This window comes from Bacillus canaveralius, from assembly GCF_002860125.1.
Lineage (GTDB): Bacteria > Bacillota > Bacilli > Bacillales > Cytobacillaceae > Bacillus_BJ > Bacillus_BJ canaveralius.
Genome location: NZ_PGVA01000001.1, coordinates 1 through 115,343, shown reverse-complemented (window position 1 = coordinate 115,343; position 115,343 = coordinate 1). Strand labels below are relative to the sequence as shown.

Sequence of the window (115,343 nt, the reverse complement as noted above, 5' to 3'; positions counted from 1 at the left end):
GCCTTTGCGTGCTGCAGCTGCATCCCCTTTCCCAGCTTCAAGCTTTGCGATCCTTGGCTTGGCAAGTACACCAACAGCACGGACACGAAGAGTTACAATTTCTACCGGGTCGTTCGTTTGGTGCCCGTATTGCTGCTCGTGGGCATTTCCAAATTTGGCTGCAATCCCAGCGATGTCGGACGGTTTCAAATCTCCAGCAGGAATCTCAATCTTGACCGTGTGTTCTTGTCCTTCATAGCGCAGCTCTGCCCAACGGATAAAATTGCAATCCTTAGGAGCAAATCCATCCTGGCCAAGGGACTCACGTCCACTGTCTTCAAGATTGGCATACAATTTATTTATTTCCTGTACATCTGCATTAACAAGGCCCTTTACAAAGGTTTGGGCAAAGTCATACACTACATCGACCATCATCATTCCCCATGCCGAGAAATTGCCTGCCCCCGGAGGTATAATGACTGTCGGAATGCCGATCTCCCTTGCTACGTTGCAGGAAACCAAACCTCCGCCGCCTCCAAAGCCAAGAAGCGCAAAATCTTTCGGGTGGAATCCTCTTTCTACTGAGATTTCACGAATCGCCCCGGTGATCTTGGCCTCACTTATTCTGACAATACCTGCTGCCGTTTGTTCGATGGTAAGGTTCAGTTGGTCAGAAAGCTGTTTGATGGCATTGCGGGAAAGATCGGGATCAATCGTCATTGCCCCGCCTAGAAAATTCTCTGCATCAAGATAGCCGAGAATTAATGCTGCGTCAGTAAACGTCGCGTTTATCCCGCCTTTGCCGTAGCAGGCTGGACCCGGGTCTGCACCTGCGCTCTTAGGACCTACCTGAAGTGCTCCACCATCATCGATCCACGCGATACTTCCGCCACCGGAACCAATCGTGCGGATATCAATCATCGGGGTTGAGATTGGCAAGCTTTCAACCGTTGCCTCATTCTCCACGGAAATCTGCCCATCCACCACCATTGTAGTGTCAAGGCTCGTTCCGCCCATATCCAGGGTAATCAGATTCGGATTTCCGGTAAGCTCTGCCAGATAAGCAGCACCGATGGCCCCGCCTGCCGGGCCTGACATTACTGAATGCACCGGTTCCTCCTTCGCTGCCTTGGCCGTCATGGCGCCACCCCCTGAACGGGTAAGCAAAAATTGGCCTTTATAGCCTTCCTCTTTAAGCTCGCCTCCCAGACGGTCCAAATATGTTCGCATAATTGGTTTAATATACGCATCAATAACCGCTGTACTTGTGCGCTCATACTCGCGGTACTCCCGCGTAAGCCGGTGCGATAATGTGACTGACACTTCCGGGTACTCCTGTTTAAGCACCTCTTCCATCTGCAATTCGTGGTTTGGGTTTATGTAGCTGTGCAAGAAACAGACAACCACGGAAGGGACGCCTTCTTTACGAAGTTCTTGCGCCAATTTAACCGCTTCTTCACGGTCAAAAGGGGTAACAACATTTCCTTGGTAATCAAGGCGCTCGGCTACTTCAAATCGGTGTCGGCGCGGTACCAATGATTTTGGTTTCCGATATTTAAAGTTATACATTTCATCCCGGTCGGTGCGCCCTAACTCATACACATCCCTGAATCCCTTTGTAGTAATGATCGCAACATCTGCTCCTGTGCGGGTTAGCAAGGCATTTATTCCAAGGGTAGTCCCATGGACGAAATAGTCGATATCACCAAAATTGACTTCTGCCTTGCGGAAACCTTCAAGCACGCCGCTTGCGGGGTTACGCGGGACGGTTTCTACCTTTTCTAGGCGCAGATTGCCTGAAGCGGGATCAAGTGTTACAACATCGGTAAACGTTCCGCCAACATCAACTGAAATTCGCATATAGAATTCCCTCCATTTTTTTATTAATTGCTGCTAATGAAAGGTGAGCGGCTAGGAATATATCAGTTGGATGGTCATTTAATATGTTTATATCCATGATCCTTCTCTCCTTCATTTTGTAAGGCTGAACTCGACTGAAAACGATAAAAGAATAAATCTTTAAAAATTAGCACTTCGCAATATTCTCATGTTTACAAAGAGGTCATCTAGGGCAGGATTTGTTTTTTATGTGTATTTCCTTAGAAGTTGGGTTCTGTGGTCTCTAGTGGTTGATTATGAAGAAATTCCTGGTTGCGTACTGCTTTACATACCATTTGGTGCTTTCTGGATGATCACCCCCTTTAAGTTGAACAGATCCTATTCAAACACTATTTTATGGCAAATGGATTTTTCAAAGGCACAAAATCCAGATCATACCCAAACGCACGCGGGCCGCATACTTCCAGCGCTTTTTCGGTCTTCATTCGCTCGTGGGCCGGAACGACGACAACCGTTCCGCGGTAACCGTATTTAACGATATCGGTCCGGATCGGTTCAGCAGTTTCAGAGTCTAATACCGTAATCAGGTCAGGAGGCAGGCAGATCAATTCGCCATCGACAGTCAGCTTAAGCCACTCATTTTGGAAATCGATGACAGCCGTACTCCCTTTATGATCACCGAGGCCCTCCATGACAATCTGGCCCATGGAAAATCCTTTTGTACTTTCTGCACCAAAGTCCCTGTTGATATCGACAATTTTTCCTTTAAAAGCACTCCAGCCTCCGGTAATCCGTTCCACAACCTCAACAGGATCATTGTGAATGTCGCGTGCTTCCCTTACCTTCTTCCCTAATTCCAATGTCAGGCTTACGGTATTAGGTATACATGTTTTCCTGACTTGTTCGCCGTTCATCGGGTAACCCGCAATCCAGCTGATCCCGCCATAGGACATGGCTGTTTGGCGCACGATATTTTCTGCCATATAAGCATCTGAAGAATCAACGATGGTGGTAAACCCTTTTTCATTGATCGTCGCTACCGGACTGGCAGATACGCCCCCGATATGGAAGGAAGTCATTTGCAGTTCAGGAAAAGCGCGGCCCATTCCATCTCCATCGATAACAGGAAGCCCCATTTCCCCTGCAACCGCCATTGGCACAGTCGTATTAACTCCGCCGGCTTCAGGCGGGATGACACCTACAAAATCTTGTCCAATATACCCGCTCAGCTTTTCAAAAGCTGTATTCAATTCGTTGCCATTTGGTGTCTTTTCGGTCAACACCACCGGAGCCCCTAAGCATCCGCACATCGCAATCATGGCATCATGCGGGACATCTTCAGGCTTAATTAATACGATCTCTTTGCCTTTATTGATTACGTTATAAGCCCATAACAGGCCGATTTCCGGATCTCCGCCACCGCCCGTGGCAAGGATGGATGCACCTAAAGTAATGTCATATATATCCTGTTTGGTTAATGTTTTATAATCACGTATTCCCCATTTGTCCAGGATTTTGTATACGCTCATGTCGATTCCTCCTTGTCATAAAAACTTAACTGATAAGATTGCGCTTTGTCTGGGTCAATATTTCGTATCCATCTTCCGTAATAAGTACCATATCTTCAATCCTGACAGCCCCTACTCCAGGGAGATATACGCCAGGCTCAATGGTCAAAACCATGTTTTTCTGTAAAATATCGGTTCTTCCTTTATCGATAATCGGGCCTTCATGGATGTCTATTCCCAATCCATGCCCTGTTAAGTGCGGGAAGTATTCGCCATACCCTAATTCATGGATTGCCTGTCTTGCTATGTAATCAACCTCTCCGGCACTTATGCCTGGCCGCAAGGACCTGATTGTTTCCTGCTGGACTGCCAATACATCGTAAAATAACCGTTTTTGTTCCGGGGTGGTTTCTCCTACCGAGAAGGTACGTGTAATATCCGAGCAATATCCTTGATAAATCCCGCCCATATCCATTAAGTTCAATTCATATGGTTTCAATGCCTTATCTGATGAATATCGCTGGGGGAGCCAGCTGTTTTCCCCTGATGCAAGAAAAGGTTCAAATGAAGGGTTTTCCGCGCCTTCTTTTAACATCGCATAGCGGGCAATAGCGGTTACTTCATATTCTTTCATGCCTGGCTTTGCAGCCTTCAGCGCTTCTTGCATTGCCATATCGGCTATATACGTGGATTTTCGAATAATTTTGATTTCCACATCACTTTTGATCGTGCGTAACTGTCCCATTTCTTCTGCAATATTTGTAAAACGGGCATTTGCTAGTTTCTCTTGAAGGTAGTGATAGGTTTCATAATTTAGCTCTGGAAGCTCGACTCCAACCCGGATTTGGTTCCATTGGGTAAAAAAGTCATTTAATACATGAAGATAATCTGGTGTATCCTCAGGAAAAGAGATAATATCTTTGATCCAGCAATCTCTCTCGGCCCGTTTTAAATCCAATCTGGCCACCACATACTCGATTTCTTCCTGTGAAATCAGTAGAATGCTAAACGCTGCGGTATTCATTCGGAGCCCCGTGAAATACCTGAGACTGGCCCGGTTCGTCAGGATGCATACATCAAGCTCCTTGGCTTCCATAACCTTCCTTACACCTTCGATTCTTTCTAGAAAGACCATTGCATCCAAGTTTCCTCACCTATTCTTTTTTGTTTTGTAAAAAGCTGGTTAAACCATGCCCGTTCTTGCATGAAGAACGAATTTTGCATGGTTTACCAGCATTTATGGCAAATCTATCGTTTTACAATAAATCTTTGATCGTTTGTTCCATTTCCGGATTGACTAGGTATACTTTCCTTGGAACACGTGATTCGATATTGTGGGCTGCCTGGCTTGCAAGCTCAAGGACAACCATATTGTCCACAAACGGTTGGCATATTTCATCGATTTGTTCCACTGGGAAACCCAGTTGATCAGCTAATTCTTTTCTTTCAATATATGGCTGATTAAGAACGGTTTTTAAGACAAGCTTATTGTTGTTATCTGCTAATGTTGATTGAATGAATGTAGCGTCCATTATTTATTTCGCCTCCTGTTTTTGTTTTTCATTTAATTTTTCAACAGGGACATAATCAAAGTCATAACCGAAATATCTCGGGCCAAATGCTTCCAGGCCCTTTTCTGTTCTCATGCGTTCATGCGCGGAAATCAGGATGATGGATCCTCGGTATCCGTAACGCATGATATCTGTGCGGATCGGCTCTCCTGTTTCGATATCGACAATGGCGATCAAATCAGGTGTCACACATTTCAGCTCGTTATCTACTCTTAAGTTTAGCCATTCATTTTGAAAGTCCAGTTCAGCTGTCTGTCCTTTGTAGTCCCCGATGCCTTCCATGATCACTTTACCAAGCGAGAAGCCCTTGTTCATTTCGCCGCCGAATTCCCTTTGGATGTCGGTGATTTTTCCATTGAATACACGATAGCCTTCTATATTTCGGGTATTTTTAATGCTTTCAAGGATTTGTTCAACAGGGTCATTATGGCCTTTTCTTGCTTCCAATACTGCTTTTCCGACATCCCAGGCGATGCTCTGGGAGTTTAGGATCGATGTTCTTTTGACATCTGCCCCAGTCATTGTGTAGGTGGCAACCCAGGAAATTCCGCCATAGGACATGGCTACCTTCCGGGCAATGGACTCAGCCATCAAATCATCGTCCTGTGTATCAATAACTGTTGTATTCATACGATCATCAGTCGATACGGTAGGAGATGCGTGTACTCCTGAAGTTGCCCAAGAAGTCATTTGCAGTTCAGGGAATGCACGGTTCATTCCGTCCACATCGATTACAGGCAATCCGAGTTCGCCCGCAACAGCATAGGCAACTGTCGAGTTTACCCCGCCGCACTCCAAAGGAATGGTTGCCTGGAGCTTTTTCCCCATATACGTCTCAAGTGTTTCAATGGCTTTATTTAGCACCTCTTCATTTGGCGGCTTTTCCGTTAAAACAAGGGCCGCCCCTAAACAAGCCGGGCTTGCGACCAAAATATCGTCCGGGATATCCATTGGATCGATCATGACGATATCTTTTCCTTCTTCTAATACCTTATAGGCCCAAAGCAACCCGATCTCAGGGTCCCCGCCGCCCCCGGTAGCTAAAATGGAGGCTCCTAACGTAATTTCCTCGATCGCTTTTTTATCAATTACCTGATAATTGGTAATGCCCCAATCTTTCAAAATGTCATAAACACTCATGTATTTCCCTCCTCAGTTGTTTAGGCAAATACTTTGCCTTTTACGCGTACTCTGACCTTTTGTTTCTTGCCTGGCATATAGGCAAACGGGATTTCTTCCACATCGATGATTTCCTCGGTACCTGCTATGGCACCGGCGTTTTGTACGTTCTTTTTCGCCTGGGCGACAACCCGGTCGATCGCATCGTTTCTGTTTTCAACAGCAAGGTCAACGGCCATTTCGGCTGAAGCCCCGATTTCAGCGATTGTTGTCCCGATTGCGCCTCCGACTTCAAAGTGATTCGGCAGGACAACCTCTGTAGTTCCTTCAATGTCCTGCTGCGGAACTGCGAGAGCTCCCCCTCCGATGAAGATGGCAGGAATCGATCCGGATTCTGTTTTCATTTGGTCAATCGCAATTTCAACTCGTTCCTTGATTCTTGCATTCGCTTCCCTGACTAAGGCTGGTGACAGTGCTTCGATTGCACCCGGATGTGTTACATAATTCGTGTCAAAAATATCCAATTTTCTGCTTAAACGTCCTGTGGCTACCGCAATATCATGAACCGTCAAGATCGGGCCTCCAAACGATTTGCCAAGCTTGACAAGATTATAGCCAACGCTTTCAGGCCCAAGGCCAGTTACTTTGTCCTGCTGGGATTTAATGATCGTACCACCGCCGAGGGCAATCGATAACAGGTCAGGACAACGAACGTTCGTTTTGACACCGCCAATGTTAACGGTAATTGAGGATTCTCTTGGGAACCCGTTTACAATGTAGGCAACATCTGTAGAAGTTCCGCCGACATCAACTACTGCGCCGTTTTCGATGCCTGATAAATAAACAGCACCCCTGACTGACGCAGCAGGGCCTGAAGCGACTGTAAAGATCGGGTATTCTACCGCATGATCTGCATTCATAACGCTTCCGTCGTTTTGCACAACGAATAATTTCGTGTTGATGTTCCGGTCAGCAACGGCTGTTTTGAAGGCTTCCACTGCACGCTTCATGACCGATTTAACGGAAGCATTCAGGATTGTTGAATTCTCTCTTTCCAATAAAGAGATAGAAGCAATCTTATGGGATTGAGTAATGAAGACTTCCTCTCCCAGATACTCTCTGACAATTTCTGCTGCCCTGTCTTCATGCTTGGAAATGATTGGTGAGAACACCCCAGTGATCGCGACAGAGCCCACTTTCCCTTTCATTGCCTTAGTCGCGTCCATTATCGCTTTTTCATCAAGCGGCACAATATCCTTCCCGTTATATTCAGAACCGCCGCGAATGATATGTACATGCTCTTTCTCGCCAAGGGCAGCAACTAAATCTTCCGGCCAACCGGTCATAGGGGGAATGGCTGTCGTTGCAGGGGCACCGATGCGGAAAACTCCTACTCTATCAAGCTTACGTCTTTCGATTATTGCATTTGTTGTATGGGTAGTCCCCAGGGACACCATTTCAATCTTGGAATGATCAATATTGCTTTGCTCGAGCAATGTATCCAAAGCATTAATGATTCCTGTTGTAATATCTTCGGTTGTTAGTGATTTCGTTTTGGAAATAACTTGCTTTCCTTTCATTAACACACCATCGGTAAATGTCCCGCCGACGTCGAAACCAATCCTGATTTGTTCTGACATCTGTTTTCCTCCTCTGTTATTTATTACAAATATTTCAATTTATTAACAAATATCCTTCCTTTTAGCGTTAGTTATTAGGATGAAAAGCATTTTTTATAGTTTGTTAGTTTAGAAAAATCCGAACCCGGAATGAAAGATCATCTTGCATTCCGGGTGAACATTTTTTCAGAAAAATTACTTTCCTACAACAATAAGTTAATGTAAGATTTTTCCTTCGGTTTCTTTAATAAATAGAATCGTGATTAATGTGATGACCATGAACACTTGGATAAATGAGACCGTAGCACCAAAAGCCCATCCCAAACCAATTACAAAACCTATTAATGATGGAGCGACTGTATTAGCCCAACGCTGTCCCGCAACACCCCAGCTGTATCCAACACCCCGTACATTTGTCGGATAGATTTCACCAAACCATGTATTCCATACGCCCCATGCTCCCAAGCTGAAGAATGCCAGAGCAAAGTTAAAGATATATAGCTGGGTTAGATTTGAAGAATATGCAAATGCAAAACCAAAGGCTGCAGCAAGGATTACAAATCCGAACATGACTTTTTTCCGACCGTATTTACTTGTCAGATGCGCAGAGGCAATATAACCTGGAATCTGTGCGATTGCCGATAATGCCACAAAACCCATGCTTTGTCCCATAGATAATCCTTTTTGCTGCAATAGCGTAGGAATCCAGGTATACAATCCCCAATATCCAAACGAAAAAGCAAAGTTTACGACTGTTTGCAGAGTAGTTGTTTTTAACATCTTTCCTTTGAAAATCTCGAAGATGCTACCTTGCTTCACCTTATAAACCACCAACTCTGTTTGATCATCTATTTTTGTATGGCCTTCACTTATGTTCTCAAGTACCTTCTTAGCTTCCGCTACCCTGCCTTTACCTGCCAGCCAATATGGAGATTCAGGAATTTTCGCAATGACGAATGCCCACAAACCAGCTAGTGAGCTAACGAATAGAATAGCTCTCCATCCGCCTAATATCCCATCCAGATTCATCAATAAACCCGTCAATCCGACCGCGATCAATGTACCGATCGGCCATCCTGAAGATAAATAAACAGCTGCCATACCCCGCTGCTTGACCGGGAGCATTTCTTCGTAATAAGGAAAAATACAGGCCAGTACACCGCCTAAAGTAAAACCGGATAACATACGCAATGCATATAGTGTTTCATAATTCGGTGAAAAAGAACTGGCAGCTGAGACGACTCCATAAAACAGTAAACTATACATGATCGCTTTCTTTCTGCCGATTTTGTCTCCTAAGATTCCCCCCACGTATGTACCGGGAATCATCCCTAAAAAGATGGAACCGATCAGGGAACCAACTTGAACAGGTGTCAATCCGAAGTCAGCAGCAATTGCCCCGCTGATCATAATGATGATCATCATTTCCCAAGCCTCAATTACAAAAGCCATGAACAACGCAAATCCTATACCTCTATGCTTTTTCGTAAATGGCATCGTGTGAAAAAAGGACCCTACTTCAACAGCGGTTTGTTCTTTTTTCTTTGCAGAAGCTAATACTTCCATGAAAACCTCTCCCCCAATTAATATTTTTATATTTTTCCCTCTGCAGTTTCGAAAAGCTTAAAATCTCTTACTTCATCTGCAGGAGGTGACTGATACCCTACTTTTTTGCTGTGGGTCCATGCTAATTTTTGCTTAACTTCCACTAGGAATTCTGCATATTTAAATGGCGCACAGCTCGCGTCAATGACTGGTACACCTAATTCTTCCTGTAACGATTCGAAGAAGCCAAACTCTCCTGTGCAGCCTAATACAATGACATCAGCCCCGTCTATCTTAATCGCTTCATTTGCTGCAGCCCTGATTCTTCTCTTTGTTTCTTCGGGATCCTTTTGGAAATCATGCACCCCGAGTTCAAGCGATTTAAAAGATGTCAGTTTATGTGCGAAGCCGTATTTGTGGACGTTTTCTTTCATTTCCGGAATCCATTTTTTTCTGCCCACCAGAATCGAGAAATTTTCTCCAAGCGTTGTGGCAATGTGCAAAGCAGCTTCGGCAGGTGCGGTAACAACCATTTTTTCAGCAACTTCCCGGCATGCCCTTAAAGCGGGATCATAAAAACATCCGAGAATTGCCGCGTCATAACCGTCCTCTTCCGCTTTCTTCACAGTCCTGATCAACTCTGGAATGACCATTGCTTCATAGCAGTTATACTCCACGTGGATCGGCCCTGTACCAGCAAAAGAAACAACATCAACCACTGTTTCCGGACTTTTATAGCTCTCAAATTGTGTTCTGAATTCTTCGTCAAAGACATCTGTGTGCAACGGGTTGATAAATAAAATTTTCTTCGTCAATTCGAACATCCTCCTTTGTTACCTTAAAATTTAGAATTATCTAACTATTTTCTTATTTACAATATTACCATAAAAATTTAAATATAGGTGTAATTATTTATTAAAAAAATAAAATATTTTTAATATTCAAAATACTTATTTGGTAATTTTTCAATTTGTATTTTTTCCGTTCCTTTTAACCAGATTCTTTCCCCGACTGTTCTCAAAAGGTCCAGATGGGTGTAATCAATCTGCGCAAATACGTTTACTGGTTCATCTCCTTTATGGCTCCGCGTATGTTCTGCACCGTAATAGATTGCTAATACTTCCTGAACATCAGGGTCTTTTTCCATTGGCCAATCTCTCCAATAGATCACTTCACCGGCACCTGTTGATATGGTTTGATTTTCTCTTTTAGGGTGCCCATTTGATGTAAAGGTAAAGTTTACTTCACGGCCGGACCATCTCGAATGTCTCGCCACACCGCTACAAGGGAGTGCCTCCCAAACCTTTTGGCAGGTTTCGGGAGCTTTGTCTTCAAGCAGTGTTGCCGGGAAGCTCTCTCCATTCTCAAATGTGATTAAGATCCGTTTCATGTTTCACCGCCACGTCATTTTCCGTTAGTTTTCCGATAATTTGCTGTTTCTTGTTCATCTACTTCTAATACCTCAGGCTTGATCACTACGCCATACTGCTCCAAAGCGGTTTGGCGGTCGATATAGTCATCAATGACATCATCGAGCACACGGCTTGCTTCCCGTTCGAACGGGTGCCCGAAGCCGCCGCCTCCACCCGTTCTGACAATAACCTTATTTCCATTCTTCATCGGTTTTGCATTGACTTTTAAGGCTTTTTCTTCTTTGTCGCCCTCAACAATGGTCACCTCAGGTTTTGCTGCCTCTGCTCCTCCGAACAGTCCCCATGCCGGTGTTTTGGAACGTTCTAACCACAGGTAAAGGAATGCTTCATCGGTTAGCACCTCATATCCGCGCTCTATGCCAAGACCGCCTCGATTCTTGCCTGGACCGCCTGAATTCGTGCGGAAGCCGTAAGTAGTCACCTTGAATGGATATTTATCTTCAAGAACCTCGATCGGCAGGTTCTTGAAGTCACCATTGACATTATTAATCAACCCTGATTGACCGTCATTTTCGAAGAAGCCGCCCCATCCGCCGGCGGTCGCTTCTACGTTCAGGAATGAAGCATTTCTCCTAGGATCCTTTCCGGCAAACGTAATGATCATGGAGTCCCCGTAATGCGCACCAGCACTCTTTTCCTTAAGGGCAGGAGAAAGGGCTTTTACAACCAGATCGATCAGAAGGCCTAAAGCAGAATAGTAGAATACACAGGCTGCCGGCTGTTCTGCACTGAATATTGTTCTTTTTGGCACTACGACATTCAGGGTTTTAAAATTCCCGCCGGTTACTGGCGCATCAGGACTAATTAATTCTTTAAAGGCAACCCGGCATGCTGAAACCGTTTGGGCCAAGCCGCAGTTTGTCATCCCCCTGACTTGCGGGCTGGAACCGGTAAGGTCAATGGTGATATTTTCTCCTTCGACCGTCACTTTGACCTTGACGTTAACAGGTTCATTCGAAACACCATCATTGTCCAAACAGCCTTCTGCCTCATAAACACCATCTTCGATTTGGGCAATCATTTCCCTATCCATGAGCTCGGACTGTCTGAAGATATCGGCAATGGAACGCGTTACGGTTTCAAGTCCAAATCGGCTGATGATCCCATGGAATCGTTTTTCACCTGTACGGCAGGCTGCGATCTGTGCATTGAGGTCCCCTAACGCCGCTTCACTGAACCGGCTGTTTGTGGTGATAAGATTTATTACATCTTTTCGCGGAACACCAGCATCATATATTTTCATAGGCGGGATTCTCAGTCCCTCCTGATAGATTTCAGTCGCATTCATCGAAAATCCTGGATCCTGTCCGGCAACATCAAGCCAGTGGGCACGATTTGCAGTAAATCCAACCAGCTCTTCCTGATAAAATACCGGTGAAATGACAGTGATATCATTTAGATGCGTACCTGTAAGATAGGAATCGTTCATGATATAAACATCGCCAGGCTTATAATTCTCCACACCGCCTATATAGTTGGTATTGATTTTAATGCAATCATCCAGGTTTCCAAGGAAGATCGGAAGACCGGCTGATTGTCCAAGCAACTCGGCGTGCCTATTGAAAATCCCCACACTGCAATCCTTCATTTCATAAATGATGGGAGAAAAGGAGCTTCTCGCAAGACTGGCATTCATCTCCTCGGCAGCTGAAGATAATGCATTCCGGATGATTTCAGTTGTAATCGGGCTTTCTAAGAATTGGTTAGTTGCAACGCGTGTTTTCATTTCCATCCTTATTCTCCCTCCTTGGTTATTTCAAGGTTTCCTAATCGGTCTACGCAGGCCCGGTAGCCTGACGGGATCACTGTTGTGGTTCCTGGATCTTCTACTATGGCAGGTCCATAAAAGCTCTGGCCATATTGTAAATGCTCAGAAGTCAGAACAGGTGTGTTTTTTTCGACGCCATTCCAGATGACTTTTTTGTTGGTTCTGGAAATGACATCTGTACTTGTTTTGGAAATGCTCTGTTTTTCTTCTTCCTTTTGTTTTTCCAGCTTGCCATATCCCGTAATGCGAATGTTGACTGCTTCAACCATTCCCTCGGGATTACTATGGCCATAGATTTTTCCATGCATTTCATGGAAAAGGTCAGTAAGCTGGCTGACAGGTCGATCATTGCTTTCAGATCGGAAAGGAACGTTAACGGTATACTCCTGGCCAACATATCGAAGATCAATTGTACGCTGTAACGTCATATTGTCCGGTTTTACTCTTTGCTTTGCCAATATCATTTTCGTTTCTTCTTTCATTTCTTCATAAAGAACAGCCATTTTCGACTTGTCACCCCTATTCAATGAAGATACAAAGGTGCGGACAGCATCATGGCGAATATCCGTTTGAAGCATTCCCCATGCTGAGAAGGTACCTGCTATCGCCGGAACAAGGATTTTCCTGATTCCTAGAAGATCGGCTATTAATACAGCATGCATCGGGCCGGCACCGCCAAATGCAACAAGGGCAAAATCACGCGGGTCGATTCCTTTGCTGACAGTCAGGGTACGGATTGCATCAGCCATTTTCGCATTCGCAATATCACAAATCCCTTCCGCTGTTTCAAGCACCCCTAATCCTAGGCGGTCCGCGATTTCTTTAACTGCTGCATAAGCTGCCTCCCGGTCCAATTTCATATTTCCTCCCAGGAATCCATCCTCATCAAGGCGCCCAAGTACAAGGTTTGCGTCCGTTACGGTCGCTTGAGTTCCTCCATTTCCATAGCACGCAGGTCCCGGATCTGAACCGGCGCTTTTCGGGCCTACCCTGAGTCCGCCGCCCTCAATCCAGGCAATGGATCCGCCGCCTGCCCCGATCGTATGGATATTGACCATCGGTGTCAGAATCGGGAATTCTTCCAGGCTTGTTTCAGATGTCACATCAGGCTCGCCGTCGATGACCAGGCTTACATCAAAACTTGTTCCTCCCATGTCCACACAGATCAGGTTTTTATAATCCGTCAGATTGCCGAGAGTGATGCTTCCTACAGCACCGCCGACCGGCCCTGATAAAAGTGTCTGGATTGGCATCTGTTTTGCAACTCCGGAAGTCATGACGCCCCCGTTGGATTGCATGATATATAAATCACCCTCCAAGCCTGCTGAACCGGTTCTCTCTTCTAAGCTTGAAAGATAGTTTTCAACAATCGGAGCGACATAAGCATTGATAACCGTTGTGCTCGTACGCTCGTATTCCCGCCATTCACGGGCAATTTCATGGGAGAGCGAAACAGAAATGTGAGGTGCCTTTTCTTTAATGGCATTCTTGATTGCCACCTCATGCTCCGGATTTTTATAAGCGTGCAACAGGCTTACGGAAATGGAGTTGAAGCCTTGTTCTACAATTTGATCGATCACTTCATTTAATTGGTCAAGGTTGATATTCGTTTCCACTGATCCATCCGACAGTACCCTTTCCTCAACTTCAAAAATGTTGCGGCGCTTTACCAGTGGTTCAGGCTTGCGGTATTTAATGCTGTACATATCCGGGCGATTCGCGCGTCCAATTTCATATACATCACGGAATCCCTTCGTGACAATCAAGGCTACATTCGAACCTTTACGCTCTAGAAAAGCATTCAGTCCCGCGGTCGTTCCATGGACAAAATAATCAATGTCCTTAAAATCATCTACCAGATTTTTCATCCCTTCCAATACACCGTTAGCCAGGTTTTTTGGCGTTGTCAATATTTTTTCGGTTTTATAACTGCCGTCTTTCTTGTCATATAGAACCAAATCCGTGAATGTACCACCTATATCGATTCCTAAACGGTATTGCGCCACAAAATCCTCCCCTTTATACAAAGATTTATAAATCATTTAAAGAAATTTCCTAATATTTAGATAATATAATCTAAAATTTGGGCGTACCCTGCCACTTTAACACCTGTAAAGTGGATCCATTTACCGTATTAATGAGATCGCGATTGACATTGTTGAACCTCTTGCTTCCGCTCGCGGTAACAACAACGATATCCTCAATTCTTACACCAAACTTGCCGCTCAGATAAATGCCTGGTTCCACGCTTATGACCATGCCCTCTTCAAGAAGCTGATCATTGTTCGATGTGACGAACGGTTCCTCATGAACTTCAATCCCTAAACCATGCCCGGTTCTGTGGGTAAAATAAGGCCCATAGCCTTCTTTACTGATAATGTCCCTTGCAGTCCGGTCGATTTCCTTTAACGGAATTCCGGGTTTAACAGCTTTCACCGCTTCTTCATGGGCGCGCTTCACTGTTTCGTATACCTTTTGCATTTCTTCAGTTGCTTCTCCCCCAACCAGTACAGTTCTGGTCATATCCGAACAATAGTGGTCTTTAATGCCTCCCATATCGATGACTACTAAATCGCCCTCGGCAATGATGGTATCATCGGATTGATGGTGAGGAATGGCTCCGTTTGCCCCTGCACCTACAATCGGATTGAAAGATAACTCGTTCACTCCACGTAGCGAGAAAAGGCGCTTTAATTCATCAACAACCTGTTTCTCTGTAATACCAGGCTTAATGAAAGTGAAGATCTGTTCCATGACCTCATCTGCAATTGCACCTGAGCGTGTCAGCAATTCAACTTCCTGATCGTCTTTATTTAGCCTTGCCTTGCCAATCACCTTTGTACTGTCCACGAATGTTAGCTGGCTATTAAGGTTCATAAGCGAAAGCAAATTTTGGCTTGGCCATTGATTATCTATTGAAATTGTCCCCCTATCTGGCAGGACTTTCGCAAGCAGTTCAAGAGAAAAGTCTCCATCTTTCCAAAAAACAGTGTCGAATAAATCCGCTGGATGAACTTCTTCTTTTGACATTTCATGGACAACCATTGTTGCTTTCCCTTCCTTAGGGATAACGATCGCCTGTAATCTCTCATGAGAGTCCAACCAGGTACCGCTAAAATAGAAGAAATTAGGCGGAGACGTAATAACAGCAGCATCCAGTTTTGCTTCTTCCAATAGTCTTTGCACTTTTTTAATCCTGTTTTGATATACCAATTTAAAACCTCCATATGTACGAGAAAATATTCCTGAAAAATAAAGCTATGAAAAAAGGCTGACTCAGGAGAAAAAGGTCTGGACCCGAATCACGATGCACGATATATGGCAAACTATTAATCAAATGGCTGCTGTATATATTGTGTGTGTTGAGGAGCCAGACCCTACCTGGATCAGCCTTTTCTAGCTGTAATAAATGTTGTTTTGTAAGTGTTTCTGTGTTGGAAATATTTATCTATTGACAAGGACCCAAACAATCTCACATTCTTCTTGTCCGTCATTATACGCCCAATGTTCCTCTCCCCGGGGAATGAATGTAGCCTGGCCGGATGAAACCCGGTGCTCTTTTCCACCGCTCATTGTAAGAATGGAGCCTTTTAACACCAGTCCATATTCATCCTGGTCATGAGCACCAGTTCCTTCGATCGGAATCCTGGAACCCGGCGGAATGGCAACCGTACCCATCCTCGTGCGGCCGCCATCAATAGTCGATTCATTAAAAAGAGTCTTCATCATAACCTCAGGGCGGTTTTCTGCTTCAAGGTCTATAACTGTTACGATTTTCATTTATTTCGCCTCCTTTGCTTGGCGCTCCGGAGTTAATTCTTTTAACTCAAATGTAACCGGGTCAAGAATCACACCGTAATCGCGATGTGCTTGCTCGAAAGTGATATATTCATTTTTGACATCCATTACCACTTTTTCAACAGGGCGGTTTAACGGATCTCCGTATCCGCCGCCTGTTCCAGTGACAAGGCGTGCCACATCATGTTTATTTAAAGGATACTGATTGTACTTTCCAAACGGCCCGTCTATTTCACCATTGGTCTTGATGAATTCAAAATAATTGGTAGATCCGTCTATTCCTCCATTGGCTCCCCATGCGTTATATTTATGGCGGCCAAAAGAGGCAGTAAAGACCTGATTGTCAGTCAAGGCGCGATAGGAACGGACAACACCATGCCCTCCACGGAACTCGCCTGCACCGGCTCCATCGGTATATAAGCTATACTCATCCACTAAAACACCATTTCGTGTTTCACATACTTCAATAGGGATGTTGAATGTTTCCCCATCAAGGATACAGAATTGTCCGGAGGCTCCATCCTGCCCCTGTGCTGCGCCCCAACCGCCGACAGAAGGCTCGACAATCAAGAAACGTTCATCGGTATCCTGGTGTTTTCCGGTAAGAATCGCCACACATACTGATAAGAAGTGGCCAGCAGACAATCGGTGCGGCACGACAGGTGCCAGGGCTTTCCAAACCAAATCCGTTCCGAACAGCATGGACTCCCAGTACATGGAAACAGGTGCAGGACGGACTGCATTGAAAATGGAACCTTCATCTATAATGACCCTAAGCGGACGGAAGGATCCGTCGTTTACATCCTGGGAAGGATTTGTGACTGCAAGATAAATCGTACGAACAGATGATACTAATCCGGTGAATGTCGTATTGATTGATCCTGTCACCTGCGGATGGCTGCCGCGGAAATCACAAATGAATTCATCTTCTGTGATTTCAACTTTTACCTGTACCCTGAATGGGCCTTCCTCAATGCCGTCATCGTCAATGTAGTCCACTGCTTCATAAACACCCTTCGGCAGCTCTCTTAAAGATTTAAGCGCTAGCTGCTCACCATGGTCCAGTAGGTAATTGATCGAGTCAACGACGGTATCTTTACTGTACTTATCACACAGTTCTTGCACGCGTCTTTCTCCTGTTTTCAAGGCTGCTACTTGAGCCCACAGATCTCCTAAAGAAAGATCCGGAAAACGTACATTCGCCGCGATGATATCAACAACTGCCTGGTTCAATTTCCCTTCATCATAGATTTTCACGCATGGGAATTGCAGACCTTCCTGGTAGATTTCCGTTGAGTCGGTAGACATGGAACCAGCGTCTTTTCCGCCAACCTCTGTCCAGTGTGCTTTATTAGCGGAGAAAGCAACCAATTCTCCCTTGTAGAAGATTGGCATAACCAACCCGACGTCACAAAGGTGGGAACCGCCGCCGCCATATGGATCGTTAATCAAAATGATATCCCCTGGTTTTAAATCACCGGATTTATTGTATTGCTCCAAAGTTTCACGAACCATGAAGGATAGCATCCCGATAAAACCTGTTACCCCATTCCCTTGGGTCAGCAATTGCCCTTTTTCGTCAGTCAAGCCGCTAGCATAGTCCAACACTTCATATATAATGGGGCTCATCGATGTCCGTGCCAAAGCATAGAACATTTCTTCCCCAATCGCAACTAGTGAATCTTTTACGATGTCCAATGTAAAAGGATCTACCTTTGTAACAACTGTATTTGCCATGGCGATTACACTCCCATCTCAATGATTAAGTTGCCATAAACATCCACGGTTACTGACTGCCCTGGGTAAATAACCGTAGAAGCGGATTGTTCTTCCACGATAGCTGGCCCAACAATTGCCGCTTCCGGATCCAGCTTGGCTCTGTCATAGACCTTTGTATCAATCCAGCCATGTTCTTCATACAAAACAGGCCTTACTTCTTTTAAAGCATCCTCTAATGACCCGCCATTGCATTTAATCTTCGCGAGTTCAGGCTTTTTAACGGAACCAAGCGCGATTAAGTGCAGGTTCACGATTTCAGTCGGGGATTCTTCCAGCTTGAATGTGTATAATTGCTCGTGTGTTTCATGGAATTTCTGGATGACCCGCTTCATGTTCTCTTCATTCATTTCCCCGTTTGGAACAGGAACCTTCACTGTATGCTCCTGGCCAACATAACGCAGGTCAACAAAACGTGAGAACAGAACGTTTTCTTCTTTTACGCCTTCTTCCGCGTATTGAGCGATCGCTTCGGTTTCTTGTCTCGCCAGTATTTGATTGAATTCGCCATAATTGATTCCGTCCACCCGGCGAATGAAGGTTTGAATGTAGTCATGGCGAAGATCGGTCATCAGCATTCCCCATGCAGAGAATACAGAAGCTGCCACAGGTACGATAACCTTACGAACTCCAAGTTCCTTGGCAAGTGCCGGAGCGTGCATGGAGCCGCCGCCGCCAAAGGCAACCAATGCGAAATCACGCGGGTCATACCCTTTTCTTACAGATATGAGTTTAAGGGCATTCAGCATATTGGAATTGGCAATGCGGATAATCCCTAGAGCCGCTTCATCAACTGAAGTATCAAAATGCTTGGCGATTTTTTCATTGATGGCTTCTTTGACCGTTTCCATATCAACTTCGTTATCAAAGTTTTTAGGTGATAACCGTCCGACCACAAGATTCGCGTCAGTACTAGTAGGTTCTGTTCCACCCTTGCCGTATGCAATCGGACCAGGCAATGCACCTGCAGATTGAGGGCCGACACGCAATGAGCCGCCGTCATCAATCCAGGCGATGGAGCCGCCGCCGTTTCCGATTTCCACAATGTCCACTACCGGAACCTTGATCGGATAACCTGCCGTGCGGTCTGTACGTTCAATGTTGTATTCTGTTGTTACTTTAACTTCGCCTTTGTCGATCAGCGAACATTTCGCAGTTGTCCCGCCAATGTCGAATGCAATGATATTTTCCTCCCCAAGTATCTGACCCAGGATGGCTGAACCATAAATACCGGCCACCGGGCCTGATTCAACCATGTTAATTGGTGTTTGCTTGGATTGCTCAAACGTTGTTGTGCCGCCATTGGATTGCATGATATAATTGTTGGATTTATTTCCGGCTTCTTTCAATTTATTTTCGAGCCTGTCCACATAAGAAGAAGCGATTGGTTTTACATATGAGTTCAAAATAGTTGTGCTTGTGCGCTCATATTCCCTCCATTCCCGTGTCACTTCATGTGAGGCTGTAACGGCTACTTCCGGCCATAGTTCTTTAATAAGCTTCACCGTTTCGATTTCATGCACCGGGTTGCTGTATGAGTGAAGGTAAGAAACAGCAATGGCTTCGATGTGTTCCTTCTTAAAATACTCGACAATTTCTTGGATTCTTTCTTTTTGTAAAGCCTGGACAACTTCACCTTTATAGTTCAAACGTTCTTCCACTTCCTGCCGTAAATAACGTGGCACAAAAGGCGTTGGTTTTTCATATTGGATATTAAACAAGTCGGGCCGGTTTCCACGTGCGATTTCAAGCACATCCCGGAAGCCCTTTGTTGTGATCAAGCCTGTTTTGACGCCTTTTCGCTCTGTCAAGGCGTTAATGATTACTGTTGTCCCATGGATGAAAGTTTCAAACTGCTCAGTATTGATACCGCTTGCATGAATGACATCCAAGACTCCTTGTTCAAAATTAGGGGGAGTCGTATGGCTTTTCGCAACGCCAATCTTTCCTTGATTATCTACATAAACCAAATCCGTAAAAGTTCCTCCAATATCTGTTGCAACTCTCATGCTTTAACCACCCATCTTCAAATTAATCTATTTTGCATACATTATTTAAAAGACGTATTAAAAAATAACTGGTGTTACTACACTTAGAACCTTCACATCATGGTTCAGTGGATTGTGCATTGAATGTGGGATAGTGGATGGAAAATGAATGGAATCTCCAGATTTAACGATATATTCCTTTCCATCTACATCAAAAACAACGACCCCTTCTAAAACGTAATAAAATTCTTCACCTGAATGACTCATTTTTTTCCCGGTAGACTGCTCTGCTGGTAAAGTTACCAACAAAGGTTCAATAGTCCTTCCTGGAAATTCCCCTGCCAATCTAGTATAAATAGAGCCTGAACCTTCAATTCGAAAAGGCTTTTGCTCATCGACTTTTACTTGATAATTTTTATTTGCATAATCCTCGAAAAAGCTCGCTATAGGTACATCAACAGCATCAGCTATCTTTTTTAACGAGGTAATAGCAATCGATGATGAAGCGCGTTCTACTTGTGATAAGAAACTAATAGATAACCCTGTTTTTTCACTCAACTCCTTTAATGTAAGTTTTCTTTCCAATCTCCACTCTCTAATTCTTTTAGATATTTCTTCTTCCAATTGTTAAACCTCCAGCTAACTTAGACCTGTAATAAACTTGATGTTATACTTTAATATAAAAATTTTTACAGTATTACTGTATTTTTTCTTATCTTATCACATTATTTTCGTAATTGACAATGTTTTTTAAATAATTTGAATATTTTTATTCTACTTATCTTATTACTACCCCGCATATAATTTACAGCACTCGAAACAACGGTAAAAGCTTGCATTGTCTGAAAATATCAATAAACAATGCAAGCTTTATTGTACTATTTTGAAAAAAAGCCCTTAAGAGCGAAAGCTACATTTTGGGGTCTCTCTGCAAGCCTCCGCATAAAATATCCGAACCAATCATCCCCGAAAGGAATATAAACACGCATTTTGTACCCTTCACTAACCAAACTTTTCTGCATGTCTGTCCTGAAGCCATATAGCATTTGAAATTCAAATTGTTCATTTGGAATATTGTTTTCCTTCACAAATTTTTTTACTTTAGCAATTATATGATGATCATGTGAAGCCACCGCCGTGTAGCTGCCGCTTAATAGATGCTCTTTAATAATCGCCATATAGTTTTCATCAATCTGTGCTTTATCTTGATAAGCAACCTCTGGTGATTCTTTATAAGCACCCTTCACTAAACGAAGTGGAATGCCTTTCAGTTCCTTCATATCTTTTTCAGTTCTGTGCAAATAAGCCTGGATGACGGTACCCACATTATCGAAGCCATATTTTTCGCGTAGCTCCCACAGGATATCTAACGTTACCTGGCAATGTGAATAATCCTCCATATCAATTCTGACAAAGTTGTTGGTCCTCTTTGCTGTTTCAAGGATCCTGCGCATGTTATCAACACAAAACTCGCGGTCGATATCCAAGCCAAGCTGAGTCATTTTTACGGATAAATTGCTGTTTACGCCTTCTCTTGCAATGGCTTCCAGTGTCCTCACGTTATAATCCGTTGCTTCAATTGCCTCATCCCTGCTCGAAACAAACTCGCCCAAGTGGTCAAGGGTACAAACCAGGCCTTTTTTATTGGACTCTTTCACTGTTTGAATAGCACTGTCAATCGTTACACCTGCAACAACCTGGGATGCCCCAAATTTTAAGCCCCATTTTTTTGCCGCCTTATTTAAGCCTTTGTTTTGCGAAACATAGAGAAAAAAATTCTTTGAAACTGTTGCTAACATTGTTTTTCCCTCCAAGATGAATTTTCTAATTTATATATCACTCACCCCATGAAATACAGGCATTTCTATTAACGAAGCTGTTCACCTGTTGTTTTTGCTTGCATGTGCAAAATGAGGTAATCAGGGCCTCCTGCCTTCGAGTCGGTTCCTGACATATTAAAGCCGCCAAATGGCTGGTATCCAACAATCGCTCCCGTACATCCGCGGTTAAAATACAGATTCCCAACATGGAATTCTTCCTTTGCCCGTTCGATATGATCGCGGTTATTTGATATCAATGCGCCTGTCAGCCCATACTCCGTGTTATTGGCGATTTCCAGCATATGGTCAAAGTCGCGCGCCTTACAGATCGCAAGAACAGGTCCAAAAATTTCTTCCTGCATCAAACGGGCTTTTTCGTCCACATCTACAAATACTGTCGGCTGGATGAAGTATCCTTTGGAGTCATCTCCTTCTCCACCTGCCACTAATCTGCCTTCTTCCTTACCAATGCCAATATACTTCTTAACCTTATTGAAAGATGCCTTGTCGATCACAGGACCCATGTATGTGTTCATGTCTTCAGGATTTCCGACACTTAAAGTCCTCGTTAATGCGATAACCTTGGCTACCACTTCATCATATACATCCTGGTGGATGACTGCTCTGGAACCGGCGGAACATTTTTGTCCGGAGAAGCCAAATGCCGAATAAACAATGGATGAGGCTGCTAATTCCAAGTCCGCATCCTTGTCCACGACAACTGTATCTTTTCCGCCCATTTCAGCTATCACACGCTTTAACCAGATTTGGCCAGGATGTACTTTTGCAGCTCTTTCGTAAATACGGCAGCCGACTTCACGTGAACCTGTGAAGGAAACAAAACGGGTCTTCGGATGATCAACAAGGTAATCGCCTACTTCCGCACCACTTCCAGGAATATAGTTAAGTACGCCCTTTGGAAGGCCTGCTTCTTCCATTACTTCAACGAATTTCGCAGCCACTACCGGCGTATTGTTGGATGGTTTCAACAGAATCGTATTCCCTGCTACAATGGCCGCTACAGCCGTTCCAGCCATGATAGCCAGCGGGAAGTTAAATGGTGAAATAATGATCCCTACACCCAGAGGGATATAATTATATTTGTTTATTTCCCCATCACGGCTAAGAACTGGTATACCATCTTTTAATTGCAGCATCTGGCGGGCATAGAACTCAAGGAAATCAATCGCTTCCGCTGTATCCGCATCGGCTTCCTTCCAAGGCTTTCCGGCTTCTTTAACAAGATAGCTTGAGAATTCATGTTTACGCTTTCGAATAATATCGGCCGCACGGAACAGGATATCAGCACGTGCTTCCGGATCCTCCTTTTTCCAAGTTTCAAACATACTCAGAGCGGCCTGCATTGCTTGTTCAGCCAGCTCTTTATTCGCTTTGGAAACCCTGCCGATCACTTCTTCTTTATTTGCCGGGTTGATTGATATGATTTTTTCATCCGTTATGATACGTTCTCCACCAATGATAAGTGGATACTCTTTTCCTAGCTGTGAATCTACCAGCCTTAATGCTTCTTCAAATGACTGCTTGTTTTCCTTTAATGAAAAATCCATAAATGGTTCATGCTTATATTCAGAAATTTTGTTTTTTGTTATCATGCTAATTCTCTCCTTTTAAATGATTGACTTATAGAATTCCAGATAATAAACAGTGGGATTACCACTGAATTCTGGTCCCTATATCGTTTTTCAATGCTTTTTCATATAAATATTTGGCAACGACGATGTCCGCGATGGCGAGTCCCACTGACTTGAATATGGTAATTTCCTGGTCGTTTTCCCTTCCGGTCCGTTCACCGCTGACCAATTCGCCAAGCTCAGCATAGATATTATTTTCGCCAAAGACCCCTTCCCGGATTGGAATTTGCAAATCCCCTGTTTCCTCCAAAGCGGCATCCCTCGCTTCCACCACTACCTTGTCAGCTGCAGAAATGGCATGCGACGGCAGCTCCTGCATCGTCGGCCGGAATGAACCGACTGCATTCACATGAACTCCAGCGTGTAACGGTTCCGAAAAAACAGGTTCCGAAGAACTGGTGGCAGTGACGATAATATCGGCTTTTCGGACTGCTTCATTGGGATCTGAATACACTCGCACTTTTTTGTTAAATTCCCTACTAACCAGTTCCGCAAATTTGTTGGCTTTTTGTTCAGTACGGTTATACAGGATGATATTTTCAATATCCCGTACAGCCAGCACTGCTTCCAATAGACCCCTGGCTTGTTCCCCTGTTCCGATGATCGTAAGCGTTTTGGAATCCTGGCGCGATAAATGCTTCGTCGCTACTCCTGAAAGGGCGCCAGTTCGAATCATTGTTAAAAAGGAACCTTCCAGCAGGGCAAGCGGTTCACCTGTATCAAACTCAAAAAGCAAGACCATACCATTTATCGTTTTCTTTCCTGAGTTTTTATTGCTTGGCACCACCGTTACCACTTTCAATCCTAAGGTGCCAAGCTGTTCTGCAACCGACGGCATGACTAATGCAGTGTTTTGCCCATTCCCGAATTGCAATGAGCCGCGGATAGGCGTTACAGTACGGGAAGCCGAAAATTCATGCAAAGCCACTGCCGCCTGTTCAATGACTTCCTTCATATCTACCAAACTTCTTTGTTCTTGACCATTGATCACTAACATCCCACCCCCCCTTTCTTTCTCCTGATGGTCCAGACTTTCTCTTCCCTTTGTTTGTTTTCACGTTGTTTATAAGGTTTTTACCTTTGCTCTTTATACATGCAAGAAGTGTGCCAATTTCAAAACCTTTACTTTTTTTAATTTTCTGCAAGTTTTGTTTACAATATGGCTGTAAGAGTGTATTCTTTTATAGACAAAATTGCATACCTAGTGTTTATTTTGTATACACTTTTCGATTAATGAGGTGATTTTTTTTGAAACAAAAGGATTCCTTTGCCCTTCATACCCTGCACACCTTGTTGTCTTCATTGGAAGAAGCGATTTCAATCATTAATATGGAAGGAGAAATGATTTTTTGGAACGAGGCAGCAGAGAACACTTATCAAATAAAGAAAGAAAAGATCATCGGAAAAAACATTCAGGAGTTTTTCGAACAAGAGGATATCATGAACTTAAAGGTTCTCCAAAGCCAGCACTCCGTACGGGATATGTATCATATTCCACGACCCGACAAGCATGTATTAATAAGTGCCTCTCCAATCTACAATGAAAATAATGAACTGATAGGAAGTATGTCAGTGGAAAAAGATATTACCTCCACCATCAAGTTAAACGAAAAGCTAACAACAACTTCTACAGAATTACAACAGCTAAAACAACGAATCAATAATAATCATACCGAAGATCCATTTAATAAATTAATAGGGAAAAACACAGATATTCAACGAATTATTCTAGATGCAAAAAAAGTAGCCAAGACCGATGCCACCATTCTTATCAATGGAGAAAGCGGAGTTGGCAAAGAACTGTTTGCACAAGCAATCCAAGAAGAAAGTTTGCGAAATAATAAGCCGTTTATTGCCATTAATTGCGGCGCAATTCCGCCTGCTTTATTTGAAAGTGAACTATTTGGTTATGAAGCTGGAGCCTATACGGGAGCTTCGAAAGGCGGCAGGCCTGGAAAATTGGAATTAGCAAGTGGAGGTACTCTATTTTTAGACGAGGTCGGGGAGCTTCCACTTGATATGCAGGTAAAATTATTGAGGGCCCTACAGGAAAAAGAAATATATCGAATTGGTGGCCAAGCTCCGAAAAAGGTCGACGTGAGAATTATTGCTGCCACTAATCGAACTCTAGAAAATATGATAGAAGAAGGAAAATTCCGGTCTGATCTATTTTATAGGCTCAACGTTTTTTCTATTGATATTCCTCCTCTCCGAGAACGCATTGATGACATCCCTTACCTGATTGATCATTTCTTTAAAGATCTCACGTTGAAGTATAGCAAACCGATACCTGCCGTACATAAGGAAGCTCTGAATCGGTTAAGTTGCTACCATTGGCCAGGCAATATACGTGAATTACGCAATCTGGTTGAAAGGATAGTCATTCTAAACGAAAGCAATGAAATTACTGAAAAAGACATTTCCCTGCTGCTGCCGAAAACAAAGGATTACTCAACGCCGTCCGGAAAAATTGTTCTGACACTTTCTCTTGAAAAAGAACGACTAGAGAAGGAACGTATACTTCAGACCCTTCAAAAGACATATGGTAATAAAAGCATTACCGCTAGTGAATTAGGAATGTCGCGAGCAACACTGTATAAAAAGATGAGAAAATACGGGATTGAATGAACACAATTCTTGAGAGGTTCCAGGCTCGATCTCTGTGTTTACAACTCTAGATAACTTGAGTATCTTGTGTTAGCTGTTTCAATTCAAAAACTAATACTCAATTTCGAAAAATATAAATTTTAGGGAAACATAATTATAAACTTTTAAATTCAAAAGAGCCTGGTGATCCCAAGCTCTTTTGAAATTCAAATGGTTATAACAGAAAGACTACCCATTGGATTTAAGATCTGTTTGTCTTTCAGATTTCATCCTTACATAATGAGTAGAATACATCCCCTCCATATGTGGATTCCCTGTTTTTGAAAAACGAAGCGGGCGCTTTGCCCCTTTGCCCCATTGCATATATACTGTTTTCGATGATTTAAGCTCTTCTTTTCTTGCAAATTTTTCTAATGTCTGGAGAGTGTGATGTAATTTTGAGAGATTTCCGATCGTCACCCTCTCTAAATACGGAATCTTCCCGAATCTCCACTCTTCCACTTGTTTTTTGGTCAGCCGGTCCATTTTTATAAGCAGATCGACAGGACTGACGTATCCTTTTTCATGTAGAAGTTCTGAAGCACAGCTATATACTTTCTTTTCAATATCCTTTCTGCTCACTGCTATTCTCCTATCATTTAATCTTCCCCAGCTCGTCCACAAAGGCCGGCCGCCTCTCGTATTTTTGTTTTAGAGCTTCGATGAGCCCGTCAGCTTTGATTTTTCCGCACGCTTTTTTATACAGTTTGATAATCCGGCAAACATTATAGTATTTCTTCCTGTTTGAAGCTTCGGCTGCTGACTGTTCAATATAATCCTTAAACAGTGCATCTACTTCCTCACTGAATTCACCGGTCAGTTGCGGATAAAAATCTGTGATATAGGAAGGATGGCGCTGGCAATATTCCTGCAGCTTGGATGTTAAATTCTCTTCGATCAAGATTTTCTCATAAACGGAAGACTGGTAGGATGAGTCAAAATCTTTAATAATCTTATCAAGAACATCGTCCCACTCTTCAGGTTGATAGAGTTCTTTTAGCTTCTAAAAATAATCATAATCCTGCTGAAATAAAAGGTCATACGCTAATTCACGTTGATTTGCAACATCATTAAGCAGCTCATATGCCTGATAACGATTCCGCTTCCACTCGTTTACGAGGCCACGATAATCAGCATCAGTCTCTTCACCGTCCAGGCAAAGTTGAATAACTCTGCTATATTCCTGGCCGCATTCTTCTTATTACTTTTTTTCGGCTTCAGTTCCTTCTCCCGGATCGCAAACAGGGCAGCTGCTATATGCTTGCAATGGGGACCCCAATCATAGGGACAGTCACAAAATGAATCAACAACCTGATCTTCATGTCCAAGATAGATTTCGACCGTATAATAATCTGATCCGTTTATTTCAACGGTATAACCATCGGTGGTTTCTATTACATTTTCAACCCGTCCGTTCTGAAAATAATCCAGGCCCCGCTCAAGTATGACATCTTCAATAGAATCTTCGAAATTGGACAGTTTCATTTGCGGTCACTCCCTTGATATGATCACTTGATTTTGTATAATGCAGATTTTATGGTTATTTCTCTTTATTCCTGAACCGTCTTACTTTCGCAATCGTCCCGCAAGCCCTTCCAGATGGACTGTTTACGTTCATACTGCACCACTTTTTTGTCCCGCTTTTTGACTGGTCAAAAAATGCCCATTTACAATCCGGACATATTTTTATGCGCTGGAAAGATCCAGAGACGATCAATTCCATCATATTCGTCAACATGAAGTCAATCAAGCTATCCTTTTCTGATGTGAACCATGGTGAGAATCGTTCTTTTGCATCGATACGGTGAACTCTGAATTGCAGGCCTCTTTTGATAATCCAAGTATTGATATAGTCTGCTTCGCCCGATTCAATCATTTTTCTTACATCATTTCTAAAAGACACTGCTTCTTTCAAACTATCGATTTCGCTGGTAAATCCGATTTGAGTTTTGGCGAATTCAAGCAATTGCTGTTTTGTCTGCAAATGCTCTATCGGTCTTCGATCATGATTGGGGATTTCCCATGTATTTAAAAATAATAAGAGTTGTTGTGCATCTTCACTAGTTTTCATATAGGTAACCACCATTCAAAATTACTGGTTGCATTGTTCCTGAAAATATTTTACCATAAAAGACACGTAACCATCATAAGTTAATGATGGTTACAAATGGAGGGAGTATATGCATAAAGACTTAAAGGTCATTTTACTGTCTGCTTTTTTGATGAATATAGCAGGGTTCGCGGTCATGTCATTTCTGGCCATCCATCTTTCTCTTAATCTTCATTATTCTGCATTAGAAACAGGAACTATTCTATCTTTACTCACGATTGTGTCCAGAGGAGTCCCCGTCGTTGCGGGAGGATTGGGAGACAGGTTTGGATATAAACAGATGATGGTTAGCGGATTGTTGATAAGAGGAACAGGTCTGCTTATGCTGGGCACGTCCCAATCATTTTATGTCCTAATTGTTGCTGCCGTTTTAATAGGATTGGGCTCCGCTTCGTATGAGCCCTCAGCAATGGCGTTTTTTTCGTCTGAATCAAATGAGTCGATTCGAAGAAAGGCATTTTCATATTTGAATATTTGTCTCAATGCCGGCGCGATTATTGGCCCGTTATTGGGAAGCTTTCTCCTGCTTTTTAATCCAAGCTATCCTTTTATATTCAGTGGTTTCATCTTTTACATATTGTCGTTGTTCCAGTCGGTGAAAATTAATGCAAATAGTATTACACAGAAACAACAATCATTTTTGAAAGGGATGCTCGACATTAAGAAAAACAAATTATTTCTATATTATTGCTTTGCGATGACGTTTTTTTGGTTCATGTTTGCGCAGCTAACAGTTTCAATTCCCCTGCATATGTACAACATCAGCCATAGTGAGCAGATGGTTAGTCTAGTCATTACGGTAAACGCTATCACCGGGCTTATATTTATGGTGTTATTCAGACGTTTCTATGAGAAGTTTAATTCATTAAAGTTGATAAAAGCCGGCTTCCTGATCATGTTACTGGCTCTTGCTGCAATAAGTTTGAATGCTTCTCCATACTGGCTTTTAGCATGCATCCTTTTTTTCACAATCGGTGAAACATTGGTCCTGCCTTCCTCTGATCTAGCGGTCTCCAATTTCACAAGGAGTAAGTTTCATGCTACATATTTTGGTTTTTTTGAGATCTCCTTTGCACTCGGAGCAACCGGCGGGAACTATTTTGGTGCATATTTTACAAATAGCCTGCAAGACCGCAATTGGCCATGGCTTGTTTTGGCGGCGGCCGGGGCCATAGGATTTGGTTTATTAAGTCATTTAACAAAGCAAATCCGATCCAAAGTTATTATGAACCAGGAAAGCGTGAGTCATTAATCTAGTGCATTGATCCAACAAAAAAAGCAGGAGACCATTGTGTGTATGGGTCCTGCTTTTCATGACAGTTAGTATATTAATCTTCATCCTTAATATCCAAATCCTCAGGAATAGGTTCATTTAGTACTTCTTCGATTAGTTCCTTATATTTCTCCATTTGTTTTAGATGTGTGTTGAATTGTTCCTTGTTGATTAAAATTTGTTCTCCATCATGGATAGCGCGAATTTGATTGTTCTGTACCATCTTTTCAACGTATGTTTCCGGAACGGATAAAAATTCCGCTGTTTCTTTTATGGTTAAATACAATTCGTCCAGTCCTTTCTAATACAACGCGTATTGGCGGCTTGTTTCTTGATCATCACCAAAAATACTCCTTCTGTCAAACCATTAAAAATCCGGGGTATTTATAAAGTTATTCGCCCAGTCACCCGGCACAAACGTGCATAGTTTATAGAGATTTATCATGCTCGAACGGGAAATTCCCGTAAAAGAGTATAGCCCCCCTCTATAAAAATATCAAGGAGAGATGCTTTATGAACCCTTATGAATTTTATCCCGGATATGTCCCCCAGCAACCTGACGAATTCACAGCGAATTACGATCCGTATATGCACCCGCAGTATGACTATGAGAGACAGCCGGCCCTCGAACGAAGAGTGGCAGCGCTCGAAAGGCAAAGTGAACAACAGACAAGAGAAAACGAACGGCTAAACAGGGAAAACAACCGGCAAAACCAGGAGATTACCCGGTTGAATAGAGAGATCGGCCGCATTAACCAGGAAATTCAAAGGATAAATCAAAATGATGAACGCCATACGCGGCGGCTGCAACGCTTAAACCAGCGGCTGCGTGCAGTCGAAAACAGGCTGAACATCCCATTTACGCAAGCGGATGGTGAGTTTTAAAAAAGAAGCAGATCCCTGCTTCTTTTTTATCGTAAAACGTACACATTAATCTCTTTCCATTAGCTTTTAATATGATAATAGGGTATTATTGTTGCATTATCCGTCCCTTTGTTGTTATATAGCAGTTGAGGGTGACCAGCTTATTCATTCCAAAAATTAAGAAATGGGGGCGATGAGTTGAGACGGTTTTTTGTTTTTTTATTATGCTTATTTTTAATATGGACTGTCTATGATAAACAATTATATAAAGCACCGGTTATCGACGATATTCGCTCGAATATAGAAAAAATAGATTTTTCCGCTGCTATTGATACTTTGTACGATGAAATAAATCAACTGGCTGGACAATTGAATGGAGTTGCAGAACAACCCCGGCAAAACGAACAGCCAGAACCGATTAACAAGCTTGAAAAACCCAATCTGTCTGCTCCCGCTAAGCAAATGTTCTCGGTCTACAATATTGAAATTGGAGATTCAAAGGAAGCTGTTGAACAACAAATCGGAGCTCCGAAACGGTCAACTGCCAATGAATACGGAACCGAATGGAACGCCTACCATGACAGCTATCAAAACTTTTTCATGCTGGCATATGATGAGAATGATAAAGTGGCTGGACTATACACGAGCCAGGATTTAATTACATCAACAAAAGACATTAAGCTCGGGACCCCGAAAGAAACGGTTCTCGCACAATTAGGGGAGCCATTATCACAAATCCGCAAAGGGCTGGTTTATTTTCAGTTTCAAGAGAAAAGGGACTATGATGTGTTTTTGCTGGATAACAACTATGTAACTATTTTCTATGATATCCACAAAAACAATACCGTTACCTCCATGCAAATCATCAGTAAAGAGCTTGAACAAGCGAAGCAGGATTTTTACGCTGCGGAAAGCCCACAGTTGAGGGAAGGCTTTGAGTATCAATTGTTTGATTTAACAAATGCGACGAGGGTTAATCATAACCTGCCTATCTTAACATGGGACGACCAAATAAAAGAGACGGCACGCAAACACAGTTTGGATATGGCGGAAAATAATTATTTCAATCACACCAATCTTGAAGGCCAGTCTCCATTCGACCGCATGGAAGAGGATGCCATTTCCTTTACAGTTGCAGGAGAAAATCTTGCTTCAGGCCAATTCAGCAGCATTTTTGCACACGAAGGGCTAATGAACTCACTTGGGCACAGAGAAAATATTTTAAAACCAGAATACGAATTTCTCGGTGTCGGAGTCGCCTTTAACCCCGAAGCGCATCCTTATTATACGGAGAACTTTTTTACAGATTAGTTTTTTATCAATCCGCATGCGCTGTCCGAGTTAAACATTCTGTAACCTGCAAGATGCCAAAGCTAATTTTCTAAAAATCAGGACAAAAAGACACAAAAAGCTGTGCAATTCATTATGAATCGTGCAGCTTTTTGTCGTTCCTGAGTCATTTTTGAAATGGCAATTGGACAACTCACTATTCTTGGGGAGTTAACTCGCTACCCATAAACCCTCTATCAGTCGTGAAAAAATAATTAAGCGGAAATTGACTAGAATTAAGCGGAACGAGGCATTAATTAAGCGTTCGCACCAATAATTAAGCGAAAAAATCATTAATTAAGCGGAAATTCAAATTAATTAAGCGAAACCCTTTTTATCTAAAATTGTAACATTAAATAAATCTGCTGGCGGGAAGTAGAACCTTCCTTTTGTCGTGCCCGAGCTGGGAAAATTTGTGGAAATGAGCAATCGCGATGCAATATCTCTTGATGACAGTTGTGCAAAATCACGAAATTGCTGGTTGCTTATTTTCGAATCAATCAGCAAAAAATAATCACGCAATGCAAGCATGTGGGCATCTCGAGACTTCGTGCTGCAATCCGGACAATGCCAGTGTCTTTTCATTCGCTGCATGGGAATATAAAAACAAAAAGGGCAATAAACGCCGGTTATTAACTCATCTTTTGAAGTAAGGTAGCGATCAAGAAAAAGTTTTCTTGGAGGGGTATTTTTTTTGATCAATTGGCGGCTGATTTTACGAAGTTCTTTTGACGAGAGGACTTCTTTCGGATACATTTTTTCCAAGGCTTGAATCCAGTTGAGGAGATGGGGAGTTTTGAATACCTTTCGAAAAATCTTCTCTTGGCCGGGATTTGTTTTTAAAATACTGTGTTTATTGCAAATCACTACTGCATATTCTATCGGTATATCAGGTACCTGCAGTTCGTGCAAAAATTCGTTCAGTTGATATTTTTGCAGGCTTGCTTGTGTAATTGGGTCAGGAAAGCCTTCTTCTTTACCATTCGCATTCGTCCGAATCAACTGGTGAAATAGCTGATCAAAAAATAATGTGCCCGCAATATTCTTGACTTCTAAAATAATCGCTAGATTGGCTGTAAGGAGGAGCGTATCAATCTGGAACGTATACTCACCCCTGGGGAGATTTAAATCATGAAAAATAAGATACTTCTTTTCATCCAGGAAGCTTAAATAGTGATCTATAGACTGTTCTCCCCAATAGCCTGCTCTCCTTCTTTCCAAATCTCCCTGCAACTCTTCCCGGGAAAAAGCTCCTTCAGGAAGCCTCCTTAGCAATGCCTCGCCAACTTGAATTTTTAATGGAACAGTCCGTCTTTTTACAATCAATATATTTTCACTCCTTTCATTTGCTTTCAAAAACCTTCTATATCAAAAGGCAAATACCCTGCAAAAAATTTATGGTGATTTTGTGTACTAACAGCAGTATTCTGTTCAGAAAAAAAAGCGCCTCGTTTTATATTTTTCACACATGCTGCAATTCAGAATCTTTATATCTCTTAGTTTACATACAAATCTAAAGGTGTATAATGATTATAATAGTTATAACAGTAAAATAAAATAAACTGTTATAAATTCGTCAGCATATGCTAATAATGAGGAATGAAACTTATTATGACTAAAATGGCGGTGAAACCTGTGGAAAGAAAGGTTACTCGAATTGGAAACAGCTTAGGCGTGACATTTCCTGCCGAGGTATTAGAGCATTTAAATGTGAAACAAGGAGACGAAGTTATTTTTAATATTGAAAAGAACGGAAAGGTTTCCTTTGAAAAGAAACGATTGTTAAACATGGAAGGATTTGAAGATATAGATCAGGATTTTCTTGAGGGTATGCAAGAGATGTTTAAAAAATACGATAAAACACTGCGAAACCTGGCAGACCGTTAAAAGTTAGGAATCTGAGTGATGACGAAATATATTACACATAAGCAGGCTATCTTTTTAAATGGTGTTGTTATTAGAAAATACACACCAGAAGAAACCATTGGCGTAAAATCCGCTGAATTATTGGATAGTGCAATTAACAGGCCAAAGGCTTCAGTTTTTGGAAATGATGCTTATCCGAATATTGAAGAAAAAGCCGCTGCGTTATTCGAAAGCTTGGCACAAAATCATCCATTCCATAACGGGAACAAAAGAACAGCTTTTGTTTGCCTACACCAGTTTTTATGGATCAATGGATACACTCTGGATGTAGATGAAAAACAAGCAGAAGATTTTACTGTAAAAATGGTTGTGGAAAAGCCTGACTTAACATATATTGCGGCTTGGATAAAAAATCATTCACAGCAGAGACCCTGACCGGTCTCTTTTTTTATCGAGGAGAACTTACTCCTTAACCTAACATCGTTTATCAACTTAAGTTCGTTAAGTATAATTAAGATTATTGTTTAGAGTATACGCCATTATCGTGTTTAGAAACTGCTCCTTCTCGATTCATTACTTTCCTGAAAAAATATCAACCTTCAATTCCTTCAACACATCAATTGCCTGAGCCACCGGTAATTTAGGCAGCAGGAATTCTTCAGTGATTACTTTTTCAATTTCCCCAGCTGATGTTAGTGTTTTTTTGATGGTGTTTCCGTTTGCGTATCGAATTGAAAATTGATTGTTCACGAGGGATACGCTCCTATCTTTCTCGGTTTGCCACAACTGGCATCGTAAAATTGACATAAAAGTGGCACCCGGCTGATTGGACTTTTCTATTGCATGACTAAAATCAGCAAGCTCAAATGCTTTCTTGGAATTGAACTCCCATGTATTTCCGCTTTGCTTGCCCTGCGTATAACGAACATATTTATATTGATGTTTTTCTCCATCAACTCTTAATAACTGAACCTTATCGTCTCCAAATTGAGAAACGTTATTTGGATCATTTTCGAACCTTACTGGTTTAAAAAAAGGAGCTGCGGCACCACAATCCACATATACTCTTTCTCCCTCAACATCGACAATGATCCCGATATGTTCCTTTCCAAGCATAATATGATAGCAGGCAAACCCGATTTCTTTTAATAAGGACATCAAATTTGAGTTTAAAGAATAGCAAGTCCCGCCAAAATGAAATTGACGATAGTTATTCACAAACATATCAAAAGGAGGAATCGCAAAACCAAGTTGCTGCCTATCACGGAAATAGAGCAATTTGCTGATGTTTTCAAACGGAATCGTTGTTAAATGCGCATGACAAATGCGTTCTAAATAGCGGTATGACGGACTTCCCAACGGCAGGTTGAGATTGTTTAAATAATTCATTCCCCATTCGGATAATTTCTGCATTTTATTTTCGCCTCTTAGCTTTTCTAAAAGTGTGAATTTTCCCTAATTATACCGTGTTTTTTAAAAAATTAGCGCAATATTTTAAAAGAGAAAGGCAAAATCCATAGGGAATTTGCCTCAATGATTTATTAGTCCATCTTTTCACAAAATCACTATCCAGCCATGATCCCGTAAAAACAGCCTATCATTTAAAGATCAATATGCCGGAATCATCCAAGGAAACACGTACGCTTGCAGCATGACTAAAACTCCCATTAAAGCGCCCAGGGCAAGACTGTGGAAAAAGACCGCCCGGAATATTGGCCCTACTGCATTAGCTCCTTCGTTGCGATCCTCATAGCAGGCAGCGGTTGCGACGACAATGCTCTGGGCATCAATCATTTTCCCCATAACTCCCCCCGTTGAGTTGGATGCGGCAATAAGCACGGGATCGAGGCCCAACTGCTCTGCTGTAATTCGCTGCATGCTTCCGAACAAAGCATTTGAAGAAGTATCGCTCCCGGTTAGGAAGACTCCCAGCCAACCCAGCATCGCGGCGAAGAAAGGATAAAATATGCCTGTTTTCGTAAAGGCAAGACCGAGAATCGCATCTAAGCCTGAATAGCGCGTTGTGAATCCTAATCCCAAAACCAAAGCAATCGTAATCAAGGGTGTTTTCATTCGCTGCGCCGTTCGGATGACAGAGAGCTTCCACTGTTCACTGTTCATCCGCAGGAACAAACCGCTTATGACTGCCGCAAAAAATACTCCTGTACCGGCCGCCGAAAGCCAATTAAATGAGAAGATCGCAGCCTCCGGGACCAACTCATTTGCTAAAGGCGGGGTCCTGAAAACTAGTTGGTCCAAAAAAGGAACGGGAATACTATACAATGACTTAATACCAAAAATATTTAAGGAATTCAGGAGCCCCTTCCATTGTGGCAGGCCCCACATGAAGACAAAAAGCGTCAGGAACACCCACGGCGCCCAAGCCTTGGCCACCTCTCCTGATTTATACTTAGTTTCCTGCTGTTCAAGAGACTTTATAACCTCCTCTTCTCCAGGCAGATAAAATTTATTTTTAGGCTGCCATACTTTGAGAAGTAAAATTAACGCAATAATAGAAATAATTCCTCCTAAAATATCAACAAGCATCGGTCCGATAAAGTTGGAAACAGAAAATTGGGTTAGCGCAAATGTGACACCTGTAACCAAAATGGCGGGCCAAATCTCTAAAACCTGTTTCCATTTTCCTTTATGCATAAATACCATGGTGGTAACAAGCCAAAATGGCACGAGCACTGAGAAAAAAGGAAGCTGACGCCCTGCCATTGCCGACAACGCCATTTCTGGAAGACCGGTGACAGTCGCCAACGTAATGATCGGAGTTCCTACTGCTCCAAACGCAACCGGAGCCGTATTTGCAATCAAACAGAGGACAGCTGCCGCCATGGGCCGAAAACCGAGCCCAACCATCAGTGCTCCCGCTATAGCCACCGGAGTGCCAAAGCCTGCAGCTCCTTCAATAAAAGCACCAAAGGAAAAAGCGATCAGAAGTGTTTGGATACGCCGGTCAGAAGATAAAGAAACAATGGATGATTTCACAATGTCAAATTGACCAGTAACCAATGTAATCGTATACAAAAACATTGCAGCCACAACAATCCAGCCGATCGGAATCATGCCAAAAAAAGAACCATAACCAAAAGCGGCTAAAGTAGAAGAAACAGGCATGTCTACCAGCAGTATTGCCATAAGAATGGTGACCACCCCGGCAATAAGCGCCGCTTGCGGAGCAGCAATCCCGTAATGGGTTCTGCCAAGCTTATCTTTATGAGGATGAAATGCAAGCAAATATAGTAGTGTCAGGATTGGAATAGCCGCTAGCAACGTAGAAAAAAATGAATTTCCCATCGGATCATAGACTTGATGAAATTCCATATAAACCCTCCTCGTCATGTTCTAATTGCAGTATATGGGAGAGGTTTTTAAGTTAGTACAACTAATCTAACTGTTTTAAACATTATGAAAATTGAGCTTGAAAAAATAGCTATCCAGTCCCACAATCCCAGAGAAATTAGATAGCTTCACTTTTATGCTATTTTTTTAATATACGGCCAAGAAGCAATCGATTTATTACTCCGGCGAATCGGTTTCTTCCTTAACCTCGACCTTCACTTTCATAATCCGTTTATCGTCCATTTCGACAACCGTGAACACAATATTTTCAGTCTCAATGGAAGGCTGGCCTTCAACCGGAGGTATATAGCCGAGCTGCCCGATTACAAATCCGCTCAATGTATCATACTCCTGGGTTGGCAGTTCTCTGTCCACAATATCCTCGACTTCATAAAGATTGGTGGTTCCCGCCATCAAATAAGTATTCGGTCCGAGTTCTTTAATTTCCTCATCACCCGCTAAAGGTTCATCATATTCATCAAAAATGTTGCCAACGATTTCCTCGATCAGATCTTCGATTGTAACAATTCCATCTGTACCACCATACTCATCAATTGCTATCGCCATGTGGACATTGTTTTTTTGCATATCCTTAAACAAATGATCCGTTCTTTTTGATTCAAGGACAAAAAAAGGGGCACGTATCATTTCGCGGAGATTGAATTTTTTCGCTTCAGAATTTTCAACAAACTGGATTAAATCCTTAACATGGAGGATTCCAACAATATGATCGATATTTTCTTCATAGACCGGAAATCTCGTGTATCTTTCAATACTTACAAGCTCGACCGTGTCTTTTAGGGTATAATCAATCGGGATCGCAACTATGTTTGTCCGATGCGTCATGATATCCGAAACTGTCTTGTTATTGAATTCGAAAATATTGTTAATCATCATTTTTTCGTCTTCTTCGATCGTTCCCCGTTCTTTGCCGACGTCAACGAGCATGCGAATTTCTTCCTCGGTGACATGCTCATCATCGGCATTCGGATCGACTCCGAACATACGGACAATTAAGTTCGTTGATAGTGTTAATAATTTTACAAACGGGGAAGATATTTTAGATAAGAACGTTAAAGGTGCCACTGCAAAATTCGCAATCGCTTCGGCTTTTTGCAAAGCAAGCCGCTTTGGGACAAGCTCGCCGAGCACTAATGTAAAATAGGACAGCACCAGTGTAATGACGACTACCGAAATCGTGGCAAGCAGATCCCTGGAAAGCGGAACACCAAGATTATAAAGCGTTTCTGCCAATTGCCCGGCAAAACTCTCAGCGGCAAAGGCACTTGCTAAAAATCCGGCAAGTGTGATGCCGATTTGAATCGTAGCCAAAAAACGGCTAGGTTCTGAAAGAAGATTATGGAGCATGATTGCCTTTTTATCGCCTCGGTCAGCCATCATTTTTACTTTATTATCATTCAATGAAATTAATGCAATCTCAGATGCAGCAAAAAATGCATTTAAAATTATCAGTACAATAAGTACCAATATTTCTGTTGCCAAAAAAACCAACCTCCAGCTATAAATAATGAAATAAAAACTCGAACCAGATAAATGAAAGCTCTTCTGTATTTTCCATAAAGCACGCCTTTTTATGCATTCTTTATTCGTGGTGTCGAGGTGTACGAGATTCTAATTAAGGATAGGAGGATGAAAGATGTTGCTCATAAGCAGTCCTCTCCAGAAGGAAAAGAACGCCTGCTTGCCCTGTTTGCTTTTACTTTTTCAGTTTTTTGCAAACACGCCTCGCATTTCTTATATATAAAAGCAATAAGGTTCAGCAAAGATGCAGGAATTTTCTTAGGGAAGATCCGGTGGCTATAAATCGCATAAAAGGCATTTTTTAGATCATCCCATTGGGAGCAATCTTTCGTTTGCCGAAAGCGGGCAACGTCAATAAGTTTTATACCACCTGCAGGTGTGATCAGGATATTTCGCAAGTGAATATCGGACGGATTCAACCCTCTTTTACGTGCAAAACGAAGCGCTTCATCCACTTTTTGAATATGTCGATGTGTAATTGGTATCCCTTTTTCCAAACAGCTAAATAAAGTGTTCCCCTGAACAAAATCAATGACGATATAATTGTCTCCGGAATCGTACAATACCGGATAAAACGGAGTTTCTCCAAGAACTTTGTAAACCTCTGCCTCTTCCTTTGCCACTTCCGTAAACGGCGGGAAAAACACCTTTAAGACTTTATCGGTCGAGCGAATTTTGAATACAAAAGCACTTCTTCCCGCACCTATAAATTCAAGGTCACAGTCCTTCCTCATCAGCATCGTTTGTGAGCCCTGTTTCGAAAATTTTACACTTTGAGCCAATTCACTGAATGATTTCAAGTTAAATGCCCCCTTTCTTGCTTAACATTGCTTATCGAATCGTCACCCGCTCGCATCGGAACGGGCAGCAGCGATGTCTAAAAATAGATATTCCGCCCCGGACTCTTCTGTGCAGTCATTCTTTGTCTCCTTGTTACAGTGATTATGGACTAACACTGTTATTTTCCACGAAGGAGTACTCATAAAACATGCAAGTCCGTAAAAAGCCCGCTTCCTATCCTATTCCAGAAGATGCTTGACCATTACTACTAAACCACAGGGCATTGCTAACCGGCAACCTTCTAAGCAATAATATTCATTTATTAAAAGTTCAATCATCTAAATCATCGTTTTATGTCCGTTCATTAGGCGTCTTTTTCGTGAAAGCATCCAGGAGAGTCCGCTGGAAACTTGCCTTTGTGTCCGAAACCCTTGTTTATTGGATGATTTGAATCATATCCTGATCCTTGCTTTCCACACCTTCATTAAAGGTAAGCCTTGTTTTAAAACGGTATGATCTATCCTCCGTTGAAACGGGCACAAAAGATGGCAGCTGGAAAGAAAATGAAATTTCATTGAACTGTTCCGAATCAATACGTGTTGATGTTAAAATCGTAGCAGTATCTACTACTTTTTCTGTTCCCTCAGCGTGATCAATCATAACCAAATCACAGTCGATTCGTTTAATGTGTTGCTCAATCGTGCCGCCTTTAATCAAGAAATGTCCATGGACAGGATCTCCTTGTTTATAAGTTTCTTTTTGCAGAATAAGATCGATCTGTGCTGAACCTATTCCGACAAGCGACATATATTTTCTTAATAACACCGAATACCCTCCTGAATAATAATAGAAACTTTTAGTTAACCTTGCGTATTTTTTCATCTACGCGCTTTTCGATTTTTTCGAGCTCAAGCTTATCCTTTAACAGCTCTTCTTTGTTTTTTCTGATTAATTCCTTAAAAGATACTTTCCTTTTATTCATTTTTCATTTCTCCTTTTTTATAATCGACAGCTGAATAGTCATACATCCTGTTGAAAAAAACACATGGTTTTTTCCCTTCATTATAATTAAAAAACCTTTACCAACATGCGGTAAAGGTTTTAAATACAAATAAAGACCTTTACCAACAGGCAAAGGTCTTGCTAACAACGTTATGTTGCCAACAAAGCCGGGAGTGGTAAAACTCCGAAATGACGACTTTGCTGTAAAAGCTACTCCCCTCTAGGAGAACTATTCAACTAATTACCGTTAAGCATAATACAAAACATACTTGATTGTCAACTAGTCGATATTCTAACGTAGCCTAACAGTGTTATTATCCCCTGTTATTTGAATTTGCTTTGTTAATTCATGGCCTTTCCTAAGTGCGAAGCTGAAAATAGAGATAATCTATGTCATCCTCATGGCTTATAATCCAGAAATGAAAGGTTTCATGCCAGTACGCCAGCTTACGGACCTCTCTGCGTGTTGCCTCTCCGATCGGATTTTTATGCTCATCGTATATTTCATGATTTCATTTTCAATTAAATTATCTCCGATTCTTTTTATTTTCACTTTAATGGCTTCTTTATTGTTTGTATACCTGGCTAATTTTGGTTTCATTGCTAAAAAGTAATTAATGATAGAATTATTAAAATTATTTTATTATATTGACATATCATTTTTCCTCTGGTAAATTATTTTTAATAATAAAATTGATGACGAGAAGAGTAAGATGGGATCACTGTTCTAAAGAGAGCCGGCGTGTTGGTGGAAGCCGGTGTTCAGTACTTATCCGAAGATCATCTCCGAGATGCAAAGCTGAAAACAGTAAGCTTTGACGGGTCTCCGCCGTTACGATGGAGCACGTATGATAGTACGTTGACTGAGAGCCGCGAGTTTTTTTAACAGTTGCGGAATAAGGGTGGTAACGCGAGCACAAACTCGTCCCTATTTTTAGGGACGAGTTTTTTATTTTTTTTATACAGTAAAGGAGAGAAAACCATGAGGAAATTTGACATCTTATTTATTGGATTAATGTTATTTTCAATGTTTTTTGGAGCAGGGAATTTGATTTTCCCTCCATTTCTGGGAGCTCAATCGGGCACTGCGTTCTGGCTCGCCATGGCTGGATTTACTCTAACTGCAGTTGGCCTTCCTTTTGCAGTCTTGCTTGCCGTTTCGCTTGCAAAGGGCGGAGCACAGGCGATCGGAAACCGCGTTCACCCATATTTCAGCGCAATCTTTATGGTGATTGTTTATCTATCCATTGGGCCGTTCCTGGCAATTCCGAGAAATGCGAATGTTGCTTTTGAAATGGGCGTAATGCCGTTCGTTCCTGAATCTGCAAGCTCAGCGTTGGTCTTATTTTTGTATACTGTAATTTTCTTTTCACTCGTATTTGTGATCAGCTTAAACCCGTCCAAAATGGAAAAGTATATGGGCCGCTGGATTACACCTGCCCTGCTGTTATCAATGGTTGTTTTGTGTGCAGTCGGGTTTGCCAATCTCGATGCACCGTTGCAAGCACCGGCTGCTGACTACCAGGCTGGAGCATTTTTTAAAGGATTTTTAGAAGGGTATAACACGATGGATGCCCTCGCTTCGCTCGCGTTCGGAATCGTGATCCTCACTGCTATTCAGCAAAGAGGAGTCCGCGATGAAAAGCAATTAACTAAATACACATTGAAAGCTGCGGTCATCGCTGCAGTTTTACTTACACTTGTGTATGTGAGCTTAGGACTGATCGGCGGAAAAATGGCAGTAAATGGGCCGTTTGAAAACGGGACAGAAATCCTGTCCGCTGCTTCAACGCTGTTATTGGGGCAAAGCGGTACGGCTTTGCTTGGATTCATTTTTACTTTAGCTTGCTTTACAACAGTGGTCGGACTGACAGCAGCATGCGGCCAATACTTTTCAAAACTAATTCCAAAAGCAACTTATAAATCAGTCGTTCTCGTCATCACCCTGGTTGGATTCACGCTTTCGAACCTCGGCTTAAGCCAAATTTTGAAAGTATCTGTGCCATTCCTTGTGACAGCGTATCCATTAACAATCGTTTTGATCACACTTGCCTTCTTTAATCGTTATTTTAAAAATACGAAAAAGGTATACGGCAGCGCGATGCTATTTACGGGAGTATTTGCCGTAATCGGCGGATTAAACACATTTGGCCTCGATTTGGGCCCACTACAAACCTTGCGTGAAGTGCTTCCGTTCTCCTCAGTTGGACTGGAATGGGTCGTGCCTGCCCTCGTAGGTACAGGAGTCGGTTTGCTTTTAAGTGCATTTGGAAGAAAGCAAGAAATGGCCGAAAACCAGGCGGATGTAAAAGCTTCATAAATATGAAAAAGACTAGCTTCTATTCGGGGCTAGTCTTTCATTTTATGCCAATCTTTTCGAAATACTTATATTAGCAGCTAACTAACCACGACGCTATTCCTCCAAATTAATTTTCACCGGTTCTAATTCAACTGGCATGTTCATACCTAATGAGTTTAAATTCACCCTGAGAACATAATCCTGGAGATCGTCTATTTTGCTAATATCAAAGGTGCTTTTGAAACGTAAGTTTTCTTTGTCTAATACATTCAATGAATGTTTAAGCGGCTCTTCATAAGTGTCTTTCTCTGATTCTTTAACTAACGAAACGTCATTACGGGCAAAATTTTCAAAAAACGTGAAGTCTTGGTTGTTGGGGTCTCCATTGTTAACTTGAAAATCAACGCTGAAACTTTTGCCCTCCACGACCATTTTTTCTACTTTTACAGCGAGATTCTGCCTACTGCTTTTTATTTCAAATGGAGTTTTCTTCTCCAACTCTACGAATTGATCTTTTTCATATAATGCCACACTTGGCTTGATTTCTAAGTATGTTGATTGTGGAATTATTGTTCTTCCTTTTACTTTTATTTGATTATCTTTGGTTGTAGTCTCCAAATCAATCCCGTCTGTCAACCGTTCAAATCTTTTTCCTTGGTCATCATAAATTTCCAGCCTGACTTGATCTTTTGTTCCTTCATTTGGAAAAGTTGCTGTATAATCAATTGCGGTAGATGACCTTCCTGCAATAATCGAATCAAAATGAACCTTTATGTTTGAATGAATATCGCTGCTTTCTTTATCCACTTCGGCTGTTTCGTATGGTAATTGCTTAATTGGGACATCAAATTTCCATCCCCCTTCTTCTTTTCCAATTCTTAAAAAGGCCAGTGGAAAAGTAGCCTCAGGGGGTAATTCTGCTTTTGGATAATTCAGCTGAATATGTCCTGCATAACCTTTATCTGTAGGGTTCAAATAGACTAATTCTTTCGTTTCACCCATCCTTTCATCACCATCAAAGATTTCATAGAGGGCCATATACTGACCGGCTTTATCCTTTTCTACATCGCCTTTTATATGAAAATCAACGCCAATAACCTCGCCGTCGTAATAAGCACCAGTAATGCGGCTCACCATAATAGAATGAATATCGCGCAAACCAATTATTTCAAATTCCCCTCTGATTTTTGTATGATAGGACTGAACACGAAAAGGAGATGAACATGAAGATGGCTGAAAAAGTACGTATTGGCAACACCGATTTGTATGTAAACAGGATTGGGCTTGGAACGAATGCGGTTGGCGGGCATAATATTTATCCAAATCTAAGTGAAGATACCGGAAAAGAAGTAGTTCGTACGGCTTTAGACAATGGCATCAACTTTTTGGATACGGCCTTCATTTATGGCCCTGAGCGCTCTGAAGAATTAATTGGCGAAGTGGTTAAAGAAAATGGCAACCGCTCCGATGTAGTCATTGCTACGAAAGGCGCCCATAAATTTGTCAATGGCGAGGTCGTTCTTGATAACTCTCCAGCATTTTTAAAAGAGGTGGTAGAGGGAAGTTTAAAGAGACTGCAAACTGACTATATTGATTTGTTCTATATTCACTTTCCTGATGAACATACGCCAAAAGCCGAGGCTGTCGGTGCATTAAAAGAACTAAAAGATGCAGGAAAAATAAAAGCCATTGGTGTATCCAACTTTTCAATCGAGCAATTAAAGGAAGCAAATGTGGATGGGTATGTTGATGTCCTGCAGTCTGAATATAACTTATTCAAACGTGAGGTCGAGCAGGAGATATTGCCATATACAACAGAACATAACATTTCATTCGTTCCTTATTTTCCGCTTGCAGCCGGGCTTTTAGGCGGAAGATACAATAAAGATACAAAATTTGAAGACGGACGTGCAAAAAATCCACTCTTCCAGGAAGAAGCGTTTATCCGCAACCTCGAAAAAGTCGAGCAACTTCGCGAAATTGCCAATGCCAAAAACGCAGAAGTAGCTCATGTTGTGCTTGCCTGGTATTTAACGCGGGACTCAATCGACGTATTGATCCCCGGTGCAAAAAAACCAGAGCAAGTAATAAACAATTTAAAAACATTGGATGTCGAGCTAACGGCTGAAGAAATTGAGAAAATCAGCAGCATTTTTAGGGCATAAATAACTCATATCGTTGAAAGACACATTATAAAAATGTGGCTGTCTAAGATGGCCTAAGCCTGGCAGGCAACAAATGACTCCGGTATTGTGCGCCGGGGTCTTGTTTTTGAAACAATTCATGTTGTTCTCCAAATTCCTGTGTTTAATGGATTTGGAACGAGTTTCTATACCATTCCCGTTTCAGCTTAAAATTTAGAAGGACCAGTTCAACTGCCTCTCGTTGACTGGCCCTGTTACATTTTTTTAGCAATGCTAAAATAAGCTAGCCTGCCTTCAAGGATTTCGCAAAATCATCAATATTTTCGATAGATAGGGCAGAATGGTCTGATTTAATTTTCATCAGCGATCTCACAATCATTTTTTCAAAAAAATTCATCTTGCTATAGTGAATTTCATACCCCAAAATGTCTTTTGCTTTTGCATGATGATACAGTTCCGGCGGGAATGAACCAGTAAGTTCCTTTAATCTTGTTTGCGAATCTGGTTCGGCGGCACAAATAAATAACCCGACATTTTTTTGTAAAAGCTGAGGTAAACTTTCACCTATATACTTAGTTAAGCTCTTCTGTATATTGCCTGCGTAAATTGATCCACCAAGGATAACGGTATCATATTCTTCTATTGAAGGTCTCGTCTCCTTCGCCAGATTTACTAAATCCGTTTTTTCGCCCAGCTTCGTTTTCAGTAATCTTGCAGCATTTTCTACACTGCCATGCTTCGTTGCAAAAATGATAATCGTCTTCATTAAAGTCGACGCTCCTTTCCTTGTTTAATGATACTTTTCCAGCCGACGTACTGTGGCGGCTCTTGAATATTTTTCATAACAAGATACAAACAAAAGATAATGACGATGTTAAATACAGTAAAAACTGCAATCTCTGCAAAGCTTGATTGGACCCCGGCAATGATCATTCTGATGGACATGGCGGTAATTGCCGTCAACATTGTAAATCCCTTGACAATAAAAATGGCGGCGAGCAAAAATCCGAACGGCTTTCTTTTTAGTACAAGCACTCCCGATAAAATCCCTCCCGGTACGATAAGGCCGAGATCCAGGGCTTGAATCACCAACGTTGTATAATGATCGAGCCCATAAGGAACCGTATTGTTCATTAGTGCCGGTATAATCCTGCCGAGCCACATGATCAAGATCGCTACCCCGATAAAAATAAGAAAGCTGCCAATAAATTTTACGGGCATACGCGGTTTAAAATGACCAGCCATTTTTTTCATATCAAAAGACATAATCGTTAATATGAATGCAAAAAAACTAGCGGACATCAGGATCACATAGAGGAGAAAAAACGAGTTGTAGATGGTCAGAAAAGAGTATGATGCATAGGTGTATAAAAAAAATCCCAACGTTCCGGCGAGTAAAAAACGGCCGCGAATCGATTCCCTTCTCGATAGGTAAAGGGCAATCATGAGGAGTGGAATTCCCAGTCCAAGGGTGACGATATCCTGGGCTATTTCCTGTTCAGCACCTGAAACAGAATCATTTTTATAAATTCCTTTCCCATAGAGCTGGATCGTTTCACCGGACAATGTGGTAAATTGATGCGGTCCGGAGCCAGCGCTTGAAAATATTCCATAAGTTGAAGCAACCAACGATAAAACAAGTAATAATAAGGTCAGAATACTTATTGATTTTTTATATTTCATCACAAAGACCTCCTTCCTCTTGAAATTTTCAAAAATAATGCACCTTCGTGAATAACTTCACAAGTAAGCTTAAAAAAAGATAAGTTTATCTTTCGTCCCATTACCACCCCTTTGGTGCATAATAAATTTGTTGTTCTTAACTTTATTTTATCATCCTCGTAGCGAAATTTTCTTAACCAAGACACATGTCACAAAGGTTTCATACATTCATTATCAACGAGCGCCTGACCCTCACTTAAAAAAATTCAATAAAGGATTGAAGCTATAATTTATGGTGATAATCACAGACCTGTTATACTTTAATTAAATATTACATTTTTAGGGGCGGGATCGGAATGATCAAAATTATTACGGACAGCTCGGCAGATTTGCCAAAGGAATTGTTAGACCGATACGACGTTGCTGTCGTTCCTTTAAAAATTCAATTAGAAAATGAAGAGTTTTTAGAAGGGATTAACTTAACGCCAAAAGAATTTTTCGTCAAAATGTTTTCTTCAAGCGAGCTTCCGAAAACATCACAGCCATCGCCTGCAGCTTTCGCAGAAGTCTTTAACAAATTTGAAAAAAACGATGAACTGCTTTGCCTGACCATTTCTTCGGGATTGAGTGGGACCTATCAATCAGCTCTTCTCGGCAAAGATATCTCCAACAGAAATGTAACGGTTTTCGATACACTGGCTGGCTCTTTATCTCATGGCCTCCAAGTTGTCAGGGCTGCAGAGCTTGCAGAAAAAGGCCATTCAATGGAAGAAATCGTTGAAAACCTGGCAGAATACAGGAAAAACATGAACATTCTGATTCTCCTCGATACACTCGAAAACATCGTAAAAGGTGGACGCTTGAGCAGATTCCAGGGTTCTGTTGCGAAAATCCTTAATATTAAAGTGATTTTAGAGGGTATTAACGGCGTCGTAGAAATGAAGGAGAAAATTCGCGGCACGAAGAAATTTCATAAAAGAACAATCGAAATCATTAGCGAAAGGAAAGCAGATTTCTCGGATACCATTTTTGGGATTACGCACACTGGCAACGAAGATGATGCAGAACTGATGAGACAAGAAATCATTCAAAACTTTAATCCTAAAGACGTAATTGTGCATTATATGGGGGCCACCATGGGCACTTACGCAGGGAAAAATGGAATGATTATTTCTTTCTAGCACAGTATAGAAGAAGCAGGAAACCTATTGGTGTCCTGCTTTCTTCGCTCGTAAATCTCAAGTTCCGCTCATTAATCGTAACTTCATAAGATCAAAAAACGTATTCAGCTTCCCCGATTTTTATCGTTTTGCCTTTCAAATCATTTGCGTCCGTGTTAAAAACAAGCTGTGTTAACTGATTGGCAGCCCCCTGTTTGAAAATAAACGACTTGCCGCTAATCCCAAGCGTTACAGAGGAATCGCCCGTTTCGATAACTGACAGCCCGAATAGCATTTGCCAATGTGCCGCGACAGCAGCCGGGTCCTGCACGTGGAAAACCGCTTGATCGAGTGAAACATCACCGGCCGAATGGGGCTGGATAATCCCTGATGCTGTGAGATTTTCCAAACGATCTTCGTCGCTGCCTTTCCACTGGATCACAAATGGGTAGACAAGACCCTGAAAATCACCCTCAATCGTCATCATCCGCCATTCAATCAATTGGCCGAGCGTGTTTAAACGTTTTCCATCAATGATGGGTGACAGTTTTAACCCGTTTGCTTTCAATGTAGCAGCTGTATCTTCGATATCGTCGGTACGGATGGCAACGCGGCTGAAGGCTTCATTTGCCGGCAACATCTTGATTGCATCCTTGACGACCACGTTTGACGGATCGGCTTTGACGACTAATTCACGGTTTTCAATGGCCAAAAACTCTATATACGTCAAGCCAAAATAGCTGAGGGCATTGTATGTGCCCCACTGCTTATGCGAACCGCCTTTGAATGCAATCAGTCCGTTTTCTTTAAACATTTCAATCGCGTTTTCCAGGTCGTTTACATAATGAACGGTATGGTCCCAATGTAACGTCGTCATTGCTGATGTCCTCCTAGTTCAGTTGTCCGCTTCACGGCTGCCAGGACACTTCGCTGCAATCCCGCCGCGAAGTCACTGTTGTTTAATTCATAGAGGGCATTGATCCCGACGCCGCCGGGTGAATTGCCACGCCGAACCCTGTAAAAATGTCAATCAGTGATTCATCAAGATATTGCACTTTGCCAAAGCCGTTTAGGAAGGTGTCAACTTGCTCTTTGGAAGCATAGTCATTCAATGCTGCACCGCTGTACCCTAACCCTGTATCAGTCAAGGTATTTGGGATACAACGGATGATTGGACGGTCAGATCCGAAGTAGCTGCCGAGTTTTTCAATCGTCACACCAGCAACGATTGATAAAATGGTCGCATCCGGTGCTGCAAATTGGCGGATAGTCCTGCCCAATCCGGCTAGGTCATCCTGTGGACGAACAGCAATAACGACCAGGTCGGCCTCAGCTACGGCAGTTTCTTGTGAAGCAGGGCATTGAATACCATATGATTCACAGAGAAGCAGGGCCCGACTTTCATTAATATCGGTAACGCTAATATCGCCAGCCGCCACTGTCCGGTTGGCCACAACAGCACGTATCATCGCTTCAGCCATTTGGCCTCCGCCGATAAAATGTATGCGTTTCTTTCCCATTTTACTCAAGTCCTTCCTAATTATTTTTCCATGCCTCCGGTAAAATGAAACCATCATATTTGCTTTCAGAATTGATATATTCTTCAAATTCACTCGATTCGTAAGCTGCTTTCAAGTCTTTTGCCCATTGTGTGTCTTTATCTTTCTTATTGATCGATACAATATTTCGGTGTTGTTTCGGAGTATTTTCAATCTTCAGCGCATCGGTAATTTTCTTGCCGGCATTGGCAATGTAGTTCCCATTCACTACACCATAATCTACATCCTCCAGCGATACCAAAATTTGAGCTGGATCCAATACTTCGAACTTAATTTCATACTGATCTGGTTCTACGCTGTTCAAGTTAAAATCAGTTATACCGGCATCGGATTTCACTTTTACCCAACCGAGTTCTTCCAAAATTCGTACAGCACGTTCCTGATTAACCGGGTCATTTGGCAGTGCCACTGTTGTACCATCTTTAACTTCATCAAGGGATGTGTGCTTTTTGGAGTATAAACCTTGCGGTGCACTTGGTATAAAGGCTATGCCCGTCATATCCATGTTTTTCTCTTCATTAATTCCCTCCATGTAGGCAGTACTTTGGAAAACACTCGCATCGATTGAGCCTTCCTGCATCGCCGGGTTTACCTGCATGTTTTGCGAAAATGTCTTAATATTCACTTTATACCCTTTTTCCTCAAGAATCGGTAAAATACCTTTGCGGAATTGGTCTTCATACGTTCCAACCCCAAAGCCGACATTAATTTCCTTTTTATCTTCGGCAGCTGAATTTGTCTTCGATTCATTCCCACACGCCGCCAGTATCAATACCATTCCTAATAAAACAGTAATAATTAATTTTTTCATTCCATTGTCTCCTTTTCCAATACTGACTGTCGTAACTGTATTAAAGCTTCATCCGTTACATTGACGGGAATCGAACAATTTGGTGCCAAAATAAATGGTTGATTTGCCATAATGCTCAGAGCTTCCTCAGCTTGGGCATGAATCCGGCCAATATCATTTGCCGCAAACAACGCGTGGTCAACACCACCTATTTTTGTCGCGTTCAATGCTGCGTCGAGATCAGGATTGCCTGCCGCCTTTGTGTCCCAGCTGATCCCATCAATTGGGTAGTCGCTAAACCTCTCGGGTTGGGCATGTGCCCCGCAGGTGTGCAGGATTCGCTTCCCTTGCTGGGCCGCTTCCAGCACAATCAGATCATAAGGTCTGGAAAACTCATTGAAGGCAGCCGCCTCAAACATATCCGGGTTAGCAGTACCGGTTACAGCGTAGAAGATGCCATCTGCGCCGGCACGATTCAATTCTATTACATAATCCGCCAATGTCATCGCAATTGCATGTAAGGCATGATGAACACCGGTTCTTTGTTCTGACAATAATGCTGCAATGGTTACAGGATTTTCACTGCCATAGACCGTATCATTCACATAAGCCGACTGGCCAGCCAGGAATAACAGCACCGTTAATGGTGAAAAGATCGTTTGGACAAGCGGAGTATCAGGCAGCCCTTGACGAATTTGTTTTACAGCCTCCAATTGCTCTTTTAATGGCGTGGATTCTATAGCTTTTTTTTCATGAATATCCCAAACATCTGAAGCTTTTTGGATGACTGCGCGTGTTTGTTTCGGAAAAACCGATCTATAATCCTGAAAATCGTATGTATTGCCCCAGGATTCTGCGTAATAGGTTGCCCGCGGATTGATTTTGACCCAGTCCCAATCGAACTGCTTCGTAAAAGCAACGGTCGCTTCTGCTAAGTCTTTAGCATTCTGTTCTTTGTCTAAAATATGGCGCCAGCCGCTGACTATTGGGCGGTCTGCCCGTTCACCGGACAATAAAGCTGCAAAACGTTGTTTCTTGTTCCATTCGCCCACTACTATATCCCCTCCTTTTCCGCAGTAAAAAACCCTTCTTAAATCATTAAGAAGAGTAAGATGTCCTGCAAAGACGCCTCTTATCTTCCAAGCCTTGCGCTTGTTGGAATTAGCACAGTACTCCCTTAAAAAGAGTCCGCTGCCGAGGTTTCACCGGGCCAAATCCCTTCACCTCTCTAGATAAGAAAACCAAGTAATTTAATAAGATTAATAAGATAATAGCATTTGAGAAATAAACCGTCAATTGAATAACCTCATAATTTCATAAGTTCGAAACTTTGCCACAAATAAGTTTGCATTGCGAAACAATTCCAAAAAAAACTCTCAAATGCAACAAAGCTTGTTCCGCAAATTCTCTTCATAGGCCGTTCTCCTGCTGAACGGCTTTTTGAATAAAGCAAAAAACCCTTTCCAATGGAAGGGTCATATTTTCTAATAATTAATCTGACTTAACATTGCTCATTAATCGTTTTAAGACTTTTTGATAGTCATCGCGATCAATATCAGGGGCAAATTCTTCAGGTAATTCTTCAAAGTCTGGAACCGGGGCTCCTTCCGGCATTCCATCGATAACTCTTAGCAGTTCTCCGGTTTCAGGATTTCTGCCTTTCCAAATTCTATTTATGTCGCGATATTCCGGTTCTCCCCAAGTATATAGTACATTGGCCAAACCTTGGGCAATAAATTTTTTGGCATGATCGAATTTGTCATTTCCCAATCTTGGCAACGGGACCATTTTACCTACTTCGACTCCAGTTGCCACTTCAAGAGCCTTAGCATAAGCAAGAATATGAGTTCCACCACGAACCAGCAGGTAGCCTATCAGCTCCCGTGCAACTAGATTATCCGTCATCTCATATACGCGCATTTTATGTGTTCTTGCGCCAATTTCCAGCAGATAATTGGCCAGTAAATCAGCAACCAAATTTCCGGAATTATTCACGTATTCACCATTCCACGGCCTTCCCATTGAATCTCCCGGATAGGCTGTTTGGGCGGTTGTCGTAAAGTAGAGAGAATACCTGGCATCTTTCCCATTTTGTAAGGGTGCCATGTCCGGATCCCCCGGAAATGTATTTCCGTAATTTAATAGATTGATCGTATTCGCCACCAATTCAACATGGCCAAATTCCTCTGCCGTAATGCTTGCAATCAAATCATAAAACGGCCGCAATTTCTTCTTGCCGCGAAAATTAAACGATTGAAACATATAATTGTTCAGCGTCGACATTTCACCGAATTTTCCACCCAATAAATCCTGGACAGCCGAGGCTGCATTGGCATCTCCATGTTCCGGTCTCGGAAGCTCTATGGCAATCCTGTTAACCCGCTTCATCATCGTACCCACCCCCGATATTAGGTTTATCCTATTTTATGCTTATGTCGGGGCAGTTTGTCTTATTCTCTTTTCATCCTTGGATTCGGAACCACCCAGATGATTTGCTGTGTTCGAATAAAGAATGGGTTTCCTCCCATTTCAACAACAATATGATCTGGTTTCACATTTCTCAATGTACCTCTAACTGAGCCGCGCACTGTTTGCACCACAACTGGATTTCCCACAACAGACATTAATGTTTGATAAACATATGGATCACTGACATTCCAGGCAGTGTTGTTCATATTCTCCACTCCTTTGTATTCTCTTGCATTCTGTATTATATGCACAAAGAATCGGAATGGGGATTTGTCTAGATTTGAGCAGCAAAGAAGTTTCCTGGTTGTTCCACATAATTGGGGCACTGCGGTGACAAAAGAATAAATGGTAGTTCCTTAGTCTCTGCCAGCTTCGGTAGCCCATTCCTTTTAAGAAACTCTACATTATTGCCACGCTCTCCGACTCCATGAAGAAATAGGACAAGCGGATAAGCCTTCTCCTGGTCAAAATGGTAGTCTTCCGGCAAATGTAATAGATAATCTAAGTTGACTTGTTTTCTTACGATAATTTCTTCTTGAAATCGACCGGCTGTTTGCTTCATGTTAATCCTCTCTTCTTGAAAAAATAAAGTGTAAAGCTGCCTAATAGATTAGGCAGCTCAGCAACAATTCTGATTGTTGTCACTTTATCACATTCATCTCTTTTCCGAAACAAAGTCAGCTTACCCTGAAAACTGAGCTCCAAAAGTGCAGATCAAATGGATATCGCTGTTTCCTTCACACCAATGTTTACTTTCAAGCTAACCTTATCCCCAGGAATAAAGCGTTTATTAAAAACTGATGAATATACACTAAACGTCTGATCATTCACTAGTACACTATAATGAATTTCATTTCCCTGAAACTGGGCGAAAAGTATTTCTCCCGTTACTTCGCCTCGCTCCGCTTCGATGACTACCCATTGTTCGGGCCTGATCGGGTATAGATGTTGCTTTTTGAGTTCGACCGAAGTTCCCATATCCGGCCAGCTGACATGTGGAAAACCATCAGGAATAAAGGTATCGATATTGATCCATTTTCCGGTTATTAAATTGCTTTTTCCAACAAAAGTGGAAACAAACACAGTTCTGGGTTTCGTATAAATAGCTTCCGGCGGGTCAACTTGCTCAATTTCACCTTTATTCATGACCACAATTCTGTCCGACATAGCGAGAGCCTCACTTTGATCATGGGTAACGTAGACAACGGTTGTGCCCAACTGCCGGTGAATTCCCTGAATTTCTTTACGCATTTCCATCCTTAGTTCCGCATCGAGCGCACTGAGTGGTTCATCCATAAGCAATAAAGCCGGGCGGGGGACGATCGCCCTTGCTAAAGCAACGCGCTGGCGCTGGCCTCCCGACAGTTCGGAAGGATATCGGTTCTTTAAATTCTCAAGGCCGACCATTTCAAGCGTCTCGCTAACACGGCCAGCCTGTTCCTGTCTATCTTTGATTTTCCCATAACGATGGTGTTTAAGCGGAAAATATACATGCTCGGCGACTGTCATGTGCGGCCAGAGGGCGAAAGATTGAAATACCATACTAATATTTCGTTTTTCTGGTGGAACAAGCTTGTAGGGACCGGCAACGAGATCATCATGAATCGTGATCTCACCGGATGAAGGTTTCATAAATCCTGCCAAAAGCTTGAGCAAAGTAGTTTTACCACAGCCGGAAGGTCCCAGTATTGCGACAAATTCTTGCTCACGAAGTTTGAGATTAATATTTTTTAGTGCTGTGTACCCTCCATACTTCTTGCTTACCTCATTAATGTGTATCATCGTTCTTTATCACCCGCTTCTTCCAAACTTTTTCGACGAAAATAAACAAAATCCCGAGCAGCAGGATCGCCAGCACAATCATACTCGAAAAAGCTGTTGAAAATGTACTGTAACCAGCCTGTTCAAAACTAAAAATGACAACCCCAATTGTTTCCGACCCGCTTGACCACAACAAACTTGAAACTGTTAATTCTGTTAAAGCGGTTAAGAATACAAGCAACGCGCCTCCCATTACACCAGGCAATAGCAGCGGCACAAGGATCTTTCTCCACTTCGCCAGCCATCCTGCACCAGCTGTCAAAGCTGCTTCTTCCATCGAAGGATCAATCTGTGAAAATGCAGTTAAGCTGCCGCGCATTTGCAGAACGGTAAACCTTGTAATATAGGCAATTAATAAAATCCAAACAGTCCCATACACACCGGGCTGCCATCCTCGGATCGGCTGCAGCCACATGAGGATAATTGAGAGTGCAAACACAGTACCAGGAAGAGCATAAGGAATCGTAACCATCATCTCGGTTATGCGAATAAACACAGATGGATGTTTAAAGCGCAAATAAGCAATGGTCGTCCCGATTACGAGACAGCAAAGCATCGCAACCAGAGCAAGGGTAACACTGTTGGTAACTGCATTTATCGTTTTAGCATCTTCAAACAATAGATATTGATAGTTTTTCAAGGAAAGGTTTTCCCAGCGAAAAGATAAACCATAGGCTTTAAGAAAAGACGTTGCAGCCATCGTCAGAAAAGGGATCAGGCTTGTACAAAGCAAAAAAGTCCAGAGAGTGAACTCAACAGTCGAACGCCAACCGTTTGAAAGAAAATAGCGGGGTTCCATGTCCCGGCTCGCCGTTTCATGAACCTGGCTTTTTCTAATAATCAACCACTGAAGCACCGTCCCGATTAAAGCAATCAATCCCAGTAGAACAGACAAAACTGCCGCCCTCGCAAATGCTGTCGGCCCGTAACCTATGACCTGTTCATAAATATATGTACTTAGTACACGAATGTTGGCCGGAATTCCGAGTAAAGCAGGAATTCCAAAGTTATCAAGGTTAGACAAAAAAGCCAGCAGCCCTCCTCCGGCTATGCCAGGCAGTGCCATCGGGAAAACAATCTTCGTAAAGATCGTCCACTTTGCTGCTCCCCCTGCGCTGGCCGCCTGTTGCAGTTCCCGGGGGATTTTTCGAAAAACTTCTATACTCAATAAATAAACAAGCGGATAATGGGACAGCCCTAACACTAGAATAATTCCTTCCATACTATATAAATTAAAGATTGGCCCGTCCGAAGAAAATAACGCTGCAAGTGGGCCATTTTTGCCGAAAAACTGTACCCAAGCCAGGGTTGTAATATAGGAAGGAATGATAAACGGCATAAAAATAAATAATTGTATCCATTTCTTTCTGCGTAAATTTACATAGGCCATCATCCAGGCGAGGCTTACACCTAACACTGATGAGAGAAAAGTACTCGCTATCGTAATCCAAAGCGTATTCTTTATCGTTGTCCATGTTACTGCTTCTGCTAAAACCTCCTGATACAGATTGAGACTGAGGTTCCCTTCCGAGACAACACTCAACCATACCAAACGGCATACAGGCAGTAAAAATAGAAATGTAATCAATGAGAAGCCCAATATTCCCGACCAGCTCCGAAAAATAGAAGAAAAGGAAAACGAGTAAAACGTTCTCGCTTTCCTTAATGAACTTTGATATGGTGGAATCATTTTCTCCACTCCTCTAGTGTTGCCAAGTTATTGACCAACTGTTTGTTCAAACTGTCTTTTATCATCTTCTCTTGATTGAAAAAGTTCGTTAATATCCGCAGAAATGACTTTCAACTCATCGATTGTTTTCAATCCTTCCGGAGCCTCGACACCCTCACGAATCGGTGTATATCCTAGCTCAGCAGCGAGTTTCTGGCCTTCTTCAGATAAAACAAAGTCGACAAACGCCTTGGCTGCAGCTTCATTTTGCGAATCTTTCATAATCCCAATCGGTTCTGTTATAACAGGTACGCCCTCTTGCGGATAAACAAGTTCAACCGGTGAACCTTCTGATTTTGCACGGGCAACAACAAAATCGACAACCATTCCGTAATCCTTTTCTCCACCCGCAACACTTTTAAGAACATCACCATTGCCCTTCGTCACTGTCACTTCATTGGAGCTGATTTTTTCATAAAAGTCCCAGCCAAAATCATCGTGGCGTGTTAGTACGCCTAAATTATATGCTGCAGCACCCGAGTATAATGGACTCGGCATAATGACCTTTCCTTTAGATTCTGCTGAGGTCAAAACATCCCAGCTCGACGGCATTTTATTTACGTTTTCTGTGTTAACAACGAGCGCTGTTGCCATTACTTTAGTGCCGTAGTAAGTGCGATCAGGATCAACCAAATCTTTCGAAATCCCTTCTGCTTCCGGTGATTCGTAAGACAAAAGCAAATCCTCTTCCTTCAGGCTTTCAAAAGTGACAGCATCCGCCACTAACAGTACATCAGCCTGGATATCACCAGCCAGTTGTTCCGCCTTGATTTTTGAAATAACCTCTTCTGTACCTGACCGGAAGGTTTCTACCTTTACTTTAGGATATTTTGCCTGGAACCCTTCCACTAATTTAGCAGCATCTTCATCAGGCTGCGATGTATAGAAGTTCAACGTTCCTTCCAATTCGGCTTCATTAGCTTCAGCTGTAGTGTCGGAAGCAGCCCCGCCGTCATTAGCAGAAGAGCTTGAATTATTTCCGCAAGCTGCTGTTATTGTCATTAATACTGCAACGATAAAAGTCATCGCCCATTTACGCATATTTATTTTTCCCCCTTAAATCATTGGTTGATTGCCAGTTTTCTGACACAGGTTTTTTCGGTTATGGTAAGTCCTAACTCGATTGGAGAAATCGGGATATACCCTTCGTGCCAAAAAAGTTAGTTTCTTTCATTCTGAAAAACTTTTAAATGCAGGAGCTGGTCCTTGCGCCAATGATAGACCTGGCCTAGTGAATCATTTAACCCAACGTGTATGTATTTTCTACTTAAGCATAAAAAACATATATTAAGCTGATTTAATGAAAAGATATAAAGATTGCAAATTTTTATTAAGATAAGATCGGTAGAAATCATCAGAAAAGCCGAATTTTCTGGAGAATTGCTGATAGTTGTAAATTATTTGTAAATTCTTTACGTTTGCTTAAAATACACAGAATTTTGAGGATGAAATACGAAGATGACAACTAAAATGCTTTCTTGAAGAGTGCTTGATACATCTTCCCTCCTTTATTGCTTAGGATATGCTAATTACCTCTGTAAATATTTGACTACCGAAGGTTGTTACGGCACTTCGTAACAACACTCGAGCCTATAGTGCTCGGAGCTAGACAGTATCAAATTTCAAAGATAAAAATTCTGATAGTAAAAAAAAATCCCCTCAAAGCAGCAGTGTCTAGGTTCATGGAACCATGAATTTTCACACTTTCTGCCGTAAGGAGATGTAACCACATTCTCTATATTATATTTGGACGGGATCTGTTTCTTCTACTTCCTCGTGAACCGTTTTGATCTGAATCATAACAGCATTCGGATCAGTCAATACTTCAATTCCATCCTTGAAAATCAGGTCAGAAACGAGAAGCTGGTCGCCAGAAGCAAGGCCGCTTATATCCACTTCCATTGAAGTCGGCAAATCATCAGGCATACAGCGGACTTCTACTTCATACATTTCCACCTGCAGTACCCCACCAGATTTCACGCCGATTGCCTCTCCTGAAAAATGGATGGTAACTTTGCTATCCATGCTTTTAGCCATGTTCACATGTTGAAAGTCAATATGCAACAATTTGCCCGACAAGGTTTCCCTTTGAATGTTCTGAACAATGACCGGAATCACTTTTTCATCGGATGTCTTGCCCTGCAGAATAGCCCGTGGATTTTTTTTCAAAATGTCCAGTATTTCTTTTTCATTAACTTCTAATGATAAAGTATCTTTACCAATCCCATACAACACAGCCGGGATGCGTCCCTGTTTTCTTGCTAGTTTCATGTGGGACTTTGTTTCACCAGTGCGCTTGTTTAATAGAATAAATTTACTCATTTGTTTGTTCCCGCTCTCTTTTGACCATAAATTCTTGTCATATTGATTATAACATGACCATAGAATCTAGTCAAATAAGCCATTCTCATTATTCATATTCGATAAAAGGATCAGGGATTTCAATCTGATAAGCCTCGGCATCACTAACGCCAACGGAAAGCACTGCTCGGCCATTGCCCGACCGTATAAGTCCACCGCTAAAAATAACATCCTCTAGCTCTGGCCGTTTGCCGGGGCCTCTTGGAAAATCACTTCTTGCAGCAATAATTTTTATAGGTGTTTTCTCACAGGTTTCGGGGTTTATCGAAAAAACCATAGAATAATAGTGCTTGTTACCTAATATATCAAGGCAGGCTATATGCCCGAGAACGCCCACATGACCATTCCTCAATAAATGCGCTTCGTTCGCACCTCCCCAATCTTCGGGAACAAATTGATCTTGAAGTATTTCTGCATCAATGAAGGTTTGCTCATTGAGCTCCTCTAAAGAATCGATTATAGTAAATCCGATTTGCCCTCTTCCGCCTCTTGCTCCTTGCGGCCTTGTAAATACGCCTACCCTGCCATCCGCAAGCTCAATTAGGCGAATATCCTTCATCGTACCGGGTCCAGATGAAAAGTGACGTAACGAATCAATTTGAAACCCACGATAAAATTGAGTGATCCATGACACAATCTTCCCAGGATTATCGGCTGCAGTGATGACTTCAACTCCGCCAACAATTAATTCACCCTTGATGATGGTTGTGCATGGATCCTGTAAATTATAGGTATGTGTATGTTTACGGGGACTCCAAATCTGATTGTCGCATGTAAAAAAGAAGACTTGAGAGAACTCACTATCACGTTCCTCAACTCTTCCTAAGATCACTTCCTCCCCGTCAAATCGAAACGGGGCCGTTATATTATATACATCTCGATTTCCAACCCCAGAGAACGCTAACTTCTCCACTTTCGTTAAACGGGGCTTCGCATAAAATTTATCCAGAAGCTGTTTACAGGTTTCCGTTTTTATCGGTTTCCTTGTCATTGCCGTCCTCCTCATGATCAATCGATTGATCTATCGTGCAATCACTTTCTTCATCCTCTTCGATTCTAATGAGCTGTCCCGGCTGGACATTAAAATATAGACAAAGCTTTAACAACAAATCCCTGGGATACTGTACCATCTCATCCTTATACATTCGACGAACGGAATCAAAGTGGTAATTAACATCTTTTGCAAGCTTACGTATAGATAATTTTGGATCGTGATTTTCCATAACTTCATTCAATTTACTGCGTATGACTGCCATACATGCACCTCCTACATTAATATATATGGAGAATGGTGGAGAGTCAATAAAATTGACAAGAAAAAATGGTCATGTTATAGTGTGAACAGGAAATAATTTGAATTTACAGAAAATAAAATACCACTTTCCCTATAGAAAATAAAGACTTCTTTATCTTCTTTTTTTTACCCAAAAATCGCGACAATTATGGAGGCTCTTTATATGAAAAATTCAAGCAACAATCGGAATATCGTTTTTCTAGGAACCAGCCTGCCGCGAGAATGCGGCATTGCTACATTTACACAAGATTTATTAGATGAATTCGAACACATTCAAGGCTTCAATAAACCTCGTATCATTGCAATCAACAACAACGAAACTTACCACTATCAGGAGCAGGTGATGAGGGAAATTGACCAGTACAAGCTGTCGGATTATATAGATACGGCTGATTATCTTGACTTGTCAGACGTTGATCTTCTCGTTATCCAGCATGAATTCGGTATTTATGGCGGAGAAAGCGGGGAGTATTTGATTCCATTCGTCGAGAGACTGAGTATTCCGTATATCGTCATTTTTCATACCGTCTTGACTAAACCTTCTGCCAAGCAGCGACACATCATGAATCGAGTTGCGGAACTAAGTGTTAAAGTCGTAACGATGGCGAAGTCTAGCGTAAAGGATTTGATCTCTATTTATGGAATTGATGCCACAAAAGTCACTTTCATTCACCATGGCGTGCCTTATGTCAAAACCGAATCAAGATCAAAGCTTAAAGAACAATATGGCTTTGCGAATCGAAAAGTTTTATCCACCTTCGGCTTTCTAAGTCCTGGCAAAGGAATTGAATATAGCATAGAGGCAATGCGCGAAGTGGTTAAACAACATCCGGATTCTCTCTATATCATTTTTGGGAAAACACATCCGGTAGTCAAACAAGAAACAGGCGAGGTATACAGACAAAAGCTGATGGATCTTGTGAAAGAATTCGATTTAAATCATAACGTTCTCTTCGTCGACAAGCTATTGACGCAGGAAGAAGTCATTCAATCGCTTGTCATGTCAGACGTCTACATAACTCCTTATTTAGGCAAGGATCAGGCCGTTAGCGGCACTTTGGCATACGGAGTCGGTTATGGAAGGGTCATAGTTTCCACTCCTTACCGATATGCCGAGGAAATGCTGGCAGAGGGCAGGGGCTTACTGGCAAACTTCCGAGATTCTGCCTCCTTGGAAGCTTGCATCCTCCAATTACTGGACAACCCTACTATGATAAAAGAAATGGAAAATCGCACACTTGAACTCGGAAGAACCATGCTGTGGAGCGAAATCGCGAAAACCTATGCCACAATATTCCAAGAGAAAATAACGATTTCAGAGTTAGCTAATAGGAGTGTGATTTGATGGGAGTACAAACGATACTACAGTTTAAGTCCGATTATATGCGCAGGATAACGGATGATACAGGAATTTTTCAGCATACCAAGTTTGGAGTTCCCGATCGCTCGATGGGCTATACGACAGATGATAACGCACGGGCATTAATCGCAGCCGTTTTATTGTATAGCAGCAAAAAAGATTCAGTCACGTTGGACCTGATTCATACTTATATTTCCTTCATTCATCACGCTCAGAATGCCGATGGAAACTTTAGAAACTTTATGGATTATAACCGTTCATTCGTTGAGGATAGCGGCTCTGAGGATTGTCAAGGACGCACGCTGTGGGCGCTTGGATTCACGCTCACCCATTCCTCCTCCCTGCCCGATAATTTGCTAAACACCTGCCGTTATTTAATCAATCAGGCATTACCGCATATCGATGCGCTCGGATCTCCACGTGCTCAAGCCTATGCCATAATCGGTCTAAGTTACCTGATAGAAACGCCTAATGCTTTAACTTACTCCTTTCCATATCTCCACACGCCAAGCACCGCAGATGAGAAGGTAATTCTGCCCAGAGCATTCATTATCGATCTGATCGAAAATATGGCGGTCCGACTGCACAATCAATATACCCGCAATAAGGGGAATGGTTGGAATTGGTTTGAAGACAGCCTTACCTACGGAAACTCGATGCTTCCATGGGCACTATTAAAAGCATTCCGTATTACAGATAAAGTTAGTTTGAGGGACACGGCCAAGGAAAGCTTGGATTTTCTAGCATCCAAAACCTACTCTGAAGAAGGATATTATAAGCCGATTGGCAGCCACGGCTGGCTGCTGCGAGACGGAAAGGCCGTTCCCTATGACGAACAGCCGATTGAAGCATGTGAAATGCTTCTTGCTTGTAAGGAAGCTGCGATCGTGCTCGAAGACACCGCTTATCTGAAGCAAGCAGCCTTATGCTATGAATGGTATTTAGGAAATAATTCATTAAAAACCCCTCTAATTGATCCTCAAACCGGGGCTTGTTATGACGGCATCCATTCGACGGGGTTGAACCTTAATCAAGGCTCAGAGAGTATCATTTCCTTCTCTATTGCCCATTTGGTGATGCATCATGAATAAATTTGCTACTATCCTTGCGGGCGGGGGCGGAACCCGCTTTTGGCCGCTGTCCAGACAAGAGATTCCGAAGCAGCTTCTAAATATTAGCGGAAACGATATTATGTTAAATGATACCATCGAACGATTCAAAGGCATTATCCCTCAGGAAAATACAGTAATCGTGACGAATCGTTCTCAAGCTGTATTGCTGGAGAGTATCATGCATAGCAGTGTATCGAAACGCAACATTTTGATCGAGCCTGTTGCGCGAAACACGGCTGCAAGTATACTTTTTGCGGCGTTATCAATAGAAAAATCCCACGGTGATTCTTTAATGGTCGTATTGCCTTCCGATCATTATATAACGGATGAAGAACAATTCCGGATTACGCTGGACGAAGCCTGTACAGTCGCGATGGAAACGGACAAAATCGTAACCATCGGAACTAAACCGACATTCCCTTCTACCGGCTACGGCTATATCGCCTTTGATAAAGAGCCCATTGCTTCGAATCCTGTGGCCGTATACGAAGTAGCAGAATTTGTAGAAAAACCGAGCTTCCAGAAAGCGCAAGGCTATCTGTCGTCAGGTAATTATTTGTGGAATAGCGGTATGTTCATTTGGAAAACATCCGTTATTATTGAGAATTTCAAGCGTTATCTGCCCCGGCTGTATAAGACGATGCTTCCAATCAGCGATTATCTGGGTACGGAGCAGGAAGAGGAAATCATTAATAAGATTTATCCGACGCTTCAAAACATTTCGATTGATTACGGCATTCTTGAGCGCTCCGATGAAGTCGTTGTTCTGTCTGGTCAATTTGGCTGGAATGATATCGGCAGCTGGGATGCGCTTGGCGCGATCTTCCCACCGGATCAATCGGGCAACATTATAAAAGCGAATCACATGGGAATAGATACACGCAATTCGATCATATATGGAAACGGCAGACTAATCACGACAATAGGAGTAGACGGCTTCATCATTGCGGACACCGAGGATGCACTATTAATCTGTCCCAAGGACAAAGCGCAGTCTGTCAAAGAAATCGTCGAACTGCTGAAGGAAAATGGAATGGCCGAATATATTTAGGGAAAACAAAGAAAAACCGGGCAAAAAAACAACAATGTTTTAATTTGCTTCATGAAATGAATAAAAAACTGAGCTATACCTGCCTATTAGCATCTGTTAAATCACTATTAGGTTGTCTAATATCATTTAAATAAAGCTGCTACTGCTTTTGAGGTCGAGGTAAGATCGGAACGACTTTCTGGAGGCTATAAGACCTCGGAGTTAAGCATCGTCCACCTCGTCCTGTAAATGCGAATTGTACGTTAATGAAATCAACAGATTGTACTCACGCCAGAATGCATCCCTACAGTATTGAAACGGGGATAACTACTTCAGACTTGAGAACTGGTGGTTAGCTTTCATAGAGCTTCCTGTCAGTTGCTCTTCTTTTATCCATAATTTGGATTTAAATTAGAATAGGTGTGTTTGCCTTACTCTAAAATCCAAAAAAACTATTTGACATAGTACGCTTATCTTTTAAAAAAAGGACATATTCTAAAGAAAACACATCCTTATCCGAAAAAGTTTTACTTCATATTATGACTTAATGTCATTTTCCTCTTTTTTTTCTTTATCATCATCCATGATCCCTTTAGTGGAATTTTTAAATTCCTTCAATGATTGCCCCATTGCCCGGCCAATTTCAGGTAGTTTCTTTGGACCAAATATAATCAAAGCAAGTACTAAAACCAATATTAATCCCGGTATTCCAATGTTTGATAACATCAAGACCACTCCTAAAATATGATTTACAATTCAATTATTATCTCGCCACCAAAAATCCTTTTCTTTTTATACATGTTACACATGTTTCAGAGTTCGCAGACAATGTCTCAAAGCTTTTGTTGCATGATGTACAGACTTTCGTATACACAGGATGCTCTATTGTTTTATGTCGTGAAATTCTTTCTTCAACAAAGATTGCTTTTTCAGGACATATATCCTCACATAAGCGGCAAGATGAGCATCGTTGAGCAGAAATAGAAAAGTCAGTTTCCGTTACAGTCAAACAGTTTTTATTGCAAAGAACCTGGCATGCCCTACATAAAGTACATTTGCTAATGTCCAATTTAATCTCGGAAAATTGATGGTTTGGATAATGTTTCGCCAATTCTAAGTCAGTTTGATTAAACCGCCATTTAGCCGGTGTCATTTGCTTCATCCAAGAATGAGTTTCTTGTTTCCAGCCAATAAACAAATCTCTTCTTGTACATGATGTATCTGTTGAGCCCCCGCCTTTTTGAAAAATAACTGAAAAAGCGGACTCACCTAATTCCTGCAAGACGCTATTCACTTCATCGATTGTTTTTTCCAAGTTTTCATTCAATTTTTCTTGTTCACAGACAATTGCTCTTATACCTTTTTTATAGTAGACGAGGAGTTCCATTACTGTAGGTATATCGTCATCTGTAATTACAAGCTGATTTTGAATCACTGTCCTTTTCGGGAAAATGCCTGCAACTGCCTGGACAGGACAAGCAGCCATGCATTTCCCGCATTCTATACACTCCTCATTATTAATAACAGGAACGCCTTTAACAATTGAGATCGCATCAATATCGCAGGAATCCAGGCACTTTTCACATTTTGATCGGGGGCTTTGATGACGGGTGCACGTTTTTAATATTTCATATTCGTAATCCAGACTCTCTGCCCATTTACTGAATAAACCCATCACTTTAACCCCCCTAGAAGATTGCACATTCAAAGAACTTCATTTTGAAAATCAGGAACCTAAAACATAAAATACATATCTGCTCATGCCTTCAGCGAAAACCAGTGCGGCGAGCGCCACATAAGCAAAAGATAAAGACACTTTCCTGTTCGCCATTGACAAGTATCCCAATACGCCGACTCCCATAACTTCAATAATCCAGCGCAGAGCTACTGTGCCTTGATACGCTTCCAAACCGGTCATTGCGTTCGTTCCGCTGATCATATTCACTTCAGGCATAGCCGATGAAAACAGGGCAACTCCGACGATTTGGACGGCAATACCGAATATCGCCATGTAAAAGGCATACTTAACAAGGCCCTTAGCTTCCGCTTCACTCTGCTTGTTCCGTAATAACGGTGCGATAAAGCTAGCCGCCAATACCGGTCCGAGCACAAATGCCGTGCCATAAAAGGAAGTAAAGGTGTTAATCGAATGCCAGCCGCTGACCAGTGTATTGGCGTAGATCGCAGCCATGCAGTAAATATCAACCAAACCAATCAGTGACGAAACGAGCAATAGCCACGGATTCACCTTCTTCTGGACAAACGCCAGGCCGGTTGTGACACAAGCCGTGCCAATAAACAGTCCGGTCGCCAATATTTCGCGGCTCATCCACGAGGAGCCCAAGTGCCTGATCGTATTGAAGGCATTGCTTGGTGCACCCAGGTGGGCGAATGATGCCGTGAGACCGATGATCGATAACCCCACGATCGCAAGCAGAGAAGTTCTCATCATCGCAAACGTTTTTTCCGAGCCCGATTTTGATAGTTTCCGATAGAACAACGACAGCACGAGCATGCCGCCGATGGCAGCCTGCATACACACTGTAAAGATTAATAACGCCCATTCATGCATGGTAACAGACCTCCTTTAATTTGCATATTTGTGTGGAGTAATCACAATATTTGGATGCGTAATTGATGCACTAGGCATTTCTTTCACTTCATTTACATTTCCGTATTTCTTGCGAAGTTCTTCGATTGGACCCACTTCGATAGCACGCATTGGACAGGAAGTGACGCAAGCTGGTTCCTCCCCTTTTTCACGCAAATCAATACATGTATCACATTTCGTCATTTTACCTAGTTCTTCATTATATTGCGGGCCGCTGTAAGGGCAATTCCATTGGCAATACTTGCAGCCGACACATTTATCGTGGTCTACTAATACAACGCCATCCTCTGCTCGCTTATACATTGCGCCCGTCGGACAACCCTCTACACATTTAGGTTCTTCACAATGGTTGCAAGAGATCGATAAATGAGAGATAGCCGGATTCGGATATTTGCCTTCTTCAAAATCATATACTCTTCGATAATTCCTTCCGACTTCAAGATCATTTTTATCTTTACATGCAACAACACATGTCTTACAGCCAATGCAAATAGCCATATTGATGTAAAAACCCATTTGAGCCATGGTTTACTATACCTCCTCAGAAAAGAACCCTTTGTTTCCACTTGTCATCTGCTTCAAGTGGTTCACCTTCCCATTTCTCCATATCACAAATCGCTGTGTTCCAGCCGGATGTCCCTAAACCTGTCGGAATAGGACCTGTTAACATATTATCCGCTCCGGCTTTATCGACTTCTTCCTTCTCGTCCATTTCCACCCATGCACCATGCGGCAAAGCAATGACACCAGGCATTAAAGTTTCCGTTAATGATGCAGGTCTAAGTGTTTTTCCGAACTCACTGGATAATAATACAGTGTCTCCATCCTTAATGCCTTTAAGCTTGGCATCACTTTTGTTGATATAAACTGGATTTGGCCAGGCTTCCCGAAGCCATGGAACATTATCAAAAGTGCTGTGTGACCGCCTTAAATAATGCGGGTTGTAAACCTGGAAAGGATATTTTCCTTTCTTTTTACTCTCCCAATCTGCAAAGGTATCTTCGTATCCTTTTGTTTTTGCTGTGTATTTTGGAATTGGGGAAATTTCTGTCCACAACCCTTTTGACGCTTCATTAATGGTACTGCAGTAAATTTCGAACTTTCCGCTCTTCGTTTTTAAAGGGCTGCCAGTCGGGTCATCAATAAATTTCTTATAGGCGATATGCCCGAAATTGTCGCCTGGTTTCCTCTCGACCTGATAGACGCCTTTTTCCAAAAATTCTTTCAGCATAATCCTGCCCTGTTGAGGTTTACCTTGAACCTTCCATTCTTTAATATCCTGATCTGTAATCGTGACAAGCGGTTCATAGCCTGTTCCACTGGCTGCAATTACCGTACTTGTTGCCAGTTTATTAAAAAATGCCTGCTTTTCATCAAAAGGATACAGCTCTTTAGGATCCTTACCGAGCTTCTTCATAAGTTCTTCTGCGATCAGAGAATCACTTTTCGCCTCGTAAAGTGGATCAACGATCTTTGTATAGACAATAAATATTTCACGGTTCCCCTCGAGCATACCGCCTTCTCTTTCCCATTCAGTCGTGACAGGCAAAACAACATCGGAATACTTGGCATTTGTATTCAAAACGTATGCGTGGCTAACAACAAACTCCACTTTACGGTGTGCTTCTATTCCTTTTTTGATCGCCCCGCGTGTTTGTAAAGTTGCGTTATTTTGATGATAAATCAGCTGAATGTTGGCTTGTTTTTCTCCCTCACCCTTTTGCAGGTATTTTCCATCAAGAACGGCTGTAAATATTTCATTATGATTAATCGAATTTTTGACAGGATTCTTTGGAGTTGGCAAACCGGCCATACCACCTTTTACCAACCACGGACCGCCATTTCCGGCTGCTCTGTGGCAGCTAACTCCAGTCATTTGTCCCGGCCGTCCAAGCTGTCCAGTCATGAGTCCCAGCGTTGAAAAGGCTTGAACCCATCCTTCTCCATCATTTATTCGCGCCGGGCCCCAGCCTGTCAAAAGTGCTACACGGTTCGTTGAGCCAACCTGCCTGGCTAGATCACGAATTTTTTCAGGTTGCACACCGCATATTTCAGCAGCCCATTCCGGTGTTTTTGGCATATGATCATATGTTCCCAGCAGATAGTCTTTAAAATTATCTTTTGGATCAGCACCTTGCGGCATATGATCTTGATCAAATCCAACCGTATATCGGTTCAAAAAGTCCCAATCAATCAGTGAGTTTGTCGCAGAATTATCTTCATCCAGCAATGTGTACATCATCGCTAACGCCAATGCATGGTCTGTTCCGGGCCGAACCGGTACCCACTCTGCTTCGAGCACTTGAGCAGAATCAGTATACTTTGGATCTATCGAAATAAAACGGGCACCCGCTTTTTTCGCTTGCAAGAAGTTATAGGTTGGACTTCCCGGACTGCTCCAGGCTGGATTTTCTCCCCATAACACAATTAATTGCGAATTGCGTAAATCCAATCGATCGTTTATACCTACATCAATCCATCCTTCAGCCATTCCCATCATTGTTGAGGCATCTTTCCAGGCACCCCATGAGGTAGTACCATAGTCAGTAGTGCAACCACCGTTAACCGCCATTACTTTTGAGATTTCTCCAGCACCTGTTGCCCAGATCGCTTCATTTCCATATTTTTTGGATATCCTGCTAATTTCACTTGAGACGATATCCAATGCTTCATCCCATGAGATCCGGACCCATTGGTCTTTCCCCCGCAACTCCTTGTTGCCGCCGCCTGGCGCCCAATTTTTTCTTTTCATCGGATACTTTAAGCGGTCTGCACCAAATACTTGCTGCCTTTGTGAACGGCCTCTTATACAACCCCTTTGCTGCGGGTAATCAGGACTGTCCGGGTGTGTGTCATCCGTTTTCTGGCGGACAACGACTCCGTCTTTGACAAGAACTTTATTCACGCAGCGGCCGCCGCAATTGTGCCAGCAAGCAGCAGACTTCCAAATTTCTTCATTGCTGCTGCTTTCCGAATTACTGTTTTCTTCTGCTTTAGCAACCAATCCTCGTGCTACAGGCACTGCAGCGGTTGCTGCTATCGCAGAAGACCAGCCGATGAAAGATCGTCTCGACATCTTAAATTCTTCCGCTTTTTTTAATAGATCGAACATCGTAATACTCCTTTCAAACTGAAATTAATTGACAAAATCTATATTCAAAAGCTCGTGGAGAACTTGTGAATCCGCTTTTATATAATGGTTCAATATTCTGGCAAGCCCGCTATAAAACTGACTGTCTGCGCTATCGATCACTTTTTGGCTGAACGCGGGCACAAAGGCTGATAAATGTTTTTTGATAAATTGCTGCTGTTCATTTAGTAAGTAGTTCACTTCATTTATAGAATGAACGCTTTTTTTATTTGCCGAATCGATACATAGTTCGTTAAGGTGATAAACAAAATCCAATTCGAGCCCAATATGATCGTCAGCTTCAATACTGTCATCACTCGCTGCAAACCCGAACTTGTTATATGACTTTCGTACATCCATCGTACACTCCTGAAAAATCATACGGTCTTTTCTTACGTACACCGATTCCCATGGCGGGGCCGGTACCTCGTATGGTCCTATGAACATTCTTGTATAATCCCAATGTAAATTGTCGAAGTGATCTTCATTGTTTACAACATCGAATTCTTTCAAATAATTCGTGACAAGATCAATCCCTTCCTTAAGGTCTTCTGATTCCTCAAGGAACGGGAATAGATGGATCATATTTTGTTGGACAAAGTGTTTGAGATAATCCCTTGAAGGTTCTTCGATAAAAAATCTCCTTAATATATCGTAAGCATATTGTCTTGCGTAAAAAATATTCGATAAGTCTGGCAGGTTGATAGTTGTATTCATCTTATTTCTCCTCCTTGTTCGACCGGACCGACAATATCGTCCAATTGAAATAAACCAGGTGTTGTCCATTCAACGCTTACTTCGCGTATAACAGACTCACCATCGACATGCTCAACAACATTTGAAGAAATGGCTATTTCTATATTGATTTTTCCTACACGTTCGATTGCCTCGATTGGAAATTGAACAAAATCATGTTCGCTATTCTCAATATGAAAAATTTTGCGTTGAGCTAAAGCGGGAAGCACTTTTCGTTTATCTTTTCCAAACACTTTCGCTGTTTTTAAGAAATAGTCTTGGTTCGAAAATAGGTAACTTTCATCAAGAGGTTTGTGATCGGAATTTTGCTGATAGATTTGGCCTGTATGTTTATTCTCAAGAGAACAGTAATGAACACTGAGATTCAATTTTTCTTTTAAAGAGAACTCCAGCAGTTCTAAACACATTTCCTCACTTTCAGCGACAGCCAGCCCGCCTGCATACCAATAGTTGTAATACACTTCATATGGCGGGTTTTTCAATATAAATCCCCTGTCTTTAAATGCTTGAGCATTCCCAAGCGGAAAACAAAACTCCAATAAATTGATTCCGTAAATCCCGATTTCCTCCAATTGCAAAATGAGTGTTTTCATTTCCTCGAGCGTACCGGGAATAACAGGCATTTCGACCAAAACATAAGGTATATATTCTTTTGCCATGGCGATTTTCCCAAGAATATGCTTTCTCTTTTGGACGGAATCCTCCATCTTAATGCTGAAGCGGATTTCACTCAAATTTGCTTGTTTTAGTCGTTCAAAAGTACCCACATCCAGCAAATCTCCGGCTGTATATAATCTTGTATACGTCTGCGGCGTTTTCTCATTGGCCAGTTCAAAAAAAGCAATCGCTTCTTCTTTAAAAAGTAAAGGCTCTCCTCCAGTAAGTGCTAAATGCTTGAGTTCAACACCGTTCTCCAGTAATTCGAGCAGCTCTTTGTTAATATCTTTTTGTCGATCTGTATAAAACGTATAGTCCTCCTGGTTCGGGTTAAAACAGAAATAACAATTTCGATGGCATTTTAACGAAATAAAAGACGTATAGCTTCCTTCACCAGTTTGGCAAGCTTCGCATGCACTGGAAATCCGGCCTGTCGCAATACTTTTATCGTTATTGCGCAGGATTGCCCCGGCTGCCCGCAATTGTGTTAATTTCTTTCCTCTGTCTTTATTGAACTCTCGTTGCTGAAGCGGCAATCCGAATGATTCTATCGCTTTAATAGTCTCGGTTTCTATATTTGTGTATATTTGTGCATATTTTAGGAAGGATTTATTTTTTACCGTTCCAAGGTTGTCTTTCGTGATTTTCCTCAGCATAAGGCACTTCCTTTTTCATTTATTTTGAACTGGACAATTAACTTATTGTTGGTTTACTCCTGATAAAAAAGAACTATTCCGCAAACATGTGAATTTATTCACATTAACTTACTTGCTTTTATTATAAAATGAATAAAAAGAGATTTATACGGCCGCAAAGTACAAAATTAACTTCTGATTTTTGTACCGTTTGACAATGATTTTTATATCCTGTGACATTGATTACTGTTCCCTAAAACAGGTCTAAGCTATGATGTATAGTACATTGGACTTATTAGAAAGGAATGTGGGTGAATGAATGAGAGTTATAACATCCCTGATTTTATTCAGGAATTGCTGATCGCTTCTGGCGACGGGTTGAGCGGAATTTCAACTAAACTATCAATGCTAATATCATTCCCGGTCATCATTACGGACCCATTCTATAACGTAATCTCCTCGTCAGCCTATGATCAGGCTATCAGTTCTATAGAAATCGAAATGAAACCGCTTTCCGGCATGGCTTCAGAACAGACCTTTTTTCATTGTGTGATTTCTTCTGCGAACTACCATACAGAAGCGGTCGGAAGCTCCATTACATATAGCAGCCAGATCACTGGATATATTTTTATCCTCTTACATGAGGCAAATATACAGGATATAGAAGAGTATAGATCGCTGATGCACTTTGCTTCATCTTTATGTGCGCTTGAATTAAGAAAAAAAATGGATATTAAACAGGAAACACTTAGGTTCAAGGACGCTTTTTTGTTTGACTTGCTTTACGGGAATTTCAAGAAAAAAGAAGATATTCTGTCCTATGGACAAATATGGAACTGGGATCTTGATCAACCTTTAGTTGTGTTGGTGTTTTCGATAAAAGATTACGATTATTATTCAACAGATAAACAATTAATGGATATTCTTTTATATGTAGTCGATAAAGTGTTACATCAACATCATATAAATCCGACCACGATTGCGAAACGAAACGAAGTAATCGCTATCTTGCCAACTGACAACAAACACGAGCTGGATAACCGAAAGACTCTGATTGATTTAATACTTCATATTTTTGAGTTGATCAATAAGACTAATTTAGGAAACAGAGTGGCTTGCGGAGTAGGAAAAATATATCTAAATCCGGAAGAGATTTTCAGAAGCTATCAGGAAGCAAAGGTGGCGTTTGAGTTAGGACTGCTGTTGAAAATAGACATCCCCTTCTTTGTCGATCTTGGACTTGCAAGAGTGTTATATAAGCATGACTTGCAGGATCTAAAAGAATTTTATGATCATATATTAGGGAAATTGCAAAGATACGATGAGGTAAATGAAAGCGAACTCATGTATACACTCGAGCAATTTGCCAATAACCAGTACGATCTGAAAAAAGCATCTGAAGCGTTATTCCTGCACCGTAATACGTTACGATACCGGATTAAAAAAATTGAAGAAATACTGGATCAAAAAATAGATGATATTAACACAAAATTGAACATTGCAGCAGCTTTAAAGGTTAAACAACTCCATAAACTGTAATGGATGGTGGTGGAAATGGAGACTTCAATCTATCGCAATACTTGTCCGCGGAATTGTTTTGGAACATGCAGCATTTTGTCATACGTCGAAAATGGAAAACTAATAAAAGTAAGCGGTGACCCGAAGCACGGTTATACACAGGGAAGACTGTGCGCCAAAGGATATGCATACACACAATATGTGTATAATCCGTCCCGCTTAAAATATCCGATTTTGCAAATGCCGCGCGGGTCCGGGAACTGGCAAAGAATCTCCTGGGATCAAGCATACACAATCATTGCTGAAAAACTGCTTGAACTATATAACCGATATGGATCAAACCTGGCAGCCGGTTACAATAAATTCTCCGGGAATTTAGGAATGCTTCATTATGCAGTCGAAGGAATGTTTAATAGTATCGGCCCGCATACAAAACCGATCGGAAATATTTGTGCATCATCCGGGCTTCAGGCAGTAAAAGCCTCTTTTGGCCATGTGGTCAGCCCTAATCCAGAACATATGGCAGGCGCAAAATTAATCGTGATCTGGGGAGCTAATCCAGCTGCAACGAACATTCACCAAATGAAATTTATTTTTCAAGCAAAGCAAAAGGGTGCCAAGATAGTCGTCATTGATCCAATCTTAACTGAAACAGCCGTCAAAGCGGATCTTTATATTCAAATTAAACCTGGAACAGACGCTTTGCTTGCGTTAGGAATCGCAAAGCTGTTGATTCAACGCAGCTGTTCAGAGGATTTTAGTCCGGGCAACACAGTCGGCTGGAAAAAATTCAAAAATTACGTTATGACTCGAATAGCACTTGACTCAGTATGCCGGGAGACAGGCATTAAATTGGAGGCAATAGAAGAGCTTGCACGGTTGTACGCCACGATTAAACCTGCTGCGACCTGGAGCGGTTTGGGCATGCAGCGCAATGAAAATGGCAGAGATAGCATTCAAGCCATTAACTCTTTGGTTGCGATGACCGGGAATCTCGACATACCCAATGGCGGAGCGTATTTTATGCATGATGACATTGACGATTTTCCATTGGCACTATCGAATCATCCAGAAAAAAAACACCCTTATGTTGAAGCTTCCCGTTGTATCAATAATATTGATTTTGCTTTAAGCGCGAATAATCTTGATGATCCGCCTTTAAAATTTTTGTGGATTGCTTCCCGGAGCCCGTTTTCACAAGACCTGAATATAAAAGATTGGGAAGAACTATTTAAGAGGCTGGAATTAATTGTCACGGTTGACTTATATATGACGAAGACAGCTAAGTATTCCGACCTTGTTTTGCCGGCTGCGAGCCATTTTGAAGAGGATGATCTTCATGTAAGCTATTGGCATCACTGGTTATCCATTAATCAAAAGGCTATCTCGCCTTACTTTGAGGCAAAAAGTGACCTGCAGATTGCCCGGGAATTAACAAGAAAGCTAAATGAACTTTCACCCGGGTTTTCAACATTCCCTGCGGAACTTGAACCTGTTGACTGGATTAATAAGGAACTGACACCAGATATTAAAGATCTCTATTCATTAAACAGCTATGAAGACTTGCTGGCAGCGCCGCATTTCCGAAAAAAAGATTATGAAGTACCAGCCAAAAAAGAAAGATTTTATTTTTATTCGCCTGATCTGGAAAGTAACTTATTTTCCCGGCCATCCGAGTATCAATCTGACGAAGATTGCTCTTATCCATTCAGGCTTTTATCACCGCAATCTTTGCTGAAAATTCATTCGCAATATGAGTCATTAACCTGGTTAAACCCGGAGCCGGAAGAAACGATTGTTGAGATCAACGACGAAGCTGCATTCGAAAAAGGCATCAAAGAAGGAACTTTCGTATCTGTTTATAATAAGTATGGTTCGGTAAAAGCGAAAGCCACCTTAAATCCATACCTCCCTATCGGTATTGTCCGTGTCAATCAAACCAGCGATAACTCAATTAACCAACTAATCGTTAATCATCTTCCGGCGGTCAGGAGTCAATCCAGTTCGAATTTTTATGATAGCCATGTGGATGTTATGAGATGGGATGAGACATATGAATAAACAAATTGGATTTGTTTTTAATGCAGATATTTGTTTGGGATGTAAAGCTTGCGAAATTGCCTGTCGAAATGAAAACCATACTGACGGGTCGATACGCTGGCGGAAAGTTTCAAAGCTTTCAAAGGAGGTCCATCTTTCCATTTCATGCAATCATTGCAACAGCCCCGAGTGCTTCAGAGTGTGTCCTGAAAACGCGTTTGCGAAACGCCATGACGGGATTGTCCTAATCGATTCAAACCTTTGCAATGGCTGCGGTTTATGTGTATCTGCTTGCCCTTATTGTGCACCGCAGTTTGATTATGAGAGGCAAAAAGTAAGCAAATGCCAAATGTGTTATCCCCGCCAGGATAAAGGCCTTCCCCCTGCCTGCGTTGAAGCTTGCTCAACAGGCGCATTAAATATAGTGAATATGGAGAGATTTACGGACCAGCGTGCGGTGCAAACAATTGAAGGTTTTGCTGATATTCGCATCACACAGCCATCCATTGTTTTCTATCCTGCAAAGCCGAGAAAAAGATATTTTATTGAGCACTAGAAAAATATGATTCTATTTTTACGAAGTGACCGCTGCTTTTACAGCAATTAGGCTGGTTTAAGGCTGCGGTTATTGTTGTACAGTCCAGAAATAGACAATGACTTTCGCACGATAAACCATTTAAAAAGAAGGAAATCTTTTATACAATAAAATCTGAATAATTCTTTCTTAGGGGGATTTTTTTTGATTACAATTAATGCTATTGCAGAGCAGGCCGGCGTGTCCCGGACAACAGTCTCCCGGGTATTGAATAGATCGGGTTATGTTAGCGAGGAGGCCCGGAAGCGGGTCCTTGCGGTTATCGAGGAAACTGGTTATGTTCCAAACGAATATGCCAAATCACTGCGCACAAAAAAAACGAAAGTGGTTGGAGTCGTGCTGCCGAAAATCAGTACTGAAACAGCAAGCAGGCTTGTGGATGGCATAGATAAAATCCTTGCAGATGAGGGCTATCAAATCCTTCTTACCAATACGAATCTTGAGCCCGAAAAAGAAATTGAATACTTAAAGCTGCTGAAAAGCCGAAATGTTGATGGTGTAATCCTTTCCGCGACGAATATAAATGATGAACTGCTTAAAGAAATAGAGAACCTGAATATTCCATTTGTCGCAGTCGGACAGGAAATACCAGATGTATCTACTGTAGTCTTCGACGATTTTTATGCGGCCAAAGAAATGGCAGAATTGCTGATCAATCGAGGACATCAAAAAATTGCTTTTATCGGTGTAGACCCGGCGGACCGATCGGTGGGGCATTCCCGCAAGGATGGTTACCTGGCTGCTTTAAAGGAACACGATCTGCCAATCGTGGATGACTGGCAGCAAACAGGTATTTTTGACGTTGAGTCAGGTTATAAGGCAATGAAAACAATTTTGGAAAAAGCAACGGAACGACCAACTGCCGTGCTGGCAGTTACGGATAGATTGGCTGTTGGTGCGATGCAATACTTAAAGGAATCTGGTTACCGCATCCCGGAAAATATTGCAGTAGCGGGAATGGGTGCCTCCGAGATGTCCAAATACGTTTCGCCTTCCTTAACCACAATGGATTTTAACTATGAAAGAGCCGGGGAAGAAGCGGCACGGCAGATTTTAAATAAAATTAACAGGCCCGGAGAAGAAAAAGAAAAAAAAATCGTGTTAAACTATCGAATTATTAAAAGAAACAGTATATAATAGGGTGTGTAATCGGTTCCATAGCTAATCAACTTCGATCGATTACATATTTTTTACTTCGATGTGTAATCGATTCCACAAAATTTAATTGAGGTGAACAAAATGTCAGAAAACCGTAAAATCGCTGAGGAGCTTATTCAAGCTATCGGTGGAGAAGAAAATATTGTCTCGGTTGCCCACTGTGCTACTCGTTTACGACTCATGGTCAATGACAAAGAAAAGATTGACCAGTCAAAGGTAGAAAACATTAATAAAGTTAAAGGCGCATTCTTTAACTCAGGCCAGTACCAGGTTATTTTTGGAACCGGAACCGTTAACCGCATCTATGAAGAGGTAACAAGCCTTGGTTTGGAAGGGTCGTCTAAAGCTGAACAGGCTAAAGAAGCAGCGAAAAGCGGCACCTTCCTTCAGCGGGCAATCCGTTCCTTCGGCGATGTGTTCGTGCCGATCATTCCTGCCCTTGTCGCAACCGGTTTATTCATGGGGCTTCGCGGCCTTGTTCTTCAGGAAGAAATACTGGCTTTATTTGGAATGACACCTGATGATATTTCCGAGAATTTTATTCTATTTACGCAAATATTAACGGATACTGCGTTTATCTTCCTGCCTGCTCTTGTCGCATGGTCGACGTTCAGAGTATTTGGCGGAACACCGACAATTGGACTTATTTTGGGTTTGATGCTTGTCAGCCCAGCACTGCCAAATGCATGGGGAGTAGCTGGCGGTGACGTGCAGCCACTTGAATTTTTTGGATTTATTCCGGTAGTTGGTTACCAGGGCTCAGTCCTTCCTGCCTTTATCGCAGGGATTATCGGCGCAAAGCTGGAGAGGCAAATCCGCAAACGGGTCCCTGAAGCTTTGGATTTGATCGTCACACCATTTTTAACATTACTGATCATGATTACACTGGCCTTATTTATGATTGGACCAATTTTTCATAGTCTGGAAAACATTATTTTGGACGGTACCGTTGCAGTTCTCTCCTGGCCACTCGGAATTAGCGGGTTGCTGATCGGAGGCTTAAACCAGCTCATCGTTGTAACCGGTGTCCATCACATTTTTAACTTACTTGAAATTCAGCTGCTTGAAGAGTTTGGAAACAATCCTTACAACGCAATTATCACTTGTTCTGTTGCAGCACAAGGCGGAGCCGCTTTGGCGGTTGGTTTAAAAACAAAATCTGCTAAATTAAAGGCTCTTGCCCTGCCGTCTTCTTTATCAGCTTTCCTCGGAATTACCGAACCAGCCATTTTCGGTGTAAATTTGCGCTATGGCAAGCCGTTTATCATGGGATTAATCGGCGGAGCTGCCGGCGGGCTTGTGTCCTCCCTACTCGGCCTTAAAGCAACAGGAATGGCGATTACCGTAATTCCGGGTACTTTGTTGTACTTAAACGGGCAAATACTGCTGTACATTTTAGTAAACTTAATCGCCATCGGCCTCGCATTCGCACTGACATGGATGTTCGGATACACAGATAAAATGAAGGAAGAAATCGAGCAAAAAGGCTAATACAAAATAAAGACAGGCGGCCATTTTATGCCTGTCTTTATTCATAAGGAGCTTCAAAATGACTGAGCAAGAACTAATGGAAAAAGCATATGAAGAAATAGACAGACTTAAAGAGACAGTCGCGAGTGACCCACATCGGTTAATCTATCATCTCATGCCACCTGTTGGCCTTTTGAATGATCCAAATGGGCTTATTCACTATAAAGGCGTTTATCACGTTTTTTATCAATGGAATCCATTTGATGTCGGGCACGGTGCCAAGTATTGGGGCCACTATACTTCAAAGGATTTAGTGCATTGGCGGGAAAAACCAATTGCTCTAGCCCCCAGTGAATGGTACGAAAAAAACGGCTGCTATTCCGGCAGTGCCATCGAGCATGATGGCAAACTGTTCTTATTTTACACGGGAAATGTGAAAGACGAACACGATCAGCGGCAAACTTACCAGTGTATGGCCGTTTCAAGCGACGGAATCCATTTTGAGAAAAAAGGGCCGGTAATCGAGCTTCCGCAAGGGTACACAGCACACTTTCGCGATCCAAAGGTTTGGAAAAAAGATGATATGTGGTACATGATTCTCGGCGCCCAAACCCTTTCAGAACAAGGCGCAGCCGTCTTATTCTCGTCCAAAGACCTTTATGAATGGAAGCATCTTGGCATCATTGCGGGTTCTGGCCTGAATGGATTAAGTGAATTCGGCTATATGTGGGAATGCCCAGATCTGTTTGAATTAGACGGGAAAGATGTCCTTCTCGTTTCTCCGCAAGGACTTGAGCCGGAAGGAGACTTATACAATAATGTGTTTCAGTCAGGTTATTTTATTGGCAGCCTAGACTATTCTGCACCAGCTTTTCAACATGGCTCTTTTACGGAGTTGGATCGAGGCTTTGATTTTTATGCACCGCAGACGATGCTCGATGGAAAAGGAAGAAGGATCATGTACGGTTGGATGGGGATAACTGATGAAAATGAACCTTTTCAGCCGACCGTCGACCACCAGTGGATTCATGCTTTGACATTGCCGCGGGAACTGAAGTTGAAAAACGATAAGCTCATCCAACAGCCAGTTGAAGAACTGCATCTGCTTCGGAATCAGCAGGTTAGCATTTTAGAAGCCGAAATATCCGGTGATGTTGTTTTTGAAGAAGTTGGCGGAAGGTCAGTTGAACTGATCTTGAACTTCAAGAAGCATGAAGCAGAAACATTTAAAATCAGCTTGCGAAATAACGCAGCCCTTGTATATCATGCTGGTTCGAAACAGCTGATTTTGGAACGAAAAAGCTTTAAAGATGGAACTATTGAACAACGAGCTTGTCATTTGGACAAGCTTGGCAAGCTGCAGATCTTTCTCGATACCTCTTCTATCGAGGTTTTTGTCAATGATGGAGAAGAAGTGTTTACAGCGAGATATTTTCCCGATGTTGAGGACGAAAGTATCAGCTTTTATTCAAATGGCAAAGTTGTTTGTGATTTAGAGAAGTGGACGATTGGATAGAAATAACTGTAAAGGCCTCACCTGACTTGTTGGGCGGGGCCTTTTCGTGGATTATTGTCCTATCAAAATAAGTTCACTTATCCATATCACATGAGCATTCCTCATGTTAAACAATCCAAAGATTCAAAAGTTCAATATTTAATCCACGCATCCATGTAGGATGCGACCCCCAGAAGCGGCATTGAAACATTGGGACCAAAAATTTCAATCCACGCATCCATGTAGGATGCGACCTCAAAATCGTCCAATAAACAGAAGCTATTAAAACATTATTAAAAATAGCAGAAGTCATCCTTTAAGGTGATAATCTTCTGCTATTCTTGTTGTTATTCAATCGAGATAAAGCAGTAAACATACAATAATCTTTTATAATACTGCCAGTAATATATTCAAAAAACTAAAAATCACACTACAGTCTGGTGATTGGCCTTACGCAACCGTAAGACTGCTGCTATAAACTATTTTTTTTCAGTTACATGCTTATACATTTTTATAAACTCCTCAACACTCAAAAACGTCTCCTTATAACCAAGCTTCTCTCCCAGCTGCGTAATTCCCGGGGCTTCGACATGGGCATTTTTCAAAATTTCTTTCGATGCGAAGACGCTCCGTGTATCCCCGTCGAGAATGACCTTTCCTTCATTTAAAACGATCGTTCTTTCGAAATTCTCGGCGACGAAGTCCATGTCATGGATGATCGTCATGACCAGTTTGTTCTTTTCTTTTAATGTGTTAATGATGTTTCGGATTCTTTCTTTTCCTGCATGGTCCTGGGCAATCGTCGGTTCATCAAAAATAATGATGTCCGTATCCATGGCAACTACTGAAGCAATGCAAAGCAGCTTCTTTTCCGACAGGCTCAAATCATGGGGATTCACTTCCAGCTTATCGTTAAGCCCGACCATCTCCAGCGCCTCTATTGCCTTTTGCCGCGCAGTATGAGTACTCATCTTGATGTTCAGCGGGCCGAACATGGCCTCATCCAATACATTGCGTTTGAATATTTGCTCATTTGGGTTTTGGAATACGAGCCCGATCGTTTTGGCCAGCTCGGCCGCAGTCGAATCGTTGACGCGAAGATTTTGAATAAAGATTTCCCCGCCATACGGTTTCAAAAGTCCTTTCAACAATTTGACGAAGGTTGTTTTTCCGGCACCATTTTGACCAATAATCGCCGTCGTCCTAGTATCAAAATCCAAATTTATTGCAGAGAGAATCGGGCTTCCTTGCTGATAGGAAAATGATAGATTGCTAACTTTGATCATCGACTTTTACCCCCGAGTGCCATATATGCCTGATCGAGCGTAACAGGATAAAGATCCGTACCGGCGATTTTAGTATTTAACGCTTTGCAAACCCTTGTATAGACAGGGGCTCTTACACCATAGTCCTCTAAATCCTCGCGGGAAAAAACCTTTTCCGGGGTGTCAAAATCGATCAGCTTGCCGCAATTTAACAGCATCACTCTGTTGCAATACTGGGCGATTTTCTCCATTTTATGTTCAGATAAGATCACCGTTACTCCCTGTTTGCTCAAGTCTTGAATAGCCTGAAAAACCTCTTCGGATCCTTCCGGGTCAAGCTGGGAAGTCGGTTCGTCCAAAACAATCACACCCGGTTTCATGGCGATGATACTGGCAATTGCCATCCTTTGCATTTGCCCGCCCGATAATTCAAAAGGATTGCGGTCTTTCAATTGGGCTATATTTAACAGGTCGAGAACATAATCGATCCGTTCCTTCATTTCGACACGCGATAGACCGATATTTTCGAGGCCGAAGGCAATTTCTTCATAAACAGTCAGCTTAGACCCGGTCACCTGCGTAAACGGATTTTGAAAGACGATGCCTGCCTTTAAGCTAAGTTCATCGATAGAATGATTCTTGACTTCCAGCCCATCGACGCTTACTTTTCCACCGTATGCACCTTTATAAAAATGGGGAACAAGGCCTACAATTGATTGGCATAACGTTGATTTTCCCGCTGAATTCGCGCCGATAATTCCAATGAATTCGCCTTCTGCCACTTCGAAAGACAAAGTATCAAGTGCCAGCGTTGCCGATAAAGGATATTTGTACTTAAGATTTTCGACGATGATTTTATTCATGCAACGATCCTCCAGACGAGGGCAAATGCGGTTAGCACCAAGAGCGTCCACTGAATAGCTTTGCTGAAAGTATAATTTTTTTCTTCATATAAATAGGTCTTTGGTGTCGGGGAGTTAAATCCTCTCACTTCCAGCGCCATTGCTCGTTCCTTCGTATTGATCAATGACCCTAACACGACAGGTCCCAGCAGCGGTAAAAACGCCTTGATCCTGACGCTCAATTTGCCTTCTGTCTCCATTCCCCTTGCCCTTTGTGCATCGGTAATCGTGCCCATTGTCGACATCATTTCCGGAATGATTTGAAAAACGGAGCTGAGCACATACCCGAACCGCGGCGACATCCCCTTACGAACGAGAGATTCGACGAGATCCGCCGGTTTCGTCGTCAGGACAAGGATCATAAAAGCACCAACAATACTGATCACACGAAGAGTAATCATCAGCGCATGCATCAGCCCTTCTTCATACATCGTAACTGGGCCGACCTGAAAGAGAGCTGTTTCGTTGTCGGGACTAAACAATCCCTGGATGATGAAGACCGTAATCAGGATCAGAAAAACAAAGCCGAATACAGGCAGCGTTTTTCTGAACACCTTAGCCGCAAAGAGCAGGACAATGCTAAGTCCAACGCATATAAAAGAGATCGTGAGCGATGACAAAATGATTGGCACCAAAATTGAAAAAAGAATGTAATAGAGCTTACTTATCGGATCAATGTCATGGACGATTGATCTTCTCTCTGAATATAAACTGATCGGTTTCAAAAAACGTTCACCATCTTTCTATGCATTGCAGCCTGGTTAGTCAAGAGTCTCCAATTTATGATTGTTATCGTATAAGTGCACCACATTTTGCGGCAGCCCCCTGAAAATACCGTAGCTGATCAGGACGACCATTAATTTATCCGGCACATCGACGACGAGTTCATCAAGGAAGGATGCAAGCCAAATCGAGTCTGTTTTTGCCAGAATAATCGCGTATAACGCATCTCCCCAAACGTTCCCTGTTTGTCCTCCCCAAAAACCTACGTTGATCGGCGTCGACACAACTGTCGCAACGAGGCCGACAATCAACCCGGCCACAGCAGCCTGAGACCAGCTCGAGATCAAGCCTTTATAAAATAAAATTCCGACTGCCAAACCAATTGCGATACTTGAAATAGCGTACACAAACGAAATTGGATCGAGCGTCAACCCATAAATAATATTATTTATAGCACCTGCTAAAGCTCCAATAATCGGGCCTGCCAGCATGCTTGCCAATACGGTACCAATCGAATCAAGCCATAGCGGCAGCTTTAACAACCCTGCAAATAATTTCCCTATATAATTAATACCTACGGCAGTCGGAATTAACACAAGGGCTGAAGTAGAAAATCGAAATGACCACATACTTTGCTTTTGCATAAATGAAACCTCCTTTTAACTTTTCAATGAATGATGATAAGAGACAATGGCTTCTAATGCAGTGATGATTTCTTTCTGTTCGCCAAGCTTGCTTTCGTTTGCTTCGTCTAAATAGGCATTAATCCCCCCTTCCAGGTTTCCTTCTTTTTCTACCACCACATTTAAAATAGATGCGGTTTTTACACCGCGTAATCCCCCAATGACAAACAGTGCGGCTGTTTCCATGTCGGAAGCTAAAATCCCTTTGCTTGACCAGTACTGATCGATTTGCTGTTCTTCATCTGTATAAAAGCTGTCATGGCTCCTGACTTTCCCTATATGATGTCGATACCCTGATTTTTTAGCTGCTTCAATCACATGAAACAGCAAGCCGGTATCAGGAATAGCCGGAAAAGCTTTATCAATATAGGCATCTGAGGCCCCGTCATTTCTGACAGCACCGCCCGCAATTACCAAATCTCCCAATTTTACCTCGGCCTGATTCGCCCCGCAGCTGCCAATGCGAATCATCACATTGACCCCAATATTCCTTAATTCCTCGACAGCAATTCCGGCAGATGCCCCGCCGATTCCCGTCGAAGTCACGAAAATACGAACTCCTTTATAAGAACCGACAATTGTCTTAAATTCGCGATTGTTCGCCACGGCTTCGGTTTGATCGAGAAATTTGGCGACCTCATCAACACGGCCCGGGTCGCCAGGCAAGAGCGCATAATGAATCCGATAATCCTCGCCAATTCTGATATGTGGCTGCATACTGTTCCCCATATGTAAACTCCCTTAATTTTGATCAATATTATTTTATAATTTCAAAAAAATGCAGGAAAAATTGAATATTCTCACTCTTATTCTATAAAACATTTCCTCAAAAGGAAATGTTTCCGGAAAATATAAATCAATGTTTGTTACAGGATTGTCATCCTATTTTAAATATTTGTTTATATTCACTTAAAATCCAACCATTATGCTAAAAATGATCTTAACTACGAAAGGGGAAACAGGAGATGAAAGGACTTTTACAAAATGTATTGATGTCAGCCGCATTAGTTGGAATTAGCACCGGATTTGTCGGACATGCAGACGCCGCTAAACCAATGCATCCAAACAAAATTTTAAACGTAGCCCACCGTGGCGCCTCAGGACATGCCCCGGAACATACGCTTTTGGCTTACGGACTTGGGGAAAAAATGAAAGGAGACTATATCGAGATTGATCTGCAAATGACAAAAGACGGTGAGCTGATCGCGATGCATGATGAAACCCTTGACCGCACAACAAACGGAACAGGGTATGTTAAAGATTACACACTCTCCGAAATCAAGGAGCTGGATGCCGGTTCATGGTTCAATGAAAAATATCCGGAATTGGCACGAAAAGAGTATGTTGGGTTAAAAGTACCGACGCTTGACGAAGTCATTCAAACATTCGGTAAAGGCTCCCGCTATTATATCGAAACGAAATCCCCTGAAGTCTATCCGGGCATGGAAGAAAAACTGCTCGAAGTACTTAGCAAGTATAAATTAACAGGTTCGGAAGATTCTTCGGGCAAAGTACTCATCCAATCGTTCAGTGCTGACAGCTTAAAAATAGTCCATGAGTTGGAGCCGGAAATCCCGCTTGTACAATTATTATGGTACGATACGCCAGCCGTGATTACTGACGATGAGCTGGAAGATTATAAAACATACAGTATCGGGGTTGGCATGAACTTTGACAAAATTGATAAAGCATATGTACAAAAAGTTCGCCAGCACGGCCTCGAAATACATCCGTATACCGTCAATGAAAAAGAACATATGCGCACGTTGATTGATTGGGGTGTAACTGGAATATTCACCAACTTCCCTGACCGTTTACAAGAAGTTTTAAAAGAGAAAGGCAGCAAATAAGCTGCAAAAGGATAGCCGAGCTTGCGGCTATCCTTTTTGTTTGCCTGTTTGGCATATATCCTCGTTAAGCCACTGATAATTCTGTGCCTTCTCGTTTCAGCCTCTTTCGATAAACGATCGCGGATAATAGTACGCTGGCCTCATACAAAACCAGTAACGGAACTATCACCAAAATATCTGAGATTAAATCTGGCGGCGTGATCAAGATCGACACGATGACGAGGACAAAGTAGGAAAGCTTTCTGCCCTTTGCCAGCCTCATCGGGTTTAAAATTCCCAACCGTGTTAAAAACATTACCAACAGTGGCATTTCGAATAAAAATCCAAACGGAAGAATCAAGTTAATCATAAACCGGAAGTATTTCTCGGCAGTAAACATCGTCTCAAATTGTCCCGCTGAAAGTGAAATAAGAAAACCTAAAACAATCGGAAATAACACGAAGTAACCGAACGAGATTCCTGCAATAAATAAGAAGAATAAGCCAGGGATGAATCGGAGCGTTACCTTACGCTCTTCTTTTTTTAATGCCGGCGCAACAAAACGCCACGTCTGGAACGCCGCCAATGGTATGGTGGCGGCAATCGCAAATACCGCGGCAATCACCATATACACCCAAAGAATTTCACCCGGGCCAAGGACAGTGAGCTTGCCATCTAAATCTTTAATCAGCCATTTATAAATTTCCTCGACAAACAGGAAACTCACAATCATGAACGCCAAAAATCCTGTTAATGTTTTAATGATCCTGTTTCGCAGTTCTTCCAAATGTCCGAAAACCTGCAGATTCTTGCTTTCCATTTTGCTGACCTCCTCGTCGTTATCCTCCATATGATTGCAAAGAACTTTTACAAAAAAGAAGCAGACGAGCTTTCCCCCGTCTACCCTTTTTTAATATCTGATGGTTATCCCTCTTTTTTAACGGCCGTAAGCGACGGCTTTTTTTCGTCCTCATGATCTGAATCGGATACTAACCCTTTCGTTGCACCCTTGAATTCTGATAAGGTTCTTCCAAAGGCACGGCCGATTTCAGGAAGCTTGGAAGGCCCGAAAATAATTAACGCAATCACGAGTACTAAGATTAACCCCGGAATACCAATGTTCGAAAACATCATGATCACCTCCTGTCGAAAGTTGATGCTCTAATAGGGAGCTCCAACTAGTTTGTTACCTTCTCCCGCTTTTTTTCGTTTTGTTTTTCATGGGCTCGTTGGTGAGCGTGGTGACGATCATCCTCAACCTCATTTGACAATTGGACACCTTGCAGGATTTGTGCAGTTGCCACTTGCTTGATTCCCTGTTGATCCTTCTCAAGTAAAAATGAGGCTCTTGTTGAAATGTCAGCACCTTTTGTTGATACAAAGGGAACAACCCGGTAGTCCGCTTGAAAACGTTCCGGTGTTACCGTGCAGCGGACATAGCCGCGATAATCGTTAAAAAATTTAATATGTGGGTTCAATGCTAAAATCCGGTCAGTATCTGCCCGTTTATCAGCGCCGTTTCCGCCTGAAGTGATCGAAGTGCCGACGAATTCCGCACCGAAAATTCTTGAATTGGGATCATCAAAATTAGTATGGAGATTGGCTGCCCAGCTTGCATGGACATCTCCGGTTAGAACGACCACGTTGTTTAAATCCTGTTTGGTTTCAGCAGATTTGAGTAAATGCTCGCGTGCCGCGGGATAGCCATCCCATGAGTCCATACTGAATTTTGGAGCTGTGCTCGTACCATAATTTCGCTGAGCAAAAAAGATCTGCTGGGCCAACACGTTCCATGCCGCCTTTGAGCCAGCCAGGTTTTCAAACAGCCACTGTTCCTGTTCATCGCCAAGAAGTGTGCGGTTGGGATCAAGAGATTCAGGTGTTTGCGGTGAGCTTTTATCATCGTTCGCCTGGTCATCACGGTATTGCCTTGTGTCCAGTACATTAAATTCCGCCAAATCACCATAAGAAAAATTCCGATATAACCGCATATCAGCTCCTTTTGGCAAGGAAGATCTGCGGAGAGGCATATGCTCATAATAAGCCTGATAGGCGGCTGCACGGCGTTTGATAAATTCCTCAACCGACTGTCCTTTTTCGGGAGTGACATTCGCATAATTATTTTCCACTTCGTGGTCATCCCAGGTTACAACCCAAGGAAAGGCAGCATGGGCAGCCTTAAGGTCAGCATCTGAACGGTATTGGGCATACCTGTTTCGATAATCTTGAAGTGCAATAATTTCCGGACCGCTGTGGGTGCGGACATTACCGCTTGGAGCAACATATTCATTCGGCCCGTATTCATATATGTAATCGCCAAGGTGGAAAACGAGATCAAGCTCTTCTTTAGCCATATGCTGATAAGCCGTATAAAAACCGTGTTCAAATTGCTGGCATGAAGCAAAAGCGAATGTCATGCTAGAAACACTGGAACGGGATGAAGGAAGTGTTTTCGTTTTACCTGTCGGGCTTATTTCATTTCCGCTTTTAAAACGATAAAAGTATACCTGGTTTGGTTTTAATCCCTTGACTTCAGCATGGACGGTATGGGCCAGTTCAGGTGCCGCTACTTCCGTGCCGCGCTGGACAATTTTTCGAAAGTTTTCATCTTTGGCCACTTCCCATTTTACCGGCAATTTTTTAGACGGCATTCCTCCGCCATTTAAAGGGTCGGGAGCAAGCCTTGTCCATAAAACAACACTGTCTGAAAGAGGATCACCTGACGCAACACCAAGAGTAAACGGATACTCCGTGAAATTATAAGCTGCACTTACATCAAGTCCGCCCATCGATTGTGCAATCGCGAGCCCAAGTGACAAGGTGGCAATTTTACTTGCTCCCTGCAGAAAATCACGGCGGTCCATATTCCTTCCGAGACTTTCTTCGCTCCATTTCTTAATCCATTCGTCCATTACTCTTTCATTATTCATGATCGTTCCCCTTTCCGCATAAATTATTTGAATCGGCTTTATTATAAATGGACTTTTTAAACCGAGTGTTAAGGAATGTAAACCAGCAATTCATGAGATTGGGCATATTCATTCAGGACAAAGGAACCAAAACTATTTTTGCTAGGTCTTTATCAATCTCAATTAACACAAAATTCCGATTTCTAGAAAAGCCCTTTTGCCTAATTTTCTTCATGAATCTTTTAAAAAACCGTAACAATAAAGTGATTCGACACCGGTAAGGAAACATGTTGGATAAATCAGCAGAACGCTTTCGAAAGGCTGGTTGACTACCAAATGCACAAAAATCTAGTGTTTCTGTTCAAAAAACTCTCTTTTTCGATCTATTTAGCGGAGAAATATAATCAGTCAGGGAATGTAGCTGTCATAAAGCTCTGAAAATTTACAATTTAATCCATATATTTACATAATCATACTGATCAGCTGGCCTATTCAGAGTATTTAAGCGGAAACTAAGAGGAATTAAGCGAAAAGTGACATGATTTAAGCGAAAAAATCAATAATCGCGCGAAAATCAGCTTTATTTAAGCGATAACATTAAATGGAATATTAAATCCCATTAAAAAACCCCTCTCAAGCAACGATGCTCAGATAGGGGGTTTTCAAGTTATTTCTGCACAGTAATTTTCTGCTCACTTCCGGCAGGGACAGTGACTTCTACTTCGATGTATTGCTTTCCGTCTGCACTGTAATTTTGTTTGAATTTTCCGGATGAAATTCGATAATCACCTGCAGCCATATAAAACGGAACAGTGACTGTAAGCGGCTTTTTCAGACGATTTGTTACGGTTGCTTCCTGGGAGGTCGACTGCCCATCGTTTGCTGCTTTGTAATTCGCTTCAAATGACATAATGCCGCTTTTCGTTTCGCCGTTCATATAGATCGGAATCGAGCGTCCCGGTTCTTCATAATTATAAGAAGTGAATTGTCCTTTTCTCATTTTAAAGTTTCTAAAACCGACCCACGGCTTTCCAGATAACTCGACGGAAGCCGTCGTTGTATAAAGGATTCCATCTTTTTCAGTCACGTTATCTACATGCGTATGGCCGTGCAGGCTTATATTGACTTTGTGTTGCTGCATCACGTCGATCAGTTCGTTTGCATTCTCCCCATGCCATTGCTGATCATATTTCAGTCCAAGCTTTTCGCCGAGCATCAGTGTATCGAGACGCTGCGGATTATGCTGCCCATCGTATTGTTTCCAGTATTCCTGAACTTCAGCGTCGTCGTGCGGCCAAATTTCCCTGTCCTGCCATAACGGATTATGGTGAGAGAAAAGCCCGCGAACTTGCCCTGCCTGTGCATTTTTCTCATTGTCGGCAAGATCTTGTTTAATCCAGTTTAGTTGCTCTTCGCGGATTTGTCCGCCCCATGTCGGGACAGAGAGAGTTCCATGTCCGCTCCTGTCAAATTTATGCCAGTCGAATGAATTGTAGCCGATAAAATGGGCATAAGGTCCATAATTAAACGAGAAATACTGTGGCCCGAAATATTGCTCCCAGTACTTGGCGCCATCGGCAAGCGTCGCATCCTGCGCATAATAATCATGGTTGCCCGGGACCAAATAAACTGGTACATTTAATTTTTGCAGAAATTTATACGTTTCTTCATATTCGTAAATATATTCCTGTGGATTCATTTGCCCGAACATTAAATCGCCGGTTACAACCACAAAATCAGGATTCATCAAATTGACTTCTTTGATTGCCTTTTGCAAATATAACCAGCGTTTTTCCGGATCAGGATTCCAAAGCCCCGCTTCAATTAATTGTGCTGGCTCTGTTGCAGCCGGGTCTCCATGATCACCTAAATTCCGGGGTGAACCGACATGCGTATCCGTTACATGCATGAAAGTGAAATCTTTCTTAAATTCATTGACCACTTTAACCGAATGAGGCTGATCATCAGTAATTCGCTTGCCATTCCCGGTATATGAAACTTCAAGATCATACAGTTTTTCTGGAACATCATTTGGAATTTTTACGGTGACATCATAAATGGTTGAGCTTTTCTTCCAGTGTGATTGGCCAGAAGATACCTTTTGGACAGGCAGCTCATACTCTGTTGTTAACGAAGAGTTATTCGTTTGCTTTAATTTGATGCTCCATCCTGCCGCCTCTTTTCCCTGGCTATCAATTTTAATGGTTAATAACTCGCCTTTCTTGCTTACAGAAGGTGTTGAAAATAGTGGATAAATAATCTGTTTTACTTTTGGGTCCATTGAAATGTTCGGCACTTCATCGAGGTAATGACTGCTGTTGCCAATTCCTCCATCCTGACTGCCAGCACTGCTGATCGGACCATTAATTGCTTGTACAGCCGCTGGCAACAATAAGACTGCCAATAAAACAATAACAAATTTTTTCATCCAATTTTTCATTGCTTGATACCTCCTTTTTTTATCATCCTCATCCTATCAGCCACATGTAAACCAAGTATTAATTGTTAATTACATTTGTGCTATTACCATTATTTACTTGGAATAAACATATACTAGAAGGATAAAGCCTTACGGTTACTTCCAGACAGACGGGGAATATTATTTTTATCATGAAGAAATGTTTTTCAGGTGAAGGTGGTATGAAGATGATTTATTTGGATAAAAAACATGACCCACGTAAGAACCGCGCCTTGATATCACAAATTTCGAAGAAAGAACTTGATATTAAAAAGGCAATCAAGGAAACCGATGAATTGTTTCAGCAACTGAATAAACATAAATATCAGTATACTGGGGCACAACACCGATCCGTTTTCTTGTTTATTAAAAGGCTCCCAAAACTACTGGCTGATCTTGTATTAACATCGTCCAGTAATGAGCCATCGATTTCTTCAGATACATGTGTAAATGAACAAGGCGAGATTTTTCCAGAGTGGAAACCGCTGTTAGATGAAGAGTACAAGAAATTTTTAAATGAGATTAATAGCGAAGTAAATGTAAAGGACTTCGGTGCAGCCGGAGATGGCATTACGGATGATACCGAAGCTTTTCGAAAAGCACTGGGAAATGGCCGGGTACAAGTTTATGTGCCTGAAGGGATTTTTATCACGAAAGGAATCACGCTTCCTTCATGGACGTGTCTCGTTGGCGCTGGAAAAGGATTGACCACGATAAAACTGCATCATCAAGCACCGAAAGGAAGAAGGCTGATTACAAACGCCAACCATTGGCGAGGCAATCATCATATTTTAGTCGAAGGGATGAGCTTGGACTGGAATGCCGATAGGCTTTGCCCAACCGACAAAACAAGTACTTGGGGCAATCATTCCAGCTGCCTCACTTACGCCAATGTTACATTTGGCTGGGTGAAAGGAGTAGAAGGGATCAATCCGGGCCTTCATTGCTTCGATGTTTCATCCACTTTGTACAACTACTCGGGAGATGGATACCGGGCACGTGGCCCCAGCAAGTATGTTTGGCTCGATCACTTAAACGGCTATGGCTTCGGGGATGACGGGATTACCACGCATCATAGCGACAATATCCTAATCTCGAATTCGCATATGTGTGACCCGAGCGGCCGGGCCCATAATAAGGGCTTTTCTAATTCGAACGGGATTGAAGTCGATGACGGTTCACGCCACGTTTGGCTCGTCAACAATTCTACTTCAAGATGCTTCGGCGGCGTCGAAATTAAAGCACATCATAATTCCTCTGCTGCAGCTGACGTCCAGATTATCGGGCATATTTCGGTCAATGATAACCGATCCTATAACTTCCGCCATATTGGCCATCATAAAATCACTGACCCGGAGTCTAAAACAGCCTTTAATATCAGGGCAACCAATCTCGTGGCACTTGCGCCAATTTATACGGATTTATATGCAGGCTCGACGCCGCGCGCACTTGTCGTGTCCGCCTATAAAAATGTCGTCATCAACCATTTTACTTTGATTGGCGATCCTGATTATGACTATCACAAAAATCCTGTTATCGCGATCCAATATCGGTCGAGAAACGTAGTCTTGAACAACATCACAATCAGAGGTTTTAAAAAAGCAGGCACAGATATAAAGGTTTTCGGCGGAGATAATCACGCCGATCGAGTCCAAATCCGCAATGTGAGAATTGACCATTCGGCACCAAAAGCGATCGACATTGGCTCGCGCGTCAAAAACGCCAGCATTGCAGACGTCAAGGCTGCAGGAGATAACGGCGCGTTCGGTATAAAAGCCGTAAACGCCGAGACCAAAACTTCCAACGTCCTTTTAAAAGGCTATAAGGTTCCGGTCTCTGTTGCCGGAAATGAACACAAAAACTTTTCGTGAACTGGCCCTACTTAGCAATAAAATAAGCTAAAATCCCAGACGGTACCCGACTATGTTTTTAATAAAAATGTTTAACTGATTTTATTTATCATCTTCATGACTGGCAATATGTTTATTTTTATTGCTAAAAAAGAAAAGGGGCTGACTCAAAAGTAAAAAACTTTTTTGAGTTCAGTCCCTTTTCTGCAACTATAGCTTTCTATTTTGTAATCGTATGATTATCAACGATTCTTCCATCACGTGTTTTCACTAAAATGCTGATTCCTTGGTCGTCTATCGATACATTTGTGTAAACCTGCGTGTCTTCGTCAAAATAAACGTCCATATAATCTTGAGGGGTTGTCGCATAAAACTTTTTGCCGGTTGATCCGGCAATCACATACGTGGTGCCCCGATCAGCCGCAGCTCCGTTTTCAAGCGGGAAAGTGCGCACGTAAGAATGGTCATGGCCCGAAATAGCGAGGTCGATATCGAGCTCATCAAAAACTTTCGGCCAAACTTCCTTCACGGTTTCGCTTCCGCCTGCCGGGTTTGAGTAGTATGGAGACCTGTGATAAACAACGATCTTCCACTTTTTATCGGTTTCCTGCATATCCTCTTTGAGCCATTCGGCCTGTTCGATGAGACCTTCCTTCGTTGTTTCAGTATTGAGTACGGCAAAATGCGCATTGCCATAGTCAAAAGAATAGGTGGTTCCTTTAAATTGATCAGGCCCATTCTTTGGCGTGTTAAAGAGATGTTTAAAGGTTTCAACACCTGTACCGATGTTTTCATGGTTACCGACCGTAGGAACGATCGGCGTTGACGCAGCCAGCTTCGGATCCTTCATTGATTCAAAGAACGCATTCCAGTGCGAGTAAAGATTCCCGTCATCGATCATATCCCCAACATGAACCATAAACGATGCATCAGGGTACTCTTGCTTAGCTTTATTGAAAATTTCGGTAAAAACGCCAAATCCATTTTCAGTTTGATTCGGAGGTGCCTGGGTATCACCCATTAAAATAAAGCTGAACGGGTCATTGGTCTTTTTCGCTGTCGTAAATGTCGCCGCTTCACTCCAGCCTCCCTCTGCACCGTCCCCTACCCGATATGTGTAGGAAGTTCCCGGTTTTAAACCGTTTAATGAAGCTAAGTGCACCTGTACCTCACCAGAGTCAAAAGCATACTCCCTGCTGTTTCCCTTCACTTTTTTGACCGCTTTTCTGTTAAATCCATCTTTTTCATAGCGGCCTGTTTCGATAACCTCGACAACTGAAGCTGTTGTAAGAGGTGAAGTTGTCCAGGTGACATTCATTCTGTTCTCTTTTTCGCTAAAAGTAAGGTTTGTTCGTTCCGGTGTTCGTGTACCAAGGTGATCTAGAACCTTTACCTTTGTTTCAAAGCTGTAGCGCCTTTCTTTTTGAGCCTGGATCACAAGCTCTGCAGGAATGATCGACAGTCTGTTTGTTTTAATTCTCCCCTTCCGGTCGGTCGTGCCCAATACCCATGAAGATATGCTTGCTTTGTCAGTCTCGATCCAGCCTTCAAGCTTTCCAAACTTCACTTTTAACCAATCACCTTGCTTTTCCTGGATAATGGTGCTCTCCTCCTTTGAAAACAGTACAAGTTCTTCACTGTTCCGGTCGGGATCACGGAATAATGCCGCTTGTTTTGACTTAATGACGGCAAGCTCAGCTTCAGGTGATTTCACCTGAACGACCGCTCCTTTCACCGCTCTGCCTTTTTCATCTCTAACTGTAATTTCTGAGTCAAACCCGACAGATGCCCGATCGATTGCAATGTTGTAATGTGCTTTTACTTGAGCCTCGATATCCGGCATATAAATGCTGACAGCCTGGTCCCTTCCTGCGAGTGTCGCAGTTCCTTCAACAAACTGAAGCGAGATCGGTTCAATTGCGTTTGTTGGGATCTGAAACGGCAGCTTCGCTAATTCTGTTATCGTTTCTGCGCCAGGGATGGTATCTAGATTTTTTAACTCAAGAACTACATCGCCTTCAGCTGTGATTTCGTTTTTCACAACATTATCAGCTGGAATGTCCTCATTGAGCAGTACTTGATTTGGCGCTGCCTGGAGCTTCGTTTTATCAAAAGTAAAATGGAGCTTTAAGCCCTTCATATTTTGCAGTTGGCTCGTTTCAAGCGCAGCCACATACTCATTACCTACATAAGCTTCTTTTTCGTAAATTGGCTTAATTCCCGTGCCTGCACTGTCGACTTCAAACTGCCAGACGCGCTCACTTTCATTGCCGAAGTGATCGTGAACGACGATTTTCGCCTGATGATAACCGTCTAAAAGTGGAAAATCAGGGATATGGGAAATCTCACCTGTTTCCGCATTAAAATCAGCCTCTACTTTTTGTCCGTCCAGATACATCCAGACACGTTCACGATTAATACCTGTGCCGCCTTCATTGTCCTGGGCGGTGGCACTGATTTTTAATTCATTTGTTACGATTACTTCATTTTCTGCAGGATATTCCTTCGTTATGACCGGATTGACTAAATCGTCATTTGTTTCCCCGTAAACGGCACGGATATTATCTACGTAGATGGTACCCGCGTTTTTATTATCGTTGCTTGTTTCCATTAAACGAACAGCAAGATCCAGCTTTAATGGCGTTGTTTTTCCAGCAGGTACGCTTGCTTCAACATATCTCCAGCCTTCCCAATCCATATTAGTTACAAAGTCGATTGGAAAAGCATTGTTGTTTCCATCCCTTAATTGCGCACGGAGCCAATGGCCCATGCCATCGCCGTATACCCACATCCCGATCTTTTCAGGGTAATCCTCAATGATTATATCTTCCTTCGTGTGTGCATAAGCACCGGATGTTCCGATCGTGCCTGTAAAATCATAGTTCAACTGCAGTGCGTGGTTGCCAAAGCGTGCCGGCTCCGGATAGGTGGTCTGGCGAATCGAAAGTGATTGGTAACGGGCACCGCTTGCCACCCAATGCTCCAGACCATTTTCAAATGTCTCCAAAATAACCGGCATTTTTCCGACTTGAATATTCATCGTATCAGACTTATCACCATAGCTGACTTTGATCGTACCTGTTCCGGTTTTATCAGCCGCTTTAAACGTTCCATCTTCGTTAATGATTCCAATGTCGCCGGTAATTTCCCATTTAAAATTAGCCGGGTGGGCGTGAACAGCTCTCCCGTTTGAAATAGCCTTCACAGCAAAGTTCATCTCTTCCCCTCGTTTAACGGTTAAGCTATCTTGCGGCAAGTGCAGTGCCGAAAGCTGGTTGACGACCGTAATTCGCGACGTACCCGTAGAGCCGTTGAGGTCGGCGATTAACTCCCCGCTGGCTGGAGTTTGCCCAGATGTGAAAATTCCGGCTGAATCCACTGAACCGATTGCCCCATCGGAAACACGCCATTGCGGTTCACCGTTCATTGCAACCGGATTGTACGCTGCATCCATTCCTTTTGCATTAAAATCGTAAGAGCTGCCGGCAAGCATCAATAAATGATCCGGCTGAACAGCGAGCTGCGTTAGTGCGCCTTCAGCTGCTGTTGATACAACAAGGAAAGAGTTCGCAACGCTTCGTTCAAATCCATCAGAAGGATGATTAACCACGGATAAGCCGCTCTCCCCATTCGTACGGGTAATGAAGGTTGAAGACCCTCCGCCATCTAAATTCAAGGCATCAACGGCGCCCATTTCAAACATCAGATCGCGCAGTTCAAAAACGGTAACACCTTCGGAATAACCCGGCTGCCGGCCATCAATCACGACAAAGAAAATACTGCCATCAGCTTTAATACCTGCCGCTGTTCTTGGTGCCCGCGTCGTTGTAAAAGAGCCCTCTTCAAGTTGAACCTTCTGCCCGTTTTCAACAAGGATGATGCGGCCGCCCAGCCCTTCTTTTACATCTTCCCAGCCTGCCGCGACCGAAGTCCGCAATTCAATTTGCTGGCCAACCTGCAAGCTTTTTAATAAATCAGCTGCGGTTCCATGGCCGGAAAGGACAAGCTTTCCTTCGGCAATTTCCGTATTTCCCTGATTGATTTTTACGTCTTCTACCTGGGCGGTAATCGTCCCAATTCCTCGAACATCACCGGAAACTTGGGTTAACACCACTTCTGTTCCCGACGCATTTGTTCCGGTTGTTTTTTTATCAGGAGTATAGGCGACCAATTGGTTGGTACCTCGTGTTCCATTCACACCATTCAGTTTTGTGTCTACGCCGTTAACCAGCAATGTAAATCTAGGATTGGGGTAGCCGATTACCGCTTCCCCGTTTTCTTTGATGCCAAATATTTCAGTAGTGGAAGCTTGCAGAATCTTGCCATCGCGGATCACCGAGCCAATTGGAATGCCGTTTGAAGTATTGTAGAAATCGGCATTCACGCCGCCGACGACCACATTGCCTGGCTTCGATACAAACGAGGCTTGCTGGCGGACAGTCTGCATCCCAAAATCCTTTCCATTCGGAAGACCTGCCTCTATATGTATGTCTGGATGCTTTGTGTCAACGTTCATGACAAATGCTTCCTGCCGCCCTGCTCCGCTGTCGATTGTCATCAATGATTCCTGGACACCAGGTGCAACGGGTCTCGCCCACTCTTCAATAACCGGACCAAGCGAGTAAGGCGTTGCCGTTTCCGCAACCGCTGTATTGGAACCGGGCGAAACTTGGAGTAGAATTGATTGTGAAACTAGCAAAATAGCCAACAAATAAACTACTGTCTTCCTGATTGCATGCACGCATTCTTCCTCCCAATAGATTAGTAGATTAACAACTACAACATACCAACTGCACATTAGCCCAATGTTCAGCGATTGTTAAAAACAAGTAAATATAGTAAAGAAAGTCCTAGATGGGATTATTTCCAGACTGATCAATCTTCGGGGAAACCGCTTTTCAAGATAGTCCTAAAAGAAATTCATTTATCACTTCTTCCTAAAGTAGTTTTAATATTTTGAAATTATCATTATTTAAGTCTAGTTGTCTATACCATTTGTAAAAACACTACTAACAGCCCGCTCCTTATAGGTCGAAAGGTCGGGAATAATTTGTCACATCTCCTAAACAATTTAAAGGGATTGTATATTGGCTGGTGGAATAATATCATACAAGGCGAGTCATAGGGGGATTGGCAATATGTATGTGGGTATTTTTTTAATTTTAATATCTGCAACGGGGTTCGGTTTGCTGCCCATCTTTGCGCTTTATGCTTATGACAGCGGCATAAGTGTGGCGACTCTATTGTTCTTACGTTTTGCGTTTGCTGCGATGATTTTATTCTCCTATCCTCTGATAAAAAAGCAGCCATTGGCGATAACGAAAAAACTATTGGTTTCACTGTTTATTCTTGGCGGAGTTTTATACAGTTTACAATCGACTTTTTACTTTGTGGCGGTTCAATATATCCCCGCCTCCTTAGCAGCATTAATTCTATATTTATATCCTGTTTTTGTGGCAGTGCTCTCCTTTTTCATCAACAAAGAAAAACTATCAAAGCCGCTGCTTGTTTCGATCATAGTTTCTTTATTTGGGATGGTCCTTATCCTCGGTGCACCGGCGGGAAATGTAAATTATACAGGACTTTTGCTAGCCCTTGGCGCTGCGATTGTGTACTCTGTTTATATCATCTTCGGAAACCTTGTTGCTATAAAAGTACAGCCGATCATCACAAGCGCCTTTACTGCTTTATTTGCCTCGATCTCATTCTTAGCTGGCGGCTTATTAACAAACACCCTTAACTTTCAATTTGAAATGTCAGGCTGGATTCCGATTGTTGGCATTGCCTTGTTTTCAACCGTTATCGCCATGTTTACATTTTTTGCGGGAATGAACATAATCGGCCCTACAAAAGCGTCAATTCTGAGCATGGCAGAACCTGTCGTTACGATTGTTTGCTCGACCTTATTGTTCGGAGAAAACATGTCGATTTTGCAATTAAGCGGCGGAATCATCGTGCTCACCGGAGCGTTATTTGTTGTATTGGCGAGAGAAAAGACTCATTCTGAAGCACAATCATCTTTAAGCAGAAAGACTTTCGATTAATGCTTGAACCTCCCACGAATTAATTCGTGGGATTCTTTTATGAGATAGGTTAGGTTGTACCTTGTAGGTTTAAACCATACGAATTCTCATTGGGACCGCCAAAAGCCCCCTAGCCACTTTGTCCATATGGACATTATGGTTACTTTTTCTTAAGATATTGGCTGCACCATTAAGATCAGCGTTAACAAGTATCTTTTGTCCTGTGCGATACAGTCCTCTTTTAATTCTACTTCCGGAGAACTTTGTAACTGGTTCTGTTTCTTTTTTGTAGATAGGCAGTTCATCATTGTCCAGAAAACTGGCTTGTGAAGTGTAGGATTCTTCCTGTACGATCAATTCAATACCATAGCGTTTACACATGGAATGAAGCTTGTTTATCCACTGTGAATGAGGGATTTGAACAAACGACTGTTTATCTTTTTTTCGCATTTTCACTTGTTGTTTCCACTCTTTGTTGTGGCCGACCACAACTTTCATATGTTAGAAATTCTTTTGTTTCAAAAAAATGTTGACGAACGTTATACAAACCGACATTGTACATATTTTTACTTAAACGGCACAGCTGTCTTAATGCTAAGAATTCCTTTTTGGTAAGATTTTTTAAATGTACTTTTTGAACTCCGTACATTTTTTTTGAACCGGAACTCATTTGAGTCTTCACCTGCCTTTCTGTATTATTATACACAAATAAGAACATAAGTTCCGTATTTAAACCAAAAGAAAACACCCGCCATTCATCTCACGTTTGAAATCACGGGTGTTCTGGCGGGTTGCATAAATTCTTTTGCTGACGCGGCCTGATGAATGGTATGAATGTTGTTTTCATCAGACATGATTTTATTCAGCTGGGATAAAGCCCGGACATGCTTTTTTTCTTGTGTGGCGGCCAGCACAATAATAACCGTGATCTCGTTGAACTCACCAAAGCTTATCCCTTTTTTAAGCGCAAAAGACTCATGCCTGCCCCGTTTATTCCATCCTGGAGTACATGGGGGACATTACCAGCGGGGACCAAAAATTCTCAATTATATCCTCTTTTGTAGCAGATCACAGATTTATCAAATTTTCATTAATGATCACAGACATGGTCTTTGTCCTCCCCTGAAGTTGTATTGTTTGTGAAATAATTCACTTATTTTGTTGCATTTATTATATCACCCGTCTTTTTCATTTTGTTACCGCTTTCATCCCAACATTTTGTGTAGTATTTTGTCTACCTTTGTGAATCGAAGTGAAGGTTTGAGGTGAGGTTTTTTGTAGAGGAACCTATTATATTTCTTAAAGTATGGAAAAGCTGATATTAGGATCAAAAAACAATCATTTTATATGCTCTTTTGAGAGGAATATGATCAAATTAAGGTTAATGGCTTAATTTGAGATGTTTAAACTAACATATTTTTACTTTAAATTCCTTAAAATTCCTATTATTAGTATTCAATCAGATTAATTAAGCGATAATTCAAGGGAATTAAGCGAAAACCCCGATTATTTAAGCGAAAAAATCAACAATTAAGCGAAAACTGGACTTAATTAAGCGAAACGATAAAAATGCTAAACATGGGCCTGTGTTAGTTACTGTAATTTAAAAACGTGGGGAATGTTGAAACAAATTTTTTGACAGGTTTCACTTACAAATAGTAAGCTGTAAAAGTTGCTTACTTTTAGTAAGTGAAATGATTTTAGGAGGAATAGAAATTGTCAGCATCTGAGCAAAGCTTATCAACGGTCATCCGTGAACGACATTCTGTCAGGAAGTATGATCCGGACTATAAAATTTCAAAAGAAGAACTTGAAGACATTTTGAAGGAAGCCACACTTGCTCCTTCATCAAGCAATTTACAGCCGTGGCAGTTCCTTGTCATTCAGGATGAAGAAACAAAAAAAGAGCTGAGAGCTATCGCCAATAACCAGGAGCAAGTTGAAACTTCCTCTGCTGTTATCGCGATTCTAGGCGATTTAGAAATGTATGAAAATGTGGAGAAAGTCTATCGCAGTGCCCATGAAGCAGGCTTTATGGATGAAGCGAACATGAACCGCTTAATTGAAGGAACCAATAAAACATATCCTTTGGCACCAACAGAAGTAAGAGCAAATATAGCATCATTCGATGCCGGCCTCGTCGCGATGCAGCTCATGCTAATCGCAAAAGCACGAGGCTATGACACGGTACCAATGGGCGGATTCGACAAACAAAAATTCCGTGAGAGATTCAATGTATCAGACAGATACATACCAGTTGTTTTGATTGCGTTGGGAAAAGCGGCCGAACCGGCATTCCAGACTACTCGGCTGCCTTTGGAGGATGTTGTTAGATTTATTTGACAATTTTATAATCAGTTCTTAATATAGCGTCCAGAAGAAACTTTTGGACGCTATTCAAATTTGTTTAAATGCTCTTTTAAGACCTAAAACGTTGTTAAAATGGGCGTCAATACTGTAAATCAATACGAGCGATCACCGTTGTATGAATTTTCAAAGACATGTTCTAGAAAACGTATAACAAAAATTAATTAATTGAGAATTCCTCAATCATTTATGACATTTTCTTATAAAGAAGCAGTTCATAAGAGCCAGAATGCGACAGTTTTATTTAAAACTGCTGGCCTTTTCAATATTTATAAAAAATTAATTCTTTTATTACATATACCGGGGTATAATTATTTTTTACGCTACTACTGTAGTAAAAGAAGTATGAGGTGATATATGTGAAGAAATCCGAAATCCAATACAAAATCCAAGACGTTAAAGCCGAATATGTCCGCCTCCAGAATGACCTGGAAAAACTTGAATATGTACAAGGTAATACCACCCCACTTTACAAGCAGCTCGATGAAATTGAAGCCGAATTAAAAGCACTCAATAATCAGTTGGACGAACTAAACAAAATGTGAATAAACGCAAAAAGGTCACAGAAAATTGAACTGTGACCTTTCCAATAGGCATGTCGTTTTGGGGTAGTGATCTATCCTTTACAGGAATTTCATGCCCGCTTTTCGCATATCTCTTCGATTCAGCTATATTCCGGCAAAAAAATCTTCTTAAGAACCAGTGTAACAGCACCAATAGCCGTACCGTATTCCCCCAAATTTGTCGTACTGATTGGAGTTGAATTCAATGCCCTTTTCTTGACCATTTCCTTCATAGGTGCCAAGAGAAATTCCCCAGCTTTCGAGACACCTCCGCCCAGTATAATCCTGGCCGGATTTAACGTGTTGATCATATTTGCAATTCCGATCCCAAGATAACGGCCTGCATCTCCAAGGACTTCAATCGCTAGTTGATCACCTTTGAGAGCAGCCTGATGAACAATTTCCCCAGTGATCTGACCCAAATCTCTATGTACGAATTCCTCAATGAGACTCTTCCTGCCAAGGCGAATTTCCTTTTGTGCTCTCGCTGTAATTGCCGGTCCTGCAACAAGAGCCTGCAGGCATCCATAATTTCCACAGCTGCATTTTGGCCCTTCCACATCGATCGTAGTATGGCCAATTTCTCCAGCCGTAAAGCTTGATCCTGTGAAAAGCTTATGGTTTAAAATAATGCCTGCCCCCACGCCCATTCCAACATTAATACAGATAAAATTATCGATACCCTGACCATTTCCGAACCAGCTTTCTCCCAGGGCCATCGCTCTGACATCATTCTCTATTTCAACAGGTATTTGAAACTCTTCCTCTAACCTTTCCCGAATAGGAATATTTCGCAGATTTAAATTTGGCGCGTATTGGGCCACTCCTTTTTGAGGGTCGACGAGCCCATGCATACCTACACCAATACCAAGAAGGGTATCATTTTTCAGCTCTGCGAACATGCCATGAATCGATTTAATCAGCAGATTCATGAATGTTTCGGCTGATAATGAATTAGGCATTTTAACAAGAAGGGTATCCATGACTTCAGCGTTAATATTAGTAGAAACCAATTTAAGATTATCGACTCCTACATCAACTCCAATAACACGAAAAGTAGAAGAATTGAGGCAAAGCATGATCGGTTTGCGCCCTCCGGTTGAAGTACCCAAATCACTCTCCAACACTAATTTAGACTCTAATAGTTCATTCACCAGATTGGTCACCGTGGGAGGAGTCAAATTGGTTTTTTTGGCAATTTCCGCACGGGAAATGGGTCCTTCCGTACGAATCTCATTCAATATAAGTGATTTATTGAGTGACTTCATAAACTGAAAGCTACCAACCATTCCAGTTGTCATCGTTCTTTCCTCTTTTCATTTTTATCTATCCTGCTGCCCTGCACAAGGATGGATGTATGCCATCTTTAAGGATAGTTCTCATCTCATATAATGCTGACCCTTCCATACAAACAGAAAAGGAAAAATCTCCTTTTCGGTTTGTATGAAAGGAATTTTTATGATTGTGCTAAATAGAATGAGTTAATCAGATTTCTTATGATTTACTCTGCGTTGATATACTTGGTCAAATATCACCGCAGCTACTAAAATCGTCCCTTTGATTAAGTATTGATAGAACGAAGGGACATTTAAAAAATTCAAACCATTAGTAATTACACTTAAAATCAACGCACCCAGCACAGTACCAAAAATGGATGCCCTGCCGCCAATCATACTTGTACCGCCCAGGACCACTATTGTGATGATATCAAGCTCATACCCCGTTCCGGTTAAGGGTGATGCAGACGATAATTTCCCGGTTAACAATAAGCCGCTTAAACCAGCTAAAACTCCCATCGCCATATAAGCAATCATCACGATCCAATCTTTATTTATTCCAGCTAATCGTGAGATTTCCCCATTTCCTCCGACTGCATAAACATTTCTTCCCAAGGCAGTATGGCGAAGCACAAATCCCAATACAAGGGCCAAAACTATGAAAATTACGGCTTGAGTTGGTATCCCAACTATATAGCCCGCTCCCAGCCAATCAAATAGCGGATGGCTGAACGTGATTGGTGAACCTGGTATTCCTCCAACGGTAAAATCAGTGTAGATATAGGTTAAGCCCCTGGCAATAGTCATCATCCCCAGTGTAGCAACGAAAGGGGCTATGTTAAATTTAGTTATCACAAAGCCATTGAGCAATCCAATAACACCCGTAATTATAATGGCCAGCAACACGGCCAGAACAAAAGGCAATTGTATCGGGTTAGCAGCACCGAAAGCTATACCGAGAAAGCCGGCACTCAACGCCCCGCCTAAAGCCATAACAGATCCAACTGACAGGTCAATACCCCCGGTGAGCATTACCAAAGTCATACCGAGAGCAGCAATACCGTAAATTGAAGACATCCTCAAAATGTCTTCAAAATTTTTATAAGACAAAAAGTCTGGATTGATTGCTGAGAACAGTGCGATCAATAGAATCAGACCGACCAGAATGATCAATTGCTGCCCTTCCAACCCCAGCTTTGTTAGCCATGGCCTTACTGCTACCAGCGATGGAGAGGAATTTTTACGATCTTTACTTATTAACTCCATAAACTTACCCTCCATTAATTTAATCAATATTTTTTCTTGCGAAGATAACCGTCAATCCCCACAGCCGTAATGAGTACCAAACCCTTGATTATGTACTGGTAGTAAGTAGATACTCCCATCAGGTTTAAGCCGTTCTCAATTACACCGATGATGAAAACTCCAAGAATGGTCCCGAAGATTGAGCCTTTACCTCCTACAAGGCTGGTACCTCCAATAACCACTGCAGCAATAACATCCAACTCATAACCCGTTCCAGCAACAGGAGATCCTGAAGCTACTCGAGAAGTCATGATAATACCACTAAAAGCAGCTAAAGCACCTAGAAAAGAATACGCGAAAATCTGAATCCTTTTAACATTTATACCTGACAGCCTTGCTGCTTCTTCATTTCCTCCTATGGCATAAACCGATCTGCCAAACGCCGTATATCTGATAATCCACCAACACAAAGCTATAATAACGATAAAAAGAACCGTTGGTGTTGGGAGGCCCAAAACAGAACCTTGTCCAATCCATCCGAAACTAGCGGACATAGGTTTAAAATTAACCGGATATCCACCGGAATACAGATAAGTTAATCCCCGGGCAAAGATCATCATTCCCAAAGTCACTACAAAAGCTCCTACCTTGAATCTAGTAATAATTAAACCATTGACAAAGCCTATTGCCACTCCCACCAAAATTCCAACAAATAAAGCGAATGGAACAGGTAAAGTTACTAAACCTACCAGAGTCGAGTCACTGTAACTCCCCGTCACCAAACCTGCAGTAATCACCCCTGCCAAGGCAAATGTTGAGCCAACCGACAAATCAATCCCGCCGGTGAGAATGACAAAAGTCATACCAAGCGCCATTATTCCATTTATGGAAACAACCCGGGTGATGTCGAGCAAGTTACTTTGCGTCAAAAAGGCTGGAGACGCCATGCTTAGGCCTATACATAAAACCAATAAAACTGAAAAAATGATCAAATGCTCTCGGTTGCTGCCACTCCATTTGATAGAAGATAAACTACTACGCCTATTTCCAGACTCAGTTAACGCTTTGGTAAGCTGTTCCAAGAACATCAACCTCCATTGGGTTCCTATTAGCGTTGTCAGTAAGACCTGATGCATAACGCATTATGCTTTCCTCGCTGAACTCTTCGCGTTTCAATTCACCTGTTATTTTACCCTCATGCATCACAATGACCCTATCACTCATTCCTATCAATTCAGGCATCTCTGAGGAAATCATAATAACAGTAGCACCATTACCCACCAATTCATTCAGCAGCTCGTATATTTCCACCTTTGCCCCCACATCAATACCCCTTGTAGGTTCATCGATTATTAAGATCTGGGATTTAGAACAAAGCCACTTGGCAAGGACCACCTTTTGTTGATTACCACCACTTAAGTTTACTGTCTCTTGGTAAATACCTGGCGTGGCAATGTCAAGTTCACGCACGAATTTTTTTGCCAATGCCCCTTCCAAACCCAATCTAAGCTTACCTAGCCTGCTGATGCCCGGCAGATTGGCTAGAGTAGTGTTGTCTTTGACTGACATCGGCAGCACTAACCCCTGTCCTTTCCTGTCTTCCGGAACTAATCCGATACCATTTTTGATCGCTGTCCGGGGACTACACATGTTTACAGGTTTTCCTGCTATGTTAATTTCCCCTTTTAATATCGGGTCAGCTCCGAACAAGGCCCGAGCAAGTTCAGTACGTCCAGCACCAACAAGCCCGGCAATTCCTAAAATTTCCCCTTTATAAGCTTTAAAGCTGACATCTTTTAATTTGTCTGTTACGAGATTACGAACTTCCAAGGTTTCTGACCCATGTGGTACGATGTGTTTAGGAAACATTTTGTCGAGGTCGCGCCCCACCATCATGCTAACCCAATCTTCGATTTCTGTTTCTGCTACATTTACTGTACCAATGTTCTGACCATCCCGTAACACCGTCGTTCTATCACAAATTTCCTTTATTTCAGGTAAACGGTGGGAAACATAAATTATACTAACGCCTTGTTTTTTAAGCATATTCACCACTTCGAATAAATTATCAATTTCATGAGAGGTCAGCGGCGCGGTAGGTTCATCCATTATGATTACTTTCGCGTTATAAGATAAAGATTTAGCAATCTCAACCATTTGTTGCTCTGCCACTTTAAGACGGGAAGCAGGGGTGCGAGGATCCACCTTTAGTCCCAATCTGTTTAAAAGCTCCTTACTTTCCTCATAGCATCTGCTCCAATCAATTAGCCAAGGATACCTTTTTCGTTTTGGCAGGCGGCCCAAGAAGATGTTTTCCGCGATACTTAAGTGTGGTAAAATACTTAGTTCCTGATATATGATAGATATTCCCATCTCCTGGGCATGCTTAGGATTCTTTATTTCAACTGCCTCCGAATCAAAGAAAATCTTCCCTGCATCCTTACTATAGGCACCTGCCAAAATTTTCATGAGGGTGGATTTTCCGGCTCCATTCTCCCCAAGCAAGGCATGAACTTCTCCTTTCCGAACGCTTAAATGAACCTTTTGTAATGCTTTGACTCCAGGGAAAGACTTTTCTATTTCTTCCATAACGAGAATGTCTGATTGCATTTATACCATTCCCTTTCCTATAACTAGTATTGAACAGCCAGACCGTGTTGTAAGATGATTTCGTGCAGGCTGTCAATTTTGGTTTGTGAAGGAACCTCAACATCATTAAGCTGGTATGACTTCCCAATGTCTGGATATTTCCCTCGACCAAGCCTATGATAGGGCATAAGTTCAATGACTTTAACTCCCTCCAGCTGGGAAGAGACAAATCCAACAATTGACTTAACGTTTTCTTCAGAGTCATTGTACCCAGGGATTATCGGTATCCGGACGACCATTTCTCCTCCTTTACTGCGCATGAAACTTGCCAAACGACGGGCATTTTCAAAAATGGGAACATTGCTCTGACCAGTCAATTCCTTATGCCTGTCATCATCAAAATGCTTCAAGTCAAGGAAAAGCAAATCTACGTACTCCATTATCTCCTCGTAGTTTTCCCACCGTGAAAACCCACAGGTTTCCATGGCTGTATGCAGCCAATTTTCTTTGCACTGCTGCAGTAATTCCTTAACGAAACTGAATTGGCTCATAGGTTCTCCCCCGGAAACTGTTACCCCTCCGCCACTTTGTTTATACATAAGGCTGTCTTTCAGTACCTCGTTCAATACCTTACTAACCGACATCGAATTACCGATGGTCTTTCTGGCTTGGCTCCAGCAATTCACCGTGCACTTATAAGGGGGTTCCTCCCTGTTATAACAATGTTCTATACATTTACTATAGTCAGTTATATAACTATCACCGCTCAGTGTTATCGCTCCATGAGGACAGGATTTAATGCACCGTCCACTGCCAATACATTGGTCTTTGAAATAAGCCATTTCGCTGTAGGACTCCTGTGATTCTGGATTACAGCACCAAAGACATCGTAATGGACATCCTTTCAAAAAAACCACGGTACGAATCCCTGGACCGTCATGCAAACTCCAACGCTGTATATTGAAGATTTGAGCTACCTTCTCTTGGTCACATTTGCTTATTGACATTCGTGCAGCCCTCTTTCAAAATTTTTTACAAAGCTTAGGGTAAAATGAAGACCGGCTTTCATCCAAGACCGGTCTTTTCTTCTCTAAATTCTTTCTTCAGTTCTTTCGATAATGTCCTGCTGAACCGTCTTATCCAAATTGACGAAATAAGCGGAATATCCGGCAACTCTAACAATTAAATTACGATATTTGTCAGGGTCTTTTTGTGCAGCCAAGAGCGTCTCCCTGCTAACTACATTAAATTGCATCTGCATTCCACCGAGAGAGAAATAATAATCAATTAAGTTAACCAACCTTTGTAAACCTTTTTGAGCCATGAGTTTTTCTCCTCCTTAATCCTTGAGATCCTGAGGTAAAAATTTCAGGTTATAAAGTGAACCTTCCGACAAAATGACGTTGCGAATTTTTGACACACTTTTAACTGCCGCTGTCGGCCCCTCCGTGTCTGTACCCCGCATTGGTGATTGTCCATCAGACACTGGAGTACCACGTTTTCTTCCATCTGGCAATGTTCCTGTTATCCTTCCAAAAGGTGTATTGGATGACACCGTAGTTGTAGAGGCCTGGAAAACGCCACCGATAGGTCCACGACCATACCGGGTATTTTTATATTTAGGAAACTCTTCACAGATAAGCGCCAGTACATCACGGGCAATATAATCCACCTCATCAATGTCATTACCGTATTTAGGAACTGTCAGGCACATTTGTTGGATTTCAGGACCTGTAGGATTTGTGGTAATGTCGCTAAAATCTGTTTTCAGCGCATGAAGCAGTTGAGCACCGGTAATCTGCTTTTGCTCAAATACAAGTTGTTTTATGGCATAAAGGCTGTTCGCCACATTTGCCAAACCAATCGTTTCGTTCCCGCTAAAATCGTACTTGGCTCCTCCCCTCTTTAAGGAGCGTCCCCTTTCAATAGTGGTTGTCGGACAACCCAGAACTGATGTTAAAGGTTCTTCCATATACTCCTCCCATAATTTATCTGTTGTGTTATCCATAATGACCGCAAGTTTTACATAGTACTTAGCCTGATCTTCAAAAGCGCTCCAAAGTTCTTCGAATGATTCAAAATTTGTAAGATCTTTCCCATTTTGATTCGGGTTAAGGCTAACGTTACTTCTCGTGTCAAATCCGTTATACAATGCCATTTCAAACACTTTAGCCAAACAAAACCAAGCTGCTCCAGTCCTTCCACCTCTTAATCCGGCTACCCCTGGCTCTGCACAGCCTACAATACAATAATCCGCAGCATCCTGATACTCATACCCACGGTTTAACATAGCAGGAATGTATAAGTCATCATTGGATATAGCCGGAAATCCTGTACCGAGGCGAATTACTTCAGCTACTTTCATCTTATATTTTTCTGGCGCTCCCTTGTGCCAGCGAGCATAGTGGGACGGCTGCACTGTACGGGTGTTTGCAATTGCATCTAAGACAAGATAGGTTAATTCATTTGTAGCATCCAATCCCGTTTCAGGATCGGTTCCACCAATAGTCATATTCTGAAATATCGGTTTCCCCCGGAAATAATCCGTATCTTCCCAGCTTCTAATTCTTTCCACAGTTGACAAACAAACGAAAAAGTTTTGAACAAGTTCAAGGGCTTCCTCTCTAGTAATCACTCCTGCAGCAATATCGTGTTGATAATGATCCAAAAGCACCTGGTCAAAACGTCCAGGGCAGATTCCTTGAGCATTATCTTCTATTTGGATTGCGAACTGGACAAAGGTCATAAATTGGAGTGCTTCGTGAAAGCTATCCGCCGGATGTTCAGGAACTTTTCGGCAAATACGGGCCAATTCCCGCAGTTCCAGTTTACGCTGCTGATCTTGATTTTTTTCCGCTTCAATTTCTGCCAACCTTGCATAACGTTGGGCTAAGTCAATCACTGCCTGCATCGACACGATTGAAGCTTCGTAAAAACGCTTTTTTTCCATACCTTCCGGACAAGCGAAATCAACTTGCTTTAATTTTTCTGTACATTGATCAATCATGTAACGCAGACCATGTTCAAACAGCCAGTCATATGGTGGACTTAGATGACCGTCACCACCATGTAAAAAGTTAACTATATTCACAGCTCCAATAGAGTCTTGGGATAGCACCGCTTCTTCCGACAGCATCGCATACACTTTTTCTTTATGAGTCCTACCGTGCCACCACTCCAGTGTTTCCTTTAGTTCGCTCAGTGTGTTTTTATCAACTTCAAATTTATCTGCGGGTCTTTCATCTGGAAAATACGGTTTACCTTCAAATATTTCTTCTTCCAGGAAATCTACTGTAAATTCAGGAAATAGCGGCGAAGAATTGGGCTTTGAAGCTTGATTTCCAACTAGAAGGCTGCCTGGCAGAATGTAAAGAGTCATATTTTTCAAAGTGTTCTCTAATGCTTTTGCACGCCTCATAATATAAGGAAGATTTTCTGTTTGGCGATACGACTCAGTAACATAGCGTGCTCGTTCAATGCAAATACCTGCTCGAACGGAGTTTACATAATTCAGCATCTCTTCAATACGTTTGCTATGCTTAGCTGCAGTATCAATTTGATAGTGTAGAGGCTCTTTAACAGCCATACTTCCATCTCCTTATAACTTAGTATTTTCATATTTAAAAGGCACCAGCTGATAAAATTGAGCGAAACCAGCGCTTACCACCCTTGCCATTCAGGTGCATCCAAGTTGGACTTATCCACTTTGTAACAAGTCGGGCGGACCCAAGGCATACCTTCAAATTCAGTTAATTCAAATTTTTGATCATTATAGGACTGATTTGCCAAATCAGGTTTTTCCCCTCTGGCGATGCTTGCGGCAATGCTAACGGCTACAGCTTCTTCATCAGGACGGAATATCGTTTCTTCATCAATTTCTCCTGCTCTGACAGCGTCCATCGCTTCCTTCTGACCGTCAACACTGATTACTTTGAAGTCGTGTAACCGGCCAGCTGATTTGATTGCTTGAATTCCACCAAGAGCCATTTCGTCGTTCATGTAATAAATAGCATCAATTTCACCCTTAGAATAACGCTGCAGTATGTTTTCAGTTACCTCCATGCCTTTAGTTCTGTTAAAATCCGCGGATACCTTATATACCACTTCAACTTCGGGATATTTCTTAAGCTCTTCATAAAAAGCATTGCCACGTTCAATAGTAGGTCCTGCACCCGGTGTACCTTCAACCACGACAACCTTACCTTTTTTATTTATCGATTCTGCAACCTGCTGGGCACCAAGAGTGCCTGATTTCGCCATATCCCAACTAACTAATGCATCCCATTTAATGCCAGTACCTCGAGTGTTCATCGTACGATCAACAATCAGCAGTGGAATACCCGCTTCGTTAATCTTCTTAATGGCTGGGATTAGGGGGTCTGCCACCGTTGGCGTTACAATAATTGCATCTACCTTTTGTGCAATAAAGTTATCGATTAGCGAAGCTTGGACAACCGGATCGTTCTTTCCGTCAGCAAATACTAATTCGATTCCTTCTTTTTCTGCCACTTCTTTGGAAGCTTTCATCATAGTTTGATATACTGGATGATCAAAATAAGCCATTGCCCAGCCAACCGTTTTTTTTCCTTTGCTTCCATCCTCTTTATCAGTAGCAGACGTTTTATCTCCACTACAGCCTGCTAGAACTAGTGCTAGAGTTGCCATCATTAAGACAACAAAAACTATCATTCTTTTTTTCATTACCAGTCCAACCTCCTAATAAAATCATGGCCTAAACCCAAGTAAAAAATATGCTGACTCTCTGGAACACAGCCCTTACATAGCAGGGCACCTTACAGAACTACTTACGCGTAATATTTACATTGGCAAACAATTAATAAAATAAAAATGAACACGCTTTCATTAATCTCCGAAGTTATGTTTGAGCATTGTAATTCTTCTTACAGGCCTTTCTAGTACCCAGGATCAGCAATCCCAGTACTCAAAAATTGCAATGCTGGCACCTCCTTAACACTCTTACTTAATTAAATTTTTTAATTAACTATCCAAATTATATCTTTGCATTTCTTCACTCGGATTAAGATTTTTGACCTTTTAGATTCAACTTTTTTGCTATATTTTTGATGTCATGTTTCCGGTTGTATCATGGATGTGGGAAGTGATCCTTGAATTATCACCGAACGCGGTTCCCCCATTAAAAATAAAAAAAAGCATCCTGCTCTCACTTTTGATACCTTAAAGTCGGTGAACGAAAGTACGGAGAGTGCATGGATGCAACAACATTTAAATTAATGCAAAAATGAAAAACCGAGTTTTGAATCACTAACACCTTCACATGAATATTTAATGAGTTTTATCAAATAATTTAACAAAGTCGCCCCTATATTCAGTGGGGGTTTTTCCTTCCATTCGTTTAAACGTGGTAGTGAAATAGCTTGCATTTGCGAACCCTGTATTATTGGCAATGACTTCGATGGGGAAAGAGGTCATTTTCAGCAGCCTTTTAGCTTGATTCAATCTGTATTTTTTTAGGTACTCAATGAAAGAAATCTTCATCTCTGCTTTGAATAAACGGCTGAAGTAACAATCACTGAGATAAACATAGTTAGCAACCTCATGCAGAGTGAGTTCATCTTGGTACTTGTTGTGAATAAATTCCAAAGCGTGTTTGACCGGTTGTTTTGCAGCATCAACTGATTCGCTTTCTTTGCTCGTATCAGTCGAATGTTGAAACAGATCTGGAATTTGAAGCCTATCGACGATACTGAGAAGCTTTACTTTGGAAAGAGGTTTGATCAGGTATCCAGAAAAACCTGCGTTGATCGAAGACTCAACCATTTCAAACATTGTTAGTTGTGAAAGGACAATGACAGAAACTTTTGGAGATATTTTTATAAATTCTTTACCGAGTTGAATTCCATCAACATCCGGCAGTGATAAATCCATAATGACCAAACTCGGCTTTTTTTGCTGAAAAATACTTAATGCAGATTTTCCAGAATCAGATTCGTAAATTGACAGATGGTTATATTGGCTTTCTTTAAAAATTAATTTAATTTCTTGCCGAATTATTTTCTCATAGTCCAATATCAACAACCCTGCCATGTACATCACCCCTTCAGGACTAGTTATCCCATGCGTTTAGGTAGAAAGTAGATGTAATTGATCTATTGTAGTTTTCATTGTCGGTATTTCTGTTAAAATTTTATATATTCTTGGTCGTTTATAACTGGATAAGTGGTTTTTACAATAGTAGTCTAATTCCTGGACGGTAAGTGTTAAATCACTTGGAACGATATAGGCGGTAATGATCTGCCCACAATGTTGATCCTGTTCTCCCAACACCAGAGCGTCAGCTACCTTAGGGTTATTAAGCAATACTTCTTCGATCTCGTCAGGAAACACCTTTTCCCCTTCAGAAATCACCATATTATCTACCCGGCCAACAATAAACAAGTGCTCATCTTCATCTATGTAACCAATATCTCCGGTAAAAAACCAATTGTCCTGAATTGCGTTTTCTAACCAGTCCGGCTCTTTCCAATACCCACTAAAAGCCTCAATAGACTCAATATGGACGATAATTTCTCCCACTTCTCCTCTTTTAACTAAATCTTCTGGTGTAGAAAGATTAACCTTGCTGGGATGGATGACCCTAATCTTCTGTTGAGTACCAGGTTTCCCAACACAGCCTGTTCTGTCTTCTAGTACAGAACAAGTGGCAATTGTGAAAATTTCTGTGCACCCATAATAATTAATAAAAGACTCTGGTTTTAATAACTGGATGCAATTATTTATAAGATCCTCCGACATTCGCGCGCCACCATAGGAGATTTTCTTTAGTGAGGATAAATCGTAATCTTTGATGTTTGGGTCATTTAAGAGCTCGTAGTATTTAGTCGGATTCATAAATAAACAAGTGACTTTTTCTTTAGAAATTAAATTAAGTAAGTCCATGGAATCAAAAAATGGGGGTGGAATGATATATGTTCCATTTAAAAAAATCATCGCAAGAATCATTCGAATTCCCCTAATGTGGCAAATCGGCATAACACCCAAGGTTGTCTCGAAAGGTTCATATCTATTTTGATTTATGAAGGTTATCGTCGATGAATATTCGTTTTTATGTGAGCGTGGGACCCCTTTCGGAACCCCGTTAGTTCCCGAGGTGTATAATATCATTGCTATTTCATGATCATCAGATGTTGTAGTCTCAAAATCAGCTGCTCCCCGCAGGATCAATTCCTGAAAGCTAATATCACCGCCCAATGGTGAAATGCTTACGAAAATGGGCCTGCTGCTCAATTTAATTTTGTCCATATAATCGAAGCTATCGTAATCGCAAAAAATAATTTTCGGCTCGATATCATTGATACAGTATTGAACTTCGTTTATTGATAGGTTGTAATTAAGCGGGACGAAAATCGCTCCTAATTTTTGAACGGCAAAAAAAATAAGAACAGATTCAACTTGGTTTTGAAGCAGAACCATTACTCGTTCTCCTTTTCGGATCCCGAGCTTTTGCATGGAAGATGCAAGTTTGTTTACTTCTAAATTCAATCTTGAAAATTTATAATGGGATTCTCCTGCAATTAAAGCAATTTTATCCGGGTGCTTACTTATGGCGATATCGAGAACTGTACCTAGATTCAGTTTTATCAACCCCAATTTGTTAACTTTTTATAATAGAAGTAATTTATTCGACATTAATATGCGACTTATAGTAAGCGCTCCCAAATTAAAATGCAGTGTGAAATGTCACAGGGCAGATAAATACCTTTTCGGAAAGTAGCTACTCATATTCAAATAGAAAAACAGCCAGGAAAAGGAATCTTCCTTCTCCTGGCTGTCTTTGTTCAGATATTATGAAGCTTGCTCAATTGGCTCCATTTCTTCCATTGGGTTGAATTGACCTTCCCATTTAGAAATGACAATTGCCGCAAGAGAGTTTCCTACCACGTTTACAGCTGTTCGTCCCATATCGAGAATTCGGTCGATTCCGGCGATAAATGCTAAACCTTCAACAGGTAAGCCAACAGTTCCTAATGTGGCTAACAGAACGACGAATGATACTCCCGGAACGCCGGCAATTCCTTTCGAAGTTACCATCAGGACAAGCATTAACGAAATCTGCTCGCCGATACTCATATCGATTCCATACATTTGGGCGATAAAGATGGCAGCAAGTGCTTGATACAGCGTTGAACCATCGAGATTAAAGGAGTAGCCAGTCGGAATTACGAAAGAAGTAATATGCTTCGGACATCCGGCTTTCTCCATTTTATCCATAATCCTTGGCAATACCGTTTCTGAGCTTGCCGTCGAGAAAGCCAATATTAACTCATCTTTCAATATTTTAATCAATTTAAAGATACTGAATCCTGCCAGTTTCGCAACTACTCCCAAAACTACTATCACAAAGAAAATCATCGTTCCAAATACAGTAAGCACCAATTTCCCAAGCGGGATTAGCGATGTAATCCCAAACTTTGAAACAGTTACCCCTATGAGTGCGAAAACACCAAACGGAGCGAATCTCATGATTTGATTTGTTGCATAAAACATGGCGTCCGCAGTTCCCTGGAAGAAGGCAATCACCGGTTTTCCTTTTTCACCGATTGCAGAAATCCCCAGACCGAATATAAGCGCAAAGAAAATGATAGCAAGCATGTCACCCTCTGCAATGGCCGCAATTGGATTGGTTGGTACAATTTCTACCAATGTATTTACAAGCGATTTAGTTTCCTGAGTTTCAGCTGTGTCGACATAACTGGCAATATCGGTTTTATCGAGCTGGCTCATATTTATACCAGCACCAGGCTGGAATATATTTGCTGCAGCAATCCCCACAATGATCGCGATGGTCGTGATGATTTCAAAATATAATATTGTTTTACCGCCAATTTTACCCAGTTGTTTAATATCGCCTACACCTGCTACGGCAACAATGATACTTGCGATCACAATAGGCACGACAATCATTTTAATTAAACGGAGAAATATGTCTCCAATGGGCGTTAAATACGACGCAATTTCCGGACTTCCGTAAAACAAAGCCCCTACAATAATTCCGAGAATTAAGCCGATAAAAATTTGGCCGGCTAAACTAATCTTTTTCATCTAACATCCTCACCTTCTGTAATTTTCTATGCTGTAAAAGCAATAATCTCGGTGAGGGAAACACGATGGCTGCCCTGCTTATACAAAAAAAAACACACGTTGGGAGTGTCTTTTTTAACAGAAACAATTTTCATACTGTTCCCTCTAAGACGCTGACGAGGTTAGCTGTCGGGTTAGGACTTGGAAACAAAATGCCCTTTCACTCATGAATTCACCCCAAGCGGCAAAGCCGCTGAATTGGTTCCCCCGTTCTTCAATTAAGATTAAGCGTAAATAATATTAAAATAATATCTTAAAATTATTAAAATGTAAATATATTGCCCTTAACTTGTTTTTGGTAGATATCGTATGTAGAGAAATCATTGAATATTCACACAATACTATGATAATTTTAGATTCACCGAAGTAATCGCTTACTAAGCAAAACATTCCATTTATTTTTATAGAATAATTTAATTTCATATCCAAAAAATCGGGTGATGCTCTTTGTAGAGTAGAAAACAGGAATTAGATATTGTCTTCTTGTCCTCGGGTTTCAGGGTGTTC

The 115,343-nt window shown here is 42.0% G+C and carries 99 protein-coding genes, 1 pseudogene, 2 riboswitches and 1 other annotated feature (1 of these 103 running past the window's edge); of the genes and pseudogenes, 23 read left to right on the top strand and 77 right to left on the bottom strand.

The window, feature by feature from the left end:
• The 19 genes from CU635_RS00500 to CU635_RS00410 all read right to left on the bottom strand — a co-directional run.
• Nucleotides 1-1,839 carry the 5' portion of a hydantoinase/oxoprolinase family protein gene (locus CU635_RS00500; protein WP_101575219.1) on the bottom strand. The gene continues 213 nt to the left of window position 1, outside the view, so the window shows 1,839 of its 2,052 coding nt (coding positions 1-1,839); its start codon is at nucleotides 1,837-1,839; the stop codon falls past the left edge of the window.
• Between the two features lie 368 nt (nucleotides 1,840-2,207).
• Nucleotides 2,208-3,347 carry an S-methyl thiohydantoin desulfurase family protein gene (locus CU635_RS00495; protein WP_101575218.1) on the bottom strand — a complete coding sequence of 380 codons (1,140 nt, stop codon included), beginning with the start codon at nucleotides 3,345-3,347 and terminating at the stop codon, nucleotides 2,208-2,210.
• A 25-nt stretch (nucleotides 3,348-3,372) separates the two neighbouring features.
• Nucleotides 3,373-4,461 (bottom strand): M24 family metallopeptidase, encoded by a 1,089-nt coding sequence (locus CU635_RS00490; RefSeq protein ID WP_245917234.1) that lies wholly within the window; start codon nucleotides 4,459-4,461, stop codon nucleotides 3,373-3,375.
• Nucleotides 4,462-4,582: 121 nt separating this feature from the next.
• Entirely contained in the window at nucleotides 4,583-4,858 is a 276-nt protein-coding gene (locus tag CU635_RS00485) for a hypothetical protein (protein WP_101575216.1), read from the bottom strand.
• A gap of 3 nt (nucleotides 4,859-4,861) precedes the next feature.
• Complete coding sequence (locus tag CU635_RS00480) at nucleotides 4,862-6,037, bottom strand: S-methyl thiohydantoin desulfurase family protein (protein WP_101575215.1); 1,176 nt, start codon at nucleotides 6,035-6,037, stop codon at nucleotides 4,862-4,864.
• Nucleotides 6,038-6,057: 20 nt separating this feature from the next.
• Entirely contained in the window at nucleotides 6,058-7,656 is a 1,599-nt protein-coding gene (locus tag CU635_RS00475; RefSeq protein ID WP_101575214.1) for a hydantoinase/oxoprolinase N-terminal domain-containing protein, read from the bottom strand.
• 195 nt (nucleotides 7,657-7,851) lie between these two features.
• Nucleotides 7,852-9,201: an MFS transporter gene (locus CU635_RS00470; RefSeq protein WP_101575213.1), complete on the bottom strand. Its 1,350-nt coding sequence runs from the start codon at nucleotides 9,199-9,201 to the stop codon at nucleotides 7,852-7,854.
• A gap of 26 nt (nucleotides 9,202-9,227) precedes the next feature.
• The gene (locus tag CU635_RS00465; RefSeq protein WP_101575212.1) at nucleotides 9,228-9,995 is read right to left on the bottom strand and encodes an aspartate/glutamate racemase family protein; all 768 of its coding nucleotides are present in this window, start codon (nucleotides 9,993-9,995) and stop codon (nucleotides 9,228-9,230) included.
• A 119-nt stretch (nucleotides 9,996-10,114) separates the two neighbouring features.
• Nucleotides 10,115-10,570, bottom strand: coding sequence for a DUF3830 family protein (locus CU635_RS00460; RefSeq protein WP_101575211.1), 456 nt, complete (start codon nucleotides 10,568-10,570; stop codon nucleotides 10,115-10,117).
• A 14-nt stretch (nucleotides 10,571-10,584) separates the two neighbouring features.
• Nucleotides 10,585-12,345, bottom strand: a complete 1,761-nt coding sequence (locus tag CU635_RS00455) for a hydantoinase B/oxoprolinase family protein (RefSeq protein WP_245917224.1) — start codon at nucleotides 12,343-12,345, stop codon at nucleotides 10,585-10,587.
• A 2-nt stretch (nucleotides 12,346-12,347) separates the two neighbouring features.
• Nucleotides 12,348-14,387, bottom strand: coding sequence for a hydantoinase/oxoprolinase family protein (locus CU635_RS00450; RefSeq protein ID WP_101575299.1), 2,040 nt, complete (start codon nucleotides 14,385-14,387; stop codon nucleotides 12,348-12,350).
• A gap of 70 nt (nucleotides 14,388-14,457) precedes the next feature.
• On the bottom strand, nucleotides 14,458-15,594 hold the full coding sequence (locus CU635_RS00445; protein WP_101575209.1) for a M24 family metallopeptidase: 1,137 nt from the start codon (nucleotides 15,592-15,594) through the stop codon (nucleotides 14,458-14,460).
• 231 nt (nucleotides 15,595-15,825) lie between these two features.
• Complete coding sequence (locus tag CU635_RS00440; RefSeq protein ID WP_101575208.1) at nucleotides 15,826-16,161, bottom strand: cupin domain-containing protein; 336 nt, start codon at nucleotides 16,159-16,161, stop codon at nucleotides 15,826-15,828.
• Nucleotides 16,162-17,916: a hydantoinase B/oxoprolinase family protein gene (locus CU635_RS00435; RefSeq protein WP_101575207.1), complete on the bottom strand. Its 1,755-nt coding sequence runs from the start codon at nucleotides 17,914-17,916 to the stop codon at nucleotides 16,162-16,164.
• Nucleotides 17,917-17,921: 5 nt separating this feature from the next.
• Nucleotides 17,922-19,964: a hydantoinase/oxoprolinase family protein gene (locus CU635_RS00430; RefSeq protein ID WP_101575206.1), complete on the bottom strand. Its 2,043-nt coding sequence runs from the start codon at nucleotides 19,962-19,964 to the stop codon at nucleotides 17,922-17,924.
• 57 nt (nucleotides 19,965-20,021) lie between these two features.
• Nucleotides 20,022-20,567: a helix-turn-helix domain-containing protein gene (locus CU635_RS00425; protein ID WP_101575205.1), complete on the bottom strand. Its 546-nt coding sequence runs from the start codon at nucleotides 20,565-20,567 to the stop codon at nucleotides 20,022-20,024.
• Nucleotides 20,568-20,821: 254 nt separating this feature from the next.
• Nucleotides 20,822-21,742 (bottom strand): proline dehydrogenase family protein, encoded by a 921-nt coding sequence (locus CU635_RS00420; protein ID WP_101575204.1) that lies wholly within the window; start codon nucleotides 21,740-21,742, stop codon nucleotides 20,822-20,824.
• 68 nt (nucleotides 21,743-21,810) lie between these two features.
• Nucleotides 21,811-23,376 carry an L-glutamate gamma-semialdehyde dehydrogenase gene (pruA, locus tag CU635_RS00415; protein ID WP_101575203.1) on the bottom strand — a complete coding sequence of 522 codons (1,566 nt, stop codon included), beginning with the start codon at nucleotides 23,374-23,376 and terminating at the stop codon, nucleotides 21,811-21,813.
• Nucleotides 23,377-23,434: 58 nt separating this feature from the next.
• Nucleotides 23,435-24,412, bottom strand: coding sequence for an ornithine cyclodeaminase family protein (locus CU635_RS00410; RefSeq protein ID WP_101575202.1), 978 nt, complete (start codon nucleotides 24,410-24,412; stop codon nucleotides 23,435-23,437).
• A gap of 251 nt (nucleotides 24,413-24,663) precedes the next feature.
• Here CU635_RS00410 and CU635_RS00405 point away from each other — a divergent pair, with 251 nt between their 5' ends.
• Entirely contained in the window at nucleotides 24,664-26,043 is a 1,380-nt protein-coding gene (locus CU635_RS00405) for a sigma-54 interaction domain-containing protein (RefSeq protein ID WP_101575201.1), read from the top strand.
• Nucleotides 26,044-26,250: 207 nt separating this feature from the next.
• On the opposite strand, the gene CU635_RS00400 is transcribed toward CU635_RS00405, so the two are convergent.
• The 4 genes from CU635_RS00400 to CU635_RS00385 all read right to left on the bottom strand — a co-directional run bounded on the left by CU635_RS00400 (nucleotide 26,251) and on the right by CU635_RS00385 (nucleotide 28,132).
• Complete coding sequence (locus tag CU635_RS00400; protein WP_101575200.1) at nucleotides 26,251-26,643, bottom strand: hypothetical protein; 393 nt, start codon at nucleotides 26,641-26,643, stop codon at nucleotides 26,251-26,253.
• A 13-nt stretch (nucleotides 26,644-26,656) separates the two neighbouring features.
• On the bottom strand, nucleotides 26,657-26,962 hold the full coding sequence (locus tag CU635_RS00395) for a hypothetical protein (protein WP_101575199.1): 306 nt from the start codon (nucleotides 26,960-26,962) through the stop codon (nucleotides 26,657-26,659).
• Between the two features lie 212 nt (nucleotides 26,963-27,174).
• Entirely contained in the window at nucleotides 27,175-27,546 is a 372-nt protein-coding gene (locus CU635_RS00390; protein ID WP_101575198.1) for an SWIM zinc finger family protein, read from the bottom strand.
• A gap of 55 nt (nucleotides 27,547-27,601) precedes the next feature.
• Complete coding sequence (locus tag CU635_RS00385) at nucleotides 27,602-28,132, bottom strand: CGNR zinc finger domain-containing protein (RefSeq protein WP_180956593.1); 531 nt, start codon at nucleotides 28,130-28,132, stop codon at nucleotides 27,602-27,604.
• A 109-nt stretch (nucleotides 28,133-28,241) separates the two neighbouring features.
• Between CU635_RS00385 and CU635_RS00380 the strand changes: the two genes are divergently transcribed.
• Complete coding sequence (locus tag CU635_RS00380; protein ID WP_101575196.1) at nucleotides 28,242-29,423, top strand: MDR family MFS transporter; 1,182 nt, start codon at nucleotides 28,242-28,244, stop codon at nucleotides 29,421-29,423.
• A gap of 76 nt (nucleotides 29,424-29,499) precedes the next feature.
• Here the strand turns inward: CU635_RS00380 and CU635_RS00375 are convergent, their stop codons facing one another.
• On the bottom strand, nucleotides 29,500-29,730 hold the full coding sequence (locus tag CU635_RS00375) for an excisionase family DNA-binding protein (protein ID WP_101575195.1): 231 nt from the start codon (nucleotides 29,728-29,730) through the stop codon (nucleotides 29,500-29,502).
• Between the two features lie 227 nt (nucleotides 29,731-29,957).
• Here CU635_RS00375 and CU635_RS00370 point away from each other — a divergent pair, with 227 nt between their 5' ends.
• Together CU635_RS00370 and CU635_RS00365 are read left to right on the top strand one after the other, a co-directional pair.
• Nucleotides 29,958-30,329: a coiled-coil domain-containing protein gene (locus CU635_RS00370; RefSeq protein WP_101575194.1), complete on the top strand. Its 372-nt coding sequence runs from the start codon at nucleotides 29,958-29,960 to the stop codon at nucleotides 30,327-30,329.
• Between the two features lie 177 nt (nucleotides 30,330-30,506).
• The gene (locus CU635_RS00365; RefSeq protein ID WP_245917222.1) at nucleotides 30,507-31,619 is read left to right on the top strand and encodes a CAP domain-containing protein; all 1,113 of its coding nucleotides are present in this window, start codon (nucleotides 30,507-30,509) and stop codon (nucleotides 31,617-31,619) included.
• A 336-nt stretch (nucleotides 31,620-31,955) separates the two neighbouring features.
• Here the strand turns inward: CU635_RS00365 and CU635_RS00360 are convergent, their stop codons facing one another.
• Nucleotides 31,956-32,963 carry a nuclease-related domain-containing protein gene (locus CU635_RS00360; protein ID WP_101575193.1) on the bottom strand — a complete coding sequence of 336 codons (1,008 nt, stop codon included), beginning with the start codon at nucleotides 32,961-32,963 and terminating at the stop codon, nucleotides 31,956-31,958.
• Between the two features lie 309 nt (nucleotides 32,964-33,272).
• Here CU635_RS00360 and CU635_RS00355 point away from each other — a divergent pair, with 309 nt between their 5' ends.
• Together CU635_RS00355 and CU635_RS00350 are read left to right on the top strand one after the other, a co-directional pair.
• Nucleotides 33,273-33,524: an AbrB/MazE/SpoVT family DNA-binding domain-containing protein gene (locus CU635_RS00355; protein WP_180960017.1), complete on the top strand. Its 252-nt coding sequence runs from the start codon at nucleotides 33,273-33,275 to the stop codon at nucleotides 33,522-33,524.
• 18 nt (nucleotides 33,525-33,542) lie between these two features.
• On the top strand, nucleotides 33,543-33,938 hold the full coding sequence (locus CU635_RS00350; RefSeq protein WP_101575191.1) for a type II toxin-antitoxin system death-on-curing family toxin: 396 nt from the start codon (nucleotides 33,543-33,545) through the stop codon (nucleotides 33,936-33,938).
• Between the two features lie 138 nt (nucleotides 33,939-34,076).
• On the opposite strand, the gene CU635_RS00345 is transcribed toward CU635_RS00350, so the two are convergent.
• From CU635_RS00345 to CU635_RS00320, 6 genes are all read right to left on the bottom strand, one after another.
• Complete coding sequence (locus CU635_RS00345; RefSeq protein WP_101575190.1) at nucleotides 34,077-34,916, bottom strand: arylamine N-acetyltransferase; 840 nt, start codon at nucleotides 34,914-34,916, stop codon at nucleotides 34,077-34,079.
• 195 nt (nucleotides 34,917-35,111) lie between these two features.
• Entirely contained in the window at nucleotides 35,112-36,836 is a 1,725-nt protein-coding gene (locus tag CU635_RS00340) for an L-lactate permease (protein WP_101575189.1), read from the bottom strand.
• 195 nt (nucleotides 36,837-37,031) lie between these two features.
• The gene (locus CU635_RS00335) at nucleotides 37,032-38,357 is read right to left on the bottom strand and encodes a hemolysin family protein (RefSeq protein WP_101575188.1); all 1,326 of its coding nucleotides are present in this window, start codon (nucleotides 38,355-38,357) and stop codon (nucleotides 37,032-37,034) included.
• A gap of 161 nt (nucleotides 38,358-38,518) precedes the next feature.
• Nucleotides 38,519-39,196 (bottom strand): protein kinase family protein, encoded by a 678-nt coding sequence (locus tag CU635_RS00330; RefSeq protein WP_245917220.1) that lies wholly within the window; start codon nucleotides 39,194-39,196, stop codon nucleotides 38,519-38,521.
• A gap of 415 nt (nucleotides 39,197-39,611) precedes the next feature.
• The gene (locus CU635_RS00325) at nucleotides 39,612-40,001 is read right to left on the bottom strand and encodes a sporulation protein (RefSeq protein ID WP_101575187.1); all 390 of its coding nucleotides are present in this window, start codon (nucleotides 39,999-40,001) and stop codon (nucleotides 39,612-39,614) included.
• A 31-nt stretch (nucleotides 40,002-40,032) separates the two neighbouring features.
• Nucleotides 40,033-40,158 (bottom strand): FbpB family small basic protein, encoded by a 126-nt coding sequence (locus CU635_RS00320; protein WP_101575186.1) that lies wholly within the window; start codon nucleotides 40,156-40,158, stop codon nucleotides 40,033-40,035.
• A gap of 707 nt (nucleotides 40,159-40,865) precedes the next feature.
• Nucleotides 40,866-41,111, top strand: a binding site (T-box leader).
• 49 nt (nucleotides 41,112-41,160) lie between these two features.
• Here CU635_RS00320 and brnQ point away from each other — a divergent pair.
• On the top strand, nucleotides 41,161-42,498 hold the full coding sequence (gene brnQ / locus CU635_RS00315) for a branched-chain amino acid transport system II carrier protein (protein WP_101575185.1): 1,338 nt from the start codon (nucleotides 41,161-41,163) through the stop codon (nucleotides 42,496-42,498).
• 93 nt (nucleotides 42,499-42,591) lie between these two features.
• On the opposite strand, the gene CU635_RS00310 is transcribed toward brnQ, so the two are convergent.
• Entirely contained in the window at nucleotides 42,592-43,635 is a 1,044-nt protein-coding gene (locus tag CU635_RS00310) for a DUF5643 domain-containing protein (RefSeq protein WP_101575184.1), read from the bottom strand.
• Between the two features lie 71 nt (nucleotides 43,636-43,706).
• Here CU635_RS00310 and CU635_RS00305 point away from each other — a divergent pair, with 71 nt between their 5' ends.
• Nucleotides 43,707-44,642 carry an aldo/keto reductase gene (locus tag CU635_RS00305; RefSeq protein ID WP_101575297.1) on the top strand — a complete coding sequence of 312 codons (936 nt, stop codon included), beginning with the start codon at nucleotides 43,707-43,709 and terminating at the stop codon, nucleotides 44,640-44,642.
• A gap of 262 nt (nucleotides 44,643-44,904) precedes the next feature.
• Here the strand turns inward: CU635_RS00305 and CU635_RS00300 are convergent, their stop codons facing one another.
• Together CU635_RS00300 and CU635_RS00295 are read right to left on the bottom strand one after the other, a co-directional pair.
• Nucleotides 44,905-45,387, bottom strand: coding sequence for a flavodoxin domain-containing protein (locus CU635_RS00300; protein ID WP_101575183.1), 483 nt, complete (start codon nucleotides 45,385-45,387; stop codon nucleotides 44,905-44,907).
• On the bottom strand, nucleotides 45,387-46,304 hold the full coding sequence (locus CU635_RS00295; protein ID WP_101575182.1) for a hypothetical protein: 918 nt from the start codon (nucleotides 46,302-46,304) through the stop codon (nucleotides 45,387-45,389). Before CU635_RS00295 ends, CU635_RS00300 begins: the two co-directional genes overlap by 1 nt.
• A gap of 335 nt (nucleotides 46,305-46,639) precedes the next feature.
• On the opposite strand from CU635_RS00295, the gene CU635_RS00290 reads away from it, so the two are divergent.
• Nucleotides 46,640-47,464 carry a DegV family protein gene (locus tag CU635_RS00290; RefSeq protein WP_101575181.1) on the top strand — a complete coding sequence of 275 codons (825 nt, stop codon included), beginning with the start codon at nucleotides 46,640-46,642 and terminating at the stop codon, nucleotides 47,462-47,464.
• A 91-nt stretch (nucleotides 47,465-47,555) separates the two neighbouring features.
• Here the strand turns inward: CU635_RS00290 and CU635_RS00285 are convergent, their stop codons facing one another.
• The 13 genes from CU635_RS00285 to CU635_RS00225 all read right to left on the bottom strand — a co-directional run bounded on the left by CU635_RS00285 (nucleotide 47,556) and on the right by CU635_RS00225 (nucleotide 59,428).
• Nucleotides 47,556-48,320: a VOC family protein gene (locus CU635_RS00285; protein ID WP_101575180.1), complete on the bottom strand. Its 765-nt coding sequence runs from the start codon at nucleotides 48,318-48,320 to the stop codon at nucleotides 47,556-47,558.
• Nucleotides 48,321-48,402: 82 nt separating this feature from the next.
• On the bottom strand, nucleotides 48,403-48,963 hold the full coding sequence (locus tag CU635_RS00280) for a pyrroline-5-carboxylate reductase family protein (protein WP_245917219.1): 561 nt from the start codon (nucleotides 48,961-48,963) through the stop codon (nucleotides 48,403-48,405).
• A 16-nt stretch (nucleotides 48,964-48,979) separates the two neighbouring features.
• Nucleotides 48,980-49,813: a MetQ/NlpA family ABC transporter substrate-binding protein gene (locus CU635_RS00275; protein WP_101575179.1), complete on the bottom strand. Its 834-nt coding sequence runs from the start codon at nucleotides 49,811-49,813 to the stop codon at nucleotides 48,980-48,982.
• Nucleotides 49,810-50,844 carry a uroporphyrinogen decarboxylase family protein gene (locus CU635_RS00270; protein ID WP_101575178.1) on the bottom strand — a complete coding sequence of 345 codons (1,035 nt, stop codon included), beginning with the start codon at nucleotides 50,842-50,844 and terminating at the stop codon, nucleotides 49,810-49,812. The genes CU635_RS00275 and CU635_RS00270 overlap by 4 nt, the downstream gene beginning before the upstream one ends.
• 77 nt (nucleotides 50,845-50,921) lie before the next feature.
• Nucleotides 50,922-51,031: riboswitch (SAM riboswitch) on the bottom strand.
• Nucleotides 51,032-51,283: 252 nt separating this feature from the next.
• Entirely contained in the window at nucleotides 51,284-52,183 is a 900-nt protein-coding gene (locus CU635_RS00265; RefSeq protein WP_101575177.1) for a manganese catalase family protein, read from the bottom strand.
• A gap of 59 nt (nucleotides 52,184-52,242) precedes the next feature.
• On the bottom strand, nucleotides 52,243-52,467 hold the full coding sequence (locus CU635_RS00260; RefSeq protein ID WP_101575176.1) for a YuzF family protein: 225 nt from the start codon (nucleotides 52,465-52,467) through the stop codon (nucleotides 52,243-52,245).
• Nucleotides 52,468-52,535: 68 nt separating this feature from the next.
• A complete protein-coding gene (locus CU635_RS00255) occupies nucleotides 52,536-52,823 on the bottom strand; it encodes a hypothetical protein (protein ID WP_101575175.1) in 288 nt (95 codons plus the stop codon).
• A 152-nt stretch (nucleotides 52,824-52,975) separates the two neighbouring features.
• Nucleotides 52,976-54,043: an ABC transporter ATP-binding protein gene (locus tag CU635_RS00250; protein WP_101575174.1), complete on the bottom strand. Its 1,068-nt coding sequence runs from the start codon at nucleotides 54,041-54,043 to the stop codon at nucleotides 52,976-52,978.
• Nucleotides 54,030-55,772 carry an ABC transporter permease gene (locus tag CU635_RS00245; protein ID WP_101575173.1) on the bottom strand — a complete coding sequence of 581 codons (1,743 nt, stop codon included), beginning with the start codon at nucleotides 55,770-55,772 and terminating at the stop codon, nucleotides 54,030-54,032. The genes CU635_RS00250 and CU635_RS00245 overlap by 14 nt, the downstream gene beginning before the upstream one ends.
• Nucleotides 55,773-55,799: 27 nt before the next feature.
• A complete protein-coding gene (locus CU635_RS00240) occupies nucleotides 55,800-56,852 on the bottom strand; it encodes an extracellular solute-binding protein (protein ID WP_101575172.1) in 1,053 nt (350 codons plus the stop codon).
• Nucleotides 56,853-57,551: 699 nt separating this feature from the next.
• Nucleotides 57,552-58,133: a 50S ribosomal protein L25 gene (locus CU635_RS00235; protein WP_101575171.1), complete on the bottom strand. Its 582-nt coding sequence runs from the start codon at nucleotides 58,131-58,133 to the stop codon at nucleotides 57,552-57,554.
• Between the two features lie 88 nt (nucleotides 58,134-58,221).
• Nucleotides 58,222-59,163 carry a DUF1861 family protein gene (locus CU635_RS00230; protein ID WP_101575170.1) on the bottom strand — a complete coding sequence of 314 codons (942 nt, stop codon included), beginning with the start codon at nucleotides 59,161-59,163 and terminating at the stop codon, nucleotides 58,222-58,224.
• Entirely contained in the window at nucleotides 59,129-59,428 is a 300-nt protein-coding gene (locus CU635_RS00225) for a helix-turn-helix domain-containing protein (RefSeq protein ID WP_245917217.1), read from the bottom strand. The genes CU635_RS00230 and CU635_RS00225 overlap by 35 nt, the downstream gene beginning before the upstream one ends.
• Before the next feature lie 201 nt (nucleotides 59,429-59,629).
• Here CU635_RS00225 and CU635_RS00220 point away from each other — a divergent pair, with 201 nt between their 5' ends.
• From CU635_RS00220 to CU635_RS00210, 3 genes are read left to right on the top strand one after another with little or no spacing between them, the layout of a single operon-like run.
• A complete protein-coding gene (locus CU635_RS00220; protein ID WP_101575169.1) occupies nucleotides 59,630-60,811 on the top strand; it encodes a glycosyltransferase family 4 protein in 1,182 nt (393 codons plus the stop codon).
• Nucleotides 60,811-61,917 carry a glycosyltransferase gene (locus CU635_RS00215; RefSeq protein ID WP_101575168.1) on the top strand — a complete coding sequence of 369 codons (1,107 nt, stop codon included), beginning with the start codon at nucleotides 60,811-60,813 and terminating at the stop codon, nucleotides 61,915-61,917. The genes CU635_RS00220 and CU635_RS00215 overlap by 1 nt, the downstream gene beginning before the upstream one ends.
• Complete coding sequence (locus tag CU635_RS00210; protein ID WP_101575167.1) at nucleotides 61,910-62,989, top strand: mannose-1-phosphate guanylyltransferase; 1,080 nt, start codon at nucleotides 61,910-61,912, stop codon at nucleotides 62,987-62,989. The genes CU635_RS00215 and CU635_RS00210 overlap by 8 nt, the downstream gene beginning before the upstream one ends.
• Nucleotides 62,990-63,505: 516 nt before the next feature.
• On the opposite strand, the gene CU635_RS00205 is transcribed toward CU635_RS00210, so the two are convergent.
• Genes CU635_RS00205 through CU635_RS00175 form a run of 7 tightly spaced genes read right to left on the bottom strand, consistent with a single transcriptional unit; the run spans nucleotide 63,506 to nucleotide 70,778 of the window.
• Complete coding sequence (locus CU635_RS00205) at nucleotides 63,506-63,694, bottom strand: twin-arginine translocase TatA/TatE family subunit (protein WP_101575166.1); 189 nt, start codon at nucleotides 63,692-63,694, stop codon at nucleotides 63,506-63,508.
• 37 nt (nucleotides 63,695-63,731) lie between these two features.
• On the bottom strand, nucleotides 63,732-64,643 hold the full coding sequence (locus CU635_RS00200; protein WP_101575165.1) for a 4Fe-4S dicluster domain-containing protein: 912 nt from the start codon (nucleotides 64,641-64,643) through the stop codon (nucleotides 63,732-63,734).
• A 51-nt stretch (nucleotides 64,644-64,694) separates the two neighbouring features.
• Nucleotides 64,695-65,540 (bottom strand): dimethyl sulfoxide reductase anchor subunit family protein, encoded by an 846-nt coding sequence (locus CU635_RS00195; RefSeq protein ID WP_101575164.1) that lies wholly within the window; start codon nucleotides 65,538-65,540, stop codon nucleotides 64,695-64,697.
• Between the two features lie 15 nt (nucleotides 65,541-65,555).
• A complete protein-coding gene (locus CU635_RS00190) occupies nucleotides 65,556-66,104 on the bottom strand; it encodes a DMSO/selenate family reductase complex B subunit (protein WP_101575163.1) in 549 nt (182 codons plus the stop codon).
• Nucleotides 66,105-66,120: 16 nt separating this feature from the next.
• A complete protein-coding gene (locus tag CU635_RS00185; protein ID WP_101575162.1) occupies nucleotides 66,121-68,691 on the bottom strand; it encodes a molybdopterin-dependent oxidoreductase in 2,571 nt (856 codons plus the stop codon).
• Nucleotides 68,692-68,715: 24 nt separating this feature from the next.
• A complete protein-coding gene (locus CU635_RS00180; protein WP_101575161.1) occupies nucleotides 68,716-69,426 on the bottom strand; it encodes a TorD/DmsD family molecular chaperone in 711 nt (236 codons plus the stop codon).
• Nucleotides 69,423-70,778, bottom strand: coding sequence for a radical SAM protein (locus CU635_RS00175; protein ID WP_101575160.1), 1,356 nt, complete (start codon nucleotides 70,776-70,778; stop codon nucleotides 69,423-69,425). The genes CU635_RS00180 and CU635_RS00175 overlap by 4 nt, the downstream gene beginning before the upstream one ends.
• A 294-nt stretch (nucleotides 70,779-71,072) precedes the next feature.
• On the opposite strand from CU635_RS00175, the gene CU635_RS00170 reads away from it, so the two are divergent.
• From CU635_RS00170 to CU635_RS00145, 6 genes are all read left to right on the top strand, one after another.
• Complete coding sequence (locus CU635_RS00170) at nucleotides 71,073-72,296, top strand: PucR family transcriptional regulator (protein ID WP_101575159.1); 1,224 nt, start codon at nucleotides 71,073-71,075, stop codon at nucleotides 72,294-72,296.
• Between the two features lie 15 nt (nucleotides 72,297-72,311).
• Nucleotides 72,312-74,336 carry a molybdopterin-dependent oxidoreductase gene (locus tag CU635_RS00165; protein ID WP_101575158.1) on the top strand — a complete coding sequence of 675 codons (2,025 nt, stop codon included), beginning with the start codon at nucleotides 72,312-72,314 and terminating at the stop codon, nucleotides 74,334-74,336.
• A complete protein-coding gene (locus CU635_RS00160) occupies nucleotides 74,329-74,871 on the top strand; it encodes a 4Fe-4S dicluster domain-containing protein (RefSeq protein ID WP_101575157.1) in 543 nt (180 codons plus the stop codon). Before CU635_RS00165 ends, CU635_RS00160 begins: the two co-directional genes overlap by 8 nt.
• Before the next feature lie 183 nt (nucleotides 74,872-75,054).
• A complete protein-coding gene (locus CU635_RS00155) occupies nucleotides 75,055-76,047 on the top strand; it encodes a LacI family DNA-binding transcriptional regulator (RefSeq protein WP_101575156.1) in 993 nt (330 codons plus the stop codon).
• 102 nt (nucleotides 76,048-76,149) lie between these two features.
• Nucleotides 76,150-77,559 carry a sucrose-specific PTS transporter subunit IIBC gene (locus CU635_RS00150; RefSeq protein ID WP_101575155.1) on the top strand — a complete coding sequence of 470 codons (1,410 nt, stop codon included), beginning with the start codon at nucleotides 76,150-76,152 and terminating at the stop codon, nucleotides 77,557-77,559.
• Between the two features lie 58 nt (nucleotides 77,560-77,617).
• On the top strand, nucleotides 77,618-79,054 hold the full coding sequence (locus CU635_RS00145; protein ID WP_180956595.1) for a glycoside hydrolase family 32 protein: 1,437 nt from the start codon (nucleotides 77,618-77,620) through the stop codon (nucleotides 79,052-79,054).
• A 458-nt stretch (nucleotides 79,055-79,512) separates the two neighbouring features.
• On the opposite strand, the gene CU635_RS00140 is transcribed toward CU635_RS00145, so the two are convergent.
• From CU635_RS00140 to CU635_RS00120, 5 genes are read right to left on the bottom strand one after another with little or no spacing between them, the layout of a single operon-like run.
• Nucleotides 79,513-80,319: an energy-coupling factor ABC transporter ATP-binding protein gene (locus tag CU635_RS00140; protein WP_101575153.1), complete on the bottom strand. Its 807-nt coding sequence runs from the start codon at nucleotides 80,317-80,319 to the stop codon at nucleotides 79,513-79,515.
• The gene (locus tag CU635_RS00135; protein WP_101575152.1) at nucleotides 80,316-81,161 is read right to left on the bottom strand and encodes an energy-coupling factor ABC transporter ATP-binding protein; all 846 of its coding nucleotides are present in this window, start codon (nucleotides 81,159-81,161) and stop codon (nucleotides 80,316-80,318) included. The genes CU635_RS00140 and CU635_RS00135 overlap by 4 nt, the downstream gene beginning before the upstream one ends.
• A complete protein-coding gene (locus tag CU635_RS00130) occupies nucleotides 81,158-81,925 on the bottom strand; it encodes an energy-coupling factor transporter transmembrane component T family protein (protein WP_101575151.1) in 768 nt (255 codons plus the stop codon). Before CU635_RS00130 ends, CU635_RS00135 begins: the two co-directional genes overlap by 4 nt.
• 36 nt (nucleotides 81,926-81,961) lie before the next feature.
• Complete coding sequence (locus CU635_RS00125; RefSeq protein WP_101575150.1) at nucleotides 81,962-82,567, bottom strand: ECF transporter S component; 606 nt, start codon at nucleotides 82,565-82,567, stop codon at nucleotides 81,962-81,964.
• A gap of 15 nt (nucleotides 82,568-82,582) precedes the next feature.
• Nucleotides 82,583-83,335, bottom strand: coding sequence for a nucleoside phosphorylase (locus tag CU635_RS00120; RefSeq protein WP_101575149.1), 753 nt, complete (start codon nucleotides 83,333-83,335; stop codon nucleotides 82,583-82,585).
• Between the two features lie 236 nt (nucleotides 83,336-83,571).
• On the opposite strand from CU635_RS00120, the gene CU635_RS00115 reads away from it, so the two are divergent.
• On the top strand, nucleotides 83,572-84,456 hold the full coding sequence (locus CU635_RS00115) for a glycerophosphodiester phosphodiesterase (protein WP_101575148.1): 885 nt from the start codon (nucleotides 83,572-83,574) through the stop codon (nucleotides 84,454-84,456).
• Between the two features lie 64 nt (nucleotides 84,457-84,520).
• On the opposite strand, the gene tatC is transcribed toward CU635_RS00115, so the two are convergent.
• The 4 genes from tatC to CU635_RS00095 all read right to left on the bottom strand — a co-directional run bounded on the left by tatC (nucleotide 84,521) and on the right by CU635_RS00095 (nucleotide 89,784).
• A complete protein-coding gene (gene tatC, locus CU635_RS00110) occupies nucleotides 84,521-85,255 on the bottom strand; it encodes a twin-arginine translocase subunit TatC (RefSeq protein WP_101575147.1) in 735 nt (244 codons plus the stop codon).
• Between the two features lie 104 nt (nucleotides 85,256-85,359).
• Nucleotides 85,360-85,566, bottom strand: coding sequence for a twin-arginine translocase TatA/TatE family subunit (locus tag CU635_RS00105; RefSeq protein WP_101575146.1), 207 nt, complete (start codon nucleotides 85,564-85,566; stop codon nucleotides 85,360-85,362).
• A gap of 47 nt (nucleotides 85,567-85,613) precedes the next feature.
• A complete protein-coding gene (locus CU635_RS00100; protein WP_101575145.1) occupies nucleotides 85,614-87,365 on the bottom strand; it encodes an alkaline phosphatase D family protein in 1,752 nt (583 codons plus the stop codon).
• 646 nt (nucleotides 87,366-88,011) lie between these two features.
• Nucleotides 88,012-89,784, bottom strand: a complete 1,773-nt coding sequence (locus tag CU635_RS00095; protein WP_101575144.1) for a metallophosphoesterase family protein — start codon at nucleotides 89,782-89,784, stop codon at nucleotides 88,012-88,014.
• 206 nt (nucleotides 89,785-89,990) lie between these two features.
• Between CU635_RS00095 and CU635_RS00090 the strand changes: the two genes are divergently transcribed.
• On the top strand, nucleotides 89,991-91,673 hold the full coding sequence (locus CU635_RS00090) for a glycosyl hydrolase family 28-related protein (RefSeq protein WP_101575143.1): 1,683 nt from the start codon (nucleotides 89,991-89,993) through the stop codon (nucleotides 91,671-91,673).
• A gap of 199 nt (nucleotides 91,674-91,872) precedes the next feature.
• Here the strand turns inward: CU635_RS00090 and CU635_RS00085 are convergent, their stop codons facing one another.
• A complete protein-coding gene (locus CU635_RS00085; RefSeq protein WP_180956596.1) occupies nucleotides 91,873-96,393 on the bottom strand; it encodes a phosphodiester glycosidase family protein in 4,521 nt (1,506 codons plus the stop codon).
• Between the two features lie 397 nt (nucleotides 96,394-96,790).
• Between CU635_RS00085 and CU635_RS00080 the strand changes: the two genes are divergently transcribed.
• The gene (locus tag CU635_RS00080) at nucleotides 96,791-97,696 is read left to right on the top strand and encodes a DMT family transporter (protein WP_101575141.1); all 906 of its coding nucleotides are present in this window, start codon (nucleotides 96,791-96,793) and stop codon (nucleotides 97,694-97,696) included.
• Between the two features lie 69 nt (nucleotides 97,697-97,765).
• On the opposite strand, the gene CU635_RS00075 is transcribed toward CU635_RS00080, so the two are convergent.
• The 3 genes from CU635_RS00075 to CU635_RS24265 all read right to left on the bottom strand — a co-directional run bounded on the left by CU635_RS00075 (nucleotide 97,766) and on the right by CU635_RS24265 (nucleotide 98,628).
• A complete protein-coding gene (locus CU635_RS00075; protein ID WP_245917232.1) occupies nucleotides 97,766-98,125 on the bottom strand; it encodes a zinc ribbon domain-containing protein in 360 nt (119 codons plus the stop codon).
• Nucleotides 98,109-98,345 carry a hypothetical protein gene (locus CU635_RS23145; RefSeq protein WP_180955633.1) on the bottom strand — a complete coding sequence of 79 codons (237 nt, stop codon included), beginning with the start codon at nucleotides 98,343-98,345 and terminating at the stop codon, nucleotides 98,109-98,111. The genes CU635_RS00075 and CU635_RS23145 overlap by 17 nt, the downstream gene beginning before the upstream one ends.
• An 85-nt stretch (nucleotides 98,346-98,430) precedes the next feature.
• Nucleotides 98,431-98,628 carry a PTS sugar transporter subunit IIA gene (locus CU635_RS24265; protein WP_101575139.1) on the bottom strand — a complete coding sequence of 66 codons (198 nt, stop codon included), beginning with the start codon at nucleotides 98,626-98,628 and terminating at the stop codon, nucleotides 98,431-98,433.
• A 763-nt stretch (nucleotides 98,629-99,391) separates the two neighbouring features.
• On the opposite strand from CU635_RS24265, the gene CU635_RS00065 reads away from it, so the two are divergent.
• Nucleotides 99,392-100,018 (top strand): nitroreductase family protein, encoded by a 627-nt coding sequence (locus tag CU635_RS00065; protein WP_101575138.1) that lies wholly within the window; start codon nucleotides 99,392-99,394, stop codon nucleotides 100,016-100,018.
• Nucleotides 100,019-100,401: 383 nt separating this feature from the next.
• Complete coding sequence (locus CU635_RS00060; protein ID WP_101575137.1) at nucleotides 100,402-100,587, top strand: SE1832 family protein; 186 nt, start codon at nucleotides 100,402-100,404, stop codon at nucleotides 100,585-100,587.
• A 119-nt stretch (nucleotides 100,588-100,706) separates the two neighbouring features.
• Here CU635_RS00060 and CU635_RS00055 read toward each other — a convergent pair whose 3' ends face one another.
• From CU635_RS00055 to CU635_RS00005, 10 genes and pseudogenes are all read right to left on the bottom strand, one after another.
• A complete protein-coding gene (locus CU635_RS00055; protein ID WP_101575136.1) occupies nucleotides 100,707-101,906 on the bottom strand; it encodes an ROK family transcriptional regulator in 1,200 nt (399 codons plus the stop codon).
• A 180-nt stretch (nucleotides 101,907-102,086) separates the two neighbouring features.
• On the bottom strand, nucleotides 102,087-103,148 hold the full coding sequence (locus CU635_RS00050; protein WP_101575135.1) for an ABC transporter permease: 1,062 nt from the start codon (nucleotides 103,146-103,148) through the stop codon (nucleotides 102,087-102,089).
• Nucleotides 103,149-103,171: 23 nt separating this feature from the next.
• Complete coding sequence (locus CU635_RS00045; RefSeq protein WP_245917215.1) at nucleotides 103,172-104,209, bottom strand: ABC transporter permease; 1,038 nt, start codon at nucleotides 104,207-104,209, stop codon at nucleotides 103,172-103,174.
• On the bottom strand, nucleotides 104,181-105,737 hold the full coding sequence (locus CU635_RS00040; protein ID WP_101575133.1) for a sugar ABC transporter ATP-binding protein: 1,557 nt from the start codon (nucleotides 105,735-105,737) through the stop codon (nucleotides 104,181-104,183). Before CU635_RS00040 ends, CU635_RS00045 begins: the two co-directional genes overlap by 29 nt.
• A gap of 23 nt (nucleotides 105,738-105,760) precedes the next feature.
• Nucleotides 105,761-106,723, bottom strand: coding sequence for a glycyl-radical enzyme activating protein (locus CU635_RS00035; RefSeq protein ID WP_101575132.1), 963 nt, complete (start codon nucleotides 106,721-106,723; stop codon nucleotides 105,761-105,763).
• 83 nt (nucleotides 106,724-106,806) lie between these two features.
• Nucleotides 106,807-109,233, bottom strand: a pseudogene (locus tag CU635_RS00025) (glycyl radical protein).
• 143 nt (nucleotides 109,234-109,376) lie between these two features.
• On the bottom strand, nucleotides 109,377-110,417 hold the full coding sequence (locus CU635_RS00020) for a substrate-binding domain-containing protein (protein ID WP_101575129.1): 1,041 nt from the start codon (nucleotides 110,415-110,417) through the stop codon (nucleotides 109,377-109,379).
• A 603-nt stretch (nucleotides 110,418-111,020) separates the two neighbouring features.
• Nucleotides 111,021-111,782 carry a helix-turn-helix domain-containing protein gene (locus CU635_RS00015; RefSeq protein WP_180956598.1) on the bottom strand — a complete coding sequence of 254 codons (762 nt, stop codon included), beginning with the start codon at nucleotides 111,780-111,782 and terminating at the stop codon, nucleotides 111,021-111,023.
• Between the two features lie 36 nt (nucleotides 111,783-111,818).
• A complete protein-coding gene (locus CU635_RS00010) occupies nucleotides 111,819-113,345 on the bottom strand; it encodes a class I adenylate-forming enzyme family protein (RefSeq protein ID WP_101575127.1) in 1,527 nt (508 codons plus the stop codon).
• 195 nt (nucleotides 113,346-113,540) lie between these two features.
• Complete coding sequence (locus tag CU635_RS00005; protein ID WP_101575126.1) at nucleotides 113,541-114,797, bottom strand: cation:dicarboxylate symporter family transporter; 1,257 nt, start codon at nucleotides 114,795-114,797, stop codon at nucleotides 113,541-113,543.
• A 135-nt stretch (nucleotides 114,798-114,932) separates the two neighbouring features.
• Nucleotides 114,933-115,077, bottom strand: a riboswitch (cyclic di-AMP (ydaO/yuaA leader).
• Nucleotides 115,078-115,343: the final 266 nt, after the last annotated feature.

What these genes read in the sequence shown, in the direction of transcription:
- CU635_RS00495 (WP_101575218.1), bottom strand. Translation starts at nt 3,347, where the DNA reads ATGAGCGTATACAAAATCCTGGACAAATGGGGAATACGTGATTATAAA.
- CU635_RS00490 (WP_245917234.1), bottom strand. Translation starts at nt 4,461, where the DNA reads ATGGTCTTTCTAGAAAGAATCGAAGGTGTAAGGAAGGTTATGGAAGCC.
- CU635_RS00485 (WP_101575216.1), bottom strand. Translation starts at nt 4,858, where the DNA reads ATGGACGCTACATTCATTCAATCAACATTAGCAGATAACAACAATAAG.
- CU635_RS00480 (WP_101575215.1), bottom strand. Translation starts at nt 6,037, where the DNA reads ATGAGTGTTTATGACATTTTGAAAGATTGGGGCATTACCAATTATCAG.
- CU635_RS00475 (WP_101575214.1), bottom strand. Translation starts at nt 7,656, where the DNA reads ATGTCAGAACAAATCAGGATTGGTTTCGACGTCGGCGGGACATTTACC.
- CU635_RS00470 (WP_101575213.1), bottom strand. Translation starts at nt 9,201, where the DNA reads ATGGAAGTATTAGCTTCTGCAAAGAAAAAAGAACAAACCGCTGTTGAA.
- CU635_RS00460 (WP_101575211.1), bottom strand. Translation starts at nt 10,570, where the DNA reads ATGAAACGGATCTTAATCACATTTGAGAATGGAGAGAGCTTCCCGGCA.
- CU635_RS00455 (WP_245917224.1), bottom strand. Translation starts at nt 12,345, where the DNA reads ATGGAAATGAAAACACGCGTTGCAACTAACCAATTCTTAGAAAGCCCG.
- CU635_RS00440 (WP_101575208.1), bottom strand. Translation starts at nt 16,161, where the DNA reads ATGAAAATCGTAACAGTTATAGACCTTGAAGCAGAAAACCGCCCTGAG.
- CU635_RS00435 (WP_101575207.1), bottom strand. Translation starts at nt 17,916, where the DNA reads ATGGCAAATACAGTTGTTACAAAGGTAGATCCTTTTACATTGGACATC.
- CU635_RS00430 (WP_101575206.1), bottom strand. Translation starts at nt 19,964, where the DNA reads ATGAGAGTTGCAACAGATATTGGAGGAACTTTTACGGATTTGGTTTAT.
- CU635_RS00420 (WP_101575204.1), bottom strand. Translation starts at nt 21,742, where the DNA reads ATGTTAGCAACAGTTTCAAAGAATTTTTTTCTCTATGTTTCGCAAAAC.
- pruA (WP_101575203.1), bottom strand. Translation starts at nt 23,376, where the DNA reads ATGATAACAAAAAACAAAATTTCTGAATATAAGCATGAACCATTTATG.
- CU635_RS00410 (WP_101575202.1), bottom strand. Translation starts at nt 24,412, where the DNA reads ATGTTAGTGATCAATGGTCAAGAACAAAGAAGTTTGGTAGATATGAAG.
- CU635_RS00390 (WP_101575198.1), bottom strand. Translation starts at nt 27,546, where the DNA reads ATGAAACTGTCCAATTTCGAAGATTCTATTGAAGATGTCATACTTGAG.
- CU635_RS00385 (WP_180956593.1), bottom strand. Translation starts at nt 28,132, where the DNA reads ATGAAAACTAGTGAAGATGCACAACAACTCTTATTATTTTTAAATACA.
- CU635_RS00380 (WP_101575196.1), top strand. Translation starts at nt 28,242, where the DNA reads ATGCATAAAGACTTAAAGGTCATTTTACTGTCTGCTTTTTTGATGAAT.
- CU635_RS00370 (WP_101575194.1), top strand. Translation starts at nt 29,958, where the DNA reads ATGAACCCTTATGAATTTTATCCCGGATATGTCCCCCAGCAACCTGAC.
- CU635_RS00350 (WP_101575191.1), top strand. Translation starts at nt 33,543, where the DNA reads ATGACGAAATATATTACACATAAGCAGGCTATCTTTTTAAATGGTGTT.
- CU635_RS00345 (WP_101575190.1), bottom strand. Translation starts at nt 34,916, where the DNA reads ATGCAGAAATTATCCGAATGGGGAATGAATTATTTAAACAATCTCAAC.
- CU635_RS00340 (WP_101575189.1), bottom strand. Translation starts at nt 36,836, where the DNA reads ATGGAATTTCATCAAGTCTATGATCCGATGGGAAATTCATTTTTTTCT.
- CU635_RS00320 (WP_101575186.1), bottom strand. Translation starts at nt 40,158, where the DNA reads ATGAATAAAAGGAAAGTATCTTTTAAGGAATTAATCAGAAAAAACAAA.
- brnQ (WP_101575185.1), top strand. Translation starts at nt 41,161, where the DNA reads ATGAGGAAATTTGACATCTTATTTATTGGATTAATGTTATTTTCAATG.
- CU635_RS00305 (WP_101575297.1), top strand. Translation starts at nt 43,707, where the DNA reads ATGGCTGAAAAAGTACGTATTGGCAACACCGATTTGTATGTAAACAGG.
- CU635_RS00300 (WP_101575183.1), bottom strand. Translation starts at nt 45,387, where the DNA reads ATGAAGACGATTATCATTTTTGCAACGAAGCATGGCAGTGTAGAAAAT.
- CU635_RS00295 (WP_101575182.1), bottom strand. Translation starts at nt 46,304, where the DNA reads ATGAAATATAAAAAATCAATAAGTATTCTGACCTTATTATTACTTGTT.
- CU635_RS00290 (WP_101575181.1), top strand. Translation starts at nt 46,640, where the DNA reads ATGATCAAAATTATTACGGACAGCTCGGCAGATTTGCCAAAGGAATTG.
- CU635_RS00285 (WP_101575180.1), bottom strand. Translation starts at nt 48,320, where the DNA reads ATGACGACGTTACATTGGGACCATACCGTTCATTATGTAAACGACCTG.
- CU635_RS00280 (WP_245917219.1), bottom strand. Translation starts at nt 48,963, where the DNA reads ATGGGAAAGAAACGCATACATTTTATCGGCGGAGGCCAAATGGCTGAA.
- CU635_RS00275 (WP_101575179.1), bottom strand. Translation starts at nt 49,813, where the DNA reads ATGAAAAAATTAATTATTACTGTTTTATTAGGAATGGTATTGATACTG.
- CU635_RS00265 (WP_101575177.1), bottom strand. Translation starts at nt 52,183, where the DNA reads ATGATGAAGCGGGTTAACAGGATTGCCATAGAGCTTCCGAGACCGGAA.
- CU635_RS00260 (WP_101575176.1), bottom strand. Translation starts at nt 52,467, where the DNA reads ATGAACAACACTGCCTGGAATGTCAGTGATCCATATGTTTATCAAACA.
- CU635_RS00255 (WP_101575175.1), bottom strand. Translation starts at nt 52,823, where the DNA reads ATGAAGCAAACAGCCGGTCGATTTCAAGAAGAAATTATCGTAAGAAAA.
- CU635_RS00250 (WP_101575174.1), bottom strand. Translation starts at nt 54,043, where the DNA reads ATGATACACATTAATGAGGTAAGCAAGAAGTATGGAGGGTACACAGCA.
- CU635_RS00245 (WP_101575173.1), bottom strand. Translation starts at nt 55,772, where the DNA reads ATGATTCCACCATATCAAAGTTCATTAAGGAAAGCGAGAACGTTTTAC.
- CU635_RS00240 (WP_101575172.1), bottom strand. Translation starts at nt 56,852, where the DNA reads ATGCGTAAATGGGCGATGACTTTTATCGTTGCAGTATTAATGACAATA.
- CU635_RS00235 (WP_101575171.1), bottom strand. Translation starts at nt 58,133, where the DNA reads ATGAGTAAATTTATTCTATTAAACAAGCGCACTGGTGAAACAAAGTCC.
- CU635_RS00230 (WP_101575170.1), bottom strand. Translation starts at nt 59,163, where the DNA reads ATGACAAGGAAACCGATAAAAACGGAAACCTGTAAACAGCTTCTGGAT.
- CU635_RS00225 (WP_245917217.1), bottom strand. Translation starts at nt 59,428, where the DNA reads ATGGCAGTCATACGCAGTAAATTGAATGAAGTTATGGAAAATCACGAT.
- CU635_RS00220 (WP_101575169.1), top strand. Translation starts at nt 59,630, where the DNA reads ATGAAAAATTCAAGCAACAATCGGAATATCGTTTTTCTAGGAACCAGC.
- CU635_RS00215 (WP_101575168.1), top strand. Translation starts at nt 60,811, where the DNA reads ATGGGAGTACAAACGATACTACAGTTTAAGTCCGATTATATGCGCAGG.
- CU635_RS00210 (WP_101575167.1), top strand. Translation starts at nt 61,910, where the DNA reads ATGAATAAATTTGCTACTATCCTTGCGGGCGGGGGCGGAACCCGCTTT.
- CU635_RS00205 (WP_101575166.1), bottom strand. Translation starts at nt 63,694, where the DNA reads ATGTTATCAAACATTGGAATACCGGGATTAATATTGGTTTTAGTACTT.
- CU635_RS00200 (WP_101575165.1), bottom strand. Translation starts at nt 64,643, where the DNA reads ATGGGTTTATTCAGTAAATGGGCAGAGAGTCTGGATTACGAATATGAA.
- CU635_RS00195 (WP_101575164.1), bottom strand. Translation starts at nt 65,540, where the DNA reads ATGCATGAATGGGCGTTATTAATCTTTACAGTGTGTATGCAGGCTGCC.
- CU635_RS00190 (WP_101575163.1), bottom strand. Translation starts at nt 66,104, where the DNA reads ATGGCTCAAATGGGTTTTTACATCAATATGGCTATTTGCATTGGCTGT.
- CU635_RS00185 (WP_101575162.1), bottom strand. Translation starts at nt 68,691, where the DNA reads ATGTTCGATCTATTAAAAAAAGCGGAAGAATTTAAGATGTCGAGACGA.
- CU635_RS00180 (WP_101575161.1), bottom strand. Translation starts at nt 69,426, where the DNA reads ATGAATACAACTATCAACCTGCCAGACTTATCGAATATTTTTTACGCA.
- CU635_RS00175 (WP_101575160.1), bottom strand. Translation starts at nt 70,778, where the DNA reads ATGCTGAGGAAAATCACGAAAGACAACCTTGGAACGGTAAAAAATAAA.
- CU635_RS00170 (WP_101575159.1), top strand. Translation starts at nt 71,073, where the DNA reads ATGAATGAGAGTTATAACATCCCTGATTTTATTCAGGAATTGCTGATC.
- CU635_RS00165 (WP_101575158.1), top strand. Translation starts at nt 72,312, where the DNA reads ATGGAGACTTCAATCTATCGCAATACTTGTCCGCGGAATTGTTTTGGA.
- CU635_RS00160 (WP_101575157.1), top strand. Translation starts at nt 74,329, where the DNA reads ATGAATAAACAAATTGGATTTGTTTTTAATGCAGATATTTGTTTGGGA.
- CU635_RS00150 (WP_101575155.1), top strand. Translation starts at nt 76,150, where the DNA reads ATGTCAGAAAACCGTAAAATCGCTGAGGAGCTTATTCAAGCTATCGGT.
- CU635_RS00145 (WP_180956595.1), top strand. Translation starts at nt 77,618, where the DNA reads ATGACTGAGCAAGAACTAATGGAAAAAGCATATGAAGAAATAGACAGA.
- CU635_RS00140 (WP_101575153.1), bottom strand. Translation starts at nt 80,319, where the DNA reads ATGATCAAAGTTAGCAATCTATCATTTTCCTATCAGCAAGGAAGCCCG.
- CU635_RS00135 (WP_101575152.1), bottom strand. Translation starts at nt 81,161, where the DNA reads ATGAATAAAATCATCGTCGAAAATCTTAAGTACAAATATCCTTTATCG.
- CU635_RS00125 (WP_101575150.1), bottom strand. Translation starts at nt 82,567, where the DNA reads ATGCAAAAGCAAAGTATGTGGTCATTTCGATTTTCTACTTCAGCCCTT.
- CU635_RS00120 (WP_101575149.1), bottom strand. Translation starts at nt 83,335, where the DNA reads ATGGGGAACAGTATGCAGCCACATATCAGAATTGGCGAGGATTATCGG.
- CU635_RS00115 (WP_101575148.1), top strand. Translation starts at nt 83,572, where the DNA reads ATGAAAGGACTTTTACAAAATGTATTGATGTCAGCCGCATTAGTTGGA.
- tatC (WP_101575147.1), bottom strand. Translation starts at nt 85,255, where the DNA reads ATGGAAAGCAAGAATCTGCAGGTTTTCGGACATTTGGAAGAACTGCGA.
- CU635_RS00105 (WP_101575146.1), bottom strand. Translation starts at nt 85,566, where the DNA reads ATGTTTTCGAACATTGGTATTCCGGGGTTAATCTTAGTACTCGTGATT.
- CU635_RS00100 (WP_101575145.1), bottom strand. Translation starts at nt 87,365, where the DNA reads ATGAATAATGAAAGAGTAATGGACGAATGGATTAAGAAATGGAGCGAA.
- CU635_RS00095 (WP_101575144.1), bottom strand. Translation starts at nt 89,784, where the DNA reads ATGAAAAATTGGATGAAAAAATTTGTTATTGTTTTATTGGCAGTCTTA.
- CU635_RS00090 (WP_101575143.1), top strand. Translation starts at nt 89,991, where the DNA reads ATGATTTATTTGGATAAAAAACATGACCCACGTAAGAACCGCGCCTTG.
- CU635_RS00080 (WP_101575141.1), top strand. Translation starts at nt 96,791, where the DNA reads ATGTATGTGGGTATTTTTTTAATTTTAATATCTGCAACGGGGTTCGGT.
- CU635_RS00075 (WP_245917232.1), bottom strand. Translation starts at nt 98,125, where the DNA reads ATGCGAAAAAAAGATAAACAGTCGTTTGTTCAAATCCCTCATTCACAG.
- CU635_RS23145 (WP_180955633.1), bottom strand. Translation starts at nt 98,345, where the DNA reads ATGAGTTCCGGTTCAAAAAAAATGTACGGAGTTCAAAAAGTACATTTA.
- CU635_RS00055 (WP_101575136.1), bottom strand. Translation starts at nt 101,906, where the DNA reads ATGACAACTGGAATGGTTGGTAGCTTTCAGTTTATGAAGTCACTCAAT.
- CU635_RS00050 (WP_101575135.1), bottom strand. Translation starts at nt 103,148, where the DNA reads ATGGAGTTAATAAGTAAAGATCGTAAAAATTCCTCTCCATCGCTGGTA.
- CU635_RS00040 (WP_101575133.1), bottom strand. Translation starts at nt 105,737, where the DNA reads ATGCAATCAGACATTCTCGTTATGGAAGAAATAGAAAAGTCTTTCCCT.
- CU635_RS00035 (WP_101575132.1), bottom strand. Translation starts at nt 106,723, where the DNA reads ATGTCAATAAGCAAATGTGACCAAGAGAAGGTAGCTCAAATCTTCAAT.
- CU635_RS00020 (WP_101575129.1), bottom strand. Translation starts at nt 110,417, where the DNA reads ATGAAAAAAAGAATGATAGTTTTTGTTGTCTTAATGATGGCAACTCTA.
- CU635_RS00015 (WP_180956598.1), bottom strand. Translation starts at nt 111,782, where the DNA reads ATGGCAGGGTTGTTGATATTGGACTATGAGAAAATAATTCGGCAAGAA.
- CU635_RS00005 (WP_101575126.1), bottom strand. Translation starts at nt 114,797, where the DNA reads ATGAAAAAGATTAGTTTAGCCGGCCAAATTTTTATCGGCTTAATTCTC.